This window comes from Amycolatopsis sp. FDAARGOS 1241, assembly GCF_016889705.1.
Classification (GTDB): Bacteria; Actinomycetota; Actinomycetes; order Mycobacteriales; family Pseudonocardiaceae; genus Amycolatopsis.
On sequence record NZ_CP069526.1, the window covers coordinates 6,955,001 to 7,069,062 of the forward strand.

Annotated in this window: 104 protein-coding genes, 1 tRNA gene and 3 pseudogenes (2 of these 108 running past the window's edge); 45 read left to right on the forward strand and 63 right to left on the reverse strand. The window is 71.2% G+C overall.

The features are described 5' to 3' along the window. The 3 genes from I6J71_RS33910 to I6J71_RS33920 all read right to left on the reverse strand — a co-directional run. Positions 1 to 1,471 carry the 5' portion of an MFS transporter gene (locus I6J71_RS33910; protein ID WP_204090575.1) on the reverse strand. Its footprint begins 5 nt before the window's first position, so only the first 1,471 of its 1,476 coding nucleotides appear in the window; its start codon is at positions 1,469 to 1,471; the stop codon falls past the left edge of the window. Continuing rightward, complete coding sequence (gene dnaE / locus I6J71_RS33915) at positions 1,471 to 5,058, reverse strand: DNA polymerase III subunit alpha (RefSeq protein ID WP_204090576.1); 3,588 nt, start codon at positions 5,056 to 5,058, stop codon at positions 1,471 to 1,473. The genes I6J71_RS33910 and dnaE overlap by 1 nt, the downstream gene beginning before the upstream one ends. A 113-nt stretch (positions 5,059 to 5,171) precedes the next feature. Then, the gene (locus I6J71_RS33920; RefSeq protein ID WP_204090577.1) at positions 5,172 to 5,420 is read right to left on the reverse strand and encodes a hypothetical protein; all 249 of its coding nucleotides are present in this window, start codon (positions 5,418 to 5,420) and stop codon (positions 5,172 to 5,174) included. A gap of 224 nt (positions 5,421 to 5,644) precedes the next feature. Between I6J71_RS33920 and I6J71_RS33925 the strand changes: the two genes are divergently transcribed. From I6J71_RS33925 to I6J71_RS33935, 3 genes and pseudogenes are all read left to right on the forward strand, one after another. Then, entirely contained in the window at positions 5,645 to 6,316 is a 672-nt protein-coding gene (locus I6J71_RS33925; RefSeq protein WP_204097371.1) for a FadR/GntR family transcriptional regulator, read from the forward strand. Positions 6,317 to 6,338: 22 nt separating this feature from the next. Then, a pseudogene (locus tag I6J71_RS33930) lies at positions 6,339 to 6,914 on the forward strand (asparaginase); the annotation flags it as partial. Between the two features lie 60 nt (positions 6,915 to 6,974). Continuing rightward, positions 6,975 to 8,597 (forward strand): CocE/NonD family hydrolase, encoded by a 1,623-nt coding sequence (locus I6J71_RS33935; RefSeq protein ID WP_204090578.1) that lies wholly within the window; start codon positions 6,975 to 6,977, stop codon positions 8,595 to 8,597. On the opposite strand, the gene I6J71_RS33940 is transcribed toward I6J71_RS33935, so the two are convergent. Further along, positions 8,587 to 9,354, reverse strand: a complete 768-nt coding sequence (locus I6J71_RS33940; protein ID WP_204090579.1) for a metallophosphoesterase — start codon at positions 9,352 to 9,354, stop codon at positions 8,587 to 8,589. The two genes, I6J71_RS33935 and I6J71_RS33940, sit on opposite strands and share 11 nt — an antisense overlap. A gap of 5 nt (positions 9,355 to 9,359) precedes the next feature. Then, complete coding sequence (locus I6J71_RS33945; RefSeq protein WP_204090580.1) at positions 9,360 to 9,983, reverse strand: GntR family transcriptional regulator; 624 nt, start codon at positions 9,981 to 9,983, stop codon at positions 9,360 to 9,362. Between the two features lie 45 nt (positions 9,984 to 10,028). On the opposite strand from I6J71_RS33945, the gene I6J71_RS33950 reads away from it, so the two are divergent. After that, positions 10,029 to 11,234, forward strand: coding sequence for an aminotransferase class V-fold PLP-dependent enzyme (locus I6J71_RS33950; protein ID WP_204090581.1), 1,206 nt, complete (start codon positions 10,029 to 10,031; stop codon positions 11,232 to 11,234). Here I6J71_RS33950 and I6J71_RS33955 read toward each other — a convergent pair. Beyond that, positions 11,213 to 12,352 (reverse strand): acyl-CoA dehydrogenase family protein, encoded by a 1,140-nt coding sequence (locus tag I6J71_RS33955; RefSeq protein WP_204090582.1) that lies wholly within the window; start codon positions 12,350 to 12,352, stop codon positions 11,213 to 11,215. The genes I6J71_RS33950 and I6J71_RS33955 overlap by 22 nt on opposite strands. Positions 12,353 to 12,388: 36 nt before the next feature. After that, positions 12,389 to 12,853, reverse strand: a complete 465-nt coding sequence (locus I6J71_RS33960; protein ID WP_204090583.1) for a MarR family winged helix-turn-helix transcriptional regulator — start codon at positions 12,851 to 12,853, stop codon at positions 12,389 to 12,391. On the opposite strand from I6J71_RS33960, the gene I6J71_RS33965 reads away from it, so the two are divergent. Continuing rightward, entirely contained in the window at positions 12,831 to 13,571 is a 741-nt protein-coding gene (locus I6J71_RS33965) for a carboxymuconolactone decarboxylase family protein (RefSeq protein ID WP_370542009.1), read from the forward strand. The two genes, I6J71_RS33960 and I6J71_RS33965, sit on opposite strands and share 23 nt — an antisense overlap. On the opposite strand, the gene I6J71_RS33970 is transcribed toward I6J71_RS33965, so the two are convergent. The 4 genes from I6J71_RS33970 to I6J71_RS33985 all read right to left on the reverse strand — a co-directional run bounded on the left by I6J71_RS33970 (position 13,534) and on the right by I6J71_RS33985 (position 16,008). Continuing rightward, a complete protein-coding gene (locus I6J71_RS33970) occupies positions 13,534 to 14,187 on the reverse strand; it encodes a hypothetical protein (RefSeq protein WP_204090584.1) in 654 nt (217 codons plus the stop codon). The two genes, I6J71_RS33965 and I6J71_RS33970, sit on opposite strands and share 38 nt — an antisense overlap. 734 nt (positions 14,188 to 14,921) lie before the next feature. Further along, positions 14,922 to 14,993: transfer RNA gene (locus tag I6J71_RS33975), tRNA-Val, on the reverse strand. 44 nt (positions 14,994 to 15,037) lie between these two features. Beyond that, on the reverse strand, positions 15,038 to 15,499 hold the full coding sequence (locus I6J71_RS33980; protein ID WP_204090585.1) for a peroxiredoxin: 462 nt from the start codon (positions 15,497 to 15,499) through the stop codon (positions 15,038 to 15,040). Positions 15,500 to 15,573: 74 nt separating this feature from the next. Then, positions 15,574 to 16,008: a DUF3052 domain-containing protein gene (locus I6J71_RS33985; protein WP_204090586.1), complete on the reverse strand. Its 435-nt coding sequence runs from the start codon at positions 16,006 to 16,008 to the stop codon at positions 15,574 to 15,576. Positions 16,009 to 16,427: 419 nt separating this feature from the next. Here I6J71_RS33985 and aceE point away from each other — a divergent pair, with 419 nt between their 5' ends. From aceE to I6J71_RS34000, 3 genes are all read left to right on the forward strand, one after another. Beyond that, a complete protein-coding gene (gene aceE, locus I6J71_RS33990; RefSeq protein WP_204090587.1) occupies positions 16,428 to 19,223 on the forward strand; it encodes a pyruvate dehydrogenase (acetyl-transferring), homodimeric type in 2,796 nt (931 codons plus the stop codon). A 133-nt stretch (positions 19,224 to 19,356) separates the two neighbouring features. After that, a complete protein-coding gene (locus tag I6J71_RS33995; protein ID WP_204090588.1) occupies positions 19,357 to 20,568 on the forward strand; it encodes an alpha-hydroxy acid oxidase in 1,212 nt (403 codons plus the stop codon). Between the two features lie 174 nt (positions 20,569 to 20,742). After that, the gene (locus I6J71_RS34000) at positions 20,743 to 22,356 is read left to right on the forward strand and encodes an L-lactate permease (RefSeq protein ID WP_204090589.1); all 1,614 of its coding nucleotides are present in this window, start codon (positions 20,743 to 20,745) and stop codon (positions 22,354 to 22,356) included. Here I6J71_RS34000 and I6J71_RS34005 read toward each other — a convergent pair. The 4 genes from I6J71_RS34005 to I6J71_RS34020 all read right to left on the reverse strand — a co-directional run bounded on the left by I6J71_RS34005 (position 22,337) and on the right by I6J71_RS34020 (position 26,393). Beyond that, complete coding sequence (locus I6J71_RS34005; protein WP_204090590.1) at positions 22,337 to 22,972, reverse strand: nicotinamide mononucleotide transporter family protein; 636 nt, start codon at positions 22,970 to 22,972, stop codon at positions 22,337 to 22,339. The genes I6J71_RS34000 and I6J71_RS34005 overlap by 20 nt on opposite strands. 131 nt (positions 22,973 to 23,103) lie before the next feature. Beyond that, complete coding sequence (locus I6J71_RS34010; RefSeq protein ID WP_204090591.1) at positions 23,104 to 23,943, reverse strand: hypothetical protein; 840 nt, start codon at positions 23,941 to 23,943, stop codon at positions 23,104 to 23,106. Positions 23,944 to 24,258: 315 nt separating this feature from the next. Continuing rightward, a complete protein-coding gene (locus I6J71_RS34015; RefSeq protein WP_204097372.1) occupies positions 24,259 to 25,452 on the reverse strand; it encodes an ABC transporter permease in 1,194 nt (397 codons plus the stop codon). A 17-nt stretch (positions 25,453 to 25,469) separates the two neighbouring features. Beyond that, the gene (locus I6J71_RS34020) at positions 25,470 to 26,393 is read right to left on the reverse strand and encodes an ABC transporter ATP-binding protein (protein ID WP_204090592.1); all 924 of its coding nucleotides are present in this window, start codon (positions 26,391 to 26,393) and stop codon (positions 25,470 to 25,472) included. A 148-nt stretch (positions 26,394 to 26,541) separates the two neighbouring features. On the opposite strand from I6J71_RS34020, the gene I6J71_RS34025 reads away from it, so the two are divergent. From I6J71_RS34025 to I6J71_RS34045, 5 genes are all read left to right on the forward strand, one after another. Beyond that, a complete protein-coding gene (locus I6J71_RS34025; protein WP_204090593.1) occupies positions 26,542 to 27,753 on the forward strand; it encodes a CdaR family transcriptional regulator in 1,212 nt (403 codons plus the stop codon). A 394-nt stretch (positions 27,754 to 28,147) separates the two neighbouring features. Next, on the forward strand, positions 28,148 to 29,023 hold the full coding sequence (locus tag I6J71_RS34030; protein ID WP_204097373.1) for an ACP S-malonyltransferase: 876 nt from the start codon (positions 28,148 to 28,150) through the stop codon (positions 29,021 to 29,023). Further along, positions 29,020 to 30,003, forward strand: a complete 984-nt coding sequence (locus I6J71_RS34035) for a beta-ketoacyl-ACP synthase III (protein ID WP_204090594.1) — start codon at positions 29,020 to 29,022, stop codon at positions 30,001 to 30,003. The genes I6J71_RS34030 and I6J71_RS34035 overlap by 4 nt, the downstream gene beginning before the upstream one ends. Before the next feature lie 71 nt (positions 30,004 to 30,074). After that, positions 30,075 to 30,320, forward strand: a complete 246-nt coding sequence (locus tag I6J71_RS34040) for an acyl carrier protein (RefSeq protein ID WP_004559006.1) — start codon at positions 30,075 to 30,077, stop codon at positions 30,318 to 30,320. 58 nt (positions 30,321 to 30,378) lie between these two features. After that, on the forward strand, positions 30,379 to 31,629 hold the full coding sequence (locus tag I6J71_RS34045; RefSeq protein WP_204090595.1) for a beta-ketoacyl synthase: 1,251 nt from the start codon (positions 30,379 to 30,381) through the stop codon (positions 31,627 to 31,629). Positions 31,630 to 31,702: 73 nt separating this feature from the next. On the opposite strand, the gene I6J71_RS34050 is transcribed toward I6J71_RS34045, so the two are convergent. Further along, the gene (locus I6J71_RS34050; protein WP_204090596.1) at positions 31,703 to 32,296 is read right to left on the reverse strand and encodes a hypothetical protein; all 594 of its coding nucleotides are present in this window, start codon (positions 32,294 to 32,296) and stop codon (positions 31,703 to 31,705) included. A gap of 31 nt (positions 32,297 to 32,327) precedes the next feature. After that, a complete protein-coding gene (locus tag I6J71_RS34055) occupies positions 32,328 to 32,831 on the reverse strand; it encodes a DUF3145 domain-containing protein (protein ID WP_204090597.1) in 504 nt (167 codons plus the stop codon). Positions 32,832 to 33,107: 276 nt separating this feature from the next. Between I6J71_RS34055 and I6J71_RS34060 the strand changes: the two genes are divergently transcribed. Further along, positions 33,108 to 35,270 carry a hypothetical protein gene (locus tag I6J71_RS34060; protein ID WP_204090598.1) on the forward strand — a complete coding sequence of 721 codons (2,163 nt, stop codon included), beginning with the start codon at positions 33,108 to 33,110 and terminating at the stop codon, positions 35,268 to 35,270. Positions 35,271 to 35,302: 32 nt separating this feature from the next. Here the strand turns inward: I6J71_RS34060 and I6J71_RS34065 are convergent, their stop codons facing one another. Beyond that, complete coding sequence (locus I6J71_RS34065; RefSeq protein WP_204090599.1) at positions 35,303 to 36,709, reverse strand: NAD(P)/FAD-dependent oxidoreductase; 1,407 nt, start codon at positions 36,707 to 36,709, stop codon at positions 35,303 to 35,305. Positions 36,710 to 36,855: 146 nt separating this feature from the next. On the opposite strand from I6J71_RS34065, the gene I6J71_RS34070 reads away from it, so the two are divergent. Continuing rightward, entirely contained in the window at positions 36,856 to 37,575 is a 720-nt protein-coding gene (locus I6J71_RS34070) for an Lsr2 family protein (RefSeq protein ID WP_204090600.1), read from the forward strand. Positions 37,576 to 38,042: 467 nt separating this feature from the next. Here the strand turns inward: I6J71_RS34070 and I6J71_RS34075 are convergent, their stop codons facing one another. From I6J71_RS34075 to I6J71_RS34095, 5 genes are all read right to left on the reverse strand, one after another. After that, positions 38,043 to 38,774, reverse strand: a complete 732-nt coding sequence (locus I6J71_RS34075; RefSeq protein ID WP_204090601.1) for a lipoate--protein ligase family protein — start codon at positions 38,772 to 38,774, stop codon at positions 38,043 to 38,045. After that, a complete protein-coding gene (locus I6J71_RS34080; protein WP_204090602.1) occupies positions 38,771 to 40,159 on the reverse strand; it encodes an NAD(P)(+) transhydrogenase (Re/Si-specific) subunit beta in 1,389 nt (462 codons plus the stop codon). The genes I6J71_RS34075 and I6J71_RS34080 overlap by 4 nt, the downstream gene beginning before the upstream one ends. Beyond that, entirely contained in the window at positions 40,156 to 40,467 is a 312-nt protein-coding gene (locus I6J71_RS34085; RefSeq protein WP_204097374.1) for an NAD(P) transhydrogenase subunit alpha, read from the reverse strand. The genes I6J71_RS34080 and I6J71_RS34085 overlap by 4 nt, the downstream gene beginning before the upstream one ends. A gap of 2 nt (positions 40,468 to 40,469) precedes the next feature. Further along, on the reverse strand, positions 40,470 to 41,576 hold the full coding sequence (locus I6J71_RS34090; protein WP_204090603.1) for a Re/Si-specific NAD(P)(+) transhydrogenase subunit alpha: 1,107 nt from the start codon (positions 41,574 to 41,576) through the stop codon (positions 40,470 to 40,472). 150 nt (positions 41,577 to 41,726) lie between these two features. Continuing rightward, positions 41,727 to 42,410 carry a TetR family transcriptional regulator gene (locus I6J71_RS34095; protein ID WP_204090604.1) on the reverse strand — a complete coding sequence of 228 codons (684 nt, stop codon included), beginning with the start codon at positions 42,408 to 42,410 and terminating at the stop codon, positions 41,727 to 41,729. A 93-nt stretch (positions 42,411 to 42,503) separates the two neighbouring features. Between I6J71_RS34095 and I6J71_RS34100 the strand changes: the two genes are divergently transcribed. From I6J71_RS34100 to I6J71_RS34125, 6 genes are all read left to right on the forward strand, one after another. After that, a complete protein-coding gene (locus tag I6J71_RS34100; protein ID WP_204090605.1) occupies positions 42,504 to 43,577 on the forward strand; it encodes a ferredoxin reductase in 1,074 nt (357 codons plus the stop codon). An 84-nt stretch (positions 43,578 to 43,661) separates the two neighbouring features. Beyond that, positions 43,662 to 44,777 (forward strand): acyl-CoA desaturase, encoded by a 1,116-nt coding sequence (locus I6J71_RS34105; RefSeq protein ID WP_204090606.1) that lies wholly within the window; start codon positions 43,662 to 43,664, stop codon positions 44,775 to 44,777. A gap of 8 nt (positions 44,778 to 44,785) precedes the next feature. Beyond that, positions 44,786 to 44,998 (forward strand): hypothetical protein, encoded by a 213-nt coding sequence (locus tag I6J71_RS34110; protein WP_204090607.1) that lies wholly within the window; start codon positions 44,786 to 44,788, stop codon positions 44,996 to 44,998. 428 nt (positions 44,999 to 45,426) lie between these two features. Next, on the forward strand, positions 45,427 to 46,707 hold the full coding sequence (locus tag I6J71_RS34115; protein ID WP_204090608.1) for a sensor domain-containing protein: 1,281 nt from the start codon (positions 45,427 to 45,429) through the stop codon (positions 46,705 to 46,707). Positions 46,708 to 46,728: 21 nt separating this feature from the next. Then, positions 46,729 to 47,373, forward strand: coding sequence for a response regulator transcription factor (locus I6J71_RS34120; protein ID WP_204090609.1), 645 nt, complete (start codon positions 46,729 to 46,731; stop codon positions 47,371 to 47,373). Positions 47,374 to 47,393: 20 nt separating this feature from the next. After that, positions 47,394 to 47,804 (forward strand): secondary thiamine-phosphate synthase enzyme YjbQ, encoded by a 411-nt coding sequence (locus I6J71_RS34125; protein ID WP_204090610.1) that lies wholly within the window; start codon positions 47,394 to 47,396, stop codon positions 47,802 to 47,804. A gap of 324 nt (positions 47,805 to 48,128) precedes the next feature. On the opposite strand, the gene I6J71_RS49215 is transcribed toward I6J71_RS34125, so the two are convergent. Then, positions 48,129 to 48,716 (reverse strand): hypothetical protein, encoded by a 588-nt coding sequence (locus I6J71_RS49215; protein WP_239154073.1) that lies wholly within the window; start codon positions 48,714 to 48,716, stop codon positions 48,129 to 48,131. Between the two features lie 168 nt (positions 48,717 to 48,884). Here I6J71_RS49215 and I6J71_RS34135 point away from each other — a divergent pair, with 168 nt between their 5' ends. Both I6J71_RS34135 and I6J71_RS49220 read left to right on the forward strand, forming a co-directional pair. Continuing rightward, complete coding sequence (locus I6J71_RS34135; protein ID WP_239154074.1) at positions 48,885 to 49,583, forward strand: haloacid dehalogenase-like hydrolase; 699 nt, start codon at positions 48,885 to 48,887, stop codon at positions 49,581 to 49,583. Between the two features lie 1,407 nt (positions 49,584 to 50,990). Then, on the forward strand, positions 50,991 to 51,137 hold the full coding sequence (locus tag I6J71_RS49220; RefSeq protein WP_239154075.1) for a DUF2156 domain-containing protein: 147 nt from the start codon (positions 50,991 to 50,993) through the stop codon (positions 51,135 to 51,137). 339 nt (positions 51,138 to 51,476) lie between these two features. On the opposite strand, the gene I6J71_RS34145 is transcribed toward I6J71_RS49220, so the two are convergent. Both I6J71_RS34145 and I6J71_RS34150 read right to left on the reverse strand, forming a co-directional pair. Then, a complete protein-coding gene (locus I6J71_RS34145) occupies positions 51,477 to 52,544 on the reverse strand; it encodes a hypothetical protein (RefSeq protein ID WP_204090611.1) in 1,068 nt (355 codons plus the stop codon). A 13-nt stretch (positions 52,545 to 52,557) separates the two neighbouring features. Further along, positions 52,558 to 54,306 (reverse strand): proline--tRNA ligase, encoded by a 1,749-nt coding sequence (locus I6J71_RS34150; protein WP_204090612.1) that lies wholly within the window; start codon positions 54,304 to 54,306, stop codon positions 52,558 to 52,560. Positions 54,307 to 54,447: 141 nt separating this feature from the next. Between I6J71_RS34150 and I6J71_RS34155 the strand changes: the two genes are divergently transcribed. Both I6J71_RS34155 and I6J71_RS34160 read left to right on the forward strand, forming a co-directional pair. After that, positions 54,448 to 54,789, forward strand: a complete 342-nt coding sequence (locus tag I6J71_RS34155) for a VOC family protein (RefSeq protein WP_204090613.1) — start codon at positions 54,448 to 54,450, stop codon at positions 54,787 to 54,789. A 59-nt stretch (positions 54,790 to 54,848) separates the two neighbouring features. Further along, entirely contained in the window at positions 54,849 to 55,748 is a 900-nt protein-coding gene (locus I6J71_RS34160; protein ID WP_204090614.1) for a 2-hydroxyacid dehydrogenase, read from the forward strand. Between the two features lie 328 nt (positions 55,749 to 56,076). Here the strand turns inward: I6J71_RS34160 and I6J71_RS34165 are convergent, their stop codons facing one another. Further along, a complete protein-coding gene (locus I6J71_RS34165) occupies positions 56,077 to 56,712 on the reverse strand; it encodes a hypothetical protein (RefSeq protein ID WP_239154076.1) in 636 nt (211 codons plus the stop codon). Positions 56,713 to 56,767: 55 nt separating this feature from the next. On the opposite strand from I6J71_RS34165, the gene yaaA reads away from it, so the two are divergent. Beyond that, on the forward strand, positions 56,768 to 57,514 hold the full coding sequence (gene yaaA / locus I6J71_RS34170) for a peroxide stress protein YaaA (RefSeq protein ID WP_204090615.1): 747 nt from the start codon (positions 56,768 to 56,770) through the stop codon (positions 57,512 to 57,514). A 3-nt stretch (positions 57,515 to 57,517) separates the two neighbouring features. Here the strand turns inward: yaaA and I6J71_RS34175 are convergent, their stop codons facing one another. Both I6J71_RS34175 and I6J71_RS34180 read right to left on the reverse strand, forming a co-directional pair. After that, positions 57,518 to 58,606: an FAD-binding oxidoreductase gene (locus tag I6J71_RS34175; protein ID WP_204090616.1), complete on the reverse strand. Its 1,089-nt coding sequence runs from the start codon at positions 58,604 to 58,606 to the stop codon at positions 57,518 to 57,520. A gap of 4 nt (positions 58,607 to 58,610) precedes the next feature. Further along, positions 58,611 to 60,191, reverse strand: coding sequence for an NAD(P)/FAD-dependent oxidoreductase (locus I6J71_RS34180; RefSeq protein WP_204090617.1), 1,581 nt, complete (start codon positions 60,189 to 60,191; stop codon positions 58,611 to 58,613). 213 nt (positions 60,192 to 60,404) lie between these two features. On the opposite strand from I6J71_RS34180, the gene I6J71_RS34185 reads away from it, so the two are divergent. From I6J71_RS34185 to I6J71_RS34195, 3 genes are all read left to right on the forward strand, one after another. Continuing rightward, positions 60,405 to 61,355 carry a serine protein kinase RIO gene (locus I6J71_RS34185; protein WP_204090618.1) on the forward strand — a complete coding sequence of 317 codons (951 nt, stop codon included), beginning with the start codon at positions 60,405 to 60,407 and terminating at the stop codon, positions 61,353 to 61,355. A 328-nt stretch (positions 61,356 to 61,683) separates the two neighbouring features. Further along, entirely contained in the window at positions 61,684 to 63,237 is a 1,554-nt protein-coding gene (locus I6J71_RS34190; protein WP_204090619.1) for a DEAD/DEAH box helicase, read from the forward strand. Between the two features lie 96 nt (positions 63,238 to 63,333). Beyond that, a complete protein-coding gene (locus tag I6J71_RS34195; RefSeq protein WP_204090620.1) occupies positions 63,334 to 64,509 on the forward strand; it encodes an 8-amino-7-oxononanoate synthase in 1,176 nt (391 codons plus the stop codon). Here the strand turns inward: I6J71_RS34195 and I6J71_RS34200 are convergent. Both I6J71_RS34200 and I6J71_RS34205 read right to left on the reverse strand, forming a co-directional pair. Continuing rightward, on the reverse strand, positions 64,506 to 64,946 hold the full coding sequence (locus I6J71_RS34200) for a GNAT family N-acetyltransferase (protein WP_204090621.1): 441 nt from the start codon (positions 64,944 to 64,946) through the stop codon (positions 64,506 to 64,508). The two genes, I6J71_RS34195 and I6J71_RS34200, sit on opposite strands and share 4 nt — an antisense overlap. Before the next feature lie 20 nt (positions 64,947 to 64,966). Then, positions 64,967 to 65,794, reverse strand: a complete 828-nt coding sequence (locus I6J71_RS34205; protein ID WP_204090622.1) for a trypsin-like serine protease — start codon at positions 65,792 to 65,794, stop codon at positions 64,967 to 64,969. Between the two features lie 144 nt (positions 65,795 to 65,938). Here I6J71_RS34205 and I6J71_RS34210 point away from each other — a divergent pair, with 144 nt between their 5' ends. From I6J71_RS34210 to I6J71_RS34220, 3 genes are all read left to right on the forward strand, one after another. Further along, a complete protein-coding gene (locus tag I6J71_RS34210; RefSeq protein WP_239154077.1) occupies positions 65,939 to 66,799 on the forward strand; it encodes a M15 family metallopeptidase in 861 nt (286 codons plus the stop codon). A gap of 75 nt (positions 66,800 to 66,874) precedes the next feature. Continuing rightward, positions 66,875 to 68,269 carry a mycothione reductase gene (locus tag I6J71_RS34215; protein ID WP_204090623.1) on the forward strand — a complete coding sequence of 465 codons (1,395 nt, stop codon included), beginning with the start codon at positions 66,875 to 66,877 and terminating at the stop codon, positions 68,267 to 68,269. A gap of 103 nt (positions 68,270 to 68,372) precedes the next feature. Further along, positions 68,373 to 68,963 carry a chloramphenicol phosphotransferase CPT family protein gene (locus I6J71_RS34220; RefSeq protein WP_204090624.1) on the forward strand — a complete coding sequence of 197 codons (591 nt, stop codon included), beginning with the start codon at positions 68,373 to 68,375 and terminating at the stop codon, positions 68,961 to 68,963. A gap of 52 nt (positions 68,964 to 69,015) precedes the next feature. Here the strand turns inward: I6J71_RS34220 and I6J71_RS34225 are convergent, their stop codons facing one another. Then, positions 69,016 to 70,278 carry a CynX/NimT family MFS transporter gene (locus I6J71_RS34225; protein WP_370542010.1) on the reverse strand — a complete coding sequence of 421 codons (1,263 nt, stop codon included), beginning with the start codon at positions 70,276 to 70,278 and terminating at the stop codon, positions 69,016 to 69,018. Positions 70,279 to 70,327: 49 nt separating this feature from the next. Here I6J71_RS34225 and I6J71_RS34230 point away from each other — a divergent pair, with 49 nt between their 5' ends. Genes I6J71_RS34230 through I6J71_RS34240 form a run of 3 tightly spaced genes read left to right on the forward strand, consistent with a single transcriptional unit; the run spans position 70,328 to position 71,701 of the window. Further along, positions 70,328 to 71,008, forward strand: a complete 681-nt coding sequence (locus I6J71_RS34230; protein ID WP_204090626.1) for a FadR/GntR family transcriptional regulator — start codon at positions 70,328 to 70,330, stop codon at positions 71,006 to 71,008. A gap of 54 nt (positions 71,009 to 71,062) precedes the next feature. Next, positions 71,063 to 71,323, forward strand: coding sequence for a hypothetical protein (locus tag I6J71_RS34235; RefSeq protein ID WP_204090627.1), 261 nt, complete (start codon positions 71,063 to 71,065; stop codon positions 71,321 to 71,323). A 15-nt stretch (positions 71,324 to 71,338) separates the two neighbouring features. Further along, on the forward strand, positions 71,339 to 71,701 hold the full coding sequence (locus I6J71_RS34240) for a hypothetical protein (protein WP_204090628.1): 363 nt from the start codon (positions 71,339 to 71,341) through the stop codon (positions 71,699 to 71,701). Positions 71,702 to 71,969: 268 nt separating this feature from the next. Here I6J71_RS34240 and map read toward each other — a convergent pair whose 3' ends face one another. The 3 genes from map to I6J71_RS34255 all read right to left on the reverse strand — a co-directional run bounded on the left by map (position 71,970) and on the right by I6J71_RS34255 (position 75,563). Then, complete coding sequence (gene map, locus I6J71_RS34245) at positions 71,970 to 72,827, reverse strand: type I methionyl aminopeptidase (protein ID WP_204090629.1); 858 nt, start codon at positions 72,825 to 72,827, stop codon at positions 71,970 to 71,972. A 17-nt stretch (positions 72,828 to 72,844) separates the two neighbouring features. Beyond that, complete coding sequence (locus I6J71_RS34250; RefSeq protein WP_204090630.1) at positions 72,845 to 74,638, reverse strand: penicillin-binding transpeptidase domain-containing protein; 1,794 nt, start codon at positions 74,636 to 74,638, stop codon at positions 72,845 to 72,847. 70 nt (positions 74,639 to 74,708) lie between these two features. Then, a complete protein-coding gene (locus I6J71_RS34255) occupies positions 74,709 to 75,563 on the reverse strand; it encodes a GNAT family N-acetyltransferase (RefSeq protein ID WP_204090631.1) in 855 nt (284 codons plus the stop codon). 80 nt (positions 75,564 to 75,643) lie between these two features. On the opposite strand from I6J71_RS34255, the gene I6J71_RS34260 reads away from it, so the two are divergent. Further along, positions 75,644 to 75,850 carry a DUF4177 domain-containing protein gene (locus I6J71_RS34260; protein ID WP_204090632.1) on the forward strand — a complete coding sequence of 69 codons (207 nt, stop codon included), beginning with the start codon at positions 75,644 to 75,646 and terminating at the stop codon, positions 75,848 to 75,850. 1,116 nt (positions 75,851 to 76,966) lie between these two features. Here the strand turns inward: I6J71_RS34260 and I6J71_RS34265 are convergent. Both I6J71_RS34265 and I6J71_RS34270 read right to left on the reverse strand, forming a co-directional pair. After that, positions 76,967 to 77,362: a VOC family protein gene (locus I6J71_RS34265; protein ID WP_204090633.1), complete on the reverse strand. Its 396-nt coding sequence runs from the start codon at positions 77,360 to 77,362 to the stop codon at positions 76,967 to 76,969. Then, on the reverse strand, positions 77,359 to 78,183 hold the full coding sequence (locus I6J71_RS34270; protein ID WP_239154078.1) for an AraC family transcriptional regulator: 825 nt from the start codon (positions 78,181 to 78,183) through the stop codon (positions 77,359 to 77,361). Before I6J71_RS34270 ends, I6J71_RS34265 begins: the two co-directional genes overlap by 4 nt. A gap of 80 nt (positions 78,184 to 78,263) precedes the next feature. Here I6J71_RS34270 and I6J71_RS34275 point away from each other — a divergent pair, with 80 nt between their 5' ends. Then, complete coding sequence (locus I6J71_RS34275; RefSeq protein ID WP_204090635.1) at positions 78,264 to 78,518, forward strand: hypothetical protein; 255 nt, start codon at positions 78,264 to 78,266, stop codon at positions 78,516 to 78,518. A 52-nt stretch (positions 78,519 to 78,570) separates the two neighbouring features. Here I6J71_RS34275 and ispG read toward each other — a convergent pair whose 3' ends face one another. The 3 genes from ispG to dxr all read right to left on the reverse strand — a co-directional run bounded on the left by ispG (position 78,571) and on the right by dxr (position 82,282). Further along, the gene (gene ispG, locus I6J71_RS34280; protein WP_204090636.1) at positions 78,571 to 79,722 is read right to left on the reverse strand and encodes a flavodoxin-dependent (E)-4-hydroxy-3-methylbut-2-enyl-diphosphate synthase; all 1,152 of its coding nucleotides are present in this window, start codon (positions 79,720 to 79,722) and stop codon (positions 78,571 to 78,573) included. Between the two features lie 118 nt (positions 79,723 to 79,840). Further along, positions 79,841 to 81,073 carry an RIP metalloprotease gene (locus I6J71_RS34285; protein WP_204090637.1) on the reverse strand — a complete coding sequence of 411 codons (1,233 nt, stop codon included), beginning with the start codon at positions 81,071 to 81,073 and terminating at the stop codon, positions 79,841 to 79,843. A 3-nt stretch (positions 81,074 to 81,076) separates the two neighbouring features. Continuing rightward, positions 81,077 to 82,282: a 1-deoxy-D-xylulose-5-phosphate reductoisomerase gene (dxr, locus tag I6J71_RS34290; RefSeq protein ID WP_204090638.1), complete on the reverse strand. Its 1,206-nt coding sequence runs from the start codon at positions 82,280 to 82,282 to the stop codon at positions 81,077 to 81,079. Between the two features lie 114 nt (positions 82,283 to 82,396). Here dxr and I6J71_RS34295 point away from each other — a divergent pair, with 114 nt between their 5' ends. From I6J71_RS34295 to I6J71_RS34300, 3 genes and pseudogenes are all read left to right on the forward strand, one after another. Beyond that, positions 82,397 to 82,651: a DUF2631 domain-containing protein gene (locus I6J71_RS34295; protein ID WP_204090639.1), complete on the forward strand. Its 255-nt coding sequence runs from the start codon at positions 82,397 to 82,399 to the stop codon at positions 82,649 to 82,651. A 26-nt stretch (positions 82,652 to 82,677) separates the two neighbouring features. Then, a pseudogene (locus I6J71_RS49225) lies at positions 82,678 to 82,932 on the forward strand (peptidylprolyl isomerase); the annotation flags it as partial. 164 nt (positions 82,933 to 83,096) lie between these two features. Beyond that, positions 83,097 to 83,501: pseudogene (locus tag I6J71_RS34300) on the forward strand (peptidylprolyl isomerase); the annotation flags it as partial. 420 nt (positions 83,502 to 83,921) lie between these two features. Here the strand turns inward: I6J71_RS34300 and I6J71_RS34305 are convergent. After that, entirely contained in the window at positions 83,922 to 84,284 is a 363-nt protein-coding gene (locus I6J71_RS34305; protein ID WP_204090640.1) for a hypothetical protein, read from the reverse strand. A gap of 109 nt (positions 84,285 to 84,393) precedes the next feature. Here I6J71_RS34305 and I6J71_RS34310 point away from each other — a divergent pair, with 109 nt between their 5' ends. After that, positions 84,394 to 85,461, forward strand: coding sequence for an acyltransferase (locus I6J71_RS34310; protein WP_239154079.1), 1,068 nt, complete (start codon positions 84,394 to 84,396; stop codon positions 85,459 to 85,461). Positions 85,462 to 85,519: 58 nt separating this feature from the next. Here I6J71_RS34310 and I6J71_RS34315 read toward each other — a convergent pair whose 3' ends face one another. Together I6J71_RS34315 and I6J71_RS34320 are read right to left on the reverse strand one after the other, a co-directional pair. After that, a complete protein-coding gene (locus I6J71_RS34315; RefSeq protein ID WP_204090642.1) occupies positions 85,520 to 87,286 on the reverse strand; it encodes an MFS transporter in 1,767 nt (588 codons plus the stop codon). A gap of 132 nt (positions 87,287 to 87,418) precedes the next feature. Continuing rightward, a complete protein-coding gene (locus I6J71_RS34320; RefSeq protein ID WP_204090643.1) occupies positions 87,419 to 88,801 on the reverse strand; it encodes an FAD-binding oxidoreductase in 1,383 nt (460 codons plus the stop codon). 108 nt (positions 88,802 to 88,909) lie between these two features. Between I6J71_RS34320 and I6J71_RS34325 the strand changes: the two genes are divergently transcribed. Continuing rightward, on the forward strand, positions 88,910 to 89,164 hold the full coding sequence (locus I6J71_RS34325; RefSeq protein WP_204090644.1) for a hypothetical protein: 255 nt from the start codon (positions 88,910 to 88,912) through the stop codon (positions 89,162 to 89,164). 60 nt (positions 89,165 to 89,224) lie between these two features. On the opposite strand, the gene I6J71_RS34330 is transcribed toward I6J71_RS34325, so the two are convergent. The 9 genes from I6J71_RS34330 to I6J71_RS34370 form a co-directional block, all read right to left on the reverse strand. Further along, entirely contained in the window at positions 89,225 to 89,815 is a 591-nt protein-coding gene (locus tag I6J71_RS34330; RefSeq protein ID WP_204090645.1) for a class F sortase, read from the reverse strand. Continuing rightward, positions 89,812 to 90,615 carry a choice-of-anchor P family protein gene (locus tag I6J71_RS34335; RefSeq protein WP_204090646.1) on the reverse strand — a complete coding sequence of 268 codons (804 nt, stop codon included), beginning with the start codon at positions 90,613 to 90,615 and terminating at the stop codon, positions 89,812 to 89,814. The genes I6J71_RS34330 and I6J71_RS34335 overlap by 4 nt, the downstream gene beginning before the upstream one ends. Positions 90,616 to 91,191: 576 nt before the next feature. Continuing rightward, entirely contained in the window at positions 91,192 to 91,923 is a 732-nt protein-coding gene (locus I6J71_RS34340; protein WP_204090647.1) for a dienelactone hydrolase family protein, read from the reverse strand. Between the two features lie 215 nt (positions 91,924 to 92,138). Continuing rightward, on the reverse strand, positions 92,139 to 93,008 hold the full coding sequence (locus tag I6J71_RS34345) for an HAD-IC family P-type ATPase (protein ID WP_304503250.1): 870 nt from the start codon (positions 93,006 to 93,008) through the stop codon (positions 92,139 to 92,141). A gap of 96 nt (positions 93,009 to 93,104) precedes the next feature. After that, the gene (locus tag I6J71_RS34350) at positions 93,105 to 95,225 is read right to left on the reverse strand and encodes a bifunctional polysaccharide deacetylase/glycosyltransferase family 2 protein (RefSeq protein WP_204090648.1); all 2,121 of its coding nucleotides are present in this window, start codon (positions 95,223 to 95,225) and stop codon (positions 93,105 to 93,107) included. Beyond that, complete coding sequence (locus I6J71_RS34355) at positions 95,225 to 95,701, reverse strand: hypothetical protein (protein ID WP_204090649.1); 477 nt, start codon at positions 95,699 to 95,701, stop codon at positions 95,225 to 95,227. The genes I6J71_RS34350 and I6J71_RS34355 overlap by 1 nt, the downstream gene beginning before the upstream one ends. Before the next feature lie 244 nt (positions 95,702 to 95,945). Continuing rightward, positions 95,946 to 96,218, reverse strand: coding sequence for a hypothetical protein (locus I6J71_RS34360; protein ID WP_239154080.1), 273 nt, complete (start codon positions 96,216 to 96,218; stop codon positions 95,946 to 95,948). A gap of 29 nt (positions 96,219 to 96,247) precedes the next feature. Further along, complete coding sequence (gene rlmN, locus I6J71_RS34365) at positions 96,248 to 97,354, reverse strand: 23S rRNA (adenine(2503)-C(2))-methyltransferase RlmN (protein WP_204090651.1); 1,107 nt, start codon at positions 97,352 to 97,354, stop codon at positions 96,248 to 96,250. Positions 97,355 to 97,420: 66 nt separating this feature from the next. Next, positions 97,421 to 99,073 (reverse strand): glutamate--tRNA ligase, encoded by a 1,653-nt coding sequence (locus I6J71_RS34370; protein ID WP_204090652.1) that lies wholly within the window; start codon positions 99,071 to 99,073, stop codon positions 97,421 to 97,423. 168 nt (positions 99,074 to 99,241) lie between these two features. Between I6J71_RS34370 and I6J71_RS34375 the strand changes: the two genes are divergently transcribed. After that, positions 99,242 to 99,895: a PadR family transcriptional regulator gene (locus tag I6J71_RS34375; RefSeq protein ID WP_204090653.1), complete on the forward strand. Its 654-nt coding sequence runs from the start codon at positions 99,242 to 99,244 to the stop codon at positions 99,893 to 99,895. Here I6J71_RS34375 and I6J71_RS34380 read toward each other — a convergent pair. Beyond that, positions 99,829 to 100,665, reverse strand: a complete 837-nt coding sequence (locus tag I6J71_RS34380; protein WP_204090654.1) for a class I SAM-dependent methyltransferase — start codon at positions 100,663 to 100,665, stop codon at positions 99,829 to 99,831. The genes I6J71_RS34375 and I6J71_RS34380 overlap by 67 nt on opposite strands. 108 nt (positions 100,666 to 100,773) lie before the next feature. On the opposite strand from I6J71_RS34380, the gene I6J71_RS34385 reads away from it, so the two are divergent. Then, complete coding sequence (locus tag I6J71_RS34385) at positions 100,774 to 101,616, forward strand: VOC family protein (protein WP_204090655.1); 843 nt, start codon at positions 100,774 to 100,776, stop codon at positions 101,614 to 101,616. Here I6J71_RS34385 and I6J71_RS34390 read toward each other — a convergent pair. The 6 genes from I6J71_RS34390 to rpsB form a co-directional block, all read right to left on the reverse strand. Further along, the gene (locus I6J71_RS34390; protein WP_204090656.1) at positions 101,604 to 102,950 is read right to left on the reverse strand and encodes a DHA2 family efflux MFS transporter permease subunit; all 1,347 of its coding nucleotides are present in this window, start codon (positions 102,948 to 102,950) and stop codon (positions 101,604 to 101,606) included. The genes I6J71_RS34385 and I6J71_RS34390 overlap by 13 nt on opposite strands. Positions 102,951 to 103,032: 82 nt before the next feature. After that, the gene (locus tag I6J71_RS34395) at positions 103,033 to 103,932 is read right to left on the reverse strand and encodes a phosphatidate cytidylyltransferase (protein WP_204090657.1); all 900 of its coding nucleotides are present in this window, start codon (positions 103,930 to 103,932) and stop codon (positions 103,033 to 103,035) included. After that, positions 103,932 to 104,489 (reverse strand): ribosome recycling factor, encoded by a 558-nt coding sequence (gene frr / locus I6J71_RS34400; protein WP_204090658.1) that lies wholly within the window; start codon positions 104,487 to 104,489, stop codon positions 103,932 to 103,934. Before frr ends, I6J71_RS34395 begins: the two co-directional genes overlap by 1 nt. A gap of 49 nt (positions 104,490 to 104,538) precedes the next feature. After that, a complete protein-coding gene (gene pyrH, locus I6J71_RS34405; protein WP_204090659.1) occupies positions 104,539 to 105,282 on the reverse strand; it encodes a UMP kinase in 744 nt (247 codons plus the stop codon). Between the two features lie 132 nt (positions 105,283 to 105,414). Then, positions 105,415 to 106,230 carry a translation elongation factor Ts gene (gene tsf, locus I6J71_RS34410; RefSeq protein WP_204090660.1) on the reverse strand — a complete coding sequence of 272 codons (816 nt, stop codon included), beginning with the start codon at positions 106,228 to 106,230 and terminating at the stop codon, positions 105,415 to 105,417. Between the two features lie 79 nt (positions 106,231 to 106,309). Beyond that, the gene (gene rpsB / locus I6J71_RS34415) at positions 106,310 to 107,182 is read right to left on the reverse strand and encodes a 30S ribosomal protein S2 (protein WP_204090661.1); all 873 of its coding nucleotides are present in this window, start codon (positions 107,180 to 107,182) and stop codon (positions 106,310 to 106,312) included. A gap of 654 nt (positions 107,183 to 107,836) precedes the next feature. Between rpsB and I6J71_RS49230 the strand changes: the two genes are divergently transcribed. After that, entirely contained in the window at positions 107,837 to 108,409 is a 573-nt protein-coding gene (locus I6J71_RS49230; RefSeq protein ID WP_370542241.1) for a M23 family metallopeptidase, read from the forward strand. Between the two features lie 6 nt (positions 108,410 to 108,415). On the opposite strand, the gene I6J71_RS34425 is transcribed toward I6J71_RS49230, so the two are convergent. The 4 genes from I6J71_RS34425 to I6J71_RS34440 form a co-directional block, all read right to left on the reverse strand. Next, positions 108,416 to 109,264, reverse strand: a complete 849-nt coding sequence (locus I6J71_RS34425) for a FliA/WhiG family RNA polymerase sigma factor (protein WP_370542011.1) — start codon at positions 109,262 to 109,264, stop codon at positions 108,416 to 108,418. Positions 109,265 to 109,373: 109 nt separating this feature from the next. Then, positions 109,374 to 110,393, reverse strand: coding sequence for a tyrosine recombinase XerC (locus I6J71_RS34430; RefSeq protein ID WP_204090664.1), 1,020 nt, complete (start codon positions 110,391 to 110,393; stop codon positions 109,374 to 109,376). Positions 110,394 to 110,444: 51 nt separating this feature from the next. Further along, positions 110,445 to 111,626: a DNA-processing protein DprA gene (gene dprA / locus I6J71_RS34435; protein WP_204090665.1), complete on the reverse strand. Its 1,182-nt coding sequence runs from the start codon at positions 111,624 to 111,626 to the stop codon at positions 110,445 to 110,447. Positions 111,627 to 112,624: 998 nt separating this feature from the next. Continuing rightward, a protein-coding gene (locus I6J71_RS34440; RefSeq protein WP_204090666.1) for a YifB family Mg chelatase-like AAA ATPase crosses the window boundary here: on the reverse strand, positions 112,625 to 114,062 show its 3' portion. 74 nt of this gene lie beyond the right edge of the window; 1,438 of the gene's 1,512 nt are visible here — the last part of the coding sequence; its start codon lies beyond the right edge, outside the window — the gene reads right to left on this strand; its stop codon occupies positions 112,625 to 112,627.

The window sequence follows — 114,062 nt, forward strand, 5'->3', positions numbered from 1 at the left end:
GTCGGTGAACATCGGCGGCACGTACCGCCGCCTCGTGCGCCTCGGTTCGAGCCGCTCGCACGCGTCGTGCGCGCAGCTCCAGGATCGCCAGCAGCAGCGCGACGCACGTCAGGCCCGCCGAGCAGCACATCGCGATGGTGAGCGCGTGGGAGTAGTTCCGGTCCGACGCCACGACCGACGACTGGAACACCGTCGCCAGCACCGCCGTGCCGATCGCCGTACCGATGCGCTGCCCCGTCTGCAACGCGCCGCCGGCCGCACCCGCCATGGTCGTGGGCACGCACTCCAGCGTCAGCGTGGTGTTCGGCGAAATCACCATGCCGCCACCGATCCCGCCGAGCAGCAACGGCAGCGCGACCGCCCAGCCCGCGGCCGACGGCGGCACGAACTCCACCACCACCGCGATCACCAGCAACGCGAAGGCCACCAGGCTCAGGCCCGTGACCGACAGCCTGCGGCCGAACCGCGGCACCAGCCGTCCCGCGACGGCGGCCGACACGGCCGAACCGAGCGCAAAAGGGGTCACCGACAGCCCGGACTGCAGCGGCGTGTACCCGAGGCCCAGCTGGAAGAACAGCGCGAACACCAGCCAGATGCCGGCGAACCCGCAAAAGTACAGCGCCCCGACCGCGGCGCCGGCCGCATACCCCGGCGTGCCCGTGAACAGCCGGATGTCGAGCAGCGGCGCCCGCCCTCTTGCCACCACGCGGCGCTCCCACCGCACGAACCCCGCGAAGCACACCGCCGCGATCGGGAAGAGCCACCACAGGCTCTTCAGGCCGCCTTGCGCCGCCTCCACGAGCGGCAGCAAAACACCCAGGACCGCGATCGCCAGCAGCAGGATCCCCACGACGTCGATCTCGGACCGCAGCCGGGTCCCGCGCCGCTCGGTCTCCGGCAGGAGGCGCAACGCGAGCCCGAACGCCAGCGCGCCGACGGGCACGTTCACGTAGAACACCCAGCGCCAGCCACCCGGATCGCCGAACACCGCCAAGATGACGCCGCCGAGCACCGGGCCGATGGCGGTGGAGATCCCGACCACCGCGCCGAACACGCCGAACGCGCGCCCACGTTCGTCGCCGCGGAACAGGTCCTGGATCAGGCCGCTGTTCTGCGGCGTGAGGAAACCCGCGGCGCAGCCCTGCGCGAGCCGCGCCACCACCAGCGTCGCCGGGTCCTGCGCCGCGCCCGCCGCCGCGCTGGTGGCGACGAACGCGGCCAGCGAGAAGAGGAACACCCGCCGCCGGCCCAGCGCGTCGCCGAGCCGCCCGCCGGTGACGAGCACCAGGCCGAACGTGAGTGCGTAGCCGGACACCACCCACTGGATCGTGCCGCTGCCCGTGTTCAGACCCCGCTGCATCGCCGGCAAGGCCGTGTTGACGATGCTGACGTCGAGCAGGGTCATGAAACCGGCCGTCAACGTGACTGCGAGGGCACGCCACCGGCGCGGGTCCGGCACGTACTCCGGCATCAGGTGTTGGCGGTGATCCCGGGGATGCCCTTCAGTTCACCGATGAGCATCGAGCTGACCTTCACCGGATAATCGTAAAGCGCGAAGACCGTCTGGTTCTTGCCGACGAGTTTCAGGTGCACCGGGGTCTCGCCCTTGTGTGCCAGCAGCGTCGACTTCAGCTCGCTCACCACGGACTGGTCGATCTTCTCGGCCGCGGCCAGCAGCATCAGCGGTGGTTCCTCGTCGGCGTTGCCGACCTCGGACAGGTCGAGTGGCACGAGTCCGCCGCCGAACACCGACATCTTGTCCTCGCGCCAGTTGACCCGGCCCTTGACCAGCACGGCGTTGTCCTCGACGAGGTCCGCAGCGAACATCGAGTACGCCTTGGCGAAGAACAGCACCTCGAGGGCGGCGTCCATGTCCTCGACCGTGCAGATCGCCCAGGGCTCGCCCTTCTTGTTCACGCGCCGCTCCAGCGAGGTGAGCAGGCCCGAGATCACGACCTCACCCTCCTTCGGCGGGTCGGCGAGCAGCGCGGCGATCGGCTTGGGCGCGTGCTTGCGCAGGATGCGCTCGGCTCCGTCGAGCGGGTGCGCGGACACGTAGAGGCCCAGCATCTCCCGTTCGTAGGCGAGCATCTGCTTGCGCGGGTACTCCTCCTCGCCGAACTTCAGGTGCGCCAGTGGCGAGGACGACGGCGCCGCCTCGGCCGCACCGTCCTCTCCGCCGAACGAGCCGAACAGGTCGAACTGGCCCATCGCCTCCTGGCGCTTGAGCGGCACCACGGCTTCCACCGCGTCCTCGTGCACCTGGATCATCGACAGTCGCGTGTGCCCCATCGAGTCGAACCCGCCGGCCTTGATCAGCGACTCGATGACCCGCTTGTTGCAGGCCACCAGCTCCGACTTGTCGAGGAACTCCGTGAACGAGGCGTACTTGCCCTTGTCCTCGCGGGTCTTGATGATCGACTCGACGACGTTGGCGCCGACGTTGCGGACGGCACCCAGGCCGAAGCGGATGTCGTCCCCGACGGCCGCGAACCGCAGGGCCGACTCGTTGACGTCCGGCGGCAGCACCTTGATGCCGAGCCGGCGGCACTCCGACAGGTAGATCGCCGACTTGTCCTTGTTGTCACCCACGGACGTGAGCAGTGCGGCCATGTACTCCGGCGTGTAGTTCGCCTTCAGGTACGCGGTCCAGTACGCGATCAGGCCGTACGCGGCGGCGTGGGACTTGTTGAACGCGTAGCCGGCGAACGGGAGGATCGTGTCCCACAGCGCCTTGACCGCTTCGGGCGAGAAGCCGCCGGGCCGCAGGTCACTGGCCCGCATGCCCTCCTCGAAGCCCTCGTACTCCTTCTCGAGGACTTCCTTCTTCTTCTTGCCCATCGCCCGGCGGAGCGTGTCCGCTCGGCCCATCGTGTAGCCCGCGACCTTCTGCGCGATCTGCATGATCTGCTCTTGGTACACGATCAGGCCGTAGGTCTCGGCCAGGATCTCGCGCAGCGGCTCTTCGAGCTCCGGGTGGATCGGCTTGACCTTCTGCCGGTTGTTCTTGCGGTCGGCGTAGTCGTTGTGCGCGTTCATGCCCATCGGGCCGGGGCGGTACAGCGCCAGCACCGCGACGATGTCCTCGAACCCGGTCGGGAGCATGCGGCGCAGCAGGTCGCGCATCGCGCCACCGTCGAGCTGGAACACACCGAGCGTGTCACCGCGGCCCAAGAGCTTGTACGCCTCGGGGTCGTCGAAGCCGAGCCGGTCGAGGTCGATCTCCTCGCCGCGGTTGGCCTTGATGTTGGCCAGCGCGTCGCCGATGACGGTGAGGTTGCGCAGGCCCAGGAAGTCCATCTTCAGCAGGCCGATGTTCTCGCACGAGGGGTAGTCCCAGCCCGTGATGATCGAGCCGTCATCGCGCTGCCACACCGGGATCGCGTCGGTCAGCGGCTCGCTGGACATGATGACCGCACAGGCGTGCACGCCGGCGTTGCGGATCAGGCCTTCGAGCCCGCGGGCGGTGTCGAAGATCGTCTTGCACTCCTCGTCGGTCTCGACGAGGGCGCGGACCTCCGCCGCTTCGGCGTAGCGTTCGTGCTTCGAGTCGACGATGCCGGACAGCGGGATGTCCTTGGCCATGATCGGCGGCGGCAGCGCCTTCGAGATCTTGTCGGCGATCGAGTAGCCCGGCTGCCCGAAGTGCACGCGGGCCGAGTCCTTGATCGCCGCCTTGGTCTTGATGGTGCCGAAGGTGATCACCTGGGCCACGCGGTCGGCGCCGTACTTCTCCGTGGCGTAGCGGATCATCTCGCCGCGGCGACGGTCGTCGAAGTCGATGTCGATGTCGGGCATCGACATGCGCTCGGGGTTGAGGAACCGTTCGAACAGCAGCTTCTGCGGGATCGGGTCGAGGTTCGTGATGCCCAGCGCGTACGCGACGAGCGCGCCGGCCGCGGAACCACGGCCGGGGCCGACCAGGATGCCGACCTCACGCGCGTGCTGGATGAGGTCGGCGACGATGAGGAAGTAGGCCGGGAAGCCCTTCTGCTCGATGACGCCGAGCTCGTAGTCGCAGCGCTCTTCGTAGCCGTCCGGGATGCCCTCGGGGAAGCGCCACTTCAGGCCCTCGGCCACCTGGTGGCGCAGCCACGTCGCCTCGGTGTGGCCCTCGGGCACGTCGAAGACCGGCATCCGGTCCTTGTGCGAGTAGACGTCTTCGTAGGACTCGACGCGCTCGGCGATCAGCAGCGTGCTGTCGGCCGCGCCGGGGACCTCCTTGTCCCAGTACTCACGCATCTCCGCGGCGGACTTGAGGAAGTAGCCGTCGCCGTCGAACTTGAAGCGGGTGGGGTCGTTGAGCGTCTTGCCCGCCTGCACGCACAGCAGCGCCGAGTGGGTATCGGCCTGGTCCTTGGTGACGTAGTGCGAGTCGTTGGTCGCCAGCGGCTTGAGGTCGAGCAGAGAGCCGATCTCGAGCAGTCCCTCGCGCACCGACCGCTCGATCGGCAGGCCGTGGTCCATCAGCTCGAGGAAGAAGTTGTCGGCGCCGAAGATGTCCTTGTAGTCCGACGCGGCCTGGATCGCGGCCTCGCGCTGGCCCAGCCGCAGGCGCGTCTGCACCTCGCCCGACGGGCAGCCCGTGGTGGCGATGATGCCGCTCGCGTTCTCGGCGATCAGCTCGCGGTCCATGCGCGGCTTGCGGTAGTAGCCCTGGATCGAGGCGAGCGACGAGAGCTTGAACAGGTTTCGCAGGCCGGTGGCGTTGGCCGCCAGCATCGTCATGTGGGTGTAGGCACCGCCGCCGGAGACGTCGCCGCCCTCACCGAATTCGTCCGAGCCGCGCTGGCTGGCCTGCCCCCAGAACACCGGCTTCTTGTGGAAGCGGCTCTCCGGCGCGATGTAGGCCTCGATGCCGATGATCGGCTTCAGGCCGTGCTTCTTGGAGGTCTGGTAGAACTCGTCGCCGCCGTACATGTTGCCGTGGTCGGTCATGCCCACCGCGGGCATGCCCAGCCGCGCCGCCTCGGCGAACAAGGGGCCGATCTTCGCCGCACCGTCGAGCATCGAGTACTCGGTGTGGACGTGCAGGTGGACGAAGGAATCGTTCGACACCAGCGAAAACCTCCCCTAGGCAGACGGTTTCCCGGTTGTTGCTGCGGCGCGGCCCGGGGTCATCCACCCTAGTCCGCGCTCGCGGTGTGCGGGTCGGTAGGGATCCTCTCTCTTCACCCGCCCGCCGCGCCCGCCGACATGCCGCGCGCCGGGGCGGAAACCTTCGCGGGGGTGATCACCACGGCCGGGCCGGCACGCGGGGTGAGCGACGCGGCGGCGTGGCCGTGACTGCCGCTCGAGTTCCAGGCGAAGACGAGCAGCAGAAGGAGCGCGATCGCCACGACGCCGGCGACGAGGGCGCAGCCGAGCACCGCGGCGGGACTCGCCTGCCGGGGCGGATCGGGACGGCGGTCGTCGGGCACATCGAGGATCGTCGCACGCGGGACCGACAAAACCGGACGCTTCGGCCCTCGGCCGCGGAGCGTGAACACGACCACAACGCCCGGCGATTCCGCAGCCCAGGTGGCCTCCGGCGCCGGGTGCGGCGCCCGTCACTTGACACCGCCCGGACGGGGGCTTCACGATCGCGACCATGAACCTGTCTGACAGCCAGACAGCCGGACAGGGCCCTCGCCGCGTGAGCGCCATGGAGGCGGTGCTGGCACACCTGCGCCGTGCGATCGAGAGCGGCGAGTACGCGGTCGGCGACAAGCTGCCGTCCGAGGCGGCGCTGAGCAAGGAGTTCGAGGTCAGCCGGTCGGTGATCCGCGAGGCGCTGCGCGGGCTGCAGGCGCTCGGGCTCACGGTCTCGCGCACCGGCAAGGGCACGTTCGTCACCGAGCCCGGGCCCGCCGAGCACCCCACGTTCGGCGGCTACTCGGCGCGCGACCTCGTCGAGGTCCGCCGCCACGTCGAGATCCCCGTCGCGGGCTACGCGGCCCGGCGCCGCGACGGCGAGCTGCTCGGCCTGCTTCGCCAGCTGGCCGAGCGGATGGAGCTCGAGCCGGACGACACCGCGTGGGTCGCGCTCGACTCGCTCTTCCACGTCACCATCGCGCAGGCCTCGGGCAATCCCGCCTTCGCCAAGGTCATCGAGGAAATCCGCGACGCGCTGGCCCGCCAGTCGGCGTTCCTCAACCAGCTGGGCGGGCGCCGCGCGGAGTCGAACGCGGAGCACCGGCGGATCGTCACGGCGATCACCGAGGGCTCCGAAGAGGCGGCCGTGGCCGCGATGACGACGCACCTGGCGCACGTCGAGCAGGCATTGACCGCGATCATGCGGCCGGGCCGCACGGCGAAGCAGAGCAGGAACCACTGACCACCGTGAAAGCAAAGACCAGCACCGCGTTCGCCGAGGCGGAAGCTGCTCGGGCAAGCACGCCGCGCTGCTCGCCACCTGCCGTGAGCACGGCTGGGACCCGCGCACGTACCTCGATCGCGCGCACCCGCTGCAGCGCGCGATCCGCGGCACCGTCGAAGACCTCACCGGACAGCCCGTCCCGCACGTCGCCGTCGACGGGTGCGGCGCGCCCCTGTTCGCACTGTCGCTGCGCGGGCTGGCGCGGGCCGCGTCGAGGCTGGCCACCGCCGCGCCCGGCACGCCGGAAAGCCTGGTGGCACAAGGGATCCGGCAGCACCCCGACCTCGTCGCCGGCACCCGCCGCGACGTCACCGCGCTGATGCGGGCCGTGCCCGGCCTGCTGGCGAAGGACGGGTTCGAGGCGGTGCAGCTGGCCGCGCTGCCCGACGGCACGGCGGTGGCGGTGAAAATCGCGGACGGCGGTGACCGCGCGCGGCCCGCGGTGCTCGCGGCGGCGCTGGCCCGCTGCGGGGTGGCCGCCGAGGCGCTCGAACCGTTCATCGACCCGGCGTTGCGGGTCACCGGGGAGCTGGCGAGCCGGCCGCGCGCCGCGTGACCCCGGTCACGGAGCGCGGGTAGCTTCGGAGGCGTCCAGCTCGGTGAAAGGGGTAAACCAGTGCTGAACCGCATCGCCGATCTCCTGCTCGGGCTCCCGAAGGCCGAAGGCCCGGCGCCCGTCGCCACGAAGGGTCTGCGGATCCCGATGCCCGACGGTGTCCACCTGGTCGCGGACCGGTACACGCCCGCCGGGCTGCAGTCGGGGCCGGTCGTGCTGATCCGCACGCCGTACGGCCGCACGGGTCCGCTCGCCGCGCTGTTCGGCAGCACCTTCGCGCGCCAGGGCCTGCAGACGGTGGTGCAGAGCACGCGTGGCACGTTCGGCTCGGCAGGCGAGTTCCGGCCGTTCCACCTCGAACGCGAGGACGGCGTCGCCACCGCCGAGTGGCTGCGCGCGCAGCCGTGGTGCGACGGGCGGCTCGCGACGGCCGGGGCGAGTTACCTCGGCCACACGCAGTGGGCACTCGGTCCCTACCTCGATCCGCCGCTCGAGGCGATGGCGCTCGCCGTGACGGCTTCGGAGTTCGTCACCACGTTCTACCCGGGCGGCGTGCTCGCGGCCGACAACATGGTGTCGTGGTCGGCGATGATCGGCCGTCAGGAGGAACGGTTCGCGGCGCTGCCGAACCCGCTGCAGACGCGCAAGACCCGCGTCGCGATGGGGCGCCTGCCGATCAACTCCGCCGACGTCGCCGCGATCGGCAAGCAGGTGCTGTTCCTGCGCGACGTGACCACCCACGCCGAGCCGGGCGACGAGTACTGGGCGATGTCCGACCACAGCGCCGAGGTCGCCGGCCTGACCACACCGGTGAGCATGGTGACCGGGTGGTACGACCTGTTCATCTCCAGTCAACTGCGCGACTTCCGCACGCTGCAGGACGCGGGGCACCGCCCGCGGATCACGATCGGGCCGTGGGCCCACGGCGACCCGGCGAGCCTGCGGGTCACCGTGCAGGACCAGATCGGGTTCCTGCGTGCGCACCTGCTGGACGACGGCGCGCAGCTGCAGCGCTCCCCCGTGCGCCTGTACCTGCAGCAGGCCGCGACGTGGCTCGACTTCGACGCGTGGCCACCCGAATCGACGCCCACGGACTCCCATCTGCGCCCCTTTGGCGGGCTCGGCGAGGCGCCCGGCGAAGCACGGCCGTCGACGTTCACCTACGACCCCGCCGACCCGACGCCCGCCGTCGGCGGGCCGCTGCTGATGGGCAAGAACCGCCAGCAGGACAACAACGCGGTCGAGGCGCGCGACGACGTGCTCGTATTCACCGGCGAGCCCCTGATCGCGGACCTCGACGTGATCGGCGAAGCCGGCGCGACGGTGTACGTGCGCACCGAACTCGGCCACGCGGACGTGTACGTGCGCATCTGCGACGTCGACCAGGGCGGGCGCTCCCGCAACGTCACCGACGGAATCCTGCGGCTGCGCCCCGGCGTGCCCGAAGCCGACGCCGACGGGATCGTGGAGGTCGCGGTCCCGCTCGACCCGACGGCCTATCGCTTCCGCCGCGGCCACCGGCTGCGCGTGCAGGTCGCGGGTGGCGCGTTCCCGCGGTTCGCCCGCAACCACGGCACCGGCGAACCGGTCGCGAGCGCCGTCGACGGCAAGCCGAACCGGTTCGAGGTCTTCCACGACGCGGCGCACCCGTCGCGGGTCACGCTGCCGGTCTTCAGCCGTTGAAGGGAACCTCTCGCAGGTGACTGGTGACGCGACCGTCGTCGTGCAGCACGTGCAGCAGGACCGACGGCGGCCGGTCGAAGTCCAGCGGGCCGCCCTCGGCCCAGCCGCGGTCCGCACCGCGCTCGACGGGCAGCAGGGAGCCGGAGACCACACCCGGCGCGATGCGCACCGGCACGCCGGCGAACGTCGTGGCGGCGCCCGTGTGGACGTGGCCGCACAGCACGGCGGCCACCTGCGGATGGCGGCGCAGGACCCCGGCGAGGCGGTCTTCGCCGGTCTGGCGGATGGCGTCCACGAGCGGGATGCCCACCTCCAGCGGCGGGTGGTGGAACGCGACGAAGGCGGGTCCGGCGTGCGCGGCGAGCGCTTCGTCGAGCCAGGCCAGCGTGGAGTCTTCGAGATAACCCGCGCCCTTGCCGGGGATCGTCGAATCGCACAGGGCGAGGAGAACGCCGTCCACGTCCTTGGCCACGTTCACCGCGGCGGCGCTCGCCGGTTCGCCGAGCAGAGACTCGCGGAACGCCTCGCGCAGGTCGTGGTTGCCGGGGCAGGTGAGCACGGGCGCCGGGTACGCGAGCAACTCGGCCGCGCGCCGGTACTCCTCCGGCAGGCCGTGGTCGGCGATGTCACCCGTGACGAGCACGGCCTCCACCGGCCGGGCGAGGTTCCGCAGCCAGCCCAGCACCGCCGCGGCGCGGGCGTCGGCGCGCTCGCCGCCGTCGAGGTGGAGGTCGGACAGGTGCGCGAAGACCTTCATGCCCTTCAGCTCCGTTCGAGGTAAGCCAGTGCCTTGACCCAGTTGCGGACGAGCAGCGCCGCGGCGCCCGGCACGTCGCCGGACCGCAGCGCGCCGGCGATCCCGCGGTGCTCGGCGATGCTCTCGGCCGTGCGCGCGGCGCCGCCGAAGTACGCGGATTCGTAGCGCTTCAGCAGCGGTTTCGTCTGCTCGATCAAGCGCATCAGGTGCGGGTTCCCGCAGCGCGACAGCAGCAATGCGTGCCAGCGATCGTCCACAGCGGACAGATCGCCCGCCGGGGGCAGGGCCGCCATCTCGTCGGTCACCGCGTCGAGCGCGTCGGGCAACGCGGCCAGGTCGAGCGGCGACGTCCAGCGCAGCGCGAGCGACTCGAGCTCCGCGACGAGCGGGTAGAGCCGCCGGGCCTCGTCCGGGTCGAGCGGGGCGACGAGGAAACCGCGTCCGGGCGCGGCGACGAGCAGCCCGCGGTCGGCGAGCCCGATCAGCGCCTCGCGTAACGGGGTCCGGCTCACGCCGAGTTCGCGTGCGAGGTGCACTTCGTTGATCCGGGAGCCTGCGGCGAGCCGGCCGTCGAGCACTCGCGCCGTGATCTCCTCGATGAGTTCACCGCGCAGCAAGCGCTTGGTCATGATCGCAGTATTGCATACGGATGATCTCTACTGTATTCAGTTCGCATGCCCAGTATTCAGCCCGTCGACGTGGCCCGCGCCCGCGCCGAGACGCCCGGCTGTACCGGCGTCGTCCACTTCAACAACGCCGGCTCGGCGCTCCCGCCGGCCCTCGTGACCGACACGATGGTCGACTACCTGCGAGCCGAGGCGCTGGTCGGCGGCTACGAGGCCGCCGCGGCCACGGCCGAGCGCAGCGCCGCCGTGTACACGTCCATCGCGCGGCTGATCAACGCCGAGCCCGAGGACATCGCCATCACGGACAACGCGACGCGCTCGTGGCAAGCGGTGTTCTACGCACTGCGGTTCGGCACGGGCGACCGGATCCTGACCTCGCGCGCCGAGTACGCGAGCAATGCGATCGCCTACCTCCAGATCGCGCGCCGCACCGGGGCGCGCGTCGAGGTCGTCGCCGACGACGAAACCGGGCAGCTGGACGTGGCCGACCTGCGGCGGCTGATCGACGAGCACGTGAAGCTCATCGCCGTGAGCCACGTGCCGACGCAGGGTGGCCTCGTGAACCCGGCCGAGGAGATCGGCGCGGTCGCGCGCGAAGCCGGCATCCCGTTCCTGCTCGACGCGTGCCAATCGGCCGGGCAGCTCGACCTCGACGTCGAGCGGCTGCAGTGCGACGCGCTGTCGGCCACCGGCCGCAAGTACCTGCGCGGGCCGCGCGGCACCGGCTTCCTGTACGTGCACCCGCGGCTGCGCGAGCGGCTCGAACCGGCGACGCTCGACCTGCACTCGGCCAGCTGGGAAGCGCCGGACGAGTACGTGGTCGACCCGACGGCGAAGCGGTTCGAAGTCTGGGAACGCGACCACGCCGCCGTGCTCGGGCTCGGGGCGGCCGTCGACTACGCGCTCGAATGGGGCCTGTCGGCGATCGAAGCCCGCGTCGGCGCGCTGGCGGCGACGCTGCGCGGGCGGCTGGGCGAGATCGAAGGGGTGCAGGTGCACGACGTCGGCGCGCGCAAGTGCGGACTGGTGTCGTTCAGCCTCGACGGACTCGGCTCCGAGCAGGTGATGCGCACGCTCGCGGCCGCGAAGATCAATACGAGCGTGACCCACGCGACCTCGGCGCAGTACGACTTCACCGCGCGGCACCTGCCCGCCCTCGTGCGCGCGTCGGTGCACTACTACAACACCGACGACGAGATCGATCTGCTGACGAGCGAGGTCGCCAAGCTGGCTCAGGAATCGCGCAGCAGCTGACGCGCGATCACGAGCTTCTGGATCTCGCTGGTGCCCTCGTAGATGCGGAACAGGCGCGCGTCGCGGTAGATCCGCTCCACGGTCACGCCGCGGAGGTAGCCCGCACCGCCGTGCACCTGCACCGCGCGGTCGGCGACGCGACCGAGCATCTCGGTGCAGAACAGCTTCGCCGACGACGGGCCGAGCCTGCGGTCCTCACCCGATTCGTACGCCTCGGCGGCCGCGTGCACCATCGCGCGCCCGGCCGCCAGCTCGGCGTGCGACTCGGCGAGCAGCGCCTGCACGAGCTGGTAGTCACCGATCGGGCGGCCGCCCTGGCGAGCGGTCCGCGCGTACTCCACGGCTTCGCCCAGCGCTCGTTCGGCCATGCCCACGCACAGTGCCGCGATGTGGAGCCGGCCGCGCGCGAGCGACGCCATCGCGATGCCGAAGCCCTTGCCCTCCTCACCGACGAGGTGCCGCGCCTGGACCTCGACGTCGTCGAAGAACACCTCGGCCGTCCAGGCGCCGGCCTGGCCCATCTTCCGGTCGTGCGGGCCGACGGTGACGCCCGGCGCGTCCGAAGGCACGAGCAGCGCCGAGATGCCGTGGCTGCCGGTGCTGTCGGGTTCGGTGCGGGCGAAGACCAGGAAGACGTCGGCGAGCGGCGCGTTGGTGATGAAGCGCTTGACGCCGGTGAGCCGGTAGCCGCCGTCGACGGGAACCGCGCGGCTGGTGAGCCCGCTCGGGTCGGAACCGGCCTCGGCCTCGGTGAGCGCGAACGACGCGACGGCCTCGCCCGCGGCCAGCCGCGGCAGCCAGTGCTCCCGCTGCTGCGGCGTGCCGTAGGCGACGATCGCCTGGCCCGCGATGCCGTTGTTGGTGCCGAAGAGCGAGCGGAACGCGGGTGTCGTGTAGCCGAGTTCGATCGCGAGCCGCACGTCCTCGGACATGCCCAGGCCGAGCCCGCCGAACTCCTCCGGCAAGGCGAAGCCGAACAGGCCCAGCCCGGCGGCCTTCTCGCGGATCGCGGCGGGGATCTCGTCGCGTTCGTCGATCTCCGCCTCGCGCGGCACGACCTCCTTGCGCACGAACTCGCGCACGGCCGCCAGCACCTGGCCGAAGTCGTCGGCGTCCACCCGGACCTCCTCACTGTTGACTGCTCGCCAGTCACGCTACCCGGCGAACCACCCCGCGACGTCGAGCCCGAAACCGGTTTCCCCGACCACCGCGCGGAGATCGGCTTCGAGCGCGCGGACGCGGCCGGCTCCCAGCTCGCGCACCCACCGGGTCCGCAGGTCGTCGAAGATCGCGGCAGACCTGGCGAGCGCGTCGACGCCCCTTGGCGTGAGGCGCACGAGCTTGCGGCGGGCGTCCTCGGGGTCGTCCGCGCGCTCGGCGTACCCGAGCGACTCGAGCCGGTCGACGGTTTTGCCCGCGGCCTGCTTCGAGACGCCGAGGCGCTTGCCGAGCTCCGACGCGCTCACGCCGCGCCGGCCGATGGCCTGCATCGCGAAGCCGTAGGCGGGCCGCACGTCGGGGTACCCCTGCCGCGCGAGCTCGGCGTGCAGGTCGTCGATCAGCGTGCGGAAGCCCGCGAACAGCAGCAACGGCAGCGTGAAGCCGGGCGCGTCAGCCATGCCGCTTGCCAAACTCGACAACCAAGTTTACGGTTTCGACAACCACATTGACTATTTTACCGGAGACTCCCGTGTCGCACTTCCCCGACCACACCGTCGACTCCGCCCCACCCGCCGCCCGTCGGGCCATGACGGCGACCGCCGAGCATTCGGCTCGCTGCCCGCAGCCGTCGCGCGCCTGGCGACGTCACCGGAGCTGCTGAACGGCTTCCTGCGGCTCAGCGCGCTGTTCGAATCGACGACGCTGGACCCGCTCGAGCGCGAAACCCTCATCCTCACCGTGGCGGCACGCAACCGCTGCCACTTCTGGGTCGCCCTGCACACGGCCCGGCTGCTCAGCGTCGGCGGCTCCGCCGAACTCGTGGCGGCGCTGCGCTCGGAGTCACCGTTGCCGGTCCCGCGTCTCGAAGCGGTGCGACGCTTCGCGCTCACGGTCCTCGCCACGGCCGGCGGAGTGCCGGCGGCCGACCTGGACACGTTCCTGGCCGCGGGGTACACGCCGCAGCAGGCGTTGGAAGTCGTGCTCGGGATCGCGACCTACACGCTGTCGACGTTCGCGAACCGGCTCGTCGACAGACACCCTGCACCCGATCCTGGCCGAGCACGAGTGGACGGCGGCCTGACTTTCCTCGGTCTGGTTGCGGTGGGCCCACGCTCGTGGAGGCGTGGGCCCACCGAACTCACGCCTTCGTCAGTGTCACCACCGTGGTGTCGCTGACGGACACATTGGTGTTGTAGTTCGGGTCGAGAGCCGTCGCCCGGGTGACGACCTCGGCCTGACCTTTCTGGAACGGCGTGGTACCGATCGGATCCACCACCACCTGCCACGGCGCCGCCGCGCCCGGCGTGCACGGGACCTGCGTGCTGTACGAGCCGCGGATGATCACATTGTGCTTGACCTGCGTGGCTGTACCCGACAACGTGACCGTCGCCGGCTCGGTGCACTCGAGGGTGCCGGTCAGGCCGGCCTTGCCGTTGAGCGTGCTCGCAGTGCCCGAGGTCGCCACCTTCAGACCGATCCCCAGCTCCGCGGGCGCCGGCGGGTTGGTGAGGTGCACTTCGCCCCGCGCCGCGGTGGCGCCGTTCTCGCAATGCTGCTCGAACGTCGCGTCGAACTCCTGCACGTAGCCACTCGGTCCGAACACAGCGTTCTCGACGGTGAAGGTGCTGGTGCTCTCGTTACAGCCGCGGCCGTTGCCGGTCAGCGAGAACCCGGGCGCCTGCAGCGGCTGGAACGGATAGCGCAGCGCGCCGGCGTAGGTGCCGGGCGCGAGCGCGGTGCCGCGCGGCGCGGCGAAATCGGCGCTCCAGTTGTCGCCATTGGCACCGGACACGGAGATGCCGACGTAGTCGTCCGCTTCGCTCGCGTTGACGGTCAGCCGATCGTTCGCAGCGGTGTCGTACGCATAGGACTGGCCTCCACTGATCCAGTCGCCCGAGTCGCCGCTGACGCGAACGTCGCCTTGTCGACGGTCTGCGCGCTCGCCGGAACCGCGACCGCCGTCACGGCCGCGGCGGCGAACGCCAGCACCGCCGCGGCTCTGCCGGCCAGTTTCACCGAGTGCATGGCTTCTCCCCCTTCGTAGTGGACGAAACTTGCTGACGGCTTCTCGGCCGATCCGTTCGGTTCGTTACCCACGAAAGGGTGACGGCCCGTCACGAGAGCCGTCACAAAACCCGCTGGCCCAGGTCATGCCGGGCTCGAGCCGTGAACAAGCGTTCGAGACGCTTCGGAAGATCACCCGTTCGCCGCAGCGTTCGACGTATCCAGGGCCCCCTTCGGCGCTCCTGACACATGTTCGCCCTTGGCGGGGGCGCGCCGGCCGGGCTTGTCGAGGGGGCAGGCCCGGCCGGGGGCGCCGGGCGCCCCGGGTGGGAGCCCGCCGCGAGATCGGTCGCTCGTGCCCGGGTTGCGTGCCTCGCGGATCGCGTACGCCGCGGCAACCAGGTGCCCATGACGCCGAGGACGGTGCCGACGACTGGCAGGCCAGCGATCGCGGCGGTCGAGGACGGGTGGAGCAGCGCTCGATAGCCGGCCGATCGCCGGGCGGTGTCGAAGGGCGAAGGGTGGGCGCAGCAGGGTTCGAACCTGCGACCGCTCGGGTGTAAGCCGAGTGCTCTTCCGCTGAGCTATGCGCCCCGGGACGGGACCCGGCGACGAGGCCGGGTCCCGCCGGGAGAACGTCAGGCCAGTTCGGCGATGGCCTTCTTCCACGCCGACTGGTCGCGGGCCTCGCCGGGCTGGTTGACCTCCGCGAAGCGCACCACACCGTCGGTGTCGATGAGGAAGGTGCCCCGCAGGGCCATGCCGGCCTTGTCGTTGAAGACGCCGTAGGCCTGCGCCACGGCGCCGTGCGGCCAGAAGTCCGACAGCAGCGGGAACTGGTAGCCCTGCTGCTCCGCCCACACCTTCAGCGAGAAGACCGCGTCGACGGAAACGCCCAGGACCTGGACGCCCTTGGTGTCGTAGTCGGCGAACTCGTCGCGCAGCTGGCACAGCTCGCCGGTGCAGGTCCCGCTGAACGCGAACGGGAAGAAGACCAGCAGCACCGGCTTGTCGCCCTTGAACGACGACAGCGTGACGGGCTGCTTGTTGTAGTCGTTGAGGGTGAAGTCAGGGGCTGGTGAACCGACCTCGACGGCCATACCGGCGAATCCTCTCCAGAGCGAACACGAACGTGCGCCGACAACCCTATCGCGTCGGCGCCCGCGGCCCGGGTTCAGCGCTGCTTGGCCTTCGAGGACTTGGGCGACACCAGCCGCGTACCGAGCCAGTCGGCCCCCACGCTGATGTTCGCGGTCTGCGCCAGGCCGACCTGCGGCACGGCTTCGGCGATCTCGCTGGGCTCGACGTGTCCCGGCTGCCCCGTCTTCGGGGTCAGCACCCAGATCACGCCGTTCTCGTCCAGGGGCCCCCGGGCGTCGACCAGGGCGTCGCCGAGGTCGCCGTCGTCCTCGCGCCACCAGAGCAGCACGACGTCGATGACCTCCTGCGCGTCCTCGTCGAGGAGTTCAGCACCGATCTCCTCTTCGATCGCCGCGCGGACGTCTTCGTCGACGTCCTCGTCCCAGCCGATCTCCTGGACCACCATGTCCGGCTTGATGCCAAGCCTCTCGGCGACGCTGGCGCTGCCTGCGTCTCCCGCGGCGACCACTGCTTCCACTCCTCCAACTACGACGGAGCGTGGCGGTCGGCCGGCCCTCGGAGCCACCCCGGCCACCACACTCGGGTACACGGATGTCGATAGCGAACACTGGCGCGGCGCTGCGCGCAACCGTCCACACCGGATCTTTGACAAGTCGTGTCGCAGCGTAGAGGCCGCCCTGGGCCCTCGTGAGGCCCCGGGACGGGTGTCTGTGGGCAGTGTCCCACCACCCCGCGGAACGCCTCCTCTAGGGTTGTGGAGAAAGAAACGCGCGCGCGATACACCGCGCGCGGGGAGTGGTGCACTCGGGGCGACCCTTGTTACCGGGCAGTAGAGGTGACGGGAGCCGGGCCGGGGACGACGATGGGAATCGGCGAGCACTCCCGCCCAGCAGCTACAACGGCTACAACCAGCTACAAGGAGACCCCTTGGCCCCGCAGAACGACGGCGCCTCCGGCAAGGAGACCCCGGCACGCGTACGCGTCATCCGTGACGGACTCGCGGCGCACCTGCCCGACATCGACCCGGAGGAGACCGCCGAATGGCTGGACTCCTTCGACGAGGCGCTGGCCAGGGGTGGCCAGCAGCGCGCCCGGTACCTGATGCTGCGCATCCTCGAGCGCGCCCGCGAGCGCAACGTCGGCGTACCCGCCCTCACGTCCACGGACTACGTCAACACCATCCCCACGGAGAACGAGCCGTGGTTCCCCGGCGATGAGGAGATCGAGCGCCGGTACCGCCGCTACATCCGGTGGAACGCGGCGATCATGGTGCACCGCGCCCAGCGCCCCGGTGTCGGCGTCGGCGGGCACATCTCGACGTACGCGTCGTCGGCCGCGCTGTACGAGGTGGGCTTCAACCACTTCTTCCGCGGCAAGGACCACTCCGGCGGCGGTGACCAGATCTTCTTCCAGGGCCACGCCTCCCCCGGCATGTACGCCCGCGCGTTCCTCGAGGGCCGGCTGTCCGAGCGGCAGCTCGACGGCTTCCGCCAGGAGTACAGCCACGCCGGCGAGGGCGGCGGCCTGCCCTCGTACCCGCACCCGCGGCTGATGCCGGAGTTCTGGGAGAACCCGACGGTGTCGATGGGCCTCGGCCCGATGAACGCGATCTACCAGGCGCGGTTCAACCGCTACCTGCGCGACCGCGGCATCAAGGACACCACCGACCAGCACGTGTGGGCATTCCTCGGCGACGGCGAGATGGACGAGCCGGAATCGCGCGGCCTCATCCACGTGGCCGCCGGCGAGGGCCTCGACAACCTGACCTTCGTGATCAACTGCAACCTGCAGCGGCTCGACGGCCCGGTGCGCGGCAACGGCAAGATCATCCAGGAGCTCGAGTCGTACTTCCGCGGCGCGGGCTGGAACGTGATCAAGGTCATCTGGGGCCGCGAGTGGGACGCGCTGCTGTCCGCCGACCGCGACGGCGCCCTGGTCAACCTGATGAACGTGACGCCCGACGGTGACTACCAGACGTACAAGGCGAACGACGGCGCGTACGTCCGCGAGCACTTCTTCGGCCGCGACCCGCGCACCAAGGACCTGGTCAAGGACCTGTCCGACGCCGATATCTGGAACCTCAAGCGCGGCGGCCACGACTACCGCAAGGTGTACGCGGCGTACAAGGCGGCCATGGAGCACCACGGCCAGCCGACGGTGATCCTCGCCCACACCATCAAGGGCTACGGTCTCGGCCCGGCGTTCGAGGGCCGCAACGCCACGCACCAGATGAAGAAGCTCACACTCGACGACCTGAAGCTGTTCCGCGACGCCCAGCGCATCCCGATCAGCGACGCCGAGCTCGAGCGCGACCCGAAGCTGCCGCCGTACTTCCACCCGGGCCCCGACTCGCCCGAGATCGAGTACATGATCGGCCGCCGCAAGGCGCTGGGCGGCTACCTGCCGGAGCGCCGGCCGCGCAACGCCAAGGCGCTCGTGCTGCCTGGTGATAAGATCTACGAGGGCATCCGCAAGGGTTCGGGCAAGCAGGAGGTCGCCACGACGATGGCGTTCGTCCGGCTCGTGCGCGAACTCGCGAAGGACTCGGAGATCGGCAAGCGCGTCGTCCCGATCATCCCGGACGAGGCCCGCACCTTCGGGCTCGACTCGATGTTCCCGACGGCCAAGATCTACAACCCGCACGGCCAGACGTACACGTCGGTCGACGCGAGCCTGATGCTGGCCTACAAGGAGTCCGAGAAGGGCCAGCTGCTGCACGAGGGCATCAACGAGGCGGGTTCCACCGCGTCCTTCACGGCCGTCGGCACCTCGTACGCCACGCACGGCGAGCCGATGATCCCGATCTACATCTTCTACTCGATGTTCGGGTTCCAGCGGACCGGCGACGGCCTGTACGCGGCGGCGGACCAGATGGCGCGCGGCTTCGTGCTCGGCGCCACCGCGGGCCGCACCACGCTGACCGGTGAGGGTCTGCAGCACGCCGACGGGCATTCGCTGCTGCTGTCGGCGACCAACCCGGCGGTCGTGGCCTACGACCCGGCGTACTCGTTCGAGATCGCGCACATCGTCCGTGACGGCCTGCGGCGCATGTACGGCGAGACCGGGCCGCACGGCAACGGCGAGAACGTCTTCTACTACCTGACGGTCTACAACGAGCCGTACCAGCAGCCCGCCGAGCCGGAGAACCTCGACGTCGACGGCCTGCTCAAGGGCCTCTACAAGTACGCCGACGCCCCGGCGGGCGACGGCCCGGAGGCCCAGATCCTGGTCTCCGGCGTCACGATGCCCGACGCGCTCAAGGCCCAGCAGCTGCTGGCCGAGGAGTGGGGCGTGCGCGCCGCGGTCTGGTCGGCCACCTCATGGACCGAGCTTCGCCGCGAAGCCGTCGAGATCGACCACGACAACCTGCTCCACCCGGACGACAGCCCGCGCGTGCCGTACGTGACGCAGGCGCTGTCGGGGGTCAACGGTCCCGTCGTGGCGGTGTCGGACTGGATGCGCGCCGTGCCGGACCTCATCCGGCCGTGGGTGCCCACGGACATGCTCACGCTCGGCACCGACGGGTTCGGCTTTTCCGACACCCGCCCGGCCGCGCGGCGCAAGTTCCTCGTGGACGCCCAGTCGATCGTCGTCGGCGCCCTCACCGCGCTCGCGAAGCGCGGCGAGGTCGACCAGGCGAAGGTGGGTGAAGCGGTGCGCCGCTACCGTCTCGACGACGTCGCGGCCGCCGGGCCGCAGACCTCGGACTCGGGCAACGCGTAGGCGGTAGGTCGCAGCGGAACCCTCCGGGCTGGAAAATTGCCGGAGGGTTCCGCTGTTTCCGGGGCCCGCCCCAGCTAAGGTAGACGTCGGATGTATTGAGGCGTCTGTGGAGTTTCTGGAAGGGTGATGGAGCGTGACCCAGCGTCGCCTGCCGCGGCCGAGCGAACTGAAGCAGATCCTGCGGCCGAAGCCGATCGTGCTCAACCCGACCGACCGGCGGTTGTCCACCGCGCACACGATCGCCGACCTGCGGATGATCGGGCGCAAGCGCACGCCGCGCGCCGCGTTCGACTACACCGACGGAGCCGCGGAGCTGGAGGACAGCCTGCTGCGGGCGAGGCAGGCCTACCGGCGCGTGGAGTTCCACCCCAACGTGCTGCGCGGTGTGTCCGATGTGGACACCACGAAAACCGTGCTCGGCAAGACGTCGGCGCTGCCGTTCGGCTTCGCGCCCACCGGGTTCACGCGCATGATGCAGCACGAGGGCGAGCGCGCCGTGGGCCGCGTGGCGCAGCGCAACGGCATCCCGATGGGCCTGTCCACCATGGCGACCACCTCGATCGAGGATCTCGCCGCGGCCGCGCCCGAGGCGCGCAAGTGGTTCCAGCTCTACGTGTGGCGCGATCACGGCGCGGGCGAAGATCTGATGAATCGCGCGTGGGAGAACGGCTACGACACGCTTCTGCTCACCGTCGACACCCCGGTGGCCGGCGCCCGCATGCGCGACGTGCGCAACGGCCTCACCATCCCGCCTGCCCTCACGTTCAAGACCTTCGCCGACGGCGCCCTGCATCCCGCCTGGTGGTTCAACCTCCTGACCACTGAGCCGCTGAACTTCGCCTCGCTGAGCCACTTCGACGGCACCGTCGCCGAGCTGCTGGCCCAGCTCTTCGACCCGACGCTCGACTTCGACGACCTCGACTGGGTGCGCCGCACCTGGCCGGGGAAGCTCGTGGTCAAGGGCGTGCAGAACGTGGACGACGCCCGTGACGTCGTGAAGCACGGCGCCGACGGCGTGGTCCTGTCCAACCACGGCGGCCGCCAGCTCGACCGCGCGCCCACGCCGATCGAGCTGCTGCCCGCCGTTCTCGACGAGCTCCAGGGCGACGCCGAGGTGTGGGTCGACACCGGCATCCTTTCCGGCGGCGACATCGTGGCCGCGATCGCCCGCGGCGCCGACTTCGTGCTCGTCGGCCGCGCGTTCCTCTACGGGTTGATGGCGGGCGGCGAACGCGGTGTCCAGCGCTGCGTCGACATCCTGCGCACCGAACTCGTCCGGACCATGCAGCTGCTGGGTGTCCGGCGCGTCGAGGACCTGCGCCCCTCCCACGTCACCCTGCGCTGAACGGCGCACTGGATTCCCCCGGCGCGCGCAGCGCCGGTGGACAGAGTTCCGTCCGGGTTGGTCCAGACGTGCGACACGGGGTTGACGCCCCGGTGGACTTGTGACGAGGATCTCAGCCACCTCGTGAAAGGCTGTTTCCGCGATGCGGAACCAGCGGTCCCCCGGAGGTCCCCCGTGTTCGTGCAGGACCTGACCCCGCTCGGTGGTCTCGGGCTTTCCGCGCTGGTCGCGGTGGTGCCGCTGGCCGTGGTGCTGGTGTTGCTCGGCGTGGTCCGGACCAGAGCGCACCACGCCGCGCTGATCGGGCTCGTGGTGGCGCTCGTCGTGGGGATCGCCGTGTACGGGATGCCCGTGGGACAGGCGATTTCCGGTGCGCTGCAAGGCGCCGCGTTCGGGCTGTTCCCCATCCTGTGGATCGTGGTCAACGCGCTGTGGGTCTACCGGATCACCGTGCGCACCGGTCACTTCGACGTGCTGCGCCGCTCGTTCGGCCGGATCTCCGACGACCCGCGGCTGCAGGCGCTGATCATCGCGTTCTGCTTCGGCGCGCTGATGGAGGCGCTGGCCGGGTTCGGCGCGCCCGTGGCGATCAGCGCGGTGATGCTCGTGGCGGTGGGGTTCGGGCCCGTCCGCGCGGCTGTGGTGGCGCTCGTCGCGAACACCGCGCCGGTCGCTTTCGGTGCGATGGGCACCCCCGTGGTCACGCTCGCGCAGGTCACCGGGCTACCGCTGGAGCAGGTGTCGTCGATCGTCGGCCGGCAGACGCCGCTGCTCGCGCTGTTCGTGCCGCTGTTGCTGGTGATCATCGTCGACGGCAAGCGCGGGCTGCGGGAAACGTGGGTGCCGGCGCTGGTCTGCGGGCTCGCGTTCGGCGTGGTGCAGTTCCTCGCGTCGAACTTCGTGTCGCCGCAGCTGGCCGACATCGGCGCGGCGCTGGCCGGCGCGGCCGCGCTCGTGGCGCTGCCCATGACGCGGCGCGCGGTGCCCGAGGAGGTCCGCACGCAGGTGCTCACCGGCACGCGCACGGCGACGCTCGACCGGCCCGACGAGCGCACCGAGGTCGTGCGCGCCTACCTGCCGTACGCGCTGATCATCGTGATCTTCTCGCTCGCGCAGGTGCCGCCGATCAAGAAGGTGCTCGACGCGGCGACGTGGAAGTTCCACTGGCCCGGCCTCGACGTGCACGGACCGGACGGGAAGGCGGTGTCCGGCAACACGTTCTCGCTGCCGTTCCTCAACACCGGCGGCACGCTCGTGCTGATCGCCGGGCTGCTCACGATCGTCGCGCTCAAGGTCACCGCGGGCCCGGCCGGCGAGGAGTGGCTGGCGACGGTGAAGGAACTGCGGTTCGCGATCCTCACCGTGACAGGTGTGCTGGCGCTGGCGTACGTGATGAACCTGTCCGGTCAGACGAGCACGATCGGCACGTTCATCGCGGCGGCCGGTGCGGGGCTGGCGTTCCTCTCCCCCGTGCTCGGCTGGTTCGGCGTCGCGGTCTCGGGGTCGGACACCTCGGCCAACGCGTTGTTCGGCGCACTGCAGGTCACGGCTGCCCACCAGACGAACCTGCCCGCGGACCTCCTCGCGGCGGCCAACAGTTCCGGTGGCGTGCTCGGCAAGATGATCTCGCCGCAGAACCTCACGATCGCGTGCGTGGCCGCCAACCTGCCCGGGGAAGAGGGCAAGCTGCTGCGGAAGGTGCTGCCGTGGAGCGTGGGGCTGCTGCTGGTGATGTGCCTGATCGTGCTCGGGCAGAGCACACCGGTGCTCAGCTGGATGCTGCCGTGACCGCCCGCGCGGCGACGCGCTTGGCGGAGCGGTTCCACGTGCACCAGCCGTGCACCACCAGACCCGCGAAGACCACGTAGATCGCGGCGGAGAAGTACAGACCCGACGAGATCTGCAGCGGCACGCCGATCGCGTCGACCACCAGCCACACGCCCCAGAACTCGACGAGCCCCGCGCCCTGCGCCCCGAAGGCGACGAGCGTGCCCACGAAGATCGCTGCGTCCGGCCACGGCGCCCACGACGCGTGCAGCGCCTGCAGCACCAGCGCCATGCCGACCGTGCCGACGGCGAACGCGCCCAGCATGGCCCACCGCTCGACCGGCCGGGCGCTGCGCACGACCATCCCGTCGACGGGGTCCGCGCGGCGGCGCCACGCCCACCAGCCGTAGACCGAGATCAGCAGGATCGCGATCTGGCGGCCGGCCAGGCCACCGAGGTCGGCGGAGACGTACACCGAGAACAGGAGCACGGTCGCACCCACCTGCACGGGCCAGGTCCACACCGTTCTCCGGTCGGCCAGGAAAACCACCGCGAGCGCGAGCACCTGCCCGGCGAGCTCCGCGATCGAGATCCACTGGCCGAGCACCGTGATGCCGTGCCGCAGCAGGAAGTCCACGTCCGTACCCCTTCCGTCCACGGCCGCCGACACCGGGCGCACGGGCGGGATTCCCGTCGGTGTGAGTGCGATTACGCACACGGAGGCCCGGTGCCCTCCCGATGCACCGGGCCTCCGCGACCGCGCCGGCGTCAGCGGTCGACGCGGTTGAACCCGGCCGGTGGGGTCGGGGTGTCCGGGGTGATCTGCCCGTTCGCGGGCGGCCTGGTCTGGGTCGGCGCCTGCGGCGGCTGGGCGGCCGGTGTCGTTCGGGTGCTCTGCGCCGGCTGCGTGGCCTGCTGACCACCGACCTGCCTCCGGCCGCCCGCGCCGACCTGGCTCTGGAGGCTGGTCAACCAGCCGCCCCAGCGTTCCTGGGCGGGCTTGATCAGGCCGCCGCCGAAGCCGACGACGATGACGCCGCCGATGGTGGCGAGCACGGTGATGAGCACGGGGCCGGTGACGGCCGTCGCGATGTTGACCTGGCCCAGCGCGGCGATGATGCCGAACGCCATGATCAGCCAGTGGGAGATCGTGCCGAGCAGCCGTCCGGCCGGGCGGGTCGCCAGGGCCGAGGTCACGACGTCGCGCACGACCTTCGCGATGGCCGCGGCCACCACGACCAGCACGAGCGCCACGACGATCCGCGGCAGGAACGCGATGATGTCGTTGAGCAGCCGGCTGACCGGATTCGACTGGCCGAACACGCCGAAGGCCAGCTGGAGCGCGATCAGCAGAATGAAGTAGCAGACGAGTTTCACCAGCACCGTCGTGGCGTCGACATTCGCCTGTTTCATCATTCCGGTCAGGCCGGTCTTCTCCACCAGCCGGGAGAAACCGAGTTTTGCTAGCACCAGTGACAGCGCTTTGGACACCGCTTTCGCGATCAGCCAGCCGATCAGCAGGATGATCAGAAAACCGACGAGTTTCGGGACGAACGTGGCCACCAGATTCCAGGCCTGCCCGAGTCCGCCCTTCAGTTGCTCACCCACGCTGGCTCCCTTCCCGTGGATTCCGGCTGCGTCGCTGCACCGGCTGTCGATCAGGTACCCAGCGGGCGGGAGTGCTGTGCACCACGATCGAGTGAGACGACTGGCGCGGGAAGATCAATCGCGGCCATACTTGGAACTACCGGTGGGGACCGGGGAGACGAGGCCGTCCGGCGCAGCGAAAACCGCAAGCGCCGGGCGGCCTCGAGCATTTCCGGGGTATTGGCGTGGGGCGTATTCAGCGGGTGTTCGTGTCGTCGCCCTGCGAATACAATTCGGGTTTCGCAGCGCGACAACGTTCGTTAACCGAACGGACACTCAGGCGGCGTGCAGCGCATCGCTCAGTTTCACCTTCGCTCCGGTGCGCATCACAGCGTTTCGGTAGATCCGCGCGGCGAGCCAGATCAATCCCGGAATCAGCAGCACCACGAGTCCCACCGACACCACGGCTTCCCCTACGGGCACTCCGCCCATCGCGAGCCGCATCGGCATGAGCGTCGGCGCGAACACCGGGATCACCGAAAGCACCTCGGCGAACTTGTTCGACGGATCCGAGGGCAGCACCGAAATGCCCACGACGTACCCCGCGATCACGAGCATCAGCGCCGGCGACACGGCCCCGCTCACGTCCTCCTGGCGCGAGACCAGCGCCCCGAGCGCCGCGAAGACGATCGAATACATGAAGAAGCCAAGCAGGTACCACACCACCAGCCACACGACCGTGCCGATCGCGGCCGACACCGAGATGGTGAGCACCCCCGTCCCGAGGCCCGCGGCGAGGCCGACGATCCCGATCGCGAGCATCTGGATCAGCCCGACGACACCGATGCCGAGCACCTTGCCCGCCATCAGCTGCCACGGCTTGATGGTCGACAACAGCAGCTCGACCACGCGCGACGTCTTCTCCTCGACCACGCCCTGCGCCACGGCCTGGCCGTTGAGCAGCAGCGACAGGTAGATGAGGATGCCCGCGACGATGCCGAGCACCAGCTGCTGGCCGTCGTAGTCGTAGGGCTTCTCCAGCGGTGGCAGCTGGTCGATGCTCGCGCCGGCGACCGCTGCGCGCACCTGCGCCGGGTCACCGCGGAGGGCGACGATCTGCTCGTTCAGCGCGACCTGGCCCTCGAGCACGGTCAGCACGTTCTTGAGGTTGCCGTCGAGGTCCTTCTCGACCTGGACGTGGACGCGGTCGGCACCCTGCACCAGCAGCGCGTCGATCGAGCCGTCCTTCAGCTTCGCGATCCCGGCCTGCTCGTCGGCGACCGGCTGCGTCGCGATGTCCTGCCCCACCGACTTCCCGGTCGCGGTCAGCGGCGCGGCGAGCGGAGCCGCGGCGGGCACGTAGCCGACGGTCGAGTCGGGACCGCTGCTGCCACCGACGAGCTTGAGCACCACGACGGCGGCGACGATGAGGATCAACAGCACGAGCGTGCTGATCCGGTAGGCCTTCGACTTCAGCCGCGTGCTGATTTCCCGCGAGGCGACGAGACCGACGCCGGCGAGCGGGCTCATGCGGACATCGGGCATGCTCACGCGGCCTCCTGCTGCTGGTGGTTCTCGGTCACGACGGAGCGGAACAGTTCGGTCAGCGACGGGAACTTCCGCGCGAACTCGTGCACCGGCCCGGTCGCCAGCGCCGCGCGCAGCACGGCCTGGTCGTCGGCGCCGTCGCTGAGCTCCAGCTCGGTGACCGAACCCTCGCGGCCGAGCACGGCGACGCCCGGCAGCCCCGCGGCCCAGTCGTCACCCGCCTTCGGCGCGTCGACGAGCAGCCGCACGGAGCCGCCGGCCCGCAGGGCCTCGACGGTGCCCAACGCCTCCATCCGTCCACTCCGGACGATGCCGATGCGGTCGCACAGGCGCTCCACCAGATCGAGCTGGTGGCTGGAGAACACGACAGGCACGCCTTCGGCCGCCTTCTCCTTGAGCACCTGGCTCATCACGTCGACCGCCACCGGGTCGAGCCCGGAGAACGGTTCGTCCAGCACGAGGATGTGCGGGTCGTGCACCAGCGCGGCCGCGAGCTGCACGCGCTGCTGGTTGCCGAGGCTGAGCTTCTGCACCTCGTCGTCGCGGCGCCCGGCCACGCCGAGGCGTTCGGTCCAGCGCACGGTCGACGCCTGCGCGTCGGCCGCCGAGATCCCGTGCAGGCGAGCGAGGTACGTGAGCTGCTCGCCCACCTTCATCTTCGGGTACAAACCACGCTCTTCCGGCATGTACCCGATGTGCCGCCGCGTTTCGTGCGTGATGGGCGAACCAGCGAAGCGCACTTCGCCCGCGTCCGCGCTCAGCACCCCGAGCGCGATGCGCATCGTGGTGGTCTTGCCCGCGCCGTTGCTGCCGACGAAGCCGAAGAGCTCACCCGGCCGCACGTCGAAAGTCATCTTTTCCAGCGCCACGACGGTGCCGTAGCGTTTGGAGATCGCGTCGATCTCCAGTCCGGGCTCTGGCATTCGCCCTTTCCCCCTTGGTGTCGGATTCGGTGACGTACATCACCGGTTACGGATCGTAGAGAGGCCGGGTCACGGTTCCCAGCCCCGCCGGTTGCGTGTCCGCCGCCGAAAGTTGCCGATCGAATGTCCACGTAGGATCGAGTCCGAAATGGCTGAGACGACGGGGCGCCGGGTCCCCAAGCACCACGGGCTGTCCGCGAAGACGCTGCGCTCGCTCGAGCACGCCTCCGGGCGGCTCGCGAGCGCGAGCGTCGCGGTGATGGAGCGCAGGCTCGTGTGGTTCGGGCGGCTGCCGGCCGACCAGCGCGCGAGCGTGCTGCTGATCACCCAGGCGGGTGCCGCCGGGTTCGTCTCGTGGCTGCGGGATTCGAAGGAAGCGCTGAAGCTCACGACGGAAGCGTTCCGCGACGCGCCGGCCGAGCTGTCGCGGTGGATCAGCCTGCGCCAGGCCGTGGGCATGGTGCGGCTCGCGATCGAGGTGTTCGAGGAGCAGCTGCCGGAGTTCGCCGCCAACGAGGCGGAGCGCGCCGCCCTCATCGAGGGAATCCTGCGCTACGGCCGGGAGATCGCGTTCGCCGCGGCCAACTCCTACGCGGCCGCGGCCGAAGCGCGCGGCGCGTGGGACGCGCGGCTCGAAGCGCTCGTCGTCGACGGCATCGTGCGCGGCGACGCGGAGGAGGCTGTGCTCTCGCGCGCGGCCGCGCTGGGCTGGGACCCCGCGGCGGCCGCCACGGTGATCGTCGGCAACCCGCCCTCGGAGGACCCGCCGACGGTGGTGTTCGAGGTCCGCAGCCGCGCCGCCCGCGTCGGCCGGCCCGTGCTGCTGTCGGTGCAGGGCTCGCGGCTCGTGATCGTCATCGGCGGCCCGACCGACGGCGGGGTGAAGGAACGCGAATCCCTCTCGCGCATGTCCGCCGTCTTCGCCGACGGGCCCGTGGTCGCCGGCCCGACCGTGCCGTCGCTGGCCGAGGCGCACCACAGCGCCGCCGAAGCGCTGTCCGGCCTGCGCGCGGTGGTCGCCTGGCCCGGCGCGCCCCGCCCCGTCCGTTCCGACGACCTGCTGCCCGAACGCGCCCTCTCCGGCGATCCCGGAGCCGAGCGCCTGCTGGTCGACCTGGTCGCGCGCCCACTGGAGGAAGCGGGCCCGGCGCTGCAGCGCACGGTCGAGACCTACCTCGAAACCGGCGGCGTGCTGGAGCGCTGCGCGCAGTCGCTCTTCGTGCACCCCAACACGGTCCGCTACCGCCTGCGCAAAGCGGCCGAGCTGACCGGCCGCAACCCGACCGAACCCAGGGATGCGTTCGTGCTCCGCACCGCCCTCACGGTCGGCCGGCTGGCCCGGGCGCGCGGCTTGTGGTGACGGCCGGGCTGCGAACCCGGCGCGCGGCGGACCGGCGGCGCCTCGGTGACGGGCTTGGCGCCCCGTGCACCCGCACCGTCAGGCCGCGCCAGTCAGCCCCGCGAGCTCCTGACCCCCGCGGCGCGACGAAGATGCCCACCCGGGCGCGGGCCCGTGGTGAGCGGGTGGCGCGCCGGTCTGGCTCGTGACAGACTTCACGGCGAGCGATGGTTGAATCCCACAAGGCATCTGGGTTAAGGGCGAGGATCCACCGCGGGTCTTTGGAGGTTTCCTCCAATAACCCCGCACGGACTTGGTTACCGCCCGCATCTGCTGGAGCGTCGCCGCCCGTGGTGTCATAGACACCGTGACAGCAGCAGTCCTCTCCCCCGGCCAGGGCTCACAGGCCCCCGGCATGCTCTCCCCGTGGCTCGAGTCCGACGGTGCGCGCGAGCGCGTCGAGGAGTGGTCCGCGCGCGCGGGCCTCGACCTCGTCCGCCTCGGCACGGAGGGCGACGCCGAGGAGATCCAGGACACCGCGGTCGCGCAGCCGTTGATCGTCGCGCTCTCGCTGCTCTCCTTCGAGCGCCTGCAGCAGGTCGCGCCGGTCGCGGACGACGCGCCGGTGGCCGGCCACTCCGTCGGCGAACTCGCCGCCGCCGCGATCGCGGGGGTGCTGCCGGCGGCCGACGCCGTGGCGCTGGCCGCGGTGCGCGGCGCTGAGATGGCGAAGGCCTGCGCGCTGGAACCGACGTCGATGGCCGCCGTGATGCTCGGCGACCCCGGCGAGGTCGTCGCCTGGCTCGAGGAGCAGGGCCTGGCCGCGGCCAACCGCAACGGGGCCGGCCAGATCGTCGCCTCGGGCGCGGCCGACGCCATCGAGCGGATCGTCGCCGAACCCCTGGAGGGCACGAAGATCCGTGCGCTCAAGGTCGCCGGAGCCTTCCACACGCCCTACATGGCGCCCGCGGAAGCCTCCCTTCGCGAGCACGCCGCCGGCCTCACCCCGGCCGACCCCACGCGCCCGCTGCTGTCGAACGCCGACGGCGCCGTCGTCACGAGCGGCGCCGAGTACCTCGAGCGGCTGCTGGCCCAGGTCACCCGCCCGGTGCGCTGGGACCTGACCATGGACGGCCTCGTCTCGCTCGGCGTGACCAGCACGATCGAACTCGCGCCCGCGGGCACGCTGACCGGCCTGGTCAAGCGGCAGCTCAAGGGTGTCGTCACCACAACGACCGCGCTGAAGACGCCGGACGACCTGGCGAAGCTGCGCGAGGAGGACGCCCAGTGACCGACCGCCCCAGCCTGCGTCTCACGCAGGGCCCCAGCAGCACCCGCATCCTCGGTGTCGGCAGCCACCAGCCGGAGCGGGTCGTGACCAACGACGACCTGTCCGAGCTCATGGACACCAACGACCAGTGGATCCGCGAGCGCGTGGGCATCATCGAGCGCCGTTTCGGGAACAAGGACGAGCTGCTGGTCGACTTCGCGGTCGCCGCGGGCGAAGCCGCGATGGCCGACGCGGGCGTCGACCCGTCCGAAGTGGACACGGTCATCCTGCCGAACTGCACGATGCCCTCGCCGATCCCCAACGCCGCCGGCCAGGTCGCCGCGCGGCTCGGCATCCCGAGCCCCGGCGCCTTCGACCTCAACGCCGCGTGCGCCGGCTTCTGCTACGGCCTCGGCGTGGCCTCGGACCTGATCCGCGCCGGCTCCGCGAAGAAGGTGCTCGTGATCGGCGCCGAAAAACTCACCGACGTCGTCGACCCGACCGACCGCGCCAACGCGATCATCTTCGCCGACGGCGCGGGCGCCGCCGTGGTCGGCGGGGCCGACGAACCGGGCATCGGCCCGGTGGTGTGGGGCAGCGCGGGCGACCTCGTGGACCTCATCTACATGCGCGACCACCAGTACATCCACCAGGAGGGCCAGTCGGTCTTCCGGTGGGCGACCACGCAGATCGCGCCGATCGCGATGCGCGCGCTGGAGGCCGCGGGCCTGCAGCCGTCCGATGTGGACGTGCTGATCCCGCACCAGGCCAACCTGCGCATCGTCGAGTCGATCGCCAAGAAGCTGCGGGCGGCCGGTGCGCGCGAAGACATGGTGGTGGCCGACGACATCAAGTACTCGGGCAACACTTCGTCGGCGTCGGTCCCGCTGGCACTGGACCACATGCGCAAGGCGGGCACCGCGAAGCCGGGCGACGTGGTGCTGGCGATCGGCTTCGGTGCCGGGCTGTCGTATGCCGGGCAGGCGTTCGTCTGCCCCTGATGGATACTTCCCTCGCGGGCGCCGTGCTCGTGAGGTGGACCTGAAGAAGAACCGAGAAGGGAACAACTCCAATGGCTGACAACGCTGAGATCCTCGCCGGCCTCGCCGAAATCGTCGAAGAGGTGGCCGGTGTGGCTCAGGACGACGTCACCGCCGAGAAGTCGTTCGTGGACGACCTGGACATCGACTCGCTGTCGATGGTCGAGATCGCCGTGCAGGCCGAGGACAAGTTCGGCGTCAAGATCCCGGACGACGAGCTCGCGAACCTGAAGACCGTGGGCGACGCGGTGAACTACGTGTCCGCCAACTCGAAGTAAGTCCTCTTCGTACCCGGGCCGGGTGCGCCCGGTCCGGAGCAACCTTGGGGAGACTCCCATGAGCAACATCGACGTCGTGATCACCGGGATGGGGGCGACCACGCCCCTCGGCGGGGACGTCGCGTCCACCTGGGACGGTCTGCTGGCGGGCCGCAGCGGGGTGCGCAAGATCGACGCGGAGTGGGTCGAGGAGCTCGGCCTGCCCGTGCAGATCGGTGCAACGCTCGCCGTCGAGCCGACCGAGGTCCTGCCGCGCGTGCAGGCGCGCCGGCTGGACCGGTGCGAGCAGGTGGCGATCATCGCCGCCCGGCAGGCCTGGGCCGACGCCGGGTTCACCGAGCAGACCGACGAGCACACCGACGTCGAGCCGGAGCGGCTGGGCGTGTCGATCGGCACCGGCATCGGCGGCCCGGTCACGCTGCTCAGCCAGAACGACCTGTTGCACCAGCAGGGGCTCCGCAAGGTGTCGCCGCTCACCGTGCCGATGCTGATGCCCAACGGCCCGGCCGCGCACGTGAGCATCGACCTGAAGGCGCGTGCGGGGGTGCACTCCCCGGCTTCGGCGTGCGCCTCCGGCGCCGAGGGCATCGCCACCGGCTACGAGATGATCCGGTCCGGGCGGGCCGACGTCGTCGTCGCCGGCGGCACCGAGGCGTGCATCCACCCGATCACCCTCGCGGGCTTCGCCCAGGCGCGCACGGTGTCGACCCGCAACGACGACCCGGGGGCCGCGTCCCGGCCGTTCGACGTCAGCCGCGACGGCTTCGTGCTCGGCGAGGGCGCCGGGGTGGTCGTGCTGGAGCGGGCCGATCTCGCCAAGGCTCGCGGCGCGCGGATCTACGCGACGCTCGCCGGCTACGGCATCACCTCCGACGCGTACCACATCACGGGCAACCACCCGGAGGGCATCGGGCAGATCGCGGCCATGCGCGCGGCCATGACGATGGCGGAGCTGTCCCCTTCGGACATCGGTCACGTCAACGCGCACGCGACGTCCACTGTGGTCGGTGACATCGGCGAGGCCGCGGCGATCCGCAAGGCGATCGGTGAGCACCCCGTGGTCACCGCGCCGAAGGGCGCGCTCGGCCACCTCGTCGGCGGCGCCGGCGCGGTGGAGGGCATCGCCACGATCCTCTCGCTCTACGAGGGTGTCGTGCCCGCGACGCTGAACCTGACCGACCTCGACCCGAAGGTGCAGCTCGACGTCGTTTCGGGTGAAAACCGCAAGGTCGAGCTCACCGCGGCGATCAGCAATTCCTTCGGCTTCGGCGGTCACAACACCGCCCTGCTGTTCACGCCGGCCGCCTGAGCAGTTCCGTTCGACGACACCAGGGCCCCTCCCACCGCGGGAGGGGCCCTGGTTCGCGTCCGGGGTCATTCCGTCAGCAGCGGTCGTGCTCGGGTGACGCGCCCGATTGGATGGCGTCGATCTTGTATCCGCCGCGTTCGAAGACCATCGGCAGCACCAGGCGCCACCGGATGCACGTGTACGGGAAGTCGGGCGGCGCCTCGTCGACGGACTGCGTGCTCGTGAAGCCCACCAGCACCCGCAACGAGGTGCCGGCGCCGGGTTCGATGCGGTACAGCAGGATGTTGACGTCCTTCGTGGACCGGAAGCCCTTGAGCCACTTGTCCCGCGGATAGACCTTCACGCGCCCCTCGGAGACGGATTGGGCCCACTGGTCGTAGTCGTGGTGGTTCACACCGTCGAAGTACATCTGCAGCACCTGGCGCACGGTCTCGTCCTGCGGGTGCCGTGCCGCGTCCTCGGTGACCTCGACCTGAGGGGACCTCGACTCGTCGCCCGAACTGACCGACGTCGTCGGGATCGACGCGACCGGATCGTCCTGTGGTGCCGCGGGACGGCGGTACAGCTCGCGCGCGAGCAGGCCACCGCCCACGGTCACGGACAAGACCACGACGAGCACAGGTACCAACCACCGCTGACGGGCGGGCGCGGGCGGACGGGCGGTCACCCCCGAGAGGGTACTCACCCAGCCGAGGGGCTCAGCCGACCTGGTGCAGCCAGGTGACGGGGGCGCCGTCGCCGGCGTGGCGGTAGGGCTCGAGCGCCTCGTCCCAGCTCGCCGCGAGCAGCTCGTCGAGCTTGTGCGCCAGCGACTCCCCGCCGCGGGTCATGCTCACGAGCGCGCGCAGCTGGTCTTCGCCCACAACGATGTCGCCGTTGGCGCTGGTGCGGCCGTGCCACAGGCCGAGGCCGGGCGCGAAGCAGAAGCGCTCGCCGTCGACTCCGGCGCTGGGTTCTTCGGTGACCTCGAAGCGCAGCATCGGCCAGGCCTTGAGCGCGGCGGCCAGCTTGGCGCCGGTGCCGGCGGGCGCGCGCCAGCCGCACTCGGCACGCAGCTGTCCGGGACTGGCGGGCTGCGCCGTCCACTTCAGCTCGACTCGGGCCCCGAGGGTGCCCGAAATCGCCCACTCGACGTGCGGGCACACCGCAGACGGCGACGAGTGGACGTACACCACACCTCGGGTGTTGCCACGGGTGCTCACTGCTGACCTCCGCTTGCTCGACGAGGGACGTCTTCCCCTACGACCTCTCGAGCTGCTTCGGCTGTGGGCTTCCGTGCCACTCCCCGACGTGCCGCTTCCCGATCTGTGTAGCACATTCTGCACCCCAACTGTGCCGTTTGGCCACACGAACACCACAAGTCGCGCGCGAACCCCCTTTAGGAGGGAGGCTCGCCGACGCGTCCGCGTTTAGCACGGATCTCGGCGTCCGGCACGCTAGCGTGGTGCCCCGGAACGGTCGAGGTGAGGAGGGGTTCGGTGCGACTGGTCCGCCTCGGGCAGCAGCCGTCGCGCGTCGCCGAAGACGTGCGGGCGGCACTGGCGTCCCTCGGCCGCGGCAGCACCGTCATCGGCGGCGTCGCGCTGGTCGGTGCCAGGCCGGCGGGAGACGACCGGGCCGTGGAGGCCGTGGTGGTGCTGCCCAAGGGCGTGCTCATCGTGATCGGCGTCGACCTGCCCGACCCGGCCCTGCGCCTCGAAGCCCCGCTCGGCGGCCCGTGGAAGGCCGACGGCTGGCCGCTCGTCCACGGGGACGACGCAGTCAACCCCGCCACGGAGGCACTGGACCTGTCACAGGAATGCGAGCGCCGCATCGCCGAACTGGCCCCCGGTTGCGGCCCGGTGGGCACGATCGTGGCAGTCGGGCCGTACGTCGAAACGGTCGACCAGCCGGCCGCCGACCTCGCCGGGCCGGTCCGCGTGCTCCACCCCACGCCGACCACGATGCTCGCAGCCACGGTGTCGCTCGCGACGGCGCGCAGCCCCCGGTCGCTCGACCAGGCGCGCGCCCTGATCTCCGCGCTGGCGCCCGACGCCCCGGCGCTGCCCGACGACGTCCTGCTGGGCGAAGGTTTCGTGCGCTACACGGACGATCCGCCTGTGGCGGTTGCCGCACCCGCGCCGGCGCGGGTGGAGAAACCGGCCGCGGCGTCTGCCGGTGCTTCCGCCGCTGGTCCGGCTGGTACCACTGCGAAGCGCCCCACCATCACGTCCGTTCCGCCACCGCCGCCGGTCATCCCGACGGTGGTCCCGGTGCCACACATCGCCTTCACCGACACTCCCACGGAGTCCACCGAACCGCCGCCCAAGGCCACTCCGGTGGGTGGGTCCACTTCGGCCGCTTCGCCGGCCGGCTCGGACGCACTCACCGACATGCCGACCGAATCCACCGCGCCTCCGCCCGTCCCCGGTGCGGCTCCGTCCACTTCGGCCGATCCGCAGGGCACCGACGAACCGGACACTCCGCTCGACTCGGCCGCAACCGAGAAGATGGCGGCACCGAAGCAGGAACCCGTCACCACACCGCCGCATCGGGTCCCCGGCTCACGCCCGGCACCGGCCGTGACGGCGCCGAAAGCCACGCCAATCCCCGCACCGACGCCCACGACGGCGGCCGGCACCACGGCGGGCCGCCCCGGCCCTTCCGCCGGACCTGGGCCGGCGCCGAAATCAGGGGCGCCGGTGTCCCCCGCTGCCGCCTCGGCGGGCGTGGGCAAAGTCTCGGCTGCCGCGCAGAACGGGGTACCCGGGAGCGCTGCCGCGACACCGGGCTCACCGGTGGTCGGCACCACCGCGCCCGCGGACCGGACCATCGCACCTGTCTCGCCGATGCCCGGTGCCCCGCGTCCCGGCACGGCAGCAGCCGGAGCGCTGAGGACCGGTGCCGCGCCGGGACCGGTGGGCACCACCAGCGCGGCCCGCACCTCCGCCACCGCAACCGCAGAGCCGCGGCAGGCGGTGCCCTCGGCGCCGTCGTCGGCGGGATCGCGGGGAGCGGTGGCGCCGGGCGCGGAGAAGTCGTCGAGGACCGTGCGGTGGGTGCCGGTCGCGGCGATCGGGTTGCTGGCGGTGCTCCTGGTCACGGCCATCGTCGTGGCGGCGACCGGTGGGGGCGGCGGGGAGGCCTCGCCGCCACCCAGCAAGCGCGCCAGTGCGCCCGCGGCGGCACCCGTGGCGAGCAGTGGAGCGCCGGCGAGCAGCGCGGCGCCGAGCCTGTCCTTCGAGCCGCGGGCGAACAGCGCGGACCAGCGGTGCGCGTCGCACGCGTTCGGGGACGTGCAGGCGAGCTTGCAGCAGACCAGCTGCTCCGCGGTCCGCCGCGCGAGCTACACGGCGCTGGTCGACGGACGGCCGGCCGCGGTGACCGTCGCCGTGGTCGAGTTCCCCGACGCGGCGCAGGCCACGCACTTCAAGCAGGTCGCCGACACGCCGGGCGGCGGCGGGATCCTCGACGTCGCCACCGAGACCGGCAAGTGGCCCGGGCCGCCGCCACAGTTCGACAGCGCCGCGTACGCCAGCAAGATCGACGGCAACGGCGTGCGGCTCGTGCAGGTGGTGTGGCAGACGGGTCCGTCCACACCGGACGACCCCGGCCTCACCCGCGCCGCGCAGGGCGCGCTCGCGCTCACGATGCCGTCCTGAGGCGGGTCCCCGCAGGGACCCGCCCGGTGGAACTACAGCCCGTACGCCTCGAGCAGCCGCAGCCAGACCTCGCTGATCGTCGGGAACGACGGCACGGCGTGCCACAGCCGGTCCAGCGGCACCTCGCCGACCACGGCGATCGTCGCGGAGTGCAGCAGTTCGGCGACGTCCGGGCCGACGAACGTCACGCCCAGCACGACCCCGCGCTCGGTGTCGACGACCATGCGGGCCTTGCCGGCGTAGCCGTCGGCGTGCAGCGCCGAGCCGGCGACCGCGATGTCGATGTCCACGACGCGATCGGCCGAACCGTCCCGAGCCTCGGTGAGCCCGACCGACGCGACCTCCGGGTCGGTGAAGATGACCTGCGGCACCGCGTGGTGGTCGGCGGTCGCGCTGTACTTGCTCCAGGGCCCGGTCGGGATGTCCGCACCGCGGCCGCGCGCGGCGACGCTGTCGCCGGCCACGCGGGCGGCGTACTTGCCCTGGTGCGTGAGCAGCGCGCGTCCGGTCACGTCACCCGCGGCATACAGCCACCCACCGTCCACGGCGGACACGCGCCCGCTCTCGTCGACCTCGAGCGGGCCGCTGGTGGGCAGGCCGAGCACGTCGAGCCCGACGTCGCCCGAGGCCGGCGTGCGGCCCGTCGCGACGAGCAGTTCATCGACCACCAGCTCCTCACCACCGGTGAGCTGCAGCGACGCCCCGCTGTCCACAGCGGACACCTTCTCGATGCCCGAGCCGGTGTGCACCGTCACCCCGGCGGCCCGCAGCCCGTCCAGCACGAGGTCACCCGCGAACTCCGGCAGCCGCGGCAACGGACGCTCACCCGTGATGATCAGGTGCACCTGCGAGCCCAGCGTGGCCCACACCTGCGCCATCTCCACCCCGACGACACCACCGCCGAGCACCGCGAGGCGCGCGGGCACGGCCGTCGCCGAAGTGGCTTCCCGGGAACCCCACGGCTTGATCGTGTCCAGCCCAGGGATCGCCGGGGTGCGCGGCACGCTGCCGGTGCACACGATCACCGCGTGGCGCGCGGTGAGCACGCGCCCGTCCTCGAGCGTCACTTCCCGCTCGCCGGTGATCCGGCCATGGCCGCGGATCGGCTCGACGCCGACACCCCGCGCCCAGTCCGCCTGGCCGTGGTCCTGGCCTTCGGGGTCACCGCGGCCGACGAACCAGTCGCGGCGGGCGAGCACCTTCTCCGGGTCGAGCGCGTCGCCGATCGGCACACCGGGAATCCGCTTGGCCGCGGCGAGGAGGTTCCCGGGGCGCAGCAACGCCTTGCTGGGGATGCACGCCCAGTACGAGCATTCACCGCCGAACAATTCGTGCTCGATGAGCGCCACCTTGAACCCACCCTTGGCGGCGCGTTCTGCGGCGACCTCACCGACGGGGCCGGCTCCGATCACCACGACGTCGAAAGTCTGTCCTGACATGGCTTCAGCGCACACCACCGCGAGGCTTCACGCAAGCCAGCCGATATCGTGTTCCGCGAGCTGCAAGAACCGGCGACGCCGGGTGACCGGGTCGTCGCCGTGCCGATTGCGCGCACAACCACGATCGAGCACGGGAGGCTGCCGTCTTGGCCAGGAACACCGCTGTCCACGTCTTGGACGACCTGACCACCGAGCCGGCGGCCGAGACGGTGAGCTTCGGCCTCGACGGTGTCGGCTACGAAATCGACCTCTCCCGGCGAAACGCGGCCGCGCTGCGGGAAATCTTCGACCCGTACGTGCGCCACGGCCGGCGCACAGGAGGCCGCAAACAGCGCAGGCGACTGGCGGCGGGTACGAAAAGCGCTGTCGCGGAGGAGGAAAAACCCGCCAAGCGCACAGCGGCAGCGGCGAAAACCGCGACCCGCGCGGCGAAGCAGGGCAAAGCGGCCGCGCAGCCCGCGCGGGGCAAGAAGGTTCAGGCCACCCGGGACTCCGCAGCGGCCAAGTCCGCCAAGGCATCCGCGCCGAAGACCACCACGGCCAAGGCGCCGGCCGCCGATGCGAAACCCGCCACGCTGAAAGCCAAGGCCGGCACCGCGAAAGCACCTGCAGCGAAATCCGCCGCGGCGGCGAAGACCAAAGCCACGACGGGGAAGGCGGCCGAGCACAAGACCCCGGCCGGCAAGAAGGCTGCGGCCAAGATCACGTCGGCGAAACCGGTGGGAACCAAAGCGAACCCGCAGAAACCGCCGACCGCGAAAGCCGGCGAACCGAAAACCGCAGCGCCCGAAGCCCCGGAGCCCAAGACCGCAACCCGTCGCCCGGCGCGGAAGGTGCCGGCCGTCACGTTCTCCTCGCGCCAGTAAGCCGCGGTGCTGGGGCCGCGGTGAGCGCTCGCGCGAACCCCACCGACGCACCCGCCGAACCGGCCCGCTTCAATCGCGCCCCGAAAACGCGCCGGCCGCCACGTGCCCCACGGGCCCAGAAGCCGCGGACGCGGCGCGGGTTGCCCGCAGCGGGACACCGCGCGAACACAACAACAGCCGACGCCACGCGAACGCCGAGCCAGCCCACCTCAATCGCGCCCCAGAAACGCGCCGGCTGCCACGTTCCCCTCGGGCAGTAAGCCTCGGTCGCTCACCCGTGAACCCGGCAACACCCACCGACGCACGAACGCCGAACCGGCCCGCTTCAATCGCGCCCCGAAAACGCGCCGGCCGCCACGTGCCCCACGGGCCCATAAGCCGCGGCCGCGGCGCCCGTTGCCCGCAGCAGGGCACCCGCGCGAACACAACAACAGCCGACGCCACGCGAACGCCGAGCCGGCCAAACCTCAGTCGCGGCGTTGTCGTCCGTCCGCGTGCCACTGGGCGTAGTGGTAGCGGGTGTGCAGCAACGTCCGCCGGCGCGCGAGCTCCGCGTCCGTCGGCGAGCGGGGGGTCAGCGGGCCGAGCAGGCCTGCGGCCGCCGCGCGCACCACGGACTCCACCTCGCCCTCGGCGGGGTGCACGCCGTGGTCGGACAGCGACGCGACCTTGCTGCGGTGCGAGTCGAGTGGCTTCGGGTCCGGCGGCGGGGCCGTGAGGTACGCGCCGACGCGCGCGGCGTCCGTGTCGATGAGCAGGGTCGAGTGGGCCAGCAGCCCGCTCTTGGTCCGGAACACCGCGAACCCGCACAGCTTCGCGTCGCCGACGAACAAGCCGCGTTCGCCCAGGCGTGGTGGCAGGCCGAGCTTTTCGACGGCCGCGGACATCACCAGGCCGAGCATCTCGAGCGGTTTGTCCGCGGGGCCGGGCAGGACGAGCGTCACGTTCAGGTTGCCCGGGTCGTGGTACACCGTGCCGCCGCCGCTGGCCCGGCGCAGCACCGGCACGCCGTCGCGCGCGCACTCGGCGACCCGCACTTCGCGTGCGATCTTCTGGCCCCGGCCGACGACCACGCTCACCGGGTTGCGCCACAGCCAGAGCACCGGAGCGACCGGCCCCTCGCGCAGCAGCGCCTCGTCGAACGCCAGGTTGCCGGCCGGATCGCTGAACTGTGCGCGCACGTCCGACCCGGTGTTCACAGCGCTTTGAGCTCCTCCACGATCTCGCCCACCGACGACTTGGCGTCCCCGAAGAGCATGCTGGTCTTCGGATCGTAGAACAGCTCGTTGTCGATGCCCGCGAAGCCCGAGTTCATCGAGCGCTTGAGCACGATCACCGAGCGGCTGTCGTTGACCTTGAGGATCGGCATGCCGTAGATCGGCGAACCCGGGTCCGTCTGCGCGGCCGGGTTGGTGACGTCGTTGGCGCCGATCACGAGCGCGACGTCGGTCTGGGCGAACTCGGAGTTGATCTCGTCCATCTCGCGCAGTTGTTCGTAGGGCACGTCGGCCTCGGCGAGCAGCACGTTCATGTGCCCCGGCATGCGCCCGGCGACCGGGTGGATGGCGTAGGCGACGTCGATCCCCTTGGCCTCCAGCAGTTTCGCCATCTCGCGCACGGTGTGCTGGGCCTGCGCCACGGCCATGCCGTAGCCGGGCACGACCACGACCTTGTTCGCGTAGGCCATCTGGATCGCCGTGTCGGCCGCGCTCGTGCTGCGCACCGGCCGCGCCTCCTTCGCCCCACCCCCGGCCGTCACCGCGGTGGCGCCGCCGAACCCGCCGGCGACGATCGCCGGGATCGAGCGGTTCATCGCCTTCGCCATGAGGTTCGTGAGGATCGAGCCGGAGGCGCCGACGATCATCCCGGCCACGATCAGCGCCGTGTTGCTCAGCGCGAGGCCCATCGCGGCCGCGGAAAGCCCGGTGAACGCGTTGAGCAGCGAGATCACCACGGGCATGTCGGCGCCGCCGATCGGCAGCACCACCGTGATCCCGAGGAGCGCGGCGGCCAGCAGCAGGCCGATCATCAGCACCTCCGCGTCACCGCCGATGAGGATGAGCACGGCGCACGCGACGGCGATCAGCACCAGCAGCAGGTTCGCCGGCTGCTGCAGCTTCCCGAGCGTCACGGGCCGTCCGGTGATGAGCTCCTGCAGCTTGCCGAACGCGATGCCCGAGCCCCAGAAGGAGATCGACCCGATGAGCGCGGCGAACAGCGACGCGATGCCCACGTACAGAGGTTCGGTCGCGTAGCCGTCGGTGCTGCGGAACTCGACCCACGCGATGAGGGCAACAGCACCGCCGCCAACGCCGTTGAACAAAGCCACCATCTGCGGCATCGCGGTCATCTTGACGTTGCGCGCGGCCGGCACGCCGACGAGCGCACCGAGCACGACACCGAGGATGATCAGCAGCCAGCTGCCCATGCCGGGTGTGAGCAGCGTCGCGACGATCGCGATCACCATGCCCGTGGCAGCGATCCAGTTGCCGCGCACCGCCGTGCGCGGCCCGGTGAGCCCCATCAGGCCGTAGATGAACAGGGCGAACGCGACGATGTAGAGCACCGCGATGAGCTGCGTCATCGGTCCGCCTCCTCGCCGTCGTCCCCCGGTTCGGGCTTCTTGCCCTTGAACATCCCGAGCATCCGGTCGGTCACGAGGAAACCGCCGACGATGTTGATCGTGCCGAAGGCGATGGCGATCACGAGCAGGACCTTGTTCAGCACACCCTCGACGCCAAGGCCCAGCACGATCAGCCCGCCCAGCAGCACGATGCCGTGGATCGCGTTGGTGCCCGACATCAGCGGCGTGTGCAGGGTGTTGGGGACCTTCGAGATCACCGCGAAGCCCACGAACCCCGCAAGCACGAGCACGGCCAGGTTCTCCACCAGGGTCACGACGCGCTCCCTTCCCGCCCGGCCACGCAGGCACCGGCGACGACCTCGTCGGAAAAGTCGAGCGCCAGCTCGCCATCGGCGGTCACGAGCAGTTCCAGCAGCTCGGTGACGTTGCGCGCGTACAGCTCGCTCGCGTGCCCCGGCATCCCGGCGGGCAGGTTGAGCGGGGCGCTGATCGTCACATCGAACTCGACGACGTCCTCGCCCGGCTTGCTCAGCTCGCAGTTGCCGCCGGTCTCGCCGGCGAGGTCGACGACGACGCCCCCGGCGGGCATGCCCTTCACCGCGTCCGCCGTGACCAGCGTCGGAGCCTTGCGCCCGGGCACGAGCGCGGTCGTGACGACGACGTCGAACCGCGTGATGGCCTCGGTGAGCCGGCGCTGCTGCTCGGTGCGCTCCTCCTCGGTCAGCTCCCGTGCGTACCCGCCCTCGCCGACGGCCTCGATACCCAGGTCGAGGAACTTCGCGCCGAGCGAGCGCACCTGCTCCCCCACCTCGGGCCGCACGTCGTAGCCGGTGGTCTGGGCGCCGAGCCGCTTGGCCGTGGCGAGCGCCTGCAGCCCCGCGACACCAGCGCCGAGCACCAGCACCTTCGCCGGTGGGACGGTGCCGGCCGCCGTGGTCAGCATCGGGAAGAACCGGGGCAGCTTCTCCGCCGCGAGCAGCACCGCGCGGTAGCCGGCGACGCTGCTCTGCGACGACAGCGCGTCCATGGCCTGCGCCCGGGAGATCCGCGGAACCGCTTCCACGGCGAAGGCCTTGACGCCCGCTTTCTCCAGCGCCTCGAGGCCCGCCGGATTCCCGCGGGGGTCGAGGAAGCCGATCAGTACGGTGCCGGGTTTCAGCTTTGCGACCTCGTCGGGCGTGGGCGGCGCGACCTTGAGCACGACGTCGGCCGACCACGCGTCGCCGGCTTCCGCGCCCGCCTCGACGTAGGCCTCGTCGGCGAGCTGCGCGCCGGCGCCCGCGCCCGGTTCCAGGAGCACTCGCAAGCCGCGTTGAGCCAGCCGGCCGACTAGCTTCGGCACCATCGCCACTCGGCGCTCGCCCGGGCGCGATTCCGCGACCACCCCGACCGTCAGCCGGGTTCCGTTCTCCGCCACGCGACCTCCTCGTCATTGAGGGTCGGCTGAGGATCACCGTTGCTGCGGTTCTACCACGCGAGCGCGCCCGCGCCCGGTTCAACGAGTCGCGTTTACGCCCGTGCGTCCGGTTTCTCCGCTGGTGGGAGCACGAATTTCACTGGTCGTCTCCTACGGCGACGGCCGCCAGTGCGGCACACCCGTGAGAATCATCCGCAACCGTTTGCTGGCCTGGCCGAGCACGCGTTCGTCCGCTTCGCGGTCGCCCTGGCGCACGTCCAGGAGGTCGACGACCGTGGCGAGCATGCTCGTGACGATGAGGTCGGCGAGCGTGTGGAGGTCTTCGGTCGGCCACTGCCGCAAGGGTTCGAAGCGCGCGAGGTCGATGGCGAGGTCGCTGGAGAACAGCCGCAGTTCCACGCCGATGGCGCGGGCGACCGGCCCGGTGCCGGCGTAACGCTCGCGGGTGACGAACCGGAAGTGGTCCTCGTGGGCGCGCACGTGCTCGTACAGCGTGCGCACCGACGCGTCGACGACGTCGAGGTGGTCCGCGGGCTCGGTGCGCGCCGAGCGGATGAGCTCCCGCAGCGTGCGCGTGGTCTGCTCGACGAGCGCGATGCCGAGCTCGTCCATCGAGGTGAAGTGCCGGTAGAACGCCGTGGGCACGATGCCAGCGCGCTTGGTGACCTCGCGCAGGGACAGGCCGGCGAACCCGCCGTCGGCGAGCAGCTCCAGTGCGGCGTCGAGCAGAGCCTGCCGGGTGCGCTGCTTGCGCTCCTGCCGGCTCACCGGACCGGCCGGCACCTCCCCTGCGGACACAGCCGGCAGCGTACCGACGCCCTCGGCATGGTCCACGTCACATCACCTCGCTCCCGAATTGACAGATCCAGGGTCCGTCCCGCCACACTGTGGAGTGTACAAGCGTTCACTGAAACTTGCGGAGGAGCGATGACGATCCTGCTGCCGCGCGGCTGGCGCGCGCTCGGCGAGGCCCTGCTGACTCCGCACGGCGCGGACCGCTACCTGGAGCTTCTCGACCCGATGCTGGTCCGGCGTGAGATCCGCGGCCGGGTCACGAGCGTGCGGCACCAGACGCCGGACACGGTGACGTTCACCGTGCGGCCGAGCCGCGCGTGGCGGGGGTTCGAGGCCGGCCAGTACGTGCGGCTGACGGTGGAAATCGACGGCGTCCGGCGGACGCGCTGCTACTCGCCGTGCAGCAGTGAGGGCGACCTGGAGTTCACGGTGAAGGCCGATCCGCAGGGCCTGGTGTCGCGGCACCTGCACGCGACAACGAAGACCGGTTCTGTTTTCGGGCTGTCGGCGGCCGACGGCGAGTTCACCCTGCCCGCACTCCGGCCGGAGCGGATCCTGCTGATCAGCGGCGGCAGCGGCATCACGCCGGTGCTGGCGATGGCGCGCCGGCTCGTCGCCGAGGGCCACCGCGGCGAGATCGTGTTCCTGCACTATTCGCACACCGCGGCCGACGTGCTTTACCGCGACGAACTGGCGGAGCTCGCCGCGCGGCACCCCGGCTTCCGGGTGGTGCACGCGCACACCCACGGCCGCGGCGGCGACCTGCACGGCTTCTTCTCGAAGCAGCACCTGGGGCGAGCCGCGCCGTGGTTCCGCGACGCCGAGACGTTCCTCTGCGGCCCGAAGCCGCTGATGGATTCGGCTCGGGAAGTGTTCGGCGCCGAAGAGCTCGGTGAACGACTGCACACCGAAGAGTTCACCGCGCCGCCGCTCACCTTCGACACCGCGGGCGCCGAGGGCACGGTGCGGTTCGCGCGCAGCGGCCGCGAGTGCGCCAACTCGGGCAAGCCGCTGCTGGAGCAGGCCGAGGACGCAGGCCTGACACCCGAGCACGGGTGCCGGATGGGCATTTGCTTCTCGTGCACCCAGGTCAAGACCGCCGGGCGCGTGCGCAACGCCCGCACCGGCGAGGTCTCCGGCGAGGCAGACGAAGAGATCCAGCTCTGCATCAGCGTCCCGGTCGGGGACGTGGAGATCAACGCCTGAGAGGCGGTGTGAGCACACACTGCCCCACCCGCTCGCAACGCCGATCGGGTGCGGGTATCCCGCACAACCACAGGAGGGACGACCGTGACCGGTTTGCAGGACCGCCTGACGCCCGAGCAGGTCGGGGAGTTCGGCCGCGAACTCGACGCGCTGCGCCAGCGCATCGTGGCCGACCTGGGCGAGGCCGACGTCGAATACATCCGCACGATCATCAAGACGCAGCGCGGGCTGGAGGTCGCCGGACGCGCGCTGCTGTTCGCCGGGTTCCTGCCGCCGGCCTGGATCGCGGGCGTCGGGGCGCTGTCGCTGGCCAAGATCCTCGACAACATGGAGATCGGCCACAACGTGATGCACGGCCAGTACGACTGGACCCGAATCCCAGAGCTGAGCTCGCAGCGCTTCGAGTGGGACACCGTGGCACCGGCCGAGAACTGGCGGCACTCGCACAACTACATCCACCACACGTTCACGAACATCCTCGACAAGGACCGCGACATCGGTTACGGCATCCTGCGGATGGACGCCAGCCAGAAGTGGCACCCGTACTACCTCGGCAACCCGGTGTACGCGACGCTGCTGGCCCTACTGTTCCAGTGGGGCGTGATGCTCCACGACCTGGAGGTCGACCGCGTCGTGAAGGGCGAGCGGACGTGGGCCGAGAACGCGCCGGTGCTGCGCAAGATCGTGCGCAAGGCCGCGCGGCAGATCGGCAAGGACTACGTGCTGTTCCCGCTGCGGACCGGGCCGCTCGCACCGCTCACGCTGCTGGGCAACGCGAGCGCCAACCTCGTGCGCAACCTGTGGGCGTTCGCGATCATCTTCTGCGGCCACTTCCCGGCCGACGTGGAGAGCTTCACCGAGGAGGAGACGGCCGGCGAGTCGCGCGGCCAGTGGTACCTGCGCCAGATCCTCGGCTCCGCGAACATCACGGGCAGCCCGCTGTTCCACGTCCTGTCCGGGAACTTGTCGCACCAGATCGAGCACCACCTGTTCCCGGACCTCCCGGCGCGCCGGTACCCGCAGATCGCGGCCGAGGTACGGGAGATCTGCGCGCGCTACGGCCTGCCGTACCACACCGGCCCCCTGCGCAAGCAGCTGTGGTCAGTGGCGAAGAAGATCGTGAAGCTCGCGCTTCCCGGCACGCCGGGGCGGCCCCCGGGCGCTACCGTGGATCCCGACCGGCAACTCCGAGCAGCCTAGGAACTCGCATGGTGGGTCAGTTCGAAAGCGGCAAGGACACGGTGCAGGAGCTCACGGAGTCCGCGGCCTCCCACATCGGCGCCATCGCCACCATCATCACCGGCGCGGTCCGCGACATCGCCCGCGAAACGGGCGACTGGTTCACCGACGTCATCGAAATGCGCGAAGCGGCACACCGCGCACGCGAAGACCAGCACCACCAGGACGACGCCGCGGAGTAATCCGCGCGAGGAATGCGGCCGGCCGCCTCAGCTCGCCGGCCGCAGCCGAACACAGCGACGCCCGCGACGGCCGGCCCGGCTGTCGCGGGCGTTCTGCTTGCCTCCCGACACGAGAATCCGGCTCCGGCGGCCGCCACAGCTGGCCGGCGGCAGCCGAACACGGCGATGGCCACCGGTCCTGCTGTCGCGGACGCGCCACTCCCTGCCTGTCTCAGCAGCGGAAACAGCCAGACCGGCTTCCCCAGCCCATTCCGTGCCGCGGGCGCAGGCCACCGCAGCCGGCCGCGCGGTGAACTCGGTGCGTCGCCGACGGCCCGGGCCGGCGCGACGCCGATCACCGCTCCCGGCGAAAACCCCGGGTTTTCCCCCATCGCGTCGCCGGGCGAACCCGGTGGTCGTCGAGTCGTGACGGGGGCAGACTTCGAAGCATGACGGGGCCGGTCGCGGGGGGTGGGGAGCCGAGGCGGCTGTGGTGGCCCGGTCCGCCGGGCGTGACGGGGCGCGAGGCCGGCTGGCTGGTGGTGGCGGGGGTGCTGTCGCCGGTCGCGCTGGCTGTCGTCGTGGTCGCGTTCGGGGTGGGCGTGGTGTTGAGCCCGCTGGGGCTCGGGGTGCTGGTGCTCGCCGGGGCCGTGCAGGGGATGCGGGCCGCCGGCGGACTGCACCGTCGTCTGACGGGTGTGCTGCTCGACTCGCCGCTGCGCGCTCCGGAGGCGGTGCAGTTGCGGCCGGGGCTCTGGCGCTGGCTGGTCGCGCGCGTGGGCGACCGCCACGCGTGGCGCGCCTTCGCGTACCTCGTGCTGCGGCTGCCGGTCGCGTTCGCCGGGTTCGCGGTGGCCGGGTCGCTCGCCGTGTTCGGGGTCGCGGCGACCGCCTACCCGGTGCTCTGGTTCTTCACCCACGGGCCGCTGCCGGTCTACGGCATCTACAGCCGCACCTGGCCGGGCACAGTGCTGTGGGCGCTCGCCGGGGTCATCGCTCTGAGCGCGCTGCCCTGGGTAGTGCACGCCCTGGCCATCGTCGACCGGCAGCTGGCGCGGCTGCTGCTGTCCGGGCCAGGACTGCTGCACCGCCTGAGGTTCCTCGAAGAAACCCGCGCGACCGCCCTCGAAGACGCCGACCAGCGGTTGCGGCGCATCGAACGCGACCTGCACGACGGCGCCCAGGCCCAGCTCGTCGCGATGGCCATGAAACTGGGGCTGGCCAAGGAAGAGCTCGCCACCGGCAACGACACCGACGTCGACCTCGACCAGGTGCGCACACTCGTCGACGCCGCCCACGGCAACGCGAAGCAGGCGCTCGTCGAACTGCGCGACCTCGCGCGCGGCATCCACCCGCCCGCGCTGGACAAGGGACTCGACGTGGCACTGTCCACTGTGGCCACTTCAGCCGGCATCGACGCCGCGGTGTCCGTGGACCTGCCGCGCCGCCCGCCGCCCTCACTGGAGACCATCGTGTACTTCGCCGCTGCGGAACTGATGACGAACGCCGCCAAGCACTCCGGAAAACCGTGCCTCGTCCGGGTCGACGAGCACGACGAGGTGCTGCGCCTCAGCGTCTCCGACCACGGGCCGGGCGGAGCGGTCGTCGTCCCCGGCGGCGGGCTCTCCGGAATCGCGGAGCGCCTGCGGCCGGTCGACGGTGAGCTGCGCGTGTCGAGCCCGCCCGGCGGCCCGACGCTCGTCACCGCCGAACTGCCGTTGCCCCGCTAAGGTCGGGACCAGGGGGTGCGCATGCGGATCGTGATCGCGGAGGACTCGACCATCCTGCGCCAGGGCCTGGTCGAGCTGCTGGGGCTTCGGGGCCACGAGGTCGTCTCGGCCGTGAAGGACGGTGAGGAGCTGCGCTCGGCCGTGCGAGCGCACCAGCCGGACGTGTCCGTGGTGGACATCCGCATGCCGCCGACGCACACCGACGAAGGCCTGCGCGCGGCGATCGAGCTGCGCGAAGAGCTGCCGGGCTGCGCGATCCTGCTGTTCTCGCAGTACGTGGAGACGAGGTACGCCAAGCAGCTGCTCGCCGATCAGGCCGGCGCCGTCGGCTACCTGCTCAAGGACCGCGTCGCCGAGGTGTCCGACTTCCTCGACGCGCTGCGCCGGGTCGCGGCCGGCGAGACGGTGCTCGACCCGGAGGTCGTGCGCCAGCTGTTCGCCGCCACGGGGCGGTCGGGCCCGCTCGCCGAGCTCACCGCACGCGAACGCGAAGTGCTGGACCTGATGGCACAGGGCCGGTCCAACTCGGCGATCGCGTCCGGCCTGTTCCTGTCCGCGGGTTCGGTGGAGAAGTACGTGACGAGCATCTTCACGAAACTCGGCCTGCCGCCCTCGGACGGGGACAACCGGCGGGTGCTCGCCGTGCTCCGCTACCTCGGACTCTGAAGACCCCTACGCTGGCGGGCATGTACTCCACCGAGATCGAGGTCCGCACCGGCGGCAGCGCCGTGGTGCACGACCTCACCCGCGAGGCCGAGACGTTCCTGCGCGACGCCGACGCCACCGACGGCCTGCTGCACGTGTGGGTGCCGCACGCCACCGCCGGTCTCGCGATCCTCGAAACGGGCGCGGGCAGCGACGACGACCTCCTGGCGGCCCTCGATGAGCTCCTCCCCCGCGACGGCCGCTGGAGCCACCGCCACGGGAGCCCGGGCCACGGCCGTGACCACGTGCTGCCCGCGCTGGTGCCGCCGTATGCGACGGTCCCCGTGCTCGGCGGTGTGCCGGCACTGGGCACCTGGCAGTCGATCTGCCTAGTGGACACCAACGTCGACAACCCGGTGCGGAAGGTCCGCTTCAGTTTCCTCGCGGGCTGAGCGGCCGGGCCGCCACACCACCACCAGGCCCGCGACGAGCAGCGCGGCGAGCACCCAACGCCCGTCGTCACGTCCGGCGCGCCGGGCACACCCTGCAGCAGGCTGCGCAGGCCTTCGGTCGAGAACCGGAACGGCGTCCACGACCACAACAGCGCGCGGTAGACCGGGTTGAGCAGCTCCGGCACCTGCCCGGCGGCCGCGGGCGCCACGAGGTAGAGCGGCGCGAGGATCGCCACGGCCTTCAGGCCCAGCAGCCGCAACAGGCCCGCGTGCAGCGCGGCGAACGCCGTGGCCGTCAGGAACAGAAGCCGAGCACGTCCCCGCTCAGCGGCAGTGCGGAATCCCAGTGCGGAATCCCAGTGCGGAATCCCACAGCGTCATGAACCCGGCGAGCACACCGGTGACCAGGACACCCACGCCGAGCACCTGCGCGAGCCGCACCGGGACGCTGATCCGGCGGCCGCCGCCGAGCCGTACGAGGACCGCGCCGGCGACCAGCTTGCCCAGCCCACGCGAGCGCGCTCGCGGCCAGCGGGACGATCCGGCCCGCCGGGCTCGCCGGGTGCAGCTGTCCGAGCCGCGGTTCGCCGGCAGGGCCTGGGCGGCACCGGCCAGCGCCTGCTGCGTGACCTGGGTGCCCGCCGGGTTCACCGCACCCGCGAGCACGACGGTGGCGGCGGGCCGCTCCCGCAGTTCGAGTACGCCGTAGACCTCCTTGTCCGCCAGCAGGTTCCGGGTCTGCCCCGGATCGGTGACGCGCCAGTCGAGCCGCGAGCCGCCGTGGCCGGCGATCTGGTATGCGAGCGCCTGCAGCGGCCCCGGAGGCGCCGAGACCGCGACGGGTACGTGATCGGGCGCGACCGTGGCCTGCGCGCCGAAAGTCAGGAACCCCAGCACCGCGGCGGCGAGCACCCCCCGCCAGCGCGGCGACCGGGACGAACACCGCCACGGGGCGCTTCGTGACAGCCGGCATGACGGCCTCCCAGCTTTATTCTCCACGTGTTGAATTACGCTCAAATCAGGCCTCGTCCGCCAAGAAGTCAACAGACGTTGAATAGTGTCACCGGTACCCTCACGGCCGTGACGACGACGCGCTCGCACCGGCTGGTGCTCTGGGACATCGACCACACGCTCGTGGACTACACGGGCGTCGGCAGCAGCTGGTACGCGGCCGCGCTGACGGCCATGGGCACGGAGCTGCGCGAGCACCCCGACTACGGCGGGCGCACCGAGCGCGCGATCACCACCGACATCCTCACGACCCACGGCATCGCGGCGACCGAGGAGAACATCCAGCGAATGTGGGCCGAGCTGATCGCGGTCGCCGAGGGGGCCAGCGCAACCCTGCACGAGGCCGGGCGCGCACTCGAGGGCGCCGCGGCCGCGCTGTCGGCGATGGCCGGCCACGGCGCCGTGCAGACGCTCGTGACCGGCAACCTGCCGGAGATCTCGGTGCACAAGCTCGCCGCGTTCGGCCTCGACGAACACCTGGAGCTGGAGATCGGCGGCTACGGCTCGCTCTCGGCACACCGGCCCGACCTCGTCCCGCACGCCGTCGCCGCCGCGGCGGCCAAGCACGGCACGGCGTTCGCGCCCGCCGACGTCGTCGTCATCGGCGACACCCCGAACGACGTCGAGGCAGCGCTCGACAACGGCGCCGTCGCGGTGGCCGTCGCGACCGGGCACTACAGCGCCGAGGAACTCGCGGCGGCCGGTGCCCACACCGTGCTGCCTGACCTCGCCGACCTCGAGTCGGTGCGCAAGGCCGTGCTCGGCTGACACCCGGTTTTCGGTTCCGCACGGCGATTCCCGCCGTGGGCAGGGGCGATCCGCCGGCGTCTCGCCCGGTCGGGTGGTGCTCCCTGAGTCCACAGCCGCCTTCGGCTCAGGGTTTCGTCCGACGGGGTAGCACTCCCTTGGGGGTGCAAGTCGCTCCCGAGAAGGGTGTCGGCTGCAGGTCCGGGCGCAAGACTCTGGACACCGCACCGGCGGGCGGCGGGGAGCGCCGGTGGGGCCGGCAAGGGGGGCGCGCGGCGGCGATGCCGGATCGCAGGCGGTTCGCCGCGCTGTGGCACCGGCTTCCGTTCACCACAACCGTCGTCGCCGGGATCGCGAGCGGCACGCTCTGGCACCACCAACGTTCGTTAACGTAGTACGCCTACGGTTTGCCTCCACTGGAGCACGGCCGCTGGTGGACGCTCGTGACCCCCGATGGCCGTGACGTTCGCGCTCCTGGGGTTCGCCGAGTGGCAGCTCGGCAGGCGGCGGACGATCGCCGTGACCTTGGGCGGGCAGGTGGCCGCGGCCGTGGCGGCGATCCAGTTCCTCGAGCTGTGCCGGCACTCCGGCCGGACGTGGGCCGGCCGGACCGCGGGCAGGCTCGACGTCACCTTCTCCGGCGGCACGCTCGCGGCGATCGCCGTGGCCGGCGCGACGCCGCAGGCGCCGTGGCGGCTCCGGGTACGGGCTGCGCTGTGCGGGTACGCGGCGGTCGCGATCGTCTACGTGGGCACACTCGCGGATCTCGCGCACTTCTTCCCGCTGGTGCCGGCGTTGCCGCTCGGCCAGCGGGCGGGCCCGGGTCCGGCCCGCATCGAAGCCGAGCGTGCGCGAGTGGCGGTTGCTGGTTTCCGCCGGGCCGCTGCTGCTCGTCGCCGCCGACGCCGTGATGTGGTTCGCTCCGAGCGACGGCCCCCTGGGCACGACCGCCGAGCTTTCCCCGTCCACCACCGAAATCCCCGTCCTGTGCGCTCGTGCTGCCGGTGCTCAACGGGCTGGGCCGCGGCTCGCGCGTGGCGTGGCGGTGGGCCGTGGGGCTGTGTGCGTTCGCCCCGGCACCGGTGCTCGTGTGGCCGCTCTGGCAGCCGTCGCCGAGCCGGCGGGCATCGGCTACGACGATCGCGGGCTCCCGGTGTTCGTCGTGGACAATCTCTTGTGGACGGTCGAGCTCGTCCTGCTCGTGGCGGCGCGCCGGGCGTTCCGGGTGCCCTCGCGCCGTGCGGCTGCGGCTGCTGCCGCACGGCGGTCCGGACCGTTCGTACGCGCGCGACCTGTTGGAACGCAACGGAGGCGCGCGAGGACGACGTCGAATTCCGGCTGGTGCGCTTGGTCGAGCAGCCGGCCGCGATCCGCGAGCAAATCCGTGCGCTGTCGGAGGAGTAAATCGGCGACAAGGGCCTGCTGGAGATGGGGTTCACGCTGGGCGGCGTGGCCGAGGTGATGGAGCCGCAGACGCGGGTGGGGCTCGTGCTCGACGCCGAGGGCACGGTGCACGGCGTCACGTCGTGGCTGCCGGTCCACACGGCGCGGTCGGCGGGTGGACGCTCGACGTGATGCGCCGCCGCGCGGACGAGTTCCGGTCGGTGCTGGAGTTCCTCATCGCGTCGGCGTGCCTGGCGTTCCGCGAGTAAGGCGCGCGGTTCGTGTCGCTGTCCGGCGCTCAGCCGCGACTCGGGGCCGGCGCGCGTCGTGGACTGGGTGCTCGACGGACTGGGCGGCGCACCGATGGAGCCCTACTTCGGATTCGGGTCGCTGGACGCGTTCAAGGCGAAATCCCCCGCGGCACGAACCGCCGTACCTCGCCTACCGCAGCGAGGCCGACCTGCTGTGCAGCGGGCGCGCGTACCTGCGGGGCGGCGGGCTGAAGGACTTCGCGAAGCTCGCGTTGCGGCGTCAGCGCGTGGTGGGCGGGGGCGTGGTCGTGGACCGGTCGGCAGCGGGGACGCCGCGGTAGCTCCGCAGGAGCCGGAGGACGTCGGCCTTGCCGGTGGTGTCGTCGGTGTAGGCGACGAGGACCACGGACTGGCTCGAGCCGGCCAGCGCGAGCGCGCCGACTGTCACGTGCTTGAGCGTGCACGGTTCGGTGCTGTCCGGCGTGACGTCGGCGACGACCACCTTCGCGGGCTTGGTGGTGTTGTCGAGCATCACCGTCGCGTCCTGCGCGGGCGCGTACGTCGCCTTCGCTCCGGGGTCGTAGGCGCTGCCGATGAGGTCCTGCACGGCCTTGCGCGCGGCGGCCGCGGCGTCGGTTCCGGCTTCCGTCGTGACGCCCGCGCCGCCGCGCTTGCTGTCCCGGTCGCCGTCGCAGTAGCCGCGGCCGGTGAAGGCCGAGGTGCTCAGCGTCAGCCCGGCTGAGGTGGCGCTCGGGTCCCAGCCGTGCACGACGCCGGGCTCGGGTGTCCAATTCGGCGGCACGTCGTAGGCGTACGTTCCGTCGCTCGAGGACACCGACGACCACCCGGGCACCACCGCCGGCACGACGACCCGCGGCTCGGGCTGGTACGTCACCGGCTGCCGCGGCGGCGCGCTCGGCGTCGAGTGGTGCCGGCCGCCGAAGAAGTTGAACCCGGCGGCACCCAGGCCGATCACCGCCACGAGAACCCACAGCGCCCGGGACGGCCGGGCCCTCAGCCGCGGTGCCGCGGCCGGCCGGATGCGCCGCGGCTCGGCTCTCGGCGCGTGGCCGGTGACGGCGGGATGCTCGACGTACCAAGGGGTCTCGCCGTGGTCGGACGAGCCGGACCCCTGGCCCGGCCCCGCAGTGCCCGGCTCCGCGCCGGCTCCGCTCGCCTGGACCGCCGGCCCGGCGGCGGGCTCGCCCTCGTCCGGGGAGCCCGGGCCGTAGCCGGCGGCCGGGAAGCGCGGAGTGCCTGCGGGTTCGTAACCGCCGAAACCCGTCAGGGCAGCATTGTCCTCGTAGCCGCCGTCGTCGCTGTCGCGCTTGCGGCCGAAGAGCCCCACCGAGAGGCGCCCGTCAGGAACGGACCAGCTTGACCAGGTGGCCGACGACCGAGTCGACCGGGATCTCCTCGCGCTCGCCGGACCGGCGGTCCTTCACCTCGACCAGGCCGTTGGCCAGGCCGCGCCCGACGACGAGGATCGTGGGCACGCCGACCAGCTCCGCGTCGGCGAACTTGACGCCCGGGGTGGCCTTGCGGTCGTCGAAGAGCACGTCGACGCCGGCGGCGTCGAGGTCGGCGACCAGCTTCTCGGCGCCGGCCGCGATGGACTCGTCCTTGCCGGCGACGACCACGTGCACGTCGTAGGGCGACACCTCTCGCGGCCACACCAGGCCGGACGCGTCGTGGTTCTGCTCGGCGAGCACGGCCACGAGCCGCGAGACGCCGACGCCGTAGGAACCCATCGTGATGCGGATCGGCTTCGAGTCGGGGCCGAGGGCGTCGAGCTCGAAGGCATTCGTGTACTTGCGGCCGAGCTGGAAGATGTGGCCGATCTCGATGCCACGCGCGGCCACGAGGGTGCCCTTGCCGTCGGGCGACGCGTCACCCTCGCGCACCTCGGCGGCCTCGATGGTGCCGTCCGGCGTGAAGTCGCGGCCCACGACGAGGTCGACCACGTGGTGGTCGGCCTGGTCCGCGCCGGTGACCCACGCCGTGCCGGTGACCACCCGGGGGTCGACGAGGTAGCGAACACCGTTCTCCTGCAGCGCCTTCGGGCCGATGTAGCCCTTGACGAGGAACGGGTTCTTGGCGAAGTCCGCCTCCTCGAGCAGCTCGACCTCGGCGGGTTCGAGCGACGCTTCGAGGCGCTTCATGTCGACCTCGCGGTCGCCCGGCACGCCGACGCCCAGGAGCTCCCACTCCTTCGCGCCCGGCTGCCGGATCTTCAGCAGCACGTTCTTCAGCGTGTCGGCGGCGGTGAACTCACGCCCAAGGCCGGCGGCGTTGAAGAACGCCACGAGCGTCTCGATGGTCGGCGTGTTCGGCGTGTGGTGCACCTGCGCCGCGGGCAGGCCCTCGAGGGGCCGCTCGGCGGGCGCGGGCGTGACCACGGCCTCGACGTTGGCCGCGTACCCGGACTCCGTGCTGCGCACGTAGGTGTCCTCACCCGTCTCGGCGACGGCGAGGAACTCCTCCGACGCCGAGCCGCCCATGGCGCCCGACGTCGCGGCCACGATCACGTACTCGAGGCCGAGGCGGTCGAAGAGCTTGGTGTAGGCCTGGCGGTGGGCCTGGTACGAACGCTCCAGGCCCTCGTCGTCGAGGTCGAACGAGTACGAGTCCTTCATCACGAACTCGCGACCGCGCAGGATGCCCGCGCGGGGGCGCGCTTCGTCGCGGTACTTGGTCTGGATCTGGTAGAGCGTGACCGGGTAGTCCTTGTACGAGCTGTACTCGCCCTTCACGGTGAGCGCGAACAGCTCCTCGTGCGTGGGGCCGAGCAGGTAGTCGGCGCCCTTGCGGTCCTTGAGCCGGAACAGGCTGTCGCCGTACTCGGTCCAGCGGCCGGTCGCCTCGTAGGGCTCGCGGGGCAGCAGCGCGGGGAACTGGATCTCCTGCGCGCCGATCGCGTTCATCTCCTCGCGCACGACCTGCTCGATGCGCCGCAGCACCCGCAGGCCCAGCGGCAGCCACGAGTAACCACCCGGGGCGACCCGGCGGACGTAGCCGGCGCGGACCAGCAGCCGGTGGCTGGGTACCTCGGCGTCCGCCGGATCCTCGCGCAAGGTGCGGAGGAACAACGACGACATCCTGGTGATCACTGCGGACTCCCTGCGCTGAGCGGGCCTAGATGGTGAGCGGTCGTTGGACGATTGGCACAGGGTAGTCAACCCGCTGGTCGCGGCTCCAACCGGTTATCGGCTCGACCGGTTTTGGCGGTGCCCCGCGCTAGCGTCCCGGCCATGGCACTCGCATTGGGCATGATCACCATCGACTGCGCGGACCCGCGGGTCCTCGCGGAGTTCTGGACGCAGGCGCTGGGCGTGGACGTCGAGGCGGACTACGGGCCGTTCGTGATGCTCACGCGGACCGGCAACGGCGGCCCTGCGCTGGCGTTCCAGCAGGTACCGGAACCGCGTGCGGGCAAGAACCGCGTGCACGTGGACTTCTCCGCACCCGATCGGGAGGCGGAGGTGAAGCGGCTGCTCGGGCTCGGGGCCAGCGAGCTGGCAAGGCACGCGCAGCCGGGCATCGCGGATCCGGAGGGCAACGAGTTCTGCGTCGCGCAGGCGGGAGCGCACTAGGGAGCAGACCCGATCGCACGGCGGCCGCGCCGGCGGCGAGCAGCACTAGGGTCGAGGGCATGACCGCGCGTGCTCTCCTGCCCTGGACCGACATCGACGTGCCGGACGGCCTGGCCGTGGCGTACTACGACGGGGTGACGCCGCCCGCGGACGAGCTGTCCGGGGTCGAGTTCTACGTGCTGCCCTACGACGCCGGGCCGGAGCCGCCGAAGCTGATCGGGAAGCTGCCGGCGTTGAAAGCCGTACAGGCGCTGTCGGCCGGGGTCGAGTCGCTCGTGCCGCTGGTGCCCGAGGGCGTGGCGCTGGCCAACGGCCGCGGCCTGCACGACCTCAGCGTCGCCGAGCACGCCCTGGCGCTGATCTACGCGTCGCAGCGGTTCCTGCCGCGCTGGTTCGCGCAGCAGGCCACCGGGTCGTGGGCGCGGGAGCACACGCTGTCGCTCGCCGACAGCCGGGTGCTGCTCGTCGGGTACGGGTCCATCGGGCACGCGATCGAGCGGCAGCTGCTGGCGGCCGAGTCGGTCGTCACGCGGGTTGCGAGCCGGGCGCGGCCGGACGAGGACGTGCACGGCGTCGCGGAGCTGCCGGCCCTGCTGCCGGCCGCCGACATCGTGGTGCTCGTGCTGCCCGAGACGCCCGAGACGAAGGGGCTGCTGGGCGCCCGCGAACTCGCGCTGCTGCCCGATCAGGCACTGGTGGTCAACGTCGGCCGCGGCTCCGCGATCGACACCGCCGCTCTGCTCGCGGAGGCGGAACGGGGCCGGCTGCGCGCCGCCCTCGACGTGGTGGACCCCGAACCGCTGCCGGCCGACCATCCACTGTGGAAGGTCCCGGGCGTGGTGATCACGCCCCACGTCGCGGGCGGTTCGGCGTCGTTCTACCCGCGCGCAAAGACGCTCGTCGCCGAGCAGCTGCGTCGCTTCGTGGCGGGCGAGCCGCTGCTGAACGTCGTGCGCTGAGTCAGCCGATCGGGAGCACGTACCCGTAGTAGGTGTCCGCGACGACGTAGCCGCACCGTTCGTAGACACCGACGGCGCTGTGCGCGTTGCCGGTGTCCACGAACCAGCCCGGACCGCTCGAACCCGGCTTCGTGGGCGCGCGCCAGTGTGTGGCCGAGCACCGCCGTCGCGACACCGCGGCCGCGCGGCACGGGTGCCGACGTAGTCCACGTACAACTCGCGCACGCCCGTGGCGGCGTGGGCCGCCGGGTGGAAAGAACTCAGCACGAACGCCACGACCCGGTCGTGCGCCGGCGTCAGCAGCACGAACGACAGGTCGGGCCGCAAATCATTCGCTCCGGTGATGCGGTGCCACCACGCCGCAGTCGACAGCACGGCGCTGCCCCAGTGCCCGGCGAAGGCCTCGTTGCGCGCGTCGCGGGTCGGCTCGACGTAGCGGTCGTCGAAGGGCACCAGCTCGTAGGCCTCGGGCGCCGGCCGCACCGGCGGCAGCGCGCCCAGGTCCGCGCGCATCTCCACGAACGTCCGCCGCCCGCCCGAACCAGGCCCGTGCCAGGGCGTCGGCGTACCACCGCTCGTTCTCGTGCACACCGGCGTGCAGTTCCAGCGGCGCGTCAGGGAACGCCCGCTCGTGCACGCGTTGGCCCGCGTCGAGGACCCAGGTGGTGACGTGAGCGCCGATGTCGGCCGTGCGGAAGTCCGGGCGCGTCACCGACTCGACGCGCGGCATGTGCACCGGGTCGGCGGAGTCGCGGCGGCGGATCACGGCGTAGCAGACCAGCCGCTCGCCCGCCCTGCCGCCGGTGCTGCCCAGCGCCAGGTCGACGTCCGGGCCCGCCACCTCCTCACGCAGGTCACCGGCGGTGCAGTGCTCGCCCGTGCGGTCCACCGCCTCGGCTGCCGCGAACAGGTCCGGCAGCGGCTCCGCGTCGCCGAGGGTGAGCGGCCGCCGGGTGAGCTCCATGCGCGCGAGCGCAGGCGTACCTGCGCGACCCGCGCCCCCGGATTACGCTCTGGGGGTGCTGGTGCTCCTCCCTCCTTCCGAGACGAAAGCCGCCGGTGGTCAGGGCGCGCCGCTCGACCTCGAAGCGCTGTCCTTCCCCGAGCTGAACCCCGTGCGGGCCAAGCTGGCCGACGCGCTCGTCGAGCTGGCCCGCGACGTTCCCGCGAGCCTCGCCGCGCTCGGCATCTCCGAGCGGCAAAGCCACGAGGTCGACCGCAACGCGACCCTGTGGACCTCACCGACGATGCCCGCCCTGCGCCGCTACACCGGCGTGCTCTACGACGCACTCGACCTCGGCAGCTTCACCCGCGCGGGCCTGGAGAAGGCGCACCGGCGCCTGGCCATCACGTCGTCGCTGTTCGGCGTGGTCTCGGCCACCGACCCGATCCCCGCGTACCGGCTCTCGGGCGGCAACAGCGTGCCCGAGCTCGGCACGGTGCGCGGCCTGTGGAAGCCGGCGCTCGAACCGGTGCTGCAGGCCATCGAAGGGCTCGTGGTCGACCTGCGCTCGGGCACGTACTCGGCGTTCGCGAAGCTGCGGCCCGGCGCGGTGACCGTGCGCGTGGTGACCGAAGACGCCAAGGGCAACCGCACCACGGTGAGCCACTTCAACAAGGCCTACAAGGGCCGGTTGGCCGCTGTGCTCGCGAAAACGCGCGCCGAGCCGTCCACTGTGGACGATCTGGTGAAGGTGATCACCAAGGCGGGCCTCACGGTGGAGCGCACCGGCGACCACGCTTTGGAACTGCTCACCGAAGACTGAGCCTCACGCGAAACGCGACGGGGAGCACGCCGTGAGCTGGTCGGCAGGCAGGTCCTCGCCGAGCACGAGCGCGGCGACGAGCTTGCCCGCGTACGGCGCGAGGGTCAGCCCGGCCGGCCCGAAGCCCGTGGCCAGGAACAGCCCCGGCGCCGCCTGGCCCAGCAGCGGCAGCGTGTCCGGCGTCGCCGGGCGGAAGCCGACGCGGGTCTCGGCGAGCGTCGCGTCGGCCAGTCCTGGCGCGACGGCGAGCGCTTGGTCCAGCACCTCGCGCTGGCCGGCGGCCGTCACGCGGTAGTCGAAGCCCGAACCCGTCTCGCGCGTCGCGCCCGCCACGACCCGGCCGCCGGCGAACGAGAGCAGGTAGTGGCCCGTGCGCGGCAGCACCACCGGCCACGCCGCGGTGTCCGTGTCCGGCAGGTCGAAGTGGCTGATCTGACCGCGCTGCGGCGCCACCGGCACGGGCACGCCGAGCGGCTCGGCCAGCGTCGCCGACCACGCGCCCGCCGCGACCACCACGGCGTCGCCGGTCAGCTCTTCGTCGCCCGCGCGCACCCGCGAACCGGGCAGCAGTGCCGCCTCCGCCGCGACGAACCGCGCGCCCCGCTCTTCCGCCGCCGCGACCAGCGCAGCGCGCATCACGCGCCCGTCGACCCGGCCGGCGCCGGAGACGTGCACGGCGGACAACTCCGGTGCCAGCGGCGGGAAGAGCTCCCGGGCCTGCGCGGGATCGAGCCGCCGCACCTCGCCGGCCTCCGGTGCGGCCACGGCCCGCTCGGCCAGCCGCTCGGACGCCTCGTCCAGCTCGGCCGGCTCGGCCGACACCACCATCCCGCCGACGACCTCGAACGACGCGTCGTGGCCCTGCTCGCGGAGCGCCGCCGCGAGCCGCGGGTAGTACGCACCGGCCGCGGCCGCGAGCGGGTAAATCGCGTTGTCCCACCGCGAAGTCCAGGGGCTGACGATGCCGGCACCCGCTTCCGTCGCGACCCCGGGCAGCCCGGCGTCGACCACGACGACGTCGGCTCCGCTGGTCACGAGGTGGTAGGCCGTCGAAGCTCCGGCGATCCCGCCGCCGATCACGATGACGCGCATGAGTTCACCCTGCCCGCGTTTCGCCGTGCCGTCGAGCGAGCACCGCCATGGCCGCGTTGTGGCCGGGGATCCCGCTCACGCCCCCGCCGCGCAGCGCGCCGGCCCCGCACAGCAGCACGCGTTCGTGGCCGGTCTCGACCCCCCACTTCCCGGCGTCGGCCGGGTCTTCCGCGAACGGCCAGGAGAGGTCGCGGTGGAAGATGTGCCCGCGCGGCAGGCCGAGTTCGGTCTCCAGGTCCAGCGGCGTCTTCGCCTCCACACAGGGGTTCCCGGCCGGATCGCGCAGCAGGCAGTCTTCGATCGGCTCGGCGAGCACGCTGTTCAGCGACGCGAGCGTCGCACGCAACGCGTCGGCTCGCGCGCGTTCGTTGTCGGCTTCGAACAACCGCGCGGGCATGTGCAGGCCGAAGAGCGTGAGCGTCTGCACCCCCGCCGCGCGCTCGGCCGGGCCGAGGATCGACGGGTCGGTGAGCGAGTGGCAGTAGATCTCGCACGGCGGCAGCGCCGGGATCGTGCCCGCGGCAGCCTCGGCGTAGGCCGTTTCGAGCTGCGAGAAGGTCTCGTTGACGTGGAAGGTCCCGCCGAACGCGTCGCGCGGGTCGAGCGACGCGTCGCGCAAGCGCGGCAGGCGGGACAGGACCATGTTCACCTTCAGCTGCGCACCTTCCGGCTGCACACCGGCATCCTCGCCGAGCAACCGGGCGAGCGTGTCCGGCGCGACGTTGGCCAGGACGTGGTGACCGGCGACGACGTGCTCGGCGCCTCCGGCGCCCTCGACGGTGTAGCGCACTTCGCCATCGGGTGTCACAGACCGGACTTCGGCGCCGGTCACGAGCGTGGCCCCGGCGCCGCGGGCCGCGGCGGCGAGCGCGCCCGTCACGGCGCCCATCCCGCCGACGGGCACGTCCCAGTCACCCGTGCCGTTGCCGATCAGGTGGTAGAGCAGGCAGCGGTTCTGCTTCAGGTCTTCGTCACCGGCGCCGGCGAACGTGCCGATCAGCGCGTCGGTGAGCACGACGCCGCGCACGGTGTCGTCGCCGAACAGCGCGGTCAGTGTCTCGCCAGCCGGACGCTCGAACAGTGTCGTCCAGGCTTCTTCGTCGCCGACGCGCCGCTTGAGCTCCGCGCGGCTGGGCAGCGGTTCGGTGAGCGTGTCGAACGTCGCCGCGGCCACGCGTGCCGCGCGGGCGTAGAACTCGCCCCACGCGTCGAAGTCCTTTGTGGACCCCGTGACGGCGCGGAAGGACGCGGCCGTGCGGGCGTCGTCGCCCGTGTCGACAAGGAGACCCGTGTCGCCAGCCGGGGTGTACGAGGACATCCGGCGGCGCCGCAGCTCCACGCCGAGCCCGCTGAGCCCGAGGTCGGCCACGATCTTCCGCGGCAGCAGGCTGACCAGGTACGAGTAGCGCGACAACCGCACGTCGACGCCGTCGAACGCGCGGAACGACACCGCCGCGCCCCCGATCTCGCCGCGCCGCTCCAGCACCAGGACCGAGCACCCGGCGCGGGCCAGGTAGGCCGCCGCGACCAGGCCGTTGTGCCCGCCGCCGACGATCACCGCGTCGTAGCTCCCACCGCTTGTCATGGCGCCGAGGCTAGGGCCCGGTAATTCGGTTGCGCGAGCCCCCGGGGGCAAGGCAGGCTGCTGCGCGAGCCGGCGGGGTGCCGGTGGCCGACGGAAGCGAGGAGGTGCGTCGTGGAGATCGCCTGGGCGCTGACCTGCCCACTTCCGTCCGCCTCACTCGGCTAGAGCCTCGTGCTCGCCCGGTGGGGCACCCCGATCGAGGAGAACCCACCAGTGCGCGAGCACGATCACGAAGACCTTCACGCGTCCGACTTCGACGAGCGTCCCCGCCGCGGGCGCCGCTTCGACGACGAACCCGAGCCGGCCCGCCGGGGCCGGCTCACCGAGGGTGAGCGCGTGCGCCTCGCCCGCCTGCGCGACGACGCCTACACCGAGACCGCGCTCCCGGACGGCGCCGACCGCTGGACCACCTGGGACGACGCCGAACACGGCCCCCACCCGAGGCCCGGCTGGGTGATCACGGAACTCGGCGCCGTCGACACCGACCTCGGTGTCCTCAAGACCGGCAAGGAAGCCGACGTCCACCTCCTGCGCCGCAACCTCCCCGGCGCGGACGGCGTGCTGCTCGCCGCGAAGCGCTACCGCAGCCCCGAACACCGGCAGTTCCACCGCGACTCGGGTTACCTCGAAGGCCGGCGCATGCGGCGTTCGCGTGAGAACCGCGCGATCGCCGGGCGCACGGCGTTCGGGCGCAACCTGATCGCCGAACAGTGGGCCGTGGCGGAGTTCACGGCGTTGAGTCGCTTGTGGACGATCGGCGCGCCGGTGCCCTATCCCCTGCAGCGCCACGGCACGGAGCTGCTGCTCGAGTTCCTCGGCGAACCCGACGGCACGGCCGCACCGCGCCTGGCCCAGCTGCGCCCTGAGCCCGACGAGCTGAAGGACCTGTGGGAGCAGGCCACCGCCGCGCTCGAGCTGTTCGCCACGGAGGGGCTCGGGCACGGCGACCTGTCGGCCTACAACCTGCTGGTGCACGAGGGGCACCTGATGGTGATCGACCTGCCGCAGGTCGTGGACCTCGTCGCGAACCCGCGCGGACGGGAGTTCCTGGGACGCGACGTGCGCAACCTCGCGGACTGGTTCCACGCCCGCGGCTTGCCCGAACACGTCACGGCCACCGCGGATCTCGTGGCGGAGCTGCTCTTCGCCGCTGGGCTGAGCTGATGTTCGGCGGCGTCGCACGAAGTGTGGTGCAGCACACGTCTGCGACGCCGCCCACAACCGGAGACCTGGGTGCGAAGCGAAAACCCCCGCTCCGGTACAGTGACCACAGACCGCAACCGGCGGCGTGGATGAGTTGGTGTCCGTCGCCTCCACAGCCCACTGACGGGCTCGCGGTGAAATCCGAAGCTACTTCCATCGGTGCTCGATGACGGCAACGTCGTGGTGCGCCGGGTCCGTCCCTGTGAACGCCCACCGCCACACCACCTTGCCCTGCCTGCGTGCGGGCAGCCCGGGCCTCCTTGTGACGTACCACGTCCGAGAGGCATAAGTGACAGTCACGTTCAACTCCGGCCACTCCGCTGGGTCCCACTCCTCCGGGCCCCACTCCGGGTCGCAGCGTCCGGGCCGTCCCGACCGCAAGCCGCGCCAGCGCCCGGCTCGGGGGGACTTCCTGCGCGACGACGCCGTGGAGACGGTGGCCACCAAGACCTGGGCCCAGCTGGGCCTGCCCGACGAGCTGCTGAACGCGCTCGCCGAGGCCGGGATCACCACGCCGTTCCCGATCCAGTCGGCGACGATCCCCGACGCGCTCGCGGGCCGCGACGTGCTGGGCCGCGCCCAGACCGGCTCCGGCAAGACGCTGGCGTTCGGCCTGGCCATCCTGGCCCGGCTCAACGGGGGCAAGGCCCGCCCGAAGCGCCCCCGCGCGCTCGTGCTGGTGCCGACCCGCGAGCTGGCCATGCAGGTGGCCGACTCGCTGACCCCGCTCGCGAAGGCGCTCGGCCTGTGGTGCCGCACCGCCGTCGGCGGCATGGCCTTCACCCGCCAGGCCGACGCGCTCGCCCGTGGTGTCGACCTGCTGATCGCCACGCCGGGCCGACTGTCGGACCATGTCCGGCAGGGCACCGCGTCGCTGTCCGACTGCAACTTCGTCGCGCTCGACGAGGCCGACCAGATGGCCGACATGGGCTTCATGCCGCAGGTGCGGGAGATCCTCGACCTCACCCCCGCTCGCGGCCAGCGGCTGCTGTTCTCGGCGACGCTCGACGGTGACGTGAACAAGCTGGTGCAGCAGTACCTCACCGACCCGGTCACGCACTCGGTCGCGCCGTCGACCGCGAGCGTGGACACCATGGACCACCACCTGTTCCAGGTGTCGCACGCCGACAAGCAGGACATCGTCACGCAGATCGGCGCCCGCGAGGGCCGCACGATCATGTTCGTGCGCACCAAGCACCACGTCGACCGCCTCACCGAGCGGCTGCGCGAGCAGGGCGTGCACGCGGCGGCGCTGCACGGCGGCAAGACGCAGGGCCAGCGCAACCGCGTGCTGGCCGACTTCAAGGACGGCCACACCCCGGTGCTGGTCGCCACCGACGTCGCCGCACGCGGCATCCACGTCGACGACATCTCTCTGGTGCTGCACGTGGATCCGGCCGCGGACCACAAGGACTACCTGCACCGCGCGGGCCGCACGGCCCGCGCCGGCGCGTCGGGCGTCGTCGTCACGCTGGTGACGCACGACCAGCGGCGCACCGTCCGCCGGATGACCGACCGGGCCGGCGTGCGCGCCGAGACCACGGTGATCCGCCCGGGCGACGCGGAGCTCTCGCGCATCACGGGTGCGCAGGAGCCGAGCGGCGAGCCGGTCGTGGAGCGGCGCCGGGAGACCCCGCGCCGCGGCGGCCGGGGCTTCGGCGGCGGCCGTGAACGCGGTGACCGCGGCTACGGTTCGCGCGAGGGCTACGGCTCGCGCGAGGGCTACGGCTCGCGCGAAGGTCGTCCGAGTTACGGCGGCCGCGGGCGGCAGCAGCGCTCGGGCTCGGGTTCGGGCCGGCCGCAGCGGCCGGGTCGCGGCACGCGCCGCAGCTACGACAGCTGAGTCCCGCTTCGGAAAAGCCCCGCCTCGTGCGGGGCTTTTTCGTTGTGTGGCAGGGCCCACGGTTTCCGGCGGGACCCGAGTGGGAGACTGCCGGGCGTGACTTCCTTCCCGCAGCTGCCGCCTGAGAACGTCTTCGACTGGCTCGACACGGAGGCCGAGAAGCGGGCGAACGCGGGACTGGTGCGGCAGCTGCGGCCCCGGCCGGCGCAGGCCGAAGAGCTCGACCTCGCCGGCAACGACTACCTCGGCCTGGCGCGCGACAAGCGCGTCGTCGGCGCCGCCGCGGCGGCCGCCATGCGCTGGGGCGCTGGTGCGACGGGCTCGCGGCTCGTCACCGGGTCGACCGAACTGCACGCAGAGCTTGAGCACGAGCTGGCCCGCTTTTGCGGCGCGCAGGCGGCGCTGGTGTTCTCGTCGGGCTTCGCCGCGAACGTGGGCGCGGTGACCGCGCTGTCCGGCGCGGAATCCGCGATCGTGACGGACAAGTACATCCACGCCTCGCTCATCGAAGGCTGCCGGCTCTCGCGGGCCGACGTCGCGGCCGTGGCACACGCGACGCCGTCGGCGATCCAGCACGCGCTCTCGACGCGCCGCAAGCCGCGCGCGCTGGTGGTCACGGACTCGGTGTTCTCCGTCGACGGCGACCTCGCGCCGCTGGGCGAGCTCGCGCAGATCTGCCGCGCCTCGGCCGCGGCTCTGCTCGTCGACGACGCCCACGGCTTCGGCGTCCTCGGCGAGGGCGGCCGGGGTGCCGTGCACGCGGCGGGCCTGTCTGCCGCGCCCGACGTGGTCACCACCGTGACGTTGTCCAAGTCCCTCGGCGCCCAGGGCGGCGCGGTTCTCGGCCCACGGCGGGTGATCAAGCACCTCGTCGACACGGCCCGCAGCTTCATCTTCGACACCGCCCTCGCGCCGGGCAGCGTCGCGGCCGCGCTGACCGCTCTGAACGTGCTGAAGTCGGAGCCGTCGCTACCCGAGAAGGTGATCGACAACGCGGGCGCCATCGCCGGGCACCTCAAGGCCGCCGGCCTGCGCGTCAGCCTCCCGGAGGCCGCGGTCATCTCCGTCCAGGCCCCGTCCGCGGACGCGGCCCTCGCCTGGGCGCAGGCCTGCGCGGACCAGGGTGTGCGCGTCGGCTGCTTCCGCCCGCCGTCGGTGCCGGACGGCATCTCGCGGCTGCGCCTCACGGCCCGCGCGGATCTGTCGGAAGCCGACGTGGATCGTGCGGTGAAGGTCATCACGGCCACCGCACCGAGGGGGGCCGCGGCCTAGTTCTTCGCCACCCGGCGCATGGTGATGTGCGGGATGCCGTCGTCCAGGAACTCGTCGCCTTCGGGGACGAAGCCGAAGCGGGCGTAGAGGGCTTGGGCGTAGGTCTGGGCGTCGAGGACGAACTCGCCGGGAGCGCCGTCCAGCGCGGCCTCCATCAACGACGCCGCCAAGCCATGGCCGCGCGCCGCAGCGGCGGTCACCACGCGGCCGATGCGCGAGATCCCACCGGGGTCGGCGAGGACACGCAGGTAGGCCAGGACCGAGCCGTCCGCGTCTTCGAGCCAGAGGTGGCGCGTGGAGGCCAGCAGGTCGCGGCCGTCGACGTCGCCGTAGGCGCACTCCTGCTCGACGACGAAGACGTCGGCGCGCAGGCGGAGGATGGCGTACAGCCGGTCGGCGGTGAGGTCGGGGCCGGCGGCGTCGTGCAGGGTGGTCACGAGCCCCTGCTTAACACAGGTCAGCCGATGATCCGCGGCTGGGACTGCTCGGCGATGTCGTCCGCGAACGCCGAAACCCGTGTGTAGACGCCGTACTTGCCGGCCTTGGCGCAACCGTCGCCGAAGGAGACGATGCCGATGAGGGTGTCGCCGACGACGAGCGGGCCGCCGGAGTCGCCCTGGCACGCGTCGATGCCGCCGTCGGGGTAACCGGCGCAGACCATGCTCGACGGGTCGTACGAGTCGTACGACGACTTGCACGTGCTGTCGCCGACGATCGGGACCACAGCGCTGCGCAGGTAGTCGGACCGGCTGCCGCCGTCGGCGATGCGGCCCCAGCCGAGCACGGTGGCCTGCGTACCCTCGGCGTACTCGGCGCGGTCGCCTGCCCCCGCGACCTTCGCCGGCCGGTACGGCAGCTGGCCGCGCACCGTCAGCACCGCGACGTCGTCGCCCTTCGTCGGGTCCGAGTAGTCCGGGTCGACCCACTCGCGGGACACGGCGAGCGTCACGCCGTCGCTGGTGCGCTTGTCCTGGCGGCCCGCGACCACGCGCACGTTGCTGCTCGGCAGCGCCGCGGCGCAGTGGGCGGCCGTCGCGACCGCCGTGGAGCTCACGATCACGGCGCCGCAGAACTGGTTGCCGTTCTGGTCGGTGAGGAACACCGCGTACGGGTGTTCGGACACCGAAGCCTCGTCGCCGCCGACGATCCGCGGCTGCGCGGCCTGCGGTGGGGTGGACGCCGCGTCCTGGGCCGACGCCGTGGTCACCGCGATCGGCACCGTCGCCGCGGTCACGAGCAGGGCCCCGGCCGCGAGGAGGAGCGAACGGCGGATCTTGGCGAGCATGGGAGTTCCCCTTCAACGACGGTGAGCGGAGATTGCGGCGCGTGAACGAGCGGGCGCGATTACCCTAATCGGAGCAGGCCCGAAATGGTGTCGCTGGAACGGGTGGAGTAAGTGCTCACCGAGCGCGTTTGATTTGCTGGTTGAATGCGACGGAGAGCGACGGCCGCGGCCGGCACCCTGATGGCGTTCCTGCTGGTCGGCTGCGGCACGTCGACACCGCCCGCGCCGTCCGGGACCCCCGCACCGGCGCCGGCGAGCCGGACGAGCCCGGCACTTCCGACAACGGGGACGGCGACGACCACACCGCCCGTCACCTGGCAGGTGGGTGCACATCCGCTCCCCCGCCGCCCCGACGGCTTCGGCGAGATCCTCCCGACTCCCCCCGAACTGGTGAACCGAGCGCTCCCGACGCGCGATTTCCTGCCGCCTCCGGTGGGGAACGCGTACGTGTCGAAGATCGAGACGGTGCCACCCGACGTGCTCGCACGCAGCACATGGCAAGCCGCGTGCCCGGTCAAGGCCACCGAGCTGCGCTACGTCACGCTGTCGTTCTGGGGTTTCGACGGCCGAGCGCACACCGGCGAGCTCCTCGTGAACCGCACCGGCGCGCGGGCGGTGGTCACCGCGTTCGGCAAGCTCTTCGCCGCACGGTTCCCCCTCGAGGAGGTGCGCGTGACGAGCCGCGGGGAGCTCGACGCACCGCCCACCGGCGACGGCAACGACACCAGCGCGTTCGTCTGCCGGCCCGTGCGGGGCCAGACCACGTGGTCTGCGCACGCCTACGGGCTCGCGGTGGACGTGAACCCGTTCTGCAACCCGTACTCGAAGGGCTCGCTGGTGCTGCCGGAATTGGCGTCGGCGTACCTGGACCGCTCACGCCTGCGGCCGGGCATGGTCGTCGCGGGCGGACCGGTCGTGCGCGACTTCGCGGCCGTCGGCTGGAGCTGGGGTGGCGCGTGGACTTCGCCGAAGGACCGGATGCACTTCACAGCGACCGGGGGCTGACCTCGGGAACACCGCGCCGCACGGCCAGGTTGACTAGGCTGGGAACGCTCGTTCTACGGCTTTCGGAGGACCACTGTGCCGCACTACGACCTCGTGATCGTCGGGACCGGATCGGGGAACTCGATCCTCGACCCGCGCTTCGCCGACCTGAAGACGGCGATCGTCGAGAAGGGGACGTTCGGCGGCACGTGCCTCAACGTGGGCTGCATCCCGACCAAGATGTTCGTGTACGCGGCCGACGTGGCGGCGACGCCTTCCCACAGCTCGCGCTACGGCGTGGACCAGGAGCTGAAGGGCGTGCGCTGGCCCGACATCCGCGATCGGATTTTCGGCCGCATCGACCCGATCTCCGCGGGCGGCGAGGAGTACCGCAAGCACCACGAGGACAACGAGAACGTCGACGTCTACCAGGGCGAAGGCCGGTTCACCGGGATGAAGGAGCTGCGCGTCAGCTTCACCGACGGGCGGCCTGACGAGGTGCTGACGGCCGACAAGTTCGTACTCGCCGCGGGCGGGCGCCCGGTGGTGCCGGACGTCCCGGGACTCGAAGAGACCGGCTACTACACCTCCGACACGATCATGCGGCTCGACGCCCTGCCGAAGCGCATCACCGTCCTGGGCGGCGGGTACATCGCGGCGGAGTTCGCGCACGTCTTCAAGTCCTTCGGCGTGGACGTGTCCGTGGTCCTGCGCTCGGACGCCATGCTGCGCGGCGAGGATGAAGAAGTGAGCGCCCGCTTCACCGAGCTGGCCGCCGAGCGCTTCGACCTGCGGCGCGACCGCAAGGTGCAGCGAGTGCGCAAGAACGGGACGGGTGCGGTGCTGGAACTCGACGGCCCGCAGGGTCCCGAGACGCTCGAAACCGACCTGATCCTCGTCGCCATCGGCCGCCACCCGAACACCGACCGGCTGAACGTCGCCGCCACCGGGGTGACCACGATGGACAGTGGCCACGTGATCGTCGACGACCACCAGGAGACGGTGGTGCCGGGCATCTACGCGCTCGGCGACATGTCGTCGCCGTACGAGCTGAAGCACGTCGCGAACCACGAAGGCCGCGTCGTGCAGCACAACCTGCTGCACCCGGACGACCGCATCAAGGCCGACCACCGTTTCGTCCCGCACGCGATCTTCACGTCTCCACAGGTCGCTTCGGTCGGCCTGACGGAGCAGGACGCGCGATCTCGTGGCGTCTCGTACGTCGTGTCCAAACAGGACTACGCCGGCATCGCGTACGGCTGGGCCATGGAGGACACCACGGGCTTCGCGAAGCTCCTCGCGGACCCCGCCACGGGGCAGCTCCTGGGCGCCCACATCATCGGCCCCCAGGCTTCCTCGGTGATCCAGCCGCTCATCCAGGCGATGAGCTTCGGCCTCGACGCGCGCTCCATGGCGCGCGACCAGTACTGGATCCACCCGGCGATGCCGGAGCTGATCGAGAACGCGCTGCTGAACCTGCCCCTGGACTGAACCGGACGTGGGAAGGCCTCCTCGCCGAGCCGGTGAGGAGGCCTTTTCCAGGTCGAGCGCGGAGGCGAGGCGCTTGTGGTGTGTCGATGGCTACGGTTCGGGCATGGCAGCACAGGCACCGGGCCGGGTCATCTTGCTCAACGGCCCGTCGAGTTCGGGCAAGACGAGCATCGGCCAGGCGATGCTGCCCCTGCTGCCCGACCCGTGGTTCTTGGTCCCGGTCGACGCGATCAGCGGGATGCGCTCGACACGGCACACTCGCTTCCTGGAGGACGCGGAAACCCGCGAGATGCTGCGTCGGACCCGGAGGGGATACCACCGGGTGATCGCGGCCCTCACCTCGGCGGGCAACGACGTGATCATGGATTACCCGCTCAGCGAGCCGTGGCGCCTGGACGACCTGCTCGACGTTCTCGATGGCTACGACGTCACCTTGATCGACGTTCGGTGCTCGGGCGAGGAGTTGACCCGGCGCGAGCGGTCGCGCGGCGATCGTCCCCACGGCTTGGCCGCGTCGCAGACCAGGGTCTACGCCCACGGGGACAACGACCTCGTCGTGGACACCACTCGTCGTGGCGCCGCTGACTGCGCCCGCGAGATCGTCGACCGATTCGTGACGATCAGCCACCCCAAGGCGTTCGCGCGCCTGCGCCGCGATCGGCGAATGCCGGCGCCGGTTCATCCGGACGCTTGAGACTGATCGTCCCCACACCCCGAACGGCAGGTCGGGAGCCAGCATCCGGGCGTCAGACGTAGCGCGGCCGCCCGGCGAAGAAGCCGACGGTCATCTGCACGCAGGTCACGACGCTGAGCACGATGAGTGACACCGTCCAGCCGCCCGTGGCGTCGTGCAAGAGGCCGAAGACGAAGGGGCCCACGGCGGCCAGCAGGTAGCCGAAGCCCTGGGCCATGCCGGAGAGGCGGGCGGTGTCGGCGCCGGTGCGGGCGCGCAGGGCGATCACGGTGAGGGCGAGCGAGAAGACGCTCATGCCGATGCCCACCAGCACGCTCCACAGCAGCGGCGACGCGCCCGGCGCCACCAGCAGGCCGATCATGCCGGCCAGACCCGCGAGGCCCATGCCGACGATCCACCAGCTCTGGTTGCCCTGCCGGGCCGCGACGGGCGGGATGACGAGGCTGATCGGCACGGCGATCACGGAGATCAGGCCCAGCAGCAGGCCCGCGTCGCCCTTGCTGACGCCGGAGTCGATGAACACCTGAGGGAGCCAGCCCATGATCACGTAGGCGATGAAGGACTGCAGGCCGAAGAAGAGGGTGACGATCCAGGCGAGCGGGCTGCGCATCAGGGACCGGCCGCCGCCCTGCGTCGTGGCGGGTGCGGGGGCGCGGCCGGTGCCGCGGGCGGCGACGAGCCAGACGACGAGCGCGAGCGCGGCGAGCACCGCCCACGAGCCGAGCGACTCGCGCCAGCCGCCCAGCGCCGTCTCGAGCGGCGGGCTCACCGCGGACCCCGCGGCACCGCCGCCCTGCAGCGCGGCGGTGTAGACGCCGGTCATCATGCCGACCTTCGCCGGGAAGGAGTCCTTGATGACCACGGGGATGAGGACGTTGACGAGGGCGATGCCGGCGGTCGCGACGAGGGTGCCGCCGAGAACCACGAACTGGCCGTCGGCGACGCGCAGGACCAGGCCGGCAGTGAGCACAGCCAGCGCGAACCCGATTGCCCGGCCGATGCCGAAGCGGCGAGACAGCAGGGGCGCCGCGAGGCCCGCACCCGCGAAGCACAGGCCGGGCAGCGTCGTCAGCACGCTCGCCCAGACCGCCGACGCGCCGAGGTCACCGCGCATCTCCGCGAGCAGTGGCCCGATGCTGGTGATCGCGGGACGCAGGTTCAGCGCGGTCAGCACCACCGCGATCGCGAGCAGCACCCCGCCGGCCACCACACCCGGCCGGCGCGCGGAGTCCTCCTCCAGGCGGCCCTCGAGTTCGAGCTCGAGGCGATCGGCGTAGGACCGGCGCGGCGTTGAATCCCAGGAATCGACGGACACGTCCGCTACTATCGCATACATAGGATGATTGGATGAAGGGATTATTCCTGTGCCTCTCGCCACCACCCGGCGCGCCGGCCTGGTCGACCAGGTCATCGAGCAGCTGCGCGAAGCGATCACGCAAGGGGAATGGCCGGTCGGGCAGCGCATCCCCACGGAGCCGGCCCTGGTCGCGCAGCTCGGGGTCGGGCGCAACACCGTCCGCGAGGCCGTGCGCGCGCTCGCGCACACCGGCATCCTCGAAGTCCGCCAGGGCGACGGCACCTACGTCCGCGCGACCAGCGAGGTGTCCGGCGCGCTGCGCCGCCTGTGCGGCAGCGAGCTGCGCGAGGTGCTTCAGGTCCGCCGCACGCTGGAGGTCGAAGGCGCCCGTCTGGCCGCCACCGCCCGCACCGACGCCGACCTCGTGCGCCTGCGCACCCTCCTGGAGCGTCGCGACGCCGACCACCGCGCAGGGCGCATCGAGGAGTTCGCCCGCACCGACGCGGAGTTCCACCTGGAGATCGTCCGGTGTGGACACAACAGCCTGCTGTTCGAGCTCTACCGCGGCCTGATGGAAGCCATCACCGCCAGCGTCGCCTCCACCTACGACGACCTGGAGCACGCCGAAATCCTCAAGCACCGCGGCCTCGTCGACGCCATCGAAGCCCGCGACGCCGACCGGGCCACCGCAGAAGCCGGCGGATTCCTGGACGAGCTGCTGGCGCGCGCCGGGCAAACCGACGCCTGACCGGCGACCCACCGCGTCGGACAACCCCGAACGGCCTCACCCGCCTGCGGACCCGTGAACGGAAAGACCACTCCGCAGTTCCACAAGTACCTGGCGCTCGGCGACTCGTACACCGCCGGGCCGCTGATCCCCGGGCAGCAGGCCGCCTGGTGTCTCCGCTCGAACATCAACTACCCGTCGTGGCTCGAGAAGCGGCTCGGCGTCGACGACGAGGACGGCGCGTTCACCGACGTCAGCTGCTCGTCGGCCGACACGTCGAACATGACGCAGCCCCAGGTCACACCCACGCCGAGCGTCCCACTCGCCACGCAGTGACCGCAGTTCGCCGCCGTGAGCCTCGGCACCGACCTGGTCCTCATCGGCATCGGCGACAACGACTACGGCGTCTTCGGCGACCTCGTCGGCACCTGCCCCACCGTGCGCGCGCAGGACCCGGCCGGCGCGCCGTGCAGGAGCACTTCACCGTCGGCGGGGTGGACACCATGGCGGCGGCGGTCCGGAACACCCGCCGCAAAATCACCCAGGTCGTGCGGGGCGTCGTGGAACGCTCCCCCGGGCGCCACGAGCGTCCTCGTGGGCTACCCGCGGCCGCGGCCGCCCACCGGCACATGCCTGAGCGTGATCCCGTTCGCCGACGGCGATTACGCGTGGGCCGACGGCGTCGAACGCGAGCTCAACGCCAGCATTGCCTAAGCCGCACGAACCACGGGCGCCCGCTTCGTGGACACCTACGGCCCCAGTTCTCGGCCACGACGCCTGTGCAGGCGCAGCCAAGTGGATCAACGGCCAGTACACGAACCTGTTCGAAGCCGTGTCCCACCACCCGTTCAAGGCGGGCATGGAGGCTGAAGCGGCCCTGATCGCGCAGGCTCTGGGCGTGACCGGCACCGGTGGCACACCGGCACCTCGCCAGAAGGCGAGCGGCGCGATCAGCTCACCCGCATGGCGCGCGGCGCGGGCCTCACGGGAGCGTCAGGATCTCCGCGCCGTCGGCCGTGACGACGAGGGTGTGCTCGAACTGGGCCGTCCACTTCTTGTCCTTCGTGGTCACGGTCCAGTCGTCGGCCCACAGGTCGTAGTCGATGGTGCCGAGCGTGATCATCGGCTCGATCGTGAAGGTCATGCCCTCTTCGATCAGCGTGTGCACCGACGGCTCTTCGTAGTGCAGCACGGTCGGCGCGGTGTGGAACGCCGGGCCGACGCCGTGGCCGGTGAAATCGCGCACCACGCCGTAGCCGAACCGCTTGGCGTACGCCTCGATCACCCGGCCGATCACGTTCAGCTGCCGCCCGGGCCGCACCGCCTTGATCGCGCGGGCGGTCGCTTCGCGCGTGCGCTCGACGAGCAGCTGCGCCTCCTCGGAGACGTCGCCGGCCAGAAACGTGGCGTTGGTGTCGCCGTGCACGCCGCCGATGAACGCGGTGACGTCGATGTTGCAGATGTCGCCGTCCTCGATCACGGTCGAGTCGGGGATGCCGTGGCAGATGACCTCGTTGAGCGAGGTGCAGCACGATTTCGGGAAGCCGCGGTAGCCGAGCGTCGACGGGTACGCGTGGTGGTCGAGCAGGAACTCGTGCACGACCTTGTCGATGTCGTCGGTGGTCGCGCCGGGCTTGACGGCCTTGCCGCCCTCCTCCAGCGCCTGCGCCGCGATCTTCGACGCCACTCGCATGGCTTCGATCACTTCGGGTGTGCGTACCCCGTTGCCGGTGTCCCGTTTGGGCGCCGGCCGGTCGACGTACTCGGGGCGGGCGATGTCGGCGGGAACGGAGCGGCGCGGCGTCTGGACACCGGGCGTCAAGGGGGCACGAACGGGCATGCGTCCAGCCTACGACGTCACTTCCCCGCGACGCCCGCGAGGAACCGGTGAGCGGCTTCCACGGCCGGTTTCGACGAGCCCGCGTCGGTGAGCAGCACCGCGAGCGCCAGGTCGCCCTGGTAGCCGACGAACCAGCCGTGGGAGTGCGTGCCGTCGCCGAACTGGGCCGTGCCCGTCTTGCCGCGCACGTCGGGCAGGTCGCGCAGGGCGGTGGCCGTGCCGTTGGTCACGACGTCGCGCATCATCGAGCGCACGGCGTCGAGCACCTCCGGCCGCGCAGGCGGGCCGAGGCCGGTGACCTTGGCCGTCGTCCCCTTCACGACCGTCGGCACCGGCACCTTCCCCGACTGCACGGCCGCGGCGGCGAGCGCCATCCCGAACGGGCTCGTGACCACGGTGCCCTGCCCGAACCCGTTCTCCGCGCGCTGCACCTCCGTATCGGCCTTCGGCACGGAGCCCGTCACGGTCGTGAGGCCCGGGATCACGAAGTCGGCGCCGACGCCGAGGGAGCGCGCGGCGTCCGTGAGCGCGGTCGGCGGCAGGCCGGCCGACAATTGGGCGAAGGTGGTGTTGCACGACTGGGCGAACGCCTTCGCCAGCGGCACCGTGGCCAGGTCGAAGCGGCCTTCGTTGGGGATCACACGGCCGGAGAACGTCACGGTGCCCGGGCACGCGACGGGCGAATCGGCCTTCACGCGCCCGGCCGACAGCGCGGCCGTGGCGGTGACGATCTTGAACGTCGAGCCCGGCGGGAAGCGGCCGGTGAGCGCGAGCGGTCCCTGCGCGTCGGCGGGCGGGTTCTGCGCGACGGCCAGCAGCTGGCCCGTCGAGGCCTGCAGCGCCACGATCGCCGCCGGTGCCGGCACCGGGGCCAGCGCCTGCTCGGCGGCCTGCTGGACGTGGCCGGACAGCGTGCTCGTCAGCGCCGGCGGCTCCTTCGGTGGCACGGCGAAGAGCTCGGCGGCCTCGCTGCCGGTCACGTCGAGCGACACGATCCGCCAGCCCGCGCCGTCCGCGGCCTGCTGCTCGACCATGGTCCGCAGCGCGGGCAGCACCTGGCGGCCCGTGTCGCGGTCGTCGGCCAGCAGGTGTTCCTGGCTGGTGAAGCGGACGCCGGGCAGGTCGTGGATGACGGGCTTGACCTGCTCGTAGTCGGTGTCGCGCAAGGACAGCACGGGGTAGGCGGAGCCGGGTTTGGTGGCCTTGATGCCGTCGAGCACGGAGCGGGCGGTCACCGTCGGGTCGAAGCGGTGCAACGCCGAGCCGAGCTGGTTCGCGACGGCCGCGGTGTCGCCCGTTTTGGCGGGGTCGACGACAACGCCGATCACCGTCTGCGGGCGCAGCAGCGGGAATCCGTCCCGGTCGAGGACGGGTGGCGGCTGGGCGGGGTCGGCGACGAGCGCGAGGCTCTGCTGCTCCGTGAGCTGCGGGTGCACGACGGTGGGTTGCCAGTGCACCTGCCAGCCGTCCTCGGCCGAGCGCAGCTGGGCATCGGCGGTGTAGGTCCAGGTGCGGCCCTTGGGAAGGTGCCACGTCAGGCGGTAGCGGCCGGTGGCGGTGTCCCCGGACTGCTTCACGGACTCGTCGGCGGCTTCGACGGAATCGGGCTTGAGGGCCGAGCGGATCTGCGTGAGCGTGGCCTTGGCGGCGTCGGGCGAGTCGGTCTTCGCGGCGGCCGCGGCGACGTCACCCGAGCCGAGGGCGGTGAGGAAGGCGGCGAGCGTGTCCTCTGGCCCGTCCGCGGAGCACGCGGCGAGCGGGAGAACGGTCAGCAGGGCGGCGGCGAGCGCGGCACCACGACGTCGGGCCATGCTCCGGATCGAACCAGCCCGCGGCGCGCATCAACAGGTGCAACGCCGATCCCGGAAGAGCGACCCCGATTCAGAACAGGACGGTCGCGTACTGCCCGACCTGCTGGAACCCGACCCGGCGGTACGCGGCGAGCGCGGGGGTGTTGAAAGCGTTCACATACAGGCTCGCGGTGCGGCCGAGGCCGTGCACGAGCCGGTTCACGACCGCCGCGGTGCCCGACGTGCCGAGGCCGCTGCCGCGCCGTTCGGGATGCACCCACACGCCCTGGATCTGGCCGACGCCCGACGACATGGCGCCGATCTCGGCCTTGAACACGACCTCGCCGTCCTCGAAGCGGGCGAACGCGCGGCCGGTGGCGATCAGCTCGCTCACGCGGGCTCGGTAACTGGCACCGCCGTCCCCCGCGCGCGGGTCGACGCCCACTTCCTCGATGAACATCGCGACGGCCGCGGGCAGGTAGCGCTCGAGCTCGTCCGGGCGCACCGCGCGCACATACGGGTCGGCTTTCACGTGCGGGCTGCCATCGAGCGCCATCAGCGGCTGATCACCGCGCACCTCGCGCGCCGGCCCCCACTCGCCGGACAGCTCGTCCCACAACCCCAGCACCTGCTCCGCCGGCCCGACGAGCGACGAGCACGTGCGCTGCCGGCGCAGGGCCCGGTCGGCGAACGAGCGCAACGCCGAGGCGTTGCCGCGCAAGGGAATCAGGTTCGGGCCCGCGAAGCACAACCCCTGGTACCGTCCGGACCGCCCCGGACGTCCTTCGGCGGCCCAGAGCTCGCCACCGAGCCGCCACGGGTCGAGGCCCGCGGCCTCGACCCGGGCGCTGACCATGCAGCTGCTCACGGGGTCGGCGGCCAGCGCAGCGCGCACCGCTGGGTAGTCCCGATCGTCGAGCAGCCGTGCACCTGCAAGCCGCAACACAGCGTCCAGAGTGCCAGATGAAGCGGGTGAACGGAACGCAAGCCCGCCGACACGCTGAGATGAACGGCACAATCGGACGCATGCAGCGCTACACGTACAAGGTCGTCGAACTCCGCGAGAAGCTCATGGGCGGCAAGATGTCGGGCGACCGGCTCGAACGCGTCCTGAACGACCACGCCCGCGACGGCTGGCAACTCAAGACGATCACCGCGGCGGACGTGAAGGGACGCCTCGGACCGGCCGGGGTGGAGGGGCTGTTGGTTACCTTCGAACGACCACTCCAGTAGCCCCGCCGGCCGGCAGGCAAGCCTCTGCCCTTCTGCGGTTTCCAGCGGTGGTTGCCTCGCTGCCGGTGAGTATTGGTGGGTACCAGTGTCACGGGTTCGGCTGGGGCGTCCCGGTCGAGGGTCATGCATTTGCCAGAGGGCGTGGGGATCGCAGATAGACCGGCACGCCGCCGGTTCGGGGTGAGCTGGGCGTGCCGGTGCATCTCGCCGACCTGGTCCCGGGTCGACGACCACCACGGCTGGACGGGCAATGTCGCGATCTTCGCGGTGAGAGTGTCACGGACCTGGTTCGGGGACACAGCCTTCGGACAGGGGAGGCAGCGTTACCCGCCGGGTGACGCGTTCGACCAGGGTGCCGATCGCAGCGGGTTGAACTCGCCCATGATCAGGTCACTTTCCTGGGGCCCGGACATCACTCGGCCCGCCCCTTCGGCAGGACGGCCTCTGATCATCAGGATCTCGGGGCCATCGACGGGCTCTGATCCGGGCCGACATGGGGCCGCCGGTCGACGCGGCCGGTGCGCTGACGGGGCGATCAGCGATCACGATCGCTCAGCCAGGATCGACAACCGCGACACCACCGAAAGAATCCTCGGCGCCGCCTCGGCTGCCCGCGCCGCACTCCGCCAAGGTTCGCGGTGCGATCGTTGATGGCCACCCGCCGGGCGGCTGCCGTGGTTCCCCAGACCTGCTCAGACCAGTGCGAACAGGCCGCCCGCTGCCCAGAGAAGGCCCCGCCACGCCGACCAGGCCCACGCCACCAGCGCACCCTATGCGCGGTCTCGTTGCGCTCTGGACATCCGCAACTCCTGACCACATCAGGTGTTGCAAGCACCCCTGGAAACCGCCGTCCAAGGGAGCGTCGCTGCTCCAGTCCGTCGGCTGCCCCGGCAAAACGCTTGGTCAAGCCCGGCAGGAGGCCAGCCTGTCCACAACTCGGCGAAGCGGTGGACAAATGCCCGGGCAGCGCGCTGCGGCGCGGCCGCTGCGGCGACCGGCCGGCTCTGGGCGGCCCACGGCGTCATGGCCGACCCGCACAGCGCGGCCCATCCCGGCGACCGGCGCGCGACCGCGGCCCGGACGCCCCGGCACGAGCGGCGCGCACCAGACCACTGCCTAGGCGCCGCGGTAAGAGCCGATCGTCCACGAGTTCCCCTCGGCGTCGCGCAGGCTGAAGGTGTGCGATCCGTAGTCGGTGTCGTGGAGGGCGAGGGTGATGTCCGCGCCCGAGGCCGCCACGCGGGCGTGGATGGCGTCCACGTGGTCGGAAACCACGTACACCGCGCCGGTGCCGGGTTTCATGGTGTCGTGGACGGCGTCGGCGGGGCCGCCGGTGCTGCCGAGCATCACGCCGCCGCCTTCGGGCCAGCGGAGTTCCGCGTGGGCGATCGCGCGCTCGTCGCCTGGGACGACGAGAGTTTCGGTGAAGCCGAGGACGTCGACGAGGAATCGGATGGCAGCCGGGGCATCGTCGTAGCTCAGAGCCGGCCAAACCGTCGGTGAAGGTGTCATGCGGGCGAGTCTGGCGAAGCCGCCGACTCGTCGTCTTGGAGGAACGGGAGCTCTTCCGCGATCCACGTCCGCGGCGAGCAGCCCGCCAGCGCGCGCCATTCGTTCGACAGGTGCGCCTGGTCGTAGTACCCCGCCGTGACGGCGACCGAAGCCAGGTCGAACGAACGCGCACGCAACAGCCGGCCCGCCCGCTCGAAGCGCAGCACCCGCGCGGCCTGCTTCGGGGCGAGGCCCACCTCCGCGCGGAAGCGCTCGCCGAAGTGGCGGCGGCTCCAGCCGATCTCGGAGGCCAGCTCCCCGACCCGCACGCAACCCCAGCTGCCCCGCAGCAGCCGCCACGCCTCCCCCAGCTCCGGGGCCGGCGGAGCACCCGAAGAGACGTGCGCGGCCAGGGCCGAGTCCAGGATCGCGAACCGCGCGGGCCAATCCGCGGCCTCGTGCAGCCGCGCCGGCAGCTCACCCCACGACCGGCCGAAGTCCGCCAAGTCGACGACCCGGCCGCTCAGCTCGGCCGCGGTCACCCCCAGCAACGCCCGCACACCGAGCGGGTCCAGCTCCAGGTGCAGGCCCCGCTGCACGCGGTCTTGCGTGATGAACGCCGGCGACGTGTGCAGCCCGCCGACGAGAGCCTGCAGCGAACCCTCCCCCGGCAGGCCGGCGAAGCGGATCGGCTCTTCGAGGCTCACGATCAGCGTCACGTGCCGCGAGGGCAGGCCGCGGTGGACGGCGAGGGTGACGTCGTCCTGCGAGTAGCCGATGTAGCGCGTCACGAGCCCCCGCAGCGCGGGGTGCGGTGCACGCGTCGCCCAGCTGTGACTCACCTGACCAGCGTAGGCCGCGGCAGCCCGGTTTCTGCTACCACGGACGGCGGGGGTCGCCGAGGAAAGGACGCGCATCCGTCATGACGATCCAGGAGCAGGCCCAGCAGCTCGAACTGCTGGCCGACCAGGTGCCCACCGGCATCGCCCTCGCGACGAAGGGCGAGCTGGAGGACCTGCAGGCCCAGGTGCTCGGGCTGCTCGGCGAGACGTCGACCGCCACGACCATCCAGGGCGCCATCCTCGAAGCCGGCCGGCAGATCGACGACGTCGCCGCCGCGCTCGAGAACGTGCGGATGCAGATCAAGGACGCCGCCCGCCACCACTTGCAGGGCTGAAACGCGCTGAGCCGGCCCCGCAGCGCGGGGCCGGCTCAGCGAAGCGCAACCGTCAGCCGACGGTGACGCTCGGTGAACCCTCACCGATGCCGTCACCGGCTTCTTCGGCGATCCGCATGGCCTCTTCGATCAGGGTCTCGACGATCGCGTGCTCGGGCACGGTCTTGATCACCTCGCCCTTCACGAAGATCTGGCCCTTGCCGTTGCCGGACGCCACACCCAGGTCGGCCTCGCGGGCCTCGCCGGGGCCGTTCACGACGCATCCCATGACCGCGACGCGCAGCGGCACCTCCATGCCCTCCAGACCGGCCGTGACCTGGTCGGCGAGCGTGTAGACGTCCACCTGCGCGCGCCCGCACGACGGGCACGACACGATCTCGAGCTTGCGCGGCCGCAGGTTCAGCGACTGCAGGATCTGCGCGCCGACCTTGACCTCTTCGACCGGCGGCGCGGACAGCGACACGCGAATGGTGTCACCGATGCCCTGGCGCAGCAGCGCGCCGAACGCGACGGCCGACTTGATCGTGCCCTGGAACGCGGGCCCGGCCTCGGTGACGCCCAGGTGCAGCGGGTAATCGCACTGCTCGGCGAGCAGCTCGTACGCGCGCACCATCACGACCGGGTCGTTGTGCTTGACCGAGATCTTGATGTCGTGGAAGTCGTGCTCGGCGAAGAGCGACGCCTCCCACATGGCCGACTCGGCCAGCGCCTCGGGCGTGGCCTTGCCGTACTTCTCCAGCAGACGCTTGTCGAGCGAACCGGCGTTGACGCCGATCCGGATCGGCGTGCCGTGGTCCTTCGCGGCCTGCGCGATCTCCTTGACCTGGTCGTCGAACTTGCGGATGTTCCCCGGGTTCACGCGCACTGCGGCGCAGCCCGCCTCGATGGCGGCGAACACGTACTTCGGCTGGAAGTGGATGTCGGCGATCACGGGGATCTTCGACTTCTTCGCGATGGCGGGCAGCGCCTCGGCGTCGTCGGCGGACGGGCACGCGACACGGACGATGTCGCAGCCGGCCGCGGTGAGCTCGGCGATCTGCTGGAGGGTGGCGTTGACGTCAGCGGTCAGCGTCGTCGTCATCGACTGCACGGAGATCGGGAAGTCGCTGCCGACGCCCACGGAACCCACGTGGAGCTGGCGGGTTTTGCGGCGCTCGGCGAGGACGGGGGGCGGCAGAGCTGGCATACCTAGCGCGACGGTCACGTCTCCAGCGTACCTACACCGTCCGGAGCAGTTTCAACGAAGTCAACCATCACGGTGAGCAGCGTTACCCCCGGTCGGGGGCCCACCGGCCGGGTCGTGACCCGACCGGTGGGAGCGCCTACTGCAAGCGAATCGGGTTTACGATGTCCGCGGTGACCGTCAGTAGAGTGATGCCGCCGCCGATCACGACCAGCACCATCGTGATCGCCGACAGCTTCGTGTAGTCGACCGGTCCCCCCGCGGCCTTGCCGCGCAGGCCGCGCAGCCAGTCGCGGACGCGCTCGTACCAGACCACCGCGATGTGCCCGCCGTCGAGCGGCAGCAGCGGCAGCAGGTTGAACACGCCGATGAAGAAGTTCAGGCTGGCCAGCAGGAAGAAGAAGATCTGCCACAGCCCCTGCTCCACGGCCTCCCCGCCGATCCGGCTGGCGCCGACGACGCTGACCGGCCCGTTCGGGTCGCGATCGCCGCCGAAGATGGCGTCGACGATGCCCGGCACGCGCTGCGGGAACTGCAGGAGCCGCTCGCCGGTCTCGGCGAACAGGTCGCCGGTGAAGACGAACGTCGCCGGCACCGCGTCCAGGCCGTTGTAGTGCAGCATGCCCGGCGGGCCCTGCGGGATGATCCCGATCATGCCGATGGTGGTGACCTGGTTGTCCGTGCCCAGCCGGGCCAGCCGCGGCACGTCGATGGTCAGGGTCAGCTGCCGGCCACCACGCTCCACGACGAACTTCGTCGGCCCGCCCGCGGCCTTGATCTGCTGCTGCAGCCCGGTCCAGCTGGTGGCGGGCTGACCGGCGACCGAGAGGACCTTGTCCCCCGCCTTCAAGCCGCCCGCGTCGGCCGGCCGGAGCGAGCCGGGCGGGCAGGAGTCGTCGTTCACCTGCTGCAGCGTGGTGGCCGCGTGGGCGCACGACGTGCCGGCGACGACCGGGGCGAGCTTGCTGTAGTCGACGTTGTTCGCCGCCAGGTTCGGCAGGCCGAACGTGATCGCCATCAGGTAGAGCACGATAAAACCGAGGATGAAGTGCGTGATCGAGCCCGCCGACATCACGACGGTGCGCTTCCACGTCTTGAACCGCCACATCGCGCGTGGCGCCTCGTCGGGCGTCACCTCGTCGAGTGCCGTCATGCCCGCGATGTCGCAGAACCCGCCGAGGGGGATCCACTTGAGGCCGTACTCGGTCTCGCCGCGCTTGAAGGAGAAGATCGTGGGGCCGAAGCCGATGAAGTAGCGGCGCACCTTCATGCCGAACGCCTTGGCCGTGACCATGTGGCCGGCTTCGTGGAGGGCGACGGAGATGCAGATGCCCAGGGCGAACAGCACCACCCCGATGATGTAGGCGAGCACGCGCTACTTCCCCTTACCCAGCATCGTTGCGGCACGCGCTCGAGCCCAGCGCTCGGCCGCGAGTACGTCCTCGACGTCGCGCGGCTCGCGACGCCATTCGTCGGCGGCTTCCACCACCTGCGAAACAGTGTCCACAATCGACGTGAAGCCGGTGTTCTGCGCCAGGAAGGCGGCCACGGCCTCCTCGTTGGCGGCGTTGTAGACGGCCGGCAGGCAGCCACCGATCGTGCCCACGTGGCGCGCGAGCTCCACCGACGGGAAGGCCTCGTTGTCGAGTGGTTCGAACGTCCAGCTCGCGGCCGTGTCCCACGTGCACGGGGTCGCGGCGCCGGGCACGCGCTCGGGCCAGTGCAACGCGAGCGCGATCGGCAGCCGCATGTCCGGTGGGCTGGCCTGGGCGATCGTCGACCCGTCGGTGAAGGTGACCATGGAGTGCACGATCGACTGCGGGTGCACGGTCACGTCGACGCGCGCCGGCTCGATGCCGAACAGCAGCGCGGCCTCGATCAGTTCCAGACCCTTGTTGACCAGGGTGGCCGAGTTGATCGTGATCAGCGGCCCCATGGACCACGTCGGGTGCGCCATGGCCTGCTCGACGGTCACGTCGGCGAGGTCCTCGCGCTTGCGCCCGCGGAACGGCCCGCCCGACGCCGTGAGCACGAGCCGCGCGACCTCGTTCTCACGCCCCGCGCGCAGAGCCTGCGCGATGGCCGAGTGCTCTGAGTCGACGGGCACGAGCTGGCCCGGTTTGGCGGCCGCGAGCACGAGCGGTCCGCCCGCGATGAGCGACTCCTTGTTGGCCAGCGCGAGCGTCGAGCCGGTCGCGAGTGCTCTGAGCGTCGGTTCGAGGCCCTGCGACCCGGGCAGGGCGTTGAGCACGACGTCGACGTTCACCGCGTCGATGAGTTCCGTCACGGCGTCGGCGCCCGCGAAGATGCGCGGGATGCGGAACTCGCCCTTCGCGTAGCCGCGGCGCTGGGCCTCGGCGTACAGGGCGAGCTGCAGGTCTTCGACCACCGTCGGCTTGCTGACGGCCACGGCCGCCACGCCGTGGGCCAGCGCTTGCGCGGCGAGCGCCTGCGGGTCGGAACCGCCGGCGGCGATGCCCGCGACGGTGAACAGGTGGGGGTAACGGGCGGCGACGTCGAGGGCCTGGGCTCCGACGGACCCGGTCGAACCGAGCACGAGGACGCTTCGCGAGGTAGTCATCGCGTGTCATTATCGCCCGCCGAGGCGCGGCCCGTCTCCGCGGAGCACTCGGGGGTGTGGGATCATCTGTACGTACGAGTTCAGCGGTCCGTCCGCGGGTCAGAAGGAGTGATCGTGGCAGGCAAGGCGATCGAGAAGCGCCCCGAGGTGGACCCGCGCGACGAGCCGTCCGCGCGCTGGGGCTGGCACGGCTCGTTCCCGAAGGCCACCCGCATCGCCGGCTGGGTCACCGTTGTCATCCTGCTGCTCATGCTCAAGGGCAACCACGAGAACAACACCGAGAACGTGTGGCTCGTCGGGCTCGCCGCGTTCATCGCGCTGCTCCTGGTGCTCGACTTCCGCAAGAGCCGCACGGCCTGGCGCAAGTAGCACGATCTTCGCTACCTGGCGGGGCCATGAAGGCACGTTGGGTGGCAGTGGTTCTTTCAGTCGTGGCCGGCCTGAGCTTGTGCTCGGTGCCGGCCACTGCCGCGTCCGCACCCGTTGTCCGCTGTGAGTTCACGCCGACCCCGGACAACCCCGCGGCCCGTCCGGTGGTGCGTCCGCTTCCGTTCGCGTTGACGCGCGGAACCGTCGACGTGACGTTCCGCTTCAACTACGGCCCGGTCACCGTGCGCCTCGACCGCGCGGGTGCCGCCCCGTGCGCGGTGGCGCCGGTCGACGCGGCCGGTGCGCTGACGGGGCGATCAGCGATCACGATCGCTCAGCCGGGATCGAAAACCGCGACACCACCGAAAGAATCCTCGGCGCCGCCTCGGCTGCCCGCGCCGCACTCCGCCAAGGTTCGCGGTGTGATCGTTGATGGCCACCCGCGAACCTGGCGAGCCTCGTTCTGCGGCACTTCTACGACCGCTCCCGGTGCCGGCGCCTGACCGATTCCCCACGCCTCGGCGTGCTGCAGTGCGGCGCCCTCTACGAGGTCGAAAAGGACGGCCCGGGCTGCCGCTTCCCGGACGAGGTTTCCGGCGCGGAGACCTACGAGCGCGGCACCGTCGCGATGGGCAACCAGGGTCCGGGGACGAACGGGTCGGAGTTCTTCATCGTCCATTCGTTCGCCCACATCCCGGCGCAGTATTCGGTGCTGGGGAAGGTGGTGCGCGGCATGGCCGCCCTCGACCGGATGGTGGCCGACGGCATCGTCCCGAGCGATCCGGACGGGCCGCTGGACGGCGCGCCGAAGCATCCGGTGAAGATCGAGCGGGCCTCCTTCGGCTGGTAGGTCGGTCTGCCTTTTGCCGCCGAGGCGCTTTCGCGCCGAACGCCGTGCTCAGCCGGGACAGGTCCGGGGTCAGGAACAGCGGGAAGTGGTACCCGCCGCGCGTTGATGTGGCCGAGGGCGCCGACCCGGGCCGTGGTAGGCGGCCGGCTCACGAGTTCCCCCGGCGAACCCGGCCGAGGCCAGTTCGGCTTGCTGCGACGTGCTCTTCCACCGCGCGAAACTGCCCCTCATCTGCGGCGTCGCGACCGGGCCCTCGACCTCACCCGGCGCTCCCGCCTCCAACGCGGCACCGGCCAACGCCGGGATTTCCGCCGGACGCAGTGGAGCGAGCACCGCGACGAGACGCTCCCGATCCGCGGCCGGTCTCACCTGCGGCTCCCGTCCCCAGAGGCGGTGACGATCCGGCATATGGTCGGCCGATCATCCGACCGGCCTCACGCGGGAAGACGGCTTGACTCCGAAGCAGGCGACCAGCCGGGACAGGTCCGGGGTCAGGAACAGCTGGAAGTAATAGCCGCCGCGCGGCCGATCGTCCACGTGCCCCAGGACGAGGTGCGCGCCCTCGTAGGCGTCAAGGTCGCGAAGGCCCTGGTCGAACCCGATCGACGGCTGGCCGGCGCGGAGGGCGCTTCGTTGCCGACGGCGGAACACCGATCTGAACGCGGCGGCACTCGACGCCCCCAGCCACAACTCGAACTTCGCCCCCGCCAGCAGGGGCCGCCCGAGCCGGCGCGGCGCACTCGCACGAATGCGCGGCCAAGAGCACTTCGGCCAGATCTTCACGATCCACCAGCCCACTCCCTCCAGGAAGGGCCACCCTAAAGAGTGATCGTCACCCAGATTCGATTACAGTTCGCCAGCACTCGGGCGGCGGATGGGGGACCTCACAGTGATGACCCACGAAAGCTACCTCGCCGCCAGGCGGTTTCCGGCGCTGGATGGCGTGCGGGCCATCGCCGCGGTGCTGGTGGTGCTCTTCCACTTCGGCGGCGGAGCGTGGGTGCGCGCGAACGGGTGGATCGGCGTGCACGTGTTCTTCGTGCTCTCCGGGTTCCTGATCACGACGCTGGCGCTGCGCGAAGAAGACCGCAACGGCAGCGTCTCGTTCAGGAACTTCTACCTGCGCCGGGCCTGCCGGATCCTGCCGGTGTACTACGTGGTGCTCGGGATCTTCGTCGTGGTCACGTTCGCGCGCGGGGAGCTTCGATCGAGCGGGCTGTTCGGTGCGCTGCCCTGGTTCGCCACCTTCCTGAACGAGTTCCACGTCGTCGGGGTGTTCGGGGTGGCGTGGACACTGGGGGTGGAGCAGAAGTTCTACCTGCTCTGGCCGGTGCTGGCGTTCGGCGTGGCGGGGCTGGGGTTCGCCAGGAGATTCGGCCTGGCCGTGGGCCTGACAGTTGCCCTCGTGTCGCTGGTGCCGGTGCTGCCGTACTCCGGCGCATACGCGTCGATCGTCATCGGGTGCACGGTGGCGATCGTGCTGCACCACCGGACGGGGTTCGCGGTCCTCAAACCCTTCACGCACCCGTTGGCGGGCCTCGCGACGGCCGCCGCGGTCGTCGTGGTGCAGGTGTTCTTCAGCGACATCACCACGGCGAGCCACGACGAAGGCGGGGTCGCGCTCGGCACGGTCTACGCGGTGCTCGTGGGTCTGCTGCTACCCTCGCTGGTCGCGGGCGGGCCGCTGGCCCGGCTGCTGACCCTGGAGCCGCTGCGGTTCGTCGGTGAGCGGTCGTACTCGCTCTACCTCATCCAGTCCATCGCCGGCTGGACGCTCGCGGGGCTCGTGCCGCAGCTGGCGCACCCGCGCACGCTCACCGCCGTCGGCGTCACCGCCGTCGCGCTGTTGATGGCCGATCTCCTCTACCGCTGGGTCGAGCTGCCGATGATCGCGCTCGGCCGCAGAGTCACGGCGAGACGGGTCGAACCGACTACGGTCACAGAACCCGTTCCCGCGTGAGAAGGCCGCCCCGGGAACGAGTCCCGGGGCGGCCGATGCACCCAAGAGGGTCTGAGGGTTACCGCTCGCTGGTCGGAGCCACCAGCTCGCTCGGACCGGTGCCCGATTCGCCGGCCACCGCGGCCAGTTCCTCGCCCACCGACTCCGGCGCCTTGCCCTTGTCCTTCGTCAGCAGCGACGCGACGGCGCCGATCAGGCAGACGACGATCGCGAAGCCGAACGCCACGGCGAGACCGTCCTGGAACGGGCCCGAGATGAGGTTCGGGAAGAAGCTGCGGCCTGTGAGGAACGACGCCTGGTCCGGCGGCAGGTTCGACAGCTGACCGCCCAGCAATTGCTGGATCGGGTTGTAGCCGAGGAACGCCGCGAAGAGCACGGCGACCGCGGGCAGGTGCGCGATCTGGTCGGCCGACGCCGCCGGCACGCCGTGGGCGGTGAGGCCCTGCGACATCGCCGTCGGGAGGTTGTCGGACAGGCCCGCGATGATCAGGCTGAAGAAGAAGCCGATCGAGAGCACCATGGCCGCGTTCTGGAACGTGGTCATCATGCCCGCGCCGGAGCCACGAGCGTCGGCGGGCAGGCTGTTCATGACCTCCGCGCGGTTCGGCGAGGAGAACATGCCCATGCCGATTCCGTTGATCAGCAGGATCGCCGCGAACGCCCAGTAGTTGAAGTTCACCGGCAGGATCATCAGCAGCAGGAACGTCACCGCGGTGATGCCGAGGCCGCTCGACGCGAGCAGCCGGCTGCCGATGCGGTCGGACAGGATGCCGGCCGTCGGCGCGGACACCAGGAAGCCGATGGTCAGCGGAAGCATGTAGATGCCGGCCCACAGCGGTGTCTGCTCGAAGGTGTAGCCGTGTTGCGGCAGCCAGATGCCCTGCAGCCAGATGATCAGGATGAACTGCAGGCCACCGCGACCGAGCGAAGCGGTCAGGTTGGCCACGTTGCCCCAGGTGAACGAGCGGATCCGAAACAGCGAGAGCCGGAACAGCGGGTTGGCCACCTTGGTTTCGATCACCACGAACGCGATGAGCACGGCGATGCCGCCGATCAGGCACGACAGCACCATCGGGCTGCCCCAGCCGGTGGGCGAGGAGCCGTAGGGCTGGATGCCGTAGGTGATGCCCACGAGCACCGCGATGAGGCCCACCGCGAACGTGATGTTGCCCCACCAGTCCATCTTCGCGTGCTTGCGCACGCCCGTGTCGTGCAGCTTCACGTACGCCCAGATCGTGCCGATCACGCCGAACGGCACCGACACCAGGAAGATCAGGTTCCAGTCGACGGGTGCGAGCACGCCGCCGACGACCAGCCCGAGGAACGAGCCGGCGATGGCGGCGACACCGTTCATGCCCAGCGCGAGCCCGCGCTGGTTGGCCGGGAAGGCGTCGGTCAGGATGGCCGACGAGTTGGCCATCAGGAACGCACCGCCGATGCCCTGCACGATGCGCCAGCCGATCAGCCAGATCGCAGCGGCGTCACCGTCGAACCAGGTGACGGCAAGCAGGATGGACGACACGGTGAACACCGCGAAGCCCAAGTTGTACATCCTGGCCCGGCCGTACATGTCCCCCAGGCGCCCGAAGCTCACCACCAGTACGGCGGTCACCACCAGGAAGCCCATGATCATCCACAGCAGGTAGCTGGTGTTCGCCGGCTCCAGCGGGTTGATCCCGATGCCCTTGAAGATGTCGGGCAGCGCGATGAGCACGATCGACGAGTTGATCGTCGCGATCAGCATGCCCAGCGTCGTGTTGGACAACGCGATCCACTTGTATCGCGGTCCCAGTTCCGCGAGCGAATACGTTCTGCGCTCGGCCACAGTGAAAGACCCTCTCTCTGTCGTTCCCTTAGCTAGGCTAAGCAAGTTGCTTGCCTGTGGCAACCAACTTCGTAAAACGGTTACGAGAGACCGGTCACAAGTAGTCGATCGTCCTTTGAGGACTATTTACTTTCACTCGACCGAGTGAAAAGCGATCACCTTCCCCGGATTGAGGATTCCGTGGGGGTCGAGCGCGTTTTTCACCGCCCGGTGCATCGCGAGGACAGCAGGTCCGAGCTCGTTTTCCAGGCCCGGCCGCTTCAGCAGCCCGACGCCGTGCTCACCCGTGACGGTGCCGCCGAGCGCGAGCGCGTCGGCCACGATGTCGTCGAACGCGGCCTGCGCGCGCCGCCGCGCGTCCTCGTCGCCCAGCGGCGTGCTCAGCAGCGGGTGGAGGTTGCCGTCGCCGATGTGCGCGATGTTCGCGATCAGGGTGTTGTGGCGCTTGGCCGCGAGCTCGATGCGGGCGAGCATCTCGGGCACGAGATGCGTGGGCACGCAGACGTCTTCGGTGAGCAGCGGGCCGAGCCGCTCCAGCGCCGGGTACGCGAGGCGCCGGGCGGCGAACAGCGCGTCGGCCTCCTCCTGGTCCGTCGACTGCGCCGCCCAGGTGGCGCCGGCCTTCTCGAAGCACTCGAGCATCACGGCCGTCTCGTGCTCCCGCGCCGCGCCCGGCGCGTCGCTTCGGCCCAGCAGCACGACCTCCGCGTCGGCCGACAACCCCATGTTCTTCCAGTCGTCCACGGCCTCGAGGCAGTGGCGGTCGACGAGCTCCAGCGCCGAGGGCACCACGCCGGCGGCGACGATCGCGGCGGCCGCCTGCCCCGCGGCGACGGTGGAGTCGAAGTAGCCGGCGACGGTGGCTTCGGCCGCGCGCTGCGCCTTCAGCCGCACGGTGATCTCGGTGATCACGCCGAGCGTGCCCTCGGAGCCGACCATGAGCCCGGCGAGGTCGTAGCCCGCCACGCCCTTCGCAGTGCGGCGGCCGAGGCGCACGAGCTCCCCCGTGCCCGTGACGACCTGCAGCCCGAGCACGTAATCGCGGGTCACGCCGTACTTCACGCAGCACACGCCGCCCGCGTTGGTGGCCACGTTGCCGCCGATCGTCGACCACGGGGAGCTCGCCGGGTCGGGCGGGTACCAGAGGCCGTGCTCGGCGCACGCGGCGCGCAGGTCGTCGTTGACGACCCCGGGTTCGACGACCGCGAGCCGCACGACGGGGTCGATCTCCTTGATCGCCGTCATGCGGTCGGTGACGAGCACGACGCAGCCCGCCACCGCGTTCGCGCCACCGGACAACCCGGTTCCGGCTCCGCGCGTGACCAGCGGGGTGCCGTGCTTGAGGCAGACCTTGACGGTCTGCTGAACGTGTTCGGCCGACCGTGGCCGGACGAGGACCTCGGGCAGTGCCCAGGGCGCCCACTCGGCCTCGTCGTGGGCGAAGCCGCGCAGCACGTCGGGATCGCGGACGAGGACCTCTCCCGGCAGTACGGCTTGCAGGTCGTCGATCAGCATGGGCGCTCCCGTTCCGTCGCGGCTTCTCCCGCCAGATTAGGGCGCGGCGATGTCGAAACGGCGCCTCCTGCTTCGACGTAGGAGTGAGAGCGACTTGAGGAGGCAGCCATGGGAACCACCACCAGCCCACGCGGGATCGCGATGCTGCGCGCCGTCGCCGCCGGTCGCGCGCAGCTCACCTGCAGCGCCGAGCCGGACCTGTTCGTCGACGGCCTGCCGTGCTGCGACCAGTTCACCGCCCACGCCCTGGCCCACGAAGGTCTGGTGCGCCCGGCGCGGCTGGGACTCGTCGGGCAGCAGGTGCCGGCGGAACTGACTGCGGCGGGGCTGTCCCTGCTCACGACGACGGCCACCGCCGCATGAGGGCAGGGCCTCGTCGTCCCGCCCGAGCGCGAGACGACGAGGCCCTGGTCAGAGGGGCGCTCAGGTGTTGAGCGTGCCGTAGACGATGATGTTGTCGAGGTAGCTGTGCGCGGCGGCGTCGAACGCCCCGCCGCACGTGATGAGGCGGATCTGCGGGTCGGTCGTGTTGCCGTACACCGCTTCCGTCGGGAACGACTTCTTGGCGATCTGGTCGACCTTCGTGACGGTGAACGTGGCCTTCGACCCGTCCTGCCTGCCGATCACGACCTGGTCGCCTTTCTTCACCTCGTGCAGCCGCCAGAAGATGCCCTTCTGGTGGTTGCCGTCGATGTGGCCGAGCACCACGGCCGGGCCGACCTGCCCGGGCGTCGGGCTGTTGGAGTACCAGCCGGCCTGCAGCGGCTCGGTCACCGGCGGGACCTGCACGGTCTTGTCGGGGTTGAGGCCGAGGGGGACCAGCGACGAGTGGGCGTCGATGCTCGGCACGTCGAGCGAGACCGGCACCGAGCGCACCAGCCCGACGGCGGGCGCGGCGGAGCTCGCGGGCGCGGTCGGCTGCTGCGCCGGCGTCGGCGAACCGCAGCCGATCAGCGCGAAGTTCGCGACGAGGGCCAGCAGCAGCCCGAAGAGTCCGAACCGGCGACGGGTCACTGAACGGTCACCGCGGCGAGCGAGCCGTCACCGGTCTCCGGCGCACCGGCCGGGATGACCGAGACCTGGCCGGGGCCTTCGGCGGGCGGCTTGGCGGGCGCGGTGGGCGTGCTCGGGGTGCCCGGCGTCGTCGTGGCGGCGACCTTCGCGCAGGTCGAGGAGGCGAGCACGATGTCGCCGCTGCCCAGCGCACCAGTGGCCTTGCCGTCGAGGAGCTTGATGTGCAGCGCGTTGACGGTGACGCTGCCGTCCTCGTGCTTGATCTGCTCGTTGACGATCACCTGCACCACGCCGGGCACACCGATCTTCTGGTTGGGCGCGGTGCCCACGGGCAGCTTGCCGATGCGGCCGAGGTCGAGGCCGGCGAGCTCGGACGACGCCTTGATGCCGTCGGGCGTCGACGTGCACTCGGAGCTGATCACGCGTGCCTTCGGCGTCGAGCCCGCGAGCGGGGCGAGCACGGGCAGCTTGGCGTCGACGATCGCGGCCTTCGCTGTGACGTCCGGGTCACCCCGCTTGGCCGAGCTGGTGATCGCCTTCGCCGTGACCAGGCCCTTGAGCGGCGCGTCGACCACCGACGCGGACGTGGGCCCGTCCGTGTTCGACGGCGAGATCTTGCCCGTCTCCACCGAGATCCCCTTGTCCCCCAGCACTCCCGCCAGCAGCGAGACCGAAGCGGAAGCGCCGTAGGCCGACCCCGCGGGCGCGTCGGCGGCGACCGCGGCCGGGGCGGCGGCGAGGAGGGCGAGAGCGGGGGCAGCGACCGCGAGGGTCCGTCCGCGCAGCAGGGCAGAACGCATGAATTGTCCTTTCGAACACCAAAAAATTGACCCGCCGACGGACCCCCGAATCCGCGTGTGAGGCGACGCAACTGTCGATCACCGGCGAGGCCGTGACGCTATCAAGAGGGCTCGGAATGACAAAGCAAGATCCTCTGCACAGTGCGCCGATCAAGCCGGGTCAGTGACCACATTTCTCGCAGTTTCACCACTAACGTGTGATGTAACACGGTGCGGCCGCACCGTTTCCCTACTCAGCGCTCTGCGGCCCCGGCGCCCACCGGCGGGTTTCCGATTCCGCCACTCTTGCGGGTGATCCTGAGGGCGGGTGCTACGCGGGTACCGACCGTGATGTGACCGCTACGAGGTTCTGTGTGTTTCCCATCAATTTTTGCGCCGGAAGCAACTTTTCCACGATGGGCGAAATCGTCCACTATGGAGCGTGGAACGGCATTCACCGCCACCTCCGGCAGCCCCCAGAGTCACCGCCCGGCGGATCTGTTCACCGGACCGAGGAACGACAGTCGAGGGCTTGGACGGCGGCCGGCCACCGCCATCGAGGGGAGCGGGACCCTCCTCGAGGGCGGTGGCCCGGCCTCACTTCAGGTGCCGGGCGAAGAACCGGTTCCCGTCCTCCCCCTCGAACTGCGGGACGCCGGTGTGCCCGCCCAGGTTGGCGTGCAGCGTCTTCTCCCGGGAGCCGAAGGCGTCGAACACGTGCAGGGCCCGCTGCCGGTCGTTTCCTTCGTCGTCCCACTGCAGCAGGACGTGCAGCGGAATTTTGACCTGCCGGGCCTCCTCGAGCATGGAGCGGGGCACGAAACTCCCGGCGAACAGCACGGCGGCCGAGATGCGCGGCTCGACCACCGCCAGCCGGATACCGATGGCGATCACCCCTCCCGCATACCCGACCGGTCCACCGATCTCGGGGAGCGTGAGGAGCGCGTCCACGGCGGCCCGCCATTCCGGGACCGCCTTTTCGACCAGCGGAAGGACCAGTCGGTCGATGATGCCGTCGTCGACCGGCTCGCCGGCCTCCAGCACGCGGCGCAGGTCGGCGCGGGCCTCCTCGGCGGCGGCGGACCGGGGCCGGTCACCGCTCCCGGGGAGCTCGATGGTGGCCGCGGCGTAGCCCTCCGCCGCGCAGTGCCGGGCCCTGGCCACCAGCCGGGGGTACATCTTGCGCAGTCCGCCGGGGTGGCCGAGCAGGATCAGCGGGGCCGGTGCGGATGCGGATCCGGGCGTCCACAGGATGCCGGGGATCTCGCCGAGGGTGAATTCGCGCTCGAGGACACTGTCGTCGAGGCGTTGTCCGGAAGTGAACCGCATGGTCGTGCCTTTCGGGAGTGCTCGTGAACGGCGCTCCCGGACGACTATCGCCCGGCCGTGACCCCGGAGGGGAGCACCCCTGTCGAAACGTTCACGGGTACCACCTCCTCGTTCTCTCGCACGGCCTCCGGGAAGTTAGCAGCGGCCGCCGTGGTCCGCCAACACGTTTTTCGCCGGCTCCGTGGCCGGATGCCACAGAGCCGGATCCGGGTTCGTCACTTCGCGGTGCGAGCGAGGAGTTTGCCCGCCTCCCACAGCAGCAACAGCGCGAGCGCCGGCACCAGCGCCCAGAAGAACTGGAACAGGTCGAGGTCCGTGGTGCCCAGCAGCTTGTTGAACACGTCCATCTTGATGACCAGCACCGCGAGCACGAACTCGCCCAGCATCGCCCAGTTCATCTGCTTGCTGTCGAACGTGGCGGTGGTGAACGCGGTGCCCGGTTCGCTGCGGCACTCGACCGCGGCGACGATCAGGCACAGGGCGAAGGCCGTGAAGGCGATCGTGGTGGCGATCTCCGCGCTGCCGTAGTGCGACCGGCCGAACGACAGCAGCAGGAGCAGGCCGACGGTGATCGCGAGCCCGGAGAGCCCGACGGTGACGAACACCGGCAGCGTGAGCACGGACGCGCCCCGCGGCCGCGGCCGGAGGTTCATCAGGCCCGGCGTTTCGCGGTCGAAGCCGAGCGCGAAGCCGAAGGGCGCGTTGACGATGAAGTGGATCCACAGCACCTGCGCGGGCGAGAACGGTTCGCCCGCGGCGATGTTGAACAGGCTGGCGCCCAGGAAGGTCAGGACGAACACGACCAGCAGCACCAGGACGAAACGGATGTACTTGGTGAGGTTGTCGTAGATCTTGCGGCCCTGTTCGACGGCGAACACGATCGTCGCGAAGTTGTCGTCGGAGAGGATCATCCGGCTGGCGTTCTTCGCGACGTCGGTGCCGCTGCCCATCGCGATCCCGAGGTCGGCCGCTTTGATGGCGGGCGCGTCGTTGACGCCGTCGCCGGTCATGGCGACGACGTCGCCCTTCTTCTTGAGCGTGTCGGCGAGGATCACCTTGTGCTCGGGCGACACGCGGCCGACCACGCATCGGTGGTTCGGACCACACCGGTAGATCGGCGAAGCACGGCCGACCTCGCCGTCGGCGCGGCCGTGATCGACGTCGTCCCGCGTCCGGCCCAGCTACGAGCCGCCCTTTGCGGGGTTCGCGGCGAGGCCGGTGCGCTGAAGCTTCTGCCACGGCAGCTGCGCCCCCGCGATCGCGGTCACCACTGACTGCACGACAACGAGGTACATCAGCTGCCGGTACACGAACTGCTGCAACGGGAGCAGGAGCAGCGAACGCAGCCGCTCACCGTCGAGCCGGAAGGCGATCACCGCGGGAATCGCTTGCAGCACCAGGAAAACCAGCCAGTACGCGCACACCGTGAGCGCGTCGCTGGTGAGGATCCCGAAGAGCGCCGCGGCGTCGACGAGCGGCGCCAGGACCGGAAGCAGCACCTGGAACAGCAGCAGGTACGGCAAGCCACGCCGGCCGAGGCGGCCGGCGGCGCCACGTTCGAACACGGCGCGGCGGTGCTTCCACACGGCCTGCAGAGTGCCGTAGCACCACCGGTACCGCTGCTTCCACAGCTGGCCGAGCGTGGCCGGCGCTTCGGTCCAGGCGCGTGCTTCCTGCTCGTAGACGACCCGCCAGCCGGCGCGTTCCATGGCCATGGTCAGATCCGTGTCTTCGGCCAGCGTGTCGACGGGAATGCCGCCGAGCCGCAGCACCGCGGACCGGCGGAAGGCGCCGATCGCACCCGGCACGGTCGGCATGCACTGCAGGACGTCGTAGAACCGGCGGTCGAGGTTGAAACCGATCACGTACTCGATGTGCTGCCACTGCCCGAGCAGGCCACGGCGGTTGCCGACCTTCGCGTTGCCGGACACCGCCCCGACGTCGGGGTCGGCGAAGTGCTGGACCAAAGTGCGCACGGTACCGGGTTCCAGCACCGTGTCGCCGTCGACGAGCACCACGAGCTCGGTGGGCGCCGCGGCGATGCCGGTGTTGAGCGCCGCGGCCTTCCCCGCGTTCGCCTGCCGGATCAACCGGACGCGCCGGCCCACGTACTTCTCGACGAGTTCGGCGGTGCCGTCGGTCGATCCGTCGTCGACGACGATCACCACGACGCGGTGGTCGGAAGCCAGGACCGAACGGATCGTGGCCTCGATCCCGGCGCGCTCGTTGTAGGCGGGAACGATGACCGTGACCGCAGCGGTGACGGCGCGCAGCCGCATCGACCGTCGCCGCCGCACGTGCACCGCGGTGGTGATCAGCGTGACCAAGGTGCGCAACGCGGCGAGCACGCTGGCGACGATCAGCAGCACGATCAGCGAGCTCGCGACCACGCCGCTGGCCTGCACGGCCCCGATCAGCAGCCAGCCGGCCGCCCGTTGGCCGAACCCGGCGGGGGCGCCGGCCGAGCCGAGCCCGACGGCGGCGCTCACCGGACCCAGCCGCCACCCCTTGGCCTGCAACGCCGGGATCAACCGCTCCAGCGCCGCCACCGTCTGCGAACGGTCACCACCCGCGTCGTGCATCAGCAGGACGGTTCCCCGATCGTCCTTCGGGGTCGCGTTCGCCACGATCGAGGCGACCCCGGGCCGTTGCCAGTCTTCGGAGTCGGTGTCGGAGAGCACGGCGATCTTGCCGTCGGCGCCGATCCGCTGGATCGAGGTCCAGGCCGGATCGTCGATCGATGCGGGGGTGGCGGAGTACGGCGGCCGGACCAGCGCCGGGGACACTCCTGCCGCGCCTGCCACGGCGAGATCGGTGAAGCGCAGTTCGAGCTGCGTGCGCAGCTCGCCCACCGAACGGAGATCGACGTGGGTGGCCGTGTGGTTGCCGATGTCGTGGCCGTGGGCCGCGATGTCGCGCACCAGCCCCGGGTACTCCGCCGCATGCGCGCCCGTGACGAAGAACGTGGCCTTGACGTGGTAGCGGTCGAGCACGGCGAGGATCGCCGGGGTCCAGGTCGGGTCGGGCCCGTCGTCGAAGGTGAGGGCCAGGGTCTTGTCCTGCGGGCGCCGTACGTCCGGCGAGCCGGTGCGGGCGTCGATCAGGGACCCACCGGTCCGCACCTCGGTGGGCACTCCTGATGCGGTGGTCTGGGGCGCGTTCTCATCACTGGAGAACTCACCCAGAACCACGGCGTGCAGCCCGAGCAGGCCGACGACGGCCGCCAGCACCACGATCAGCAGGAACCAGTGCGCACGCGGGGCCGGAGCGCCTCTCCGGGGCCGGTGGCGGCCGGTGGCCATCACGGCCGCGGCTTCTTGCTGGTGTCGTCCTTGCCCGGGGGCGTGTCCGGGGCGTGGGTACTGCGGTGGTCGACGCCCGGAGCTGTCTTGGTGGTCGTGGCGGGCGGCTGCACGGCGGTGGCGGCCACCGATCGCTCGGGGGCGCCGCCTGCCTCACCGGGCGTCGTGTCAGCGCTGGATTCCGGTGTCGGAGGTGCCTCGCTCGTGGCGCTGCGATCCGGCGGGTCCGCAGGCGTTGTGGCGACGTCGGTGTGGCCGGGTCCCAGCTGGGTGATCGGCACGAGGAGGGGCGACGGAACCGGGGCACCGAGCAACGCGGCGACCAGAACAGCGACGTACCCGACGGTCAGGACACCGCCACCGATCGCCACCCGCCGGAAGATCTTCCGCCGCCGCCCCGTCGTGTCCACGAACACCGGTGGCTCCGTTGCCGATTCGGCAGCGTCGTCTTCCACGAGATCAACAGGGTCGGGCATGTGTCACTCCATCGGCGGGGACGCCCACCTAAACACACCACGATCCGTGACCGAACCCCCGATCCGCTTTGCGGCAGGCAATCTCACACACCGATCAAGCCGAAACCTTGGTACAGGGCAACTCCAGGGGTTCGCGCCTCACAGCGAGCTACCGCAGTGCTACGCCTCGGTTCCGGCAGGTGGCACGGACAGCCGCCGCGCCATCAGCAGTATTCGGCCGTTGTGCGGAGCCGAAACCCACGCCTCAGCGGCTGGCGAGCCAGGGCGCGAGCAGCGCTTCCAGATCCGCATCCGACAACTGCCGCGGGCCCTCGCCGAATCCCTGCCACCGGGAAGCGTCACGGGCGGCGTGGAAGTCCACGGAGTACGCGCGCATCAGCACGTACATGAACGACACCGGATCGAACCGCTCGCCCAGCAGCGTGCGAGCCGTACGGGCCACATCGGTGGCCGTGCGCCCGCCGGTCAGTTTGAGTTCCTCGGCAGCCGGATCGAGCAGGCTGGGGGTCGACATCAAGGCAACTTCTCCATCACTGAAACGAAAACTCAGCCCTCGGCGGCCAGCTGGCCGCACGCGGCGGCGATGTCCTGACCACGGGTGTCGCGCACGGTGCACGCAACGCCACCCGCGTTGACCAGGCGCACGAACTCGCGCTCGACGGGCTTCGGGGAGGCGTCCCACTTCGAACCCGGCGTCGGGTTCAGCGGGATCACGTTCACGTGCACCAGCTGGCCCAGGTGCTTGCGCAGGCGACGGGCCAGCAGCTCCGCCCGCCACGGCTGGTCGTTGATGTCCCGGATCAACGCGTACTCGATCGACACCCGCCGGCCCGACGTGTCCGCGTAGTACCGCGCAGCCGAGAGCACCTCGTCGACCGACCACCGGTTGTTCACCGGCACCAGCGTGTCCCGCAACTCGTCGTCCGGCGTGTGCAGCGAGACAGCCAGCCGCACCTGCATCTTCTCGTCCGCCAGCTTCCGGATCGCCGGCGCCAGACCCACGGTCGACACCGTCACCGAACGCTGCGAAATCCCCAGACCCGACGGAGCCGGCTCCGTGATCCGCCGAACCGCCGCCACCACGCGCTTGTAGTTCGCCAGTGGTTCGCCCATGCCCATGAACACGATGTTCGACAGGCGTCCGGGACCACCGGGCATCGCGCCGTCGCGCATGACCGCGGCGGCCGAGCGGACCTGGTCCACGATCTCGGCCGTCGACAGGTTGCGGTCGAGACCGCCCTGGCCGGTGGCGCAGAACGGGCACGCCATGCCGCAACCGGCCTGGCTCGAAATGCACAGCGTCGCGCGATCCGGGTAGCGCATGAGCACGCTTTCGAGCAGCGTGCCGTCGTGGGCGCGCCACAGCGTTTTGCGCGTGGCCCCGGCGTCAGCCGACAGCGCGCGGACCTCGGTGAGCAGCGGCGGCATCAGCTCCGCGACGAGCCGCTCGCGCGACGCGGCCGGGATGTCGGTCATGTCCGCCGGGTCGACGGTCAGCCGCGAGAAGTAGTGGTTCGACAACTGCTTGGCGCGGAACGCCTTCTCCCCCAGTCCGACCACGGCCTCGGCACGCTCGGCGGACGAGAGGTCGGCGAGGTGGCGCGGCGGCAGGCCGCGCTTGGGCGCGTCGAAAACAAGGGGGAGCGCAGTCATGACCGATCCAGTATTCCACGTCCACCGGACACGCCGGTCAGCACTCCCCCGGCCCTGTGCGGCCCGTCACGAAACGAGCGGGCCGAACCTGCGCAGGGTCTCGTCGCGGCCCAGCGCCTGCGTGATCGAGTGCAGGTCCGGGCTGCGCGTGGACCCGGTGATCGTGACACGGATGATCTGCGAGGCCTCGCGGATCGAACCCGGGAACGCGTCGGGGTCCTTCTTGAACTCCTTGGCGTTGCGGGCGAAACCGTGCTTCGCCGCGACGTCGCGGATCTGCTGGAACCACTCCTGCCCGTCGTCGAGCTGCTGGTAGTTCTCGACGAAGTCCGAGGCGACCGCGCGCACGACGTCCGGCGCGACGCCGAGCGCGGCGATGCGCTCGTCGTCCGGCCCGGTCACAGGTGCGAGCAGCTGCGGGAAGAAGAACCCGTAGACCGCGCGGAACTCGCTCCACTTCTTGAGGTCCTTGCGCGGGTTCTCGACCCCGACGCGCTCGACGGACAGCGCCCGCAGCGCCAGTTCCTCAGACGAGTCGAGCACGGAGTCCAGCTCCGGGTCGAACTGCTGCGCCCACGTGCGCACTGCCGCGAGGATGTCCTCACCCGACAGCGTCGCGACGTGGTCGGCGGAGATGTCGTCGAGCTTCACCAGGTCCACGAGCGGTCCCGCGACACCGCACTCGTCGAGGTTGATCGGTTCCCGCAGCGCCTGCTCGAGAGGCAACTCGGCGAGCCGGCCGTTCGCGAGCCCGCGCAGGTAGTACAGGACGGCCTCGGTCGGGTAGCCGGCCTCGATGTAGAAGTCGACCGACGCCTCGGGGTCCTTGCGCTTCGACAGCTTGCGCTTGCTGCCGCCCTCCTGCTTCATCAGCGGGGCGATGTGCGCGTAGGTGATCGGCTCGAACCCGAGCGCCTCGAACAGCTGCTGGTGCACCGGCACCGACGAGATCCACTCGTCGCCGCGGATCACGAGGTTCACGCGCATCAGGTGATCGTCCACGGCGTGCGCGAAGTGATAGGTGGGCAGCCGCGGGCTCTGCTCGGAGCTCTTGAGGATCACCACGTCGTTGCGGTTGGCCTCGGCTTCGATCGTGCCGCGGATGGCGTCGGTGAAGCGTACGCGCTGACCGCTGTCGTCGGGCGCGCGGAACCGCACGACCCACGGCTCGCCGGCGTCGAGCTTCGCCTGCACGTCGGCCGGGTCGGCGTCGCGCCAGATCGCCCACGAGCCGTAGTAGCCGGTGGGCAGCTTGGTCGCCTGCTGGCGCGCGGTGATGGACGCGAGCTCGTCCTTCGTCGCGAAGTCGATGTACGCGCGGCCTTCGCGCAGCAGGTGGCGCACGTAGGTGAGGTAGATCTGCTCGCGCTCCGACTGGCGGTACGGGCCGTAGTCACCACCGCGCAGCGAGTCCTCGTCGGCGGCGAGGTGGAAGTAGGAGAAGCCGCGCTCGAACTGCTCCAGCGCGCCCTCGACCTCGCGCGACTGGTCGGTGTCCTCCACGCGCACCAGGTAGCGGCCGCCCGAGCGGCGCGCGACGTCCTGGTCGATGGTGGCCACGTAGATGCCGCCGATGTGCACGAAGCCCGTCGGGGACGGGCCGAACCGGGTCACCTTCGCGCCGTCGGGCAACGGCCGCGCCGGGTAGCGCTGTTCCCAGTGCTCCGGCTCGGGCAGATCCGCGGGGAACAGGGCGTCGATGACCGCTCGGTCCAGCATGGGGGGTCGGGTCTCCCAGGTCGTTTCAGGCGTCTTCCTACTCCTTCGAGTATCTCCGACCACCGGAAACGGGCCTCGCGCAGGTCCCTGGAGACGAGCGGGTTGCTCGACGACCGTTTCCGATATATCGTGAACGTGTCGCAACCGTTCGAGAAAGGAACACTGATCATGAGACGACATCCCTTCCCCGGTGCGCGAGGCGCGCACTTCGAGCACGGTGAACACGGCCGTCCGGCGTTCGGCCCTTGGGCCCGCGAGTTCGGCGAGTTCGGGTTCGGTCCCGGCGGTCCTCGCGGCCGGCGCGGACACGGTCCGGGCGGGCGGCGGGGGCACGGCCCGCGTCGCGGCCGACGCGGCGACGTCCGCGCGGCGATCCTGGTCCTGCTGGCGGAGCAGCCGCGGCACGGCTACGAGATCATCCGCGAGATCGGCGAGCGCAGCGGCGGCTTCTGGAAGCCCAGCCCCGGCTCGATCTACCCGACGCTGCAGATGCTGGCCGACGAGGGCCTGGTCGTGAGCAACGACGAGAACGGCAAGAAGCTGTTCCAGCTCACCGACGAAGGCCGCGCGGCGGCGGAGCAGCAGACCGGTACCCCGCCGTGGGAGCACTTCGCCGAGGAGGTCGACCCCGTCGAGGTCGACCTGCGCAAGGCGGGCGCCACGCTCGCGGCGGCGGTGGTGCAGGTGATGCGCGCCGGCTCCCCGGGCCAGCAGGCCCGCGTGGTCGACGTGCTCAACGAGGCACGCCGCTCGATCTACACGATCCTCGGTGAGGTCGAAGACGATTCCGCCGAAGACGGCTCGCCGGAGACGGCCGAGTGACCCGGCAGGACGAGGCCGGTGGGCTTGCCGCGCGTGTGAACGCGGTAGCCCACCGGCAGCGTCACGCCGGCGGCCAGCCCGCTGCCGGTGCCGCGAAGCACCTCGGCGACGGCTCGTTCGGCCACCTTCGGACTGAACTCGATCTTCAGCACTGACTCCAGTGACGCGTGATCGGCGAACTGCCAGCGCGTCGCGACCCGCCGGAGGCGGAAGCCCTCGGCCGCGAAGAACCGTTCCACGGCAACCGGGTCGTAGTGCGGCAGATCCGCTCGCATCCATCCGCCGTAGGGTTCGCTCGTCGCGTCGAGGTCGACGATCACGATCGACCCGCCGGGCCGCAGCACGCGCTCCGCTTCGCGCAGCCCCGGTTCGCAGCCCGGCCCGAAGAAGTACGCCGTGCGCGCGTGGACCACGTCGACGCTCGCGTCGGCGACCGGCAGCCGTTGCGCGCGGCCTTCCTTCACCGACACGTTCGGCAATTCCGCCACGCGCTTCGCCGCGTCGCGTGCCAGCGGTGCGTGCGGCTCGACGCCGAGCACCGAGCGCGCCTCGCGGGCGAAGTACGGCAAGTGGAATCCGTCACCACAGCCGATGTCCAGGACGTCGCGACCTGCCCACTCGCACTCTTCGCGCAGCGCGCGCCAGATCTCACCGCCGGCGTCCTGCGCGCGGTTCTCCAGCTCGTAAGCCCGCTGGTAGTACCAGATGTTGGGGCTCGGCAGGACCTCGGCCGAGTGGGACGACGCGGCGGAGCGGGAGAACCATCGCACGAACGACTCCAACGTCCTCGGCCGCGACCCGGTTCCGGGTTCCCAGCTCAGAGCGAAAAAATCACGGGCACCGCATAAACTTCTCCCTCAACCGGGGAGGAGATCACCATGTCGGTCGGCTCGGCCAGTGCCAGTGCGATTCCGGCCGGGCTCCCGTGCTGGATCGAGGTGGCCTGTCGCGACGAAGCGGTGACGCAACAGTTCTACACCGGGCTTTTCGGCTGGGAGTACGAAGTCCACCGCGACCCCGCGACGCCCACGGGGCGCTACTGGATCTCGTCGCTCGCGGGCGAGCCGACGGGCGGGCTCTACCAAGCGGGTGCGCAGAGCGCGCCCGGCTGGACGCTGCACATCTCGGTGCCGCACACCGCGAGCGCGGCCGAATGGGTGGAATACCTGGGCGGCCAGGTGACTCTCGGCCCCGTCGCGATCCCCGACCGCGGCAGCATCGTGCACGCGGTCGACGCTTCGGGCGCGCCCGTCGTGTTCTGGGAAGCGCCGCCGAATTGGCGGTTCGTCACCGGCGTCCCCAACACCTTCAGCGGCGCCGACCTCAACGCCCACGACGGCGCGGCGGCCGACCACTTCTACACGAAGCTCTTCAACTACGCGAGCCACCAGATCGGCGACGGCGACGCGTTCGACTACGTGGAATACCTCATCGAGCACACGCCCGTGCTCTACCGGTACGTGATGGGTTCCGAGTACAGCCGCGACACTCCCCCGCACTGGCTCGTGTACTTCGAGGTCGACCCGGCGCGCGGCACCGACGCGACGGCCGGCCAGGCGTTGATGCTCGGCGGGACCGTGGTGATCCAGCCGTACGACACCGCATACGGCCGCATGGCGATCCTCGCCGACCCCGACGGCGCGGTGTTCGCGGTCATCGACCACTCGCGCACGCTCGACGACATCGGCCGCGCCGAGGTCGACGACCCCTACGACGACTGACCCACCGGCTGACGCCTCAGCAGGCCCGTGAGCAGCACGATCCCGGCGTAACCACCGGCGACGACCCAGAGCGCCGTGCCCGGCAGCAGCCCGCCGACGAGCGCGACGCCCACCGCGCCGCCGGTTTGCCGCGCCGCGTTGAGCACGCCCGCGGCGAGCCCTGCCTTACCGGGCAACGCGTTCATGGCCAGCGACGTCATCGCGGGCATCGCGAGCGAGCAGCAGCCGAAGACCAGCGAGAACACGATCAGCGGCACCGGCGCCCGGTCGTGCGGCAGCAGCGCCAGGCCCGCCGAACCGGCCAGCGCCGTGAGCCCGCCGGCGATGATCGGCACGCGCGAGCCGAACCGGTGGGTGAGACCACCGCTGAAGAACGCGTTGAGCCCCACCGCGAGCGTCAGCGGCACGAGCGCCAGGCCCGCGGTGAGCGCGCCGAGGTGCCACACCCGTTGCAAGAACAGGGCGAGGCAGAACAGGGTGCCGTAGAGGCAGAAGTTGAACAGGCCACCGATGGCCGTCGCGACGGCGAAGTCGCGAACCTTGAGCACGCCCAGCGGCAGCACCGGCGCGGTGATCACCTTTTCGGCGACCACGAACGCGATCCCGGCGACCACACCGGCGACGATCAGCACGAGGGTCGTCGCGTCCGTCCAGCCCGCGTGGCCGGCCTCGATGAACCCCGCGACGACGCACGCCAGCGCCGCGGTGCCGAGGACTTGGCCGACGACGTCGAGGCGGGTCCGCTGGTGCGGCGTGGTCTCCGTGACGCACCGGCGCGTCAGCACGATCGCGATGAGCCCGATGGGCACGTTCACCGCGAACACGAGCCGCCAGTCGGCCAGCCCGACGGCGAGCCCGCCGAGCATCGGGCCGGCCGCGAGCCCGACACCGCTGAGGCCGCCCCACACGCCGAGCGCGCGGGCGCGGGCACCCGGGTCGGGGAACTGGTGGACGATCAGCGCGAGCGACGACGGCAGCAGCGCGGCCGCGCCGGCGCCTTGCACGGCCCGGGCGGCAACCAGCCACGGCAGGGAACCCGCTGCCGCACAGGCGATCGAGGCGACGACGAACACCGCGGTGCCGACTTCGAAGACGCGCCGCGAACCCCACCGGTCTCCCGCTGCACCCCAAGTGAGCAGGAACGCGGCCAGTGCGACGGTGTAGGAGTCGACGACCCACTGCAGCGCGGCCGTCGAGAGTTCGGCGAATTCGGCGCCGATGGCCGGCAGTGCGAGGTTCACGATGGTCGCGTCGAGCGTGATCATCACGAACCCGAGGCACACCGCGGTGAGCGCGAGCCGAGCCGGAGCCCGTTCCTGTGTCGAGGCGATCATGCCTCCGAGTGAACCCCGCGGACACTTCGGCGGTCCACGAACGGTTCGCTCACCGCTGGGAGGCACGGCCTCCCACCGCAGGTCAGGCGGGGACGAACGCGGAGAGCAGCAGCCAGGAGACGACGGCCGAGGGCAGCAGCGAGTCGAGGCGGTCCATGATGCCGCCGTGGCCCGGCAGGAGCGTGCCCATGTCCTTGATGCCGAGGTCGCGCTTGATCAGCGACTCGACGAGGTCGCCGAGCGTGGCCGTGAGCACGATCGCGGCCCCGAACACGGCGCCCTGCCAGGTGTGGCCGTGGAGCATCAGGCTGATCGTGAGGATGCCGGCGACGATGCCCGCGACCATCGACCCCGCGAAGCCCTCCCAGGACTTCTTGGGGCTGATCGTGGGCGCCATCGGGTGCTTGCCGCCGAGGACGCCGGCGATGTAGCCGCCCGTGTCGGAGGCGACGACGGCGATGAGGAACGTGAGCACTCGGCCGACTCCGTCGTCGGGCGGGACGAGCATCGCGGCGAACGCCCCGAACAGCGGCAGGTACGCGCTCGCGAACACCGACGCCGAGATGTCGCGGAGGTAACCATCGGCACCGCCGGGCAGCCGCCACAGCAGGCAGGCGAGCACCGTGATCACGAACGCCGTGAGGGCCCCCGCGCGGCCGAACGGCCAGGCCAGCCAGATCATCGCCTGGCCGCCGACGAGCACGGGGATCATCGCGACCTTGATGTTCGCGACACGGCGGAGCACGCCGGCGAACTCGAACGTGCCGACCCCGATCGCGATCGCGATGACCCCGATGAAGATGAAGCGGACGGTGAGCAGGGAAACGATGATGGCCGCGCCGAGCACCAGGCCCACCCCGATGGCGGCCGGGAGGTTCCGGCCGGCCCGGGAGGCCTTCTTCGCCGGTTCCGGCTCCTTCGCCGGCTCCGGCGGCGGGGTGTGCTCCACCCGCTCTTCTCGTTCCTCACTCACCTGGCTCATCAGACCTCGAGCAGCTCGGCTTCCTTGTGCTTCACCAGCTCGTCGACCTGGTGCACGTAGGTGTCGGTGAGGTTCTGCAGTTCCTTCTCGGCGCGCACGACCTCGTCTTCACCCGCCTCGCCGTCCTTGGCGATCCGGTCGAGCTCTTCCTTCGCCTTGCGGCGGATGCTGCGGATCGACACGCGGGCGTCCTCGCCCTTGCCCTTCGCGACCTTCACCATCTCCTTCCGCCGCTCCTCGGTGAGCTGCGGGATGACGATGCGGATGACGTTGCCGTCGTTGCTCGGGTTCACACCGAGGTCCGACTCGCGGATCGCCTTCTCGATGGCGCCGATCTGGGTCTGGTCGTAGGGCTTGATCAGCGCCATCCGCGCCTCGGGCACGTTGACGCTCGCCAGCTGGTTCAGCGGGGTCGGCGCGCCGTAGTACTCGACGACGATGCGCGAGAACATCGATGGGGTGGCCCGGCCGGTGCGCACCGACGTCAGGTCCTCCTTCGCGACGGACACCGCTTTTTCCATCTTCTCCTCGGCGTCGAGGAGGGTCTCGTCGATCACGGCTACTCCCGGTGTTGTGATTGTCGATCCAGTGCTGATCCCAGCAGGTCTACGCCGACGCCCCGTCGGCGGGGGTGCTGACCAGCGTCCCGATCCTCTCACCACTCACCGCACGGGCGATGTTCCCCTCGGTGAGGAGGTTGAACACGATGATCGGCATGTTGTTGTCCATGCACAGGCTGAACGCGGTGGCGTCGGCGACCTTGAGGTCCCGTTCGAGCACCTCGCGGTGGGTGATCTCGTGGAACATCTTCGCGTCCGGGTCGGTCTTCGGGTCCGCGGTGTAGACACCGTCCACGGCCTTGGCCATGAGCACGGCCTCGCAGCCGAGCTCCAGCGCGCGCTGCGCGGCGGCGGTGTCGGTGGAGAAGTACGGCATGCCGACCCCGGCGCCGAAGATGACCACGCGACCCTTCTCCAGGTGCCGCTCGGCGCGGCGCGGGATGTACGGCTCGGCGACCTGGCCCATCGTGATGGCGGTCTGCACGCGCGTGGGCAGGCCTTCCTTCTCCAGGAAGTCCTGCAGAGCCAGGCAGTTCATCACGGTGCCCAGCATGGCCATGTAGTCCGCGCGGTCACGGTCCATCCCCCGCTGGGAGAGCTCCGCGCCGCGGAAGTAGTTGCCGCCGCCGATCACCACCGCCACCTGGACGCCGGTGCGCGCGACCGCGGCGATCTGCCGCGCGACGGAGTGGACGACATCGGGGTCGACCCCGATCGAGCCGCCACCGAACATCTCGCCGCCCAGCTTCAGCAGCACCCTCCGGTAGCCACCGTCGACCCGGTCACCCATCTGTGTGTCGCCTCCTGTGTTCGATGGCCGCGCCGCCCCTTCGTGAGGGGTTGTGCGGCTAAACCCGACTGTGCCCCGTCCCCGCACCGCGGAGACGGGGCACAGTGGCAGAACCTAGTCCCAGTACCTCTGTCAGGCCTGGCCGACCTCGAACCGGGCGAACCGGGTCAGGGTCACGCCGGCCTCGTCGAGCAGGGCCTTGACGGTCTTCTTGTTGTCCTTGACCGACGGCTGCTCGAGCAGGACGTTGTCCTTGTAGTACGCGTTGACCTTGCCCTCGATGATCTTCGGCAAGGCCTGCTCCGGCTTGCCCTCTTCGCGAGCGGTCTGCTCGGCGATGCGGCGCTCGTTCTCGACGATCTCGGCCGGCACCTCGTCACGGGTCAGGTACTTCGCGCGCAGCGCGGCGACCTGCATGGCGGCACCGCGGGCCGCCTCGCTGTCGTCGCCGGTGAACTCGACGAGCACACCCACGGCCGGCGGCAGGTCCGAGCCGCGGCGGTGCAGGTAGGTCGCGGTCTGGCCCTCGAACGACACGACGCGGCGCAGCTCCAGCTTCTCGCCGATGCGGGCCGACAGCTCCTGGATGGCCTCACTGACCGGCTTGCCACCGAGGTCGGCGGCCTTGAGGGCCTCGACGTCGCTGGTCTTGAGGGTCTTCGCGGCCTCGACGATCTTGGCGGCGAGCTGCTGGAAGTCGTCGTTCTTGGCGACGAAGTCGGTCTCGGAGTCGAGTTCGATGAGCACGCCGCCGTCACCGGTGACGAGGCCCTCGGCAGTGGCGCGCTCGGCGCGCTTGCCGACGTCCTTGGCACCCTTGATGCGCAGGAACTCGACGGCCTTGTCGAAGTCGCCGGCGTTCTCCTCGAGGGCCTTCTTGCAGTCCATCATGCCCGCGCCGGTCAGCTCGCGCAGGCGCTTCACGTCAGCGGCGGTGTAGTTCGCCATCGTGTTGAATCCGTCCGTTTCAGGTACGTGTGGTGAGCGGTGCCCGGGCGGCCCTGCGGACCACCCGGGCACGGTCGAATCAGGAGTTGGCCGGGGCCTGCTCGCTCGCGGCCTCGGTCGCGGCTTCCGTCGCGGCGGCGGCCTCGGAGGCGTCGGCCGCGGCGGTGTCCGAACCGGCGAGCAGCTCCTTCTCCCACTCGGCCAGCGGCTCGTCCGACGCGACGCCCGGCTCCGGCTTGGCGTCGGCCGATGCGCCACCACGGCTCGAGCGCGCCATCAGGCCGGCGGCGGCGGCCTCGGCCACCACCTTGGTCAGCAGCGCGGCCGAGCGGATCGCGTCGTCGTTGCCCGGGATCGGGTAGTCGACCTCGTCCGGGTCGCAGTTGGTGTCGAGGATCGCGACGACCGGGATGTTGAGCTTCCGAGCCTCGCCGACGGCGATGTGCTCCTTCTTGGTGTCGACGATCCACACCGCGCTCGGCACCTTGGCCATGTCGCGGATACCGCCGAGGGTCTTCTCGAGCTTGTCCTTCTCGCGGGTCAGCGTGAGGATCTCGCGCTTGGTCAGCCCCTGGAAGCCACCGGTCTGCTCCTGAGCCTCGAGCTCCTTGAGGCGCAGGAGGCGCTTGTGCACGGTCTGGAAGTTGGTCAGCATGCCGCCGAGCCAGCGCTGGTTGACGTAGGGCATGCCCACGCGCGCGGCCTCGTTGGCGATCGCTTCCTGCGCCTGCTTCTTCGTGCCGACGAACATGATGGTGCCGCCGTGCGCGACGGTTTCCTTGATGAACTCGAACGCACGGTCGATGTACGTCAGCGTCTGCTGCAGGTCGATGATGTAGATGCCGTTGCGCTCGGTGAAGATGTAGCGCTTCATCTTCGGGTTCCACCGACGGGTCTGGTGCCCGAAGTGCACGCCGCTGTCGAGCAGCTGCTTCATGGTGACGACGGCCATTGCCGGAATCACACCTTCTCTGTGGTCGCGCACCCCCGCGGTTTTCGCCGCCGCGGACGTGCTTGTTCGGTTGTCGCTCGCGGCCGGGTGACCGCTCGCCCTGGTGCCGTGCCGGTGCCCGGACCCTGATGCTTTTCCTTCGAAGAACCCCAGGGACCGCCGAGCCCCGTGCGACCCTCCGTCCGGCGCTCCGCGGTGCGGAACCGGCCGGGGATGCGCGCACGAGCACGCGAAGTCAGCCCAGCTGGTGGGCTGCGCAAAAGATTCTACCTCCTGTCACCAGGGGTGGCCCCACCGGCAGCGTTCCCGGACCCGTCAGTTGTCCACAACTCGCTCGCCCTGTGGACAACTCCCCTTGTCGGCACCGTGCTCACCGGCCGTGGCCCCATCATGAAACCCGTGACGACGACTTCGTGTTCCTCTCCGCCGCGGCTGCGGTTTTCGATGGGGAGTGGTGTGGTTCGCGTGCCCCGGATCGGGCGGGGTGCTGGGCCGCCAGATTCCGCGAGCCGGCCGGGCCGGACCCCTCAGCCGACCCGGGGCGGCCGGCATCGGCGGCCCACCGAGCCGCTGGCGGCGCGCGTTGTGGCGCTCGTGCGCCGCGCGGCGTGGCGGCGGGCGCCGGGGTGGGCGAGGTTCGTGCTGGTGGCAGCGTTGGTGCTGGTGGTGGCGCTGCCGGGCGCGCCGGCCGGGCGCGCGCTGGCCGATCAGCTGCTGACGCCGGCGCCGAGCGGGACGGCTGGACCTCCTGTGTCCGGCGCACCCGCGGAACCGGCGGGACAGCAAGCGCCCGTGGCGCAACGGGGCCGGCTGGCGTGGCCGTTGACACCGCGGCCGAAGGTCACGCGGTACTTCGAGCCGCCGGCGACCGTGTACGGGCCGGGGCACCGGGGCGTCGACCTGGAGGCGGCCGTGGGACAGCAGGTGCTGGCCGCCGACGTGGGTGTGGTGGTGTTCTCGGGTGACGTCGGCGGGCACGGCGTGGTGGCGGTGGACCACGATGGCGGACTGCGGACGACGTACCTGCCGCTCACGCCGTCCGTCGCCGCCGGGGATCAGGTGTACCGGGGGCAGCCGCTGGGGACGGTGACGGCGGGCCATCCGGGCTGCCCGAGCGCGGCGTGCCTGCACTGGGGCGCGCGCCGGGGAGAGGAGTACATCGATCCGCTGGCCCTGACCGGCACGCCGAGCCGGGTGCGGCTGAAGCCGTGGGACGGGACGGGGTGAGGCGGCTCAGCTGGTGAGCTGCTCCGTGAGCTTGGCGCGCAGCCGCATCACGGCGCGGGTGTGGAGCTGGCTCACGCGCGACTCCGTGACGCCCAGGACCTTGCCGATCTCGGCCAGCGTGAGGCTTTCGAAGTAGTAGAGGCTGACCACGATCTTGTCGCGCTCGGTGAGCTGGGCGATGGCCTCCGCGAGCTGGCGGCGGTTGTCCTGGTCGACGAGGACCGCGACCGGGTCGACGGCGCCGTCGTCGGGGAGGGTGTCGACGAGGGAGCCGCTGTCCTTGCCGGCCGTGACGAGGTCCTCGAGCGCGACAACGCTGGTGAGCTGGAGCTGGCCGTAGAAGTCGCGCAGCTCGTCGACGCCGATGTTGAGCTCGCGGGCGAGCTCGGCGTCCGTGGGCGTGCGGTGCAGGCGCGCGCCCAGCCGTTCCAGCGCGCGCTCCGCCTCCTTCGCCTTGCTGCGCACGGCGCGGGGCACCCAGTCTTGCGAACGCAGATCGTCGAGGATGGCGCCGCGGATGCGCTGCATGGCGTAGGTCTCGAACCGCAGCCCGCGCGCGGGCTCGAACTTCTCGATGGCGTCGACGAGGCCGAAGATGCCGGACTGCACGAGGTCGCCGACGTCGACGTGCGTCGGCAGGCCCGTGCCGACGCGGCCCGCGACGTACTTCACCAGCGGCGCGTAGTGCAGCACGAGGCGGTCGCGCGAGGTCTGGTCCGCCTTGTCGGCGAACTGCTGCCACAACGCCTGGATGCCCGCGTCGACGTCGTGCCCGGGCCGGCCGTCTTCGCTGACGGCGTCCCGGTCGCCGGAGGCGCTCGCCCCGGCATCCGTGACTTGTGGCGTGGAGGTCATTGCACGGTGGTTCTCGGCATGCGGCTCAGTATGGTCTCCGTGCTCGTGCGGATGCGCGTGCGCCGGCGGCGCGGCCCGACGGTTTTCAGCCGAGCCGCCACCGGCCTCGTCAGGCCCGTGGATGTGCTCGGTCATGGATCGCCTTCAGCCGATCGACGGTCACGTGAGTGTAGAGCTGGGTCGTGGCAAGCGTAGCGTGACCGAGCAGTTCCTGAACGCTCCTGAGATCGGCACCTCCTTCCAGCAGATGGGTCGCGGCAGAGTGCCGGAGTCCGTGTGGCCCCATGTCGAGTGCTCCGGGCACCGCGGCCACCGCCTCGTGCACGACGCGGCGCGCCGCCCGCGGGTCGAGCCGATTGCCGCGAACGCCCAGGAAGAGGGCCTGTCCCGACTTCGCGCCGAGCAGTTCGGGACGCCCCGCGTCGAGCCACGCGGTGAGCGCGTCGGCCGCCGGGACGCCGAACGGCACCGTCCGCTCCTTGTCGCCCTTCCCGATCACCGACACGACACGCCGCTCGAAGTCGACGGCGCCGACATCCAGACCACACAGCTCCGAAACCCGGATGCCCGTCGCGTACAGCAGCTCGACAACAGCACGGTCACGCAGCGCGACCGGGTCTCGCTGCTCGGCTCCCGCTGCGGCCGCCTGCATCAACTGGCCGGCCTGCTCGGCCCGCAGCACACCCGGCAGCGTCCGGTGGGCTCGCGGCGCCGCGAGCCGGCCACCGGGGTCCGCCTTCAGCACGCCCTGACGATGGGCCCAAGCCGTGAAGGTTCTCGCCGCGGCGGCGCGCCGCGCCAGCGTGGTCCGGCCCGCACCGCCGCCGCGCTGCCCGGCGAGCCACGCGCGCAGGTGCCCGACGTTCAGCTCGGCGAGCGCGCGCGCCGGGCCGTCCTCCTCCGCCGCGGTCAGGAATGCCAGCAGCGAGACGACGTCGCCCACGTACGCGCGCACCGTGTGCGGCGACAGGCCGCGCTCGAGCGACAGATGCCGTTCGTAATCGGCCACCACGGCCCGCTCCGAAGCGGGCAACGCCTCGCGAAGTGCGCGGAAATCGGGACGCGGCGGGCTTTTCCGGTGCCCCGCGGGGCGCGCGGCTGTGTCCCGGCGGGCGCTCGCTGACGGCATGCCGATCACGCTGCGCGAACCACCGCCCGAGGTCAAGCATCGCCACGCCGTTCACCGCGCAGCCGAGCGCACGATCCGGCGCCACCCGGTGTCGCCGCGCACGGCGAAGCCGTCGATCTCCAGCTCGGGCAGCAGCGCGCGCACCCGGTCCACCGGCACGCCCGACTCGGTCGCGACCTGGTCCGCCCAGCGTCCGGCTCGCGGTACGAGCGCTTCGTAGACGCGCAGCGCTTCGGGGGCGAGGCCATCGGTGGGCCGCTTGGTCCGCGGGCGATCCTCCTCCGGTCTCGGCCCGAACCGGCCGACGGTCTCGACCACCTCCTCGACGGACGTGACCAGCGTGGCTTTGCAGTCGCGGATCAGCGCATGGCACCCGGCGGAGTTGCCGGACTGCACCGGGCCGGGCAGCGCCATGACGACCTTGCCGAGCGCGCCCGCGGTCGTGGCGGTGTTGCGCGCGCCGCTGCGGATGCCCGCCTCGATGACGACCGTGCCGTCCGTGAGCCCGGCGATGAGCCGGTTCCGGACCAGGAACCGGTGCCTCGCCGGCGGCGTGCCGGGCGCGTACTCGCTGATGACCGCGCCTCCGTTGCCCGCGATGCGTTTCAACAGGTCGACGTGGCCGGCCGGGTATGCGACGTCGACGGCGCACCCCAGCGCGGCGACGGTCACGCCGTCCGCGCTGAGCGCACCGCGGTGGGCCGCGCCGTCGATGCCCATCGCGGCTCCGGAGAACACGGGCACGCCCTGAACGGCCAGGCCGTGCGCGAGCTCCGCGGCGTTGTGCACGCCGTAGTTCGTCGCCATCCGCGCCCCGACGACGGCGACCGCACGATCGGCGGCCTCCACGAGGCTCGCCTCGCCACGCACCCACAACGCGAGCGGCGCGGCGACGTTCTCGACCCCTCGCCCGCTCGCGACGGCCAGCGACAGCAACGGCCAGGCCGGCCACTCGTGGTCCTCGGGCACCACCAGCCGCGCCCCGGTTTTCGCCGCTGCTTCGAGGTCCTCCTCGGCTTTGTCCACTTCACGGCGCGCCGCGGTCTCGCGCCGGACCTTCTCCGGGCAGTCGCCACTGCGCACCCGCGCCGCCGCCTCCACCGGCCCCCGCTCCCCCACGAACGCGACCAACGCAGCCGCCGGCGGCTCGGCGACACGCACCAGGTAAGCCCGAGCGAGGCGCTCTTCGTCTGTCGCGGTGGCCGGCTGCTGCTCCGCGGGCAGAAGCGTCATGCCGCACCTCCCGGTCTGAGCACCGACAACCGCCGCGGCTCGAGGCAGGCGCGCACCCGAGCGGGGTCGCGCACGGGCGGATCGGGGCGCTTCGGGACGAGCCGCAGGTGGCGTTTCGCGGATCGCGTGGCGGTTGCTGGCGTGGGGCTTTTCACGGGGTTTCCTTTCGTACGTGGGTCATTGCGGCGGTCCTTTCACGGAAACGGGAAATGGCAGGGACAGCTGGGGCCGCGCTTGGTCTGCGGAGGCCGGGCAATGCGGAGCCGGTGGCCGGCGCGACGACGCCACAGCGGTCGAGCGGGCTGGTTTTTGCCGGAGAAGCCCCATCCGCAGACCGACCGCAGCCGGTGAGCGGCGCGGCGCCGCTGAGGAGGAGCTCACGCGCCGGACGATGTGGAACGCGGCGCAGCACGAGGTGATCGGGCCTCGGGAGTTCCGGGCGAAGTCGCGGCGCGCGTAACTTTCGCAGTCCTGCCCGGCAGCGGCGGCCGTTGAGTGCCTGGCGGGTGGCCCCGCCGCGCTGGGCGCCGATACGGCCGTAGCTCGATGGTCATGCAGCGGACCGTCCGTGGAAATCCAGCGCCGCGGACACGACATCGGCATCGGCATCGGCGAGACCCCAGGCGAAGCGCCACGGCCCACCGCGCGGGGCGGTTGTGCCGAGCGACAGACGGGCTCCCGACGTAGGCACCGGTGACGCCCGGTCGGCGCAGATCACCGCGAACGCGGCGACGCAGCCGCACAGGAGCCTGCCCAGGCGCTCACCGAAGTGGACGGTGTCGAAGCGGGCGAGCGTCGGGCGCTGGACCGGACCTTCCCGACCGGCACAGCAGCCCAGCACCGGTCGCGGCGATCAGCACCCACACGAACCCCGCGAGTGCCAGCGAACCGCCTGCGAGACCCAGGGCGGCCGGGATGGCCAGGCCCGGCACGACCGTCACCAGCGCTCACCGCGGTCTGCGGCGAAGCCCGCGAGGGACCCGACGAGGACTTGGGGCTCACGCGGCGGACCGTTCGCGGAAGTCCAGGGCGGCGGAGACGTGGTCCGGTGTCGGGTGGGCGACTCCGGCGAGGTCGGCGAGGGTCCAGGCGATGCGGAGGCAGCGGTCAGCGCCGCGGGCGGTGAGGAGGCCGCGGTGGAGGGCTCGGTCGAGGAGGGCGGTGGTTGCCGATGGCAAAGCGAATTCACGGCGGAGGGTGGGGCCGGGGACGTCGGAGTTGGCGCGCCAGCCGTGGGTGCGGAAGCGGTGGGCGGCGCGGTCGCGCGCGGCGAGGACGCGGGTGCGGACCACCTCCGACGACTCGGGCGCCGTGGACTGGTGGGCGGAGATCGCGGTGAGCGGGCGGAGGCGCACGCGGAGGTCGACGCGGTCGAGCAGCGGGCCCGACAGCCGGCCGAGGTAGCGGCGGCGGACGACCGGGGAGCAGATGCAGTCCGTTTCCCGGGCGGGAGCGCAGGGGCACGGGTTCGTCGCGAGGATGAGCTGGAACCGGGCCGGGTACTGCACAGAGCCTTTCGCTCGGGCGATGCGGACCTCGCCTTCTTCGAGAACGGTGCGCAGCGAATCGAGACGGTGGCCGGTGAACTCGCAGACCTCGTCGAGGAACAGGACGCCGCGGTGGGCACGGCTGATGGCGCCGGGCACGGCGATGCCCGTACCACCCCCGATGAGGGCAGCAGTGGAGATCGAGTGGTGAGGCGCGACGAACGGCGGCACGGTCACCAGCGGCGACGCTTTCGACAGCGAGCCTTCGACGGAGTGGATGGCGGTGACCTGCAGGGATTCGTCCGGGGAGAGGGGTGGGAGCAGGCCGGGGAGGCGTTTGGCCAGCATGGTCTTGCCGACGCCCGGTGGGCCGGTCAGCAGGAGGTGGTGGCCGCCCGCGGCGGCGACTTCGAGGGCCCAGCGGGCTTCGGGCTGGCCGACGACGTCGGCGAGGTCGGGGACGTCGGGTGCGGCAGCGGTGGTCGGCTCGGGGCTGGGTTCGAGGTCGCCTTCGTCCTTGAGCCACGCGACGAGGTCGGTGAGTCGCGAGACGCCCGAGACTTCGATGCCGTCGACGAGGGCGGCTTCGAAGAGGGACTCCGTGGGGACGAGGGCGCGTTCGTAACCGGCGGCGCGGGCGGCGAGCAGGCCGGGCAGCACACCGCGGACGGGCCGGATGCGGCCGTCGAGGGCGAGTTCGCCGAGCAGGACGGTGCGCAGCAGCTTGGTGGCCGGGACGGCGCCGTTCGCGGCGAGGACGGCGGCGGCGATCCCTAGGTCGTAGCCGGAGCCGACCTTGGGCAGGTTGGCGGGCGACAAGCCAAGGGTGACCTTGCCGTCGGGCCAGGGCTGGCCGGAGTTGCGGACGGCCGAGCGCACGCGATCCTTCGCCTCACGCAGGCCGGCGTCCGGCAGGCCGACGAGGGTGACACGGCTGAGCCCGCCGCCG

Bases quoted from the DNA above. Each gene is read 5' to 3' on its own strand.
- I6J71_RS33925 (WP_204097371.1), top strand. From the start codon at position 5,645: ATGGAGGCGGTGCTGGCACACCTGCGCCGTGCGATCGAGAGCGGCGAG.
- I6J71_RS33940 (WP_204090579.1), bottom strand. From the start codon at position 9,354: ATGAAGGTCTTCGCGCACCTGTCCGACCTCCACCTCGACGGCGGCGAG.
- I6J71_RS33945 (WP_204090580.1), bottom strand. From the start codon at position 9,983: ATGACCAAGCGCTTGCTGCGCGGTGAACTCATCGAGGAGATCACGGCG.
- I6J71_RS33950 (WP_204090581.1), top strand. From the start codon at position 10,029: ATGCCCAGTATTCAGCCCGTCGACGTGGCCCGCGCCCGCGCCGAGACG.
- I6J71_RS33960 (WP_204090583.1), bottom strand. From the start codon at position 12,853: ATGGCTGACGCGCCCGGCTTCACGCTGCCGTTGCTGCTGTTCGCGGGC.
- I6J71_RS33980 (WP_204090585.1), bottom strand. From the start codon at position 15,499: ATGGCCGTCGAGGTCGGTTCACCAGCCCCTGACTTCACCCTCAACGAC.
- I6J71_RS34015 (WP_204097372.1), bottom strand. From the start codon at position 25,452: ATGAGCCCGCTCGCCGGCGTCGGTCTCGTCGCCTCGCGGGAAATCAGC.
- I6J71_RS34020 (WP_204090592.1), bottom strand. From the start codon at position 26,393: ATGCCAGAGCCCGGACTGGAGATCGACGCGATCTCCAAACGCTACGGC.
- I6J71_RS34025 (WP_204090593.1), top strand. From the start codon at position 26,542: ATGGCTGAGACGACGGGGCGCCGGGTCCCCAAGCACCACGGGCTGTCC.
- I6J71_RS34030 (WP_204097373.1), top strand. From the start codon at position 28,148: ATGCTCTCCCCGTGGCTCGAGTCCGACGGTGCGCGCGAGCGCGTCGAG.
- I6J71_RS34040 (WP_004559006.1), top strand. From the start codon at position 30,075: ATGGCTGACAACGCTGAGATCCTCGCCGGCCTCGCCGAAATCGTCGAA.
- I6J71_RS34045 (WP_204090595.1), top strand. From the start codon at position 30,379: ATGAGCAACATCGACGTCGTGATCACCGGGATGGGGGCGACCACGCCC.
- I6J71_RS34065 (WP_204090599.1), bottom strand. From the start codon at position 36,709: ATGTCAGGACAGACTTTCGACGTCGTGGTGATCGGAGCCGGCCCCGTC.
- I6J71_RS34080 (WP_204090602.1), bottom strand. From the start codon at position 40,159: ATGACGCAGCTCATCGCGGTGCTCTACATCGTCGCGTTCGCCCTGTTC.
- I6J71_RS34100 (WP_204090605.1), top strand. From the start codon at position 42,504: ATGACGATCCTGCTGCCGCGCGGCTGGCGCGCGCTCGGCGAGGCCCTG.
- I6J71_RS34110 (WP_204090607.1), top strand. From the start codon at position 44,786: ATGGTGGGTCAGTTCGAAAGCGGCAAGGACACGGTGCAGGAGCTCACG.
- I6J71_RS34115 (WP_204090608.1), top strand. From the start codon at position 45,427: ATGACGGGGCCGGTCGCGGGGGGTGGGGAGCCGAGGCGGCTGTGGTGG.
- I6J71_RS34120 (WP_204090609.1), top strand. From the start codon at position 46,729: ATGCGGATCGTGATCGCGGAGGACTCGACCATCCTGCGCCAGGGCCTG.
- I6J71_RS34125 (WP_204090610.1), top strand. From the start codon at position 47,394: ATGTACTCCACCGAGATCGAGGTCCGCACCGGCGGCAGCGCCGTGGTG.
- I6J71_RS49220 (WP_239154075.1), top strand. From the start codon at position 50,991: ATGGGGTTCACGCTGGGCGGCGTGGCCGAGGTGATGGAGCCGCAGACG.
- I6J71_RS34155 (WP_204090613.1), top strand. From the start codon at position 54,448: ATGGCACTCGCATTGGGCATGATCACCATCGACTGCGCGGACCCGCGG.
- I6J71_RS34160 (WP_204090614.1), top strand. From the start codon at position 54,849: ATGACCGCGCGTGCTCTCCTGCCCTGGACCGACATCGACGTGCCGGAC.
- I6J71_RS34165 (WP_239154076.1), bottom strand. From the start codon at position 56,712: ATGGAGCTCACCCGGCGGCCGCTCACCCTCGGCGACGCGGAGCCGCTG.
- I6J71_RS34175 (WP_204090616.1), bottom strand. From the start codon at position 58,606: ATGCGCGTCATCGTGATCGGCGGCGGGATCGCCGGAGCTTCGACGGCC.
- I6J71_RS34180 (WP_204090617.1), bottom strand. From the start codon at position 60,191: ATGACAAGCGGTGGGAGCTACGACGCGGTGATCGTCGGCGGCGGGCAC.
- I6J71_RS34205 (WP_204090622.1), bottom strand. From the start codon at position 65,794: ATGCTCGCCAAGATCCGCCGTTCGCTCCTCCTCGCGGCCGGGGCCCTG.
- I6J71_RS34210 (WP_239154077.1), top strand. From the start codon at position 65,939: ATGCGACGGAGAGCGACGGCCGCGGCCGGCACCCTGATGGCGTTCCTG.
- I6J71_RS34220 (WP_204090624.1), top strand. From the start codon at position 68,373: ATGGCAGCACAGGCACCGGGCCGGGTCATCTTGCTCAACGGCCCGTCG.
- map (WP_204090629.1), bottom strand. From the start codon at position 72,827: ATGCCCGTTCGTGCCCCCTTGACGCCCGGTGTCCAGACGCCGCGCCGC.
- I6J71_RS34250 (WP_204090630.1), bottom strand. From the start codon at position 74,638: ATGGCCCGACGTCGTGGTGCCGCGCTCGCCGCCGCCCTGCTGACCGTT.
- I6J71_RS34260 (WP_204090632.1), top strand. From the start codon at position 75,644: ATGCAGCGCTACACGTACAAGGTCGTCGAACTCCGCGAGAAGCTCATG.
- I6J71_RS34265 (WP_204090633.1), bottom strand. From the start codon at position 77,362: ATGACACCTTCACCGACGGTTTGGCCGGCTCTGAGCTACGACGATGCC.
- I6J71_RS34275 (WP_204090635.1), top strand. From the start codon at position 78,264: ATGACGATCCAGGAGCAGGCCCAGCAGCTCGAACTGCTGGCCGACCAG.
- dxr (WP_204090638.1), bottom strand. From the start codon at position 82,282: ATGACTACCTCGCGAAGCGTCCTCGTGCTCGGTTCGACCGGGTCCGTC.
- I6J71_RS34310 (WP_239154079.1), top strand. From the start codon at position 84,394: ATGACCCACGAAAGCTACCTCGCCGCCAGGCGGTTTCCGGCGCTGGAT.
- I6J71_RS34320 (WP_204090643.1), bottom strand. From the start codon at position 88,801: ATGCTGATCGACGACCTGCAAGCCGTACTGCCGGGAGAGGTCCTCGTC.
- I6J71_RS34325 (WP_204090644.1), top strand. From the start codon at position 88,910: ATGGGAACCACCACCAGCCCACGCGGGATCGCGATGCTGCGCGCCGTC.
- I6J71_RS34335 (WP_204090646.1), bottom strand. From the start codon at position 90,615: ATGCGTTCTGCCCTGCTGCGCGGACGGACCCTCGCGGTCGCTGCCCCC.
- I6J71_RS34340 (WP_204090647.1), bottom strand. From the start codon at position 91,923: ATGCGGTTCACTTCCGGACAACGCCTCGACGACAGTGTCCTCGAGCGC.
- I6J71_RS34350 (WP_204090648.1), bottom strand. From the start codon at position 95,225: ATGGCCACCGGCCGCCACCGGCCCCGGAGAGGCGCTCCGGCCCCGCGT.
- I6J71_RS34355 (WP_204090649.1), bottom strand. From the start codon at position 95,701: ATGCCCGACCCTGTTGATCTCGTGGAAGACGACGCTGCCGAATCGGCA.
- rlmN (WP_204090651.1), bottom strand. From the start codon at position 97,354: ATGACTGCGCTCCCCCTTGTTTTCGACGCGCCCAAGCGCGGCCTGCCG.
- I6J71_RS34370 (WP_204090652.1), bottom strand. From the start codon at position 99,073: ATGCTGGACCGAGCGGTCATCGACGCCCTGTTCCCCGCGGATCTGCCC.
- I6J71_RS34375 (WP_204090653.1), top strand. From the start codon at position 99,242: ATGAGACGACATCCCTTCCCCGGTGCGCGAGGCGCGCACTTCGAGCAC.
- I6J71_RS34385 (WP_204090655.1), top strand. From the start codon at position 100,774: ATGTCGGTCGGCTCGGCCAGTGCCAGTGCGATTCCGGCCGGGCTCCCG.
- I6J71_RS34390 (WP_204090656.1), bottom strand. From the start codon at position 102,950: ATGATCGCCTCGACACAGGAACGGGCTCCGGCTCGGCTCGCGCTCACC.
- I6J71_RS34395 (WP_204090657.1), bottom strand. From the start codon at position 103,932: ATGAGCCAGGTGAGTGAGGAACGAGAAGAGCGGGTGGAGCACACCCCG.
- pyrH (WP_204090659.1), bottom strand. From the start codon at position 105,282: ATGGGTGACCGGGTCGACGGTGGCTACCGGAGGGTGCTGCTGAAGCTG.
- tsf (WP_204090660.1), bottom strand. From the start codon at position 106,230: ATGGCGAACTACACCGCCGCTGACGTGAAGCGCCTGCGCGAGCTGACC.
- rpsB (WP_204090661.1), bottom strand. From the start codon at position 107,182: ATGGCCGTCGTCACCATGAAGCAGCTGCTCGACAGCGGCGTGCACTTC.
- I6J71_RS34425 (WP_370542011.1), bottom strand. From the start codon at position 109,264: ATGACCTCCACGCCACAAGTCACGGATGCCGGGGCGAGCGCCTCCGGC.
- I6J71_RS34430 (WP_204090664.1), bottom strand. From the start codon at position 110,393: ATGCCGTCAGCGAGCGCCCGCCGGGACACAGCCGCGCGCCCCGCGGGG.
- dprA (WP_204090665.1), bottom strand. From the start codon at position 111,626: ATGACGCTTCTGCCCGCGGAGCAGCAGCCGGCCACCGCGACAGACGAA.